General features: G+C 36.1%; 117 protein-coding genes (1 of these 117 running past the window's edge). 42 read left to right on the top strand and 75 right to left on the bottom strand.

Features of this window, described 5'->3' with window-relative positions:
• Positions 1–630, top strand: partial view of a tRNA (5-methylaminomethyl-2-thiouridine)(34)-methyltransferase MnmD gene (gene mnmD, locus J2Y60_RS03830; RefSeq protein ID WP_309913514.1) — the 3' portion only. The gene continues 24 nt to the left of window position 1, outside the view; the window shows 630 of its 654 coding nt (coding positions 25–654); its start codon lies off the left edge, out of view; the stop codon is at positions 628–630.
• Between the two features lie 81 nt (positions 631–711).
• On the opposite strand, the gene J2Y60_RS03825 is transcribed toward mnmD, so the two are convergent.
• The 3 genes from J2Y60_RS03825 to J2Y60_RS03815 all read right to left on the bottom strand — a co-directional run bounded on the left by J2Y60_RS03825 (position 712) and on the right by J2Y60_RS03815 (position 3546).
• Complete coding sequence (locus J2Y60_RS03825) at positions 712–2136, bottom strand: TonB-dependent receptor (RefSeq protein WP_309913512.1); 1425 nt, start codon at positions 2134–2136, stop codon at positions 712–714.
• A gap of 249 nt (positions 2137–2385) precedes the next feature.
• Positions 2386–3240 (bottom strand): N-acetylglucosamine kinase, encoded by an 855-nt coding sequence (locus tag J2Y60_RS03820; RefSeq protein WP_309913509.1) that lies wholly within the window; start codon positions 3238–3240, stop codon positions 2386–2388.
• Positions 3241–3315: 75 nt separating this feature from the next.
• Positions 3316–3546: a cytochrome b5 domain-containing protein gene (locus tag J2Y60_RS03815; RefSeq protein WP_309913507.1), complete on the bottom strand. Its 231-nt coding sequence runs from the start codon at positions 3544–3546 to the stop codon at positions 3316–3318.
• An 88-nt stretch (positions 3547–3634) separates the two neighbouring features.
• On the opposite strand from J2Y60_RS03815, the gene J2Y60_RS03810 reads away from it, so the two are divergent.
• Together J2Y60_RS03810 and thiL are read left to right on the top strand one after the other, a co-directional pair.
• Positions 3635–4108 carry a hypothetical protein gene (locus J2Y60_RS03810; protein ID WP_309913504.1) on the top strand — a complete coding sequence of 158 codons (474 nt, stop codon included), beginning with the start codon at positions 3635–3637 and terminating at the stop codon, positions 4106–4108.
• Between the two features lie 114 nt (positions 4109–4222).
• The gene (thiL, locus tag J2Y60_RS03805; protein ID WP_309913502.1) at positions 4223–5251 is read left to right on the top strand and encodes a thiamine-phosphate kinase; all 1029 of its coding nucleotides are present in this window, start codon (positions 4223–4225) and stop codon (positions 5249–5251) included.
• A gap of 74 nt (positions 5252–5325) precedes the next feature.
• Here the strand turns inward: thiL and J2Y60_RS03800 are convergent, their stop codons facing one another.
• Positions 5326–6216, bottom strand: a complete 891-nt coding sequence (locus J2Y60_RS03800) for a geranylgeranylglycerol-phosphate geranylgeranyltransferase (protein ID WP_309913499.1) — start codon at positions 6214–6216, stop codon at positions 5326–5328.
• A 218-nt stretch (positions 6217–6434) separates the two neighbouring features.
• Between J2Y60_RS03800 and bshA the strand changes: the two genes are divergently transcribed.
• The 5 genes from bshA (at position 6435) to J2Y60_RS03775 (ending at position 11909) form a co-directional block, all read left to right on the top strand.
• Entirely contained in the window at positions 6435–7604 is a 1170-nt protein-coding gene (bshA, locus tag J2Y60_RS03795) for an N-acetyl-alpha-D-glucosaminyl L-malate synthase BshA (RefSeq protein ID WP_309913496.1), read from the top strand.
• A 7-nt stretch (positions 7605–7611) separates the two neighbouring features.
• Positions 7612–8904 (top strand): NAD(P)/FAD-dependent oxidoreductase, encoded by a 1293-nt coding sequence (locus J2Y60_RS03790; RefSeq protein ID WP_309913493.1) that lies wholly within the window; start codon positions 7612–7614, stop codon positions 8902–8904.
• 179 nt (positions 8905–9083) lie between these two features.
• Entirely contained in the window at positions 9084–9734 is a 651-nt protein-coding gene (locus tag J2Y60_RS03785) for a sterol desaturase family protein (RefSeq protein ID WP_309913490.1), read from the top strand.
• Between the two features lie 91 nt (positions 9735–9825).
• Entirely contained in the window at positions 9826–10512 is a 687-nt protein-coding gene (locus J2Y60_RS03780) for a response regulator transcription factor (RefSeq protein ID WP_309913487.1), read from the top strand.
• A gap of 23 nt (positions 10513–10535) precedes the next feature.
• Complete coding sequence (locus J2Y60_RS03775) at positions 10536–11909, top strand: HAMP domain-containing sensor histidine kinase (protein WP_309913482.1); 1374 nt, start codon at positions 10536–10538, stop codon at positions 11907–11909.
• On the opposite strand, the gene folK is transcribed toward J2Y60_RS03775, so the two are convergent.
• Positions 11900–12397, bottom strand: coding sequence for a 2-amino-4-hydroxy-6-hydroxymethyldihydropteridine diphosphokinase (gene folK, locus J2Y60_RS03770; RefSeq protein WP_309913478.1), 498 nt, complete (start codon positions 12395–12397; stop codon positions 11900–11902). The genes J2Y60_RS03775 and folK overlap by 10 nt on opposite strands.
• 136 nt (positions 12398–12533) lie before the next feature.
• Between folK and J2Y60_RS03765 the strand changes: the two genes are divergently transcribed.
• The 3 genes from J2Y60_RS03765 (at position 12534) to J2Y60_RS03755 (ending at position 15094) form a co-directional block, all read left to right on the top strand.
• Positions 12534–13088 (top strand): YqgE/AlgH family protein, encoded by a 555-nt coding sequence (locus tag J2Y60_RS03765; RefSeq protein ID WP_309913475.1) that lies wholly within the window; start codon positions 12534–12536, stop codon positions 13086–13088.
• Between the two features lies 1 nt (position 13089).
• The gene (locus J2Y60_RS03760; protein WP_309913472.1) at positions 13090–13551 is read left to right on the top strand and encodes a hypothetical protein; all 462 of its coding nucleotides are present in this window, start codon (positions 13090–13092) and stop codon (positions 13549–13551) included.
• Between the two features lie 307 nt (positions 13552–13858).
• Positions 13859–15094: a 3-phosphoshikimate 1-carboxyvinyltransferase gene (locus J2Y60_RS03755; protein ID WP_309913467.1), complete on the top strand. Its 1236-nt coding sequence runs from the start codon at positions 13859–13861 to the stop codon at positions 15092–15094.
• 146 nt (positions 15095–15240) lie between these two features.
• On the opposite strand, the gene J2Y60_RS03750 is transcribed toward J2Y60_RS03755, so the two are convergent.
• Positions 15241–15807 carry a DUF6580 family putative transport protein gene (locus J2Y60_RS03750; protein ID WP_309913463.1) on the bottom strand — a complete coding sequence of 189 codons (567 nt, stop codon included), beginning with the start codon at positions 15805–15807 and terminating at the stop codon, positions 15241–15243.
• Positions 15808–15988: 181 nt separating this feature from the next.
• On the opposite strand from J2Y60_RS03750, the gene J2Y60_RS03745 reads away from it, so the two are divergent.
• The 6 genes from J2Y60_RS03745 to J2Y60_RS03720 all read left to right on the top strand — a co-directional run bounded on the left by J2Y60_RS03745 (position 15989) and on the right by J2Y60_RS03720 (position 22028).
• Positions 15989–17122 (top strand): 5-(carboxyamino)imidazole ribonucleotide synthase, encoded by a 1134-nt coding sequence (locus J2Y60_RS03745; protein WP_309913460.1) that lies wholly within the window; start codon positions 15989–15991, stop codon positions 17120–17122.
• A gap of 239 nt (positions 17123–17361) precedes the next feature.
• Complete coding sequence (locus J2Y60_RS03740; protein WP_309913456.1) at positions 17362–18927, top strand: ATP-binding protein; 1566 nt, start codon at positions 17362–17364, stop codon at positions 18925–18927.
• A gap of 2 nt (positions 18928–18929) precedes the next feature.
• Positions 18930–19388: a response regulator gene (locus tag J2Y60_RS03735; RefSeq protein ID WP_309913451.1), complete on the top strand. Its 459-nt coding sequence runs from the start codon at positions 18930–18932 to the stop codon at positions 19386–19388.
• Positions 19389–19671: 283 nt separating this feature from the next.
• On the top strand, positions 19672–20661 hold the full coding sequence (locus J2Y60_RS03730) for a DUF2167 domain-containing protein (RefSeq protein WP_309913448.1): 990 nt from the start codon (positions 19672–19674) through the stop codon (positions 20659–20661).
• 115 nt (positions 20662–20776) lie between these two features.
• The gene (gene purE / locus J2Y60_RS03725) at positions 20777–21262 is read left to right on the top strand and encodes a 5-(carboxyamino)imidazole ribonucleotide mutase (protein WP_309913445.1); all 486 of its coding nucleotides are present in this window, start codon (positions 20777–20779) and stop codon (positions 21260–21262) included.
• Positions 21263–21341: 79 nt separating this feature from the next.
• Positions 21342–22028 carry a LysM peptidoglycan-binding domain-containing protein gene (locus tag J2Y60_RS03720; protein WP_309913441.1) on the top strand — a complete coding sequence of 229 codons (687 nt, stop codon included), beginning with the start codon at positions 21342–21344 and terminating at the stop codon, positions 22026–22028.
• A gap of 59 nt (positions 22029–22087) precedes the next feature.
• Here the strand turns inward: J2Y60_RS03720 and gpmI are convergent, their stop codons facing one another.
• From gpmI to eno, 7 genes are all read right to left on the bottom strand, one after another.
• Positions 22088–23608: a 2,3-bisphosphoglycerate-independent phosphoglycerate mutase gene (gpmI, locus tag J2Y60_RS03715; protein WP_309913434.1), complete on the bottom strand. Its 1521-nt coding sequence runs from the start codon at positions 23606–23608 to the stop codon at positions 22088–22090.
• 165 nt (positions 23609–23773) lie between these two features.
• The gene (locus J2Y60_RS03710) at positions 23774–24373 is read right to left on the bottom strand and encodes a DUF1684 domain-containing protein (RefSeq protein WP_309913431.1); all 600 of its coding nucleotides are present in this window, start codon (positions 24371–24373) and stop codon (positions 23774–23776) included.
• Positions 24374–24877 carry a low molecular weight protein-tyrosine-phosphatase gene (locus J2Y60_RS03705; protein ID WP_309913429.1) on the bottom strand — a complete coding sequence of 168 codons (504 nt, stop codon included), beginning with the start codon at positions 24875–24877 and terminating at the stop codon, positions 24374–24376.
• A 131-nt stretch (positions 24878–25008) separates the two neighbouring features.
• Positions 25009–25317, bottom strand: a complete 309-nt coding sequence (locus J2Y60_RS03700; protein WP_309913427.1) for a septum formation initiator family protein — start codon at positions 25315–25317, stop codon at positions 25009–25011.
• A gap of 112 nt (positions 25318–25429) precedes the next feature.
• The gene (locus J2Y60_RS03695; protein WP_309913424.1) at positions 25430–25834 is read right to left on the bottom strand and encodes a PIN domain-containing protein; all 405 of its coding nucleotides are present in this window, start codon (positions 25832–25834) and stop codon (positions 25430–25432) included.
• Positions 25824–26054 carry a hypothetical protein gene (locus tag J2Y60_RS03690; protein WP_309913421.1) on the bottom strand — a complete coding sequence of 77 codons (231 nt, stop codon included), beginning with the start codon at positions 26052–26054 and terminating at the stop codon, positions 25824–25826. Before J2Y60_RS03690 ends, J2Y60_RS03695 begins: the two co-directional genes overlap by 11 nt.
• Before the next feature lie 113 nt (positions 26055–26167).
• Complete coding sequence (gene eno, locus J2Y60_RS03685) at positions 26168–27445, bottom strand: phosphopyruvate hydratase (RefSeq protein ID WP_309913418.1); 1278 nt, start codon at positions 27443–27445, stop codon at positions 26168–26170.
• A 225-nt stretch (positions 27446–27670) separates the two neighbouring features.
• Between eno and trxA the strand changes: the two genes are divergently transcribed.
• Entirely contained in the window at positions 27671–28384 is a 714-nt protein-coding gene (trxA, locus tag J2Y60_RS03680; RefSeq protein WP_309913415.1) for a thioredoxin, read from the top strand.
• Between the two features lie 39 nt (positions 28385–28423).
• Here trxA and J2Y60_RS03675 read toward each other — a convergent pair whose 3' ends face one another.
• A complete protein-coding gene (locus J2Y60_RS03675) occupies positions 28424–28960 on the bottom strand; it encodes an META domain-containing protein (RefSeq protein ID WP_309913413.1) in 537 nt (178 codons plus the stop codon).
• A 97-nt stretch (positions 28961–29057) separates the two neighbouring features.
• Between J2Y60_RS03675 and J2Y60_RS03670 the strand changes: the two genes are divergently transcribed.
• Positions 29058–29627, top strand: coding sequence for a phosphoribosylglycinamide formyltransferase (locus J2Y60_RS03670; protein WP_309913410.1), 570 nt, complete (start codon positions 29058–29060; stop codon positions 29625–29627).
• Here J2Y60_RS03670 and J2Y60_RS03665 read toward each other — a convergent pair whose 3' ends face one another.
• The 14 genes from J2Y60_RS03665 to J2Y60_RS03600 all read right to left on the bottom strand — a co-directional run bounded on the left by J2Y60_RS03665 (position 29628) and on the right by J2Y60_RS03600 (position 48194).
• Positions 29628–30653: a M28 family peptidase gene (locus tag J2Y60_RS03665; RefSeq protein WP_309913407.1), complete on the bottom strand. Its 1026-nt coding sequence runs from the start codon at positions 30651–30653 to the stop codon at positions 29628–29630. It abuts the gene before it with no gap.
• Between the two features lie 92 nt (positions 30654–30745).
• A complete protein-coding gene (locus J2Y60_RS03660; RefSeq protein ID WP_309913405.1) occupies positions 30746–32338 on the bottom strand; it encodes a M28 family peptidase in 1593 nt (530 codons plus the stop codon).
• Between the two features lie 167 nt (positions 32339–32505).
• Positions 32506–33951 (bottom strand): TolC family protein, encoded by a 1446-nt coding sequence (locus J2Y60_RS03655; RefSeq protein WP_309913402.1) that lies wholly within the window; start codon positions 33949–33951, stop codon positions 32506–32508.
• Between the two features lie 3 nt (positions 33952–33954).
• A complete protein-coding gene (locus tag J2Y60_RS03650) occupies positions 33955–37101 on the bottom strand; it encodes an efflux RND transporter permease subunit (RefSeq protein WP_309913400.1) in 3147 nt (1048 codons plus the stop codon).
• A 40-nt stretch (positions 37102–37141) separates the two neighbouring features.
• On the bottom strand, positions 37142–38263 hold the full coding sequence (locus tag J2Y60_RS03645; protein ID WP_309913397.1) for an efflux RND transporter periplasmic adaptor subunit: 1122 nt from the start codon (positions 38261–38263) through the stop codon (positions 37142–37144).
• 296 nt (positions 38264–38559) lie between these two features.
• Positions 38560–39081, bottom strand: coding sequence for a hypothetical protein (locus tag J2Y60_RS03640; protein ID WP_309958993.1), 522 nt, complete (start codon positions 39079–39081; stop codon positions 38560–38562).
• A 158-nt stretch (positions 39082–39239) separates the two neighbouring features.
• On the bottom strand, positions 39240–39494 hold the full coding sequence (locus tag J2Y60_RS03635) for a DUF4834 family protein (RefSeq protein WP_309913392.1): 255 nt from the start codon (positions 39492–39494) through the stop codon (positions 39240–39242).
• A gap of 324 nt (positions 39495–39818) precedes the next feature.
• Positions 39819–41033, bottom strand: a complete 1215-nt coding sequence (gene mraY / locus J2Y60_RS03630; RefSeq protein WP_309913389.1) for a phospho-N-acetylmuramoyl-pentapeptide-transferase — start codon at positions 41031–41033, stop codon at positions 39819–39821.
• Positions 41034–41182: 149 nt separating this feature from the next.
• A complete protein-coding gene (locus J2Y60_RS03625; protein WP_309913386.1) occupies positions 41183–42643 on the bottom strand; it encodes a UDP-N-acetylmuramoyl-L-alanyl-D-glutamate--2,6-diaminopimelate ligase in 1461 nt (486 codons plus the stop codon).
• Positions 42644–42687: 44 nt separating this feature from the next.
• Positions 42688–44793: a penicillin-binding protein gene (locus tag J2Y60_RS03620; RefSeq protein ID WP_309913382.1), complete on the bottom strand. Its 2106-nt coding sequence runs from the start codon at positions 44791–44793 to the stop codon at positions 42688–42690.
• A gap of 430 nt (positions 44794–45223) precedes the next feature.
• Positions 45224–46330: a histidine kinase gene (locus J2Y60_RS03615; protein ID WP_309913379.1), complete on the bottom strand. Its 1107-nt coding sequence runs from the start codon at positions 46328–46330 to the stop codon at positions 45224–45226.
• Positions 46331–46437: 107 nt separating this feature from the next.
• Entirely contained in the window at positions 46438–47418 is a 981-nt protein-coding gene (locus J2Y60_RS03610) for a kelch repeat-containing protein (RefSeq protein WP_309913376.1), read from the bottom strand.
• Positions 47419–47516: 98 nt separating this feature from the next.
• Entirely contained in the window at positions 47517–47717 is a 201-nt protein-coding gene (locus J2Y60_RS03605; protein ID WP_309913374.1) for a helix-turn-helix transcriptional regulator, read from the bottom strand.
• Positions 47718–47729: 12 nt separating this feature from the next.
• Complete coding sequence (locus tag J2Y60_RS03600) at positions 47730–48194, bottom strand: hypothetical protein (RefSeq protein ID WP_309913371.1); 465 nt, start codon at positions 48192–48194, stop codon at positions 47730–47732.
• 292 nt (positions 48195–48486) lie between these two features.
• Here J2Y60_RS03600 and J2Y60_RS03595 point away from each other — a divergent pair, with 292 nt between their 5' ends.
• A complete protein-coding gene (locus J2Y60_RS03595) occupies positions 48487–49071 on the top strand; it encodes a Crp/Fnr family transcriptional regulator (protein ID WP_309913369.1) in 585 nt (194 codons plus the stop codon).
• A gap of 15 nt (positions 49072–49086) precedes the next feature.
• Here the strand turns inward: J2Y60_RS03595 and J2Y60_RS03590 are convergent, their stop codons facing one another.
• From J2Y60_RS03590 to rplC, 33 genes are all read right to left on the bottom strand, one after another.
• The gene (locus J2Y60_RS03590) at positions 49087–49464 is read right to left on the bottom strand and encodes an FtsL-like putative cell division protein (RefSeq protein WP_309913366.1); all 378 of its coding nucleotides are present in this window, start codon (positions 49462–49464) and stop codon (positions 49087–49089) included.
• An 11-nt stretch (positions 49465–49475) separates the two neighbouring features.
• Positions 49476–50405 carry a 16S rRNA (cytosine(1402)-N(4))-methyltransferase RsmH gene (gene rsmH / locus J2Y60_RS03585; RefSeq protein WP_309913364.1) on the bottom strand — a complete coding sequence of 310 codons (930 nt, stop codon included), beginning with the start codon at positions 50403–50405 and terminating at the stop codon, positions 49476–49478.
• 63 nt (positions 50406–50468) lie between these two features.
• Positions 50469–51428: a hypothetical protein gene (locus tag J2Y60_RS03580; RefSeq protein WP_309913362.1), complete on the bottom strand. Its 960-nt coding sequence runs from the start codon at positions 51426–51428 to the stop codon at positions 50469–50471.
• Positions 51425–51964: a hypothetical protein gene (locus J2Y60_RS03575; RefSeq protein WP_309913359.1), complete on the bottom strand. Its 540-nt coding sequence runs from the start codon at positions 51962–51964 to the stop codon at positions 51425–51427. The genes J2Y60_RS03580 and J2Y60_RS03575 overlap by 4 nt, the downstream gene beginning before the upstream one ends.
• 119 nt (positions 51965–52083) lie before the next feature.
• Positions 52084–52620, bottom strand: a complete 537-nt coding sequence (rplQ, locus tag J2Y60_RS03570; RefSeq protein WP_309913356.1) for a 50S ribosomal protein L17 — start codon at positions 52618–52620, stop codon at positions 52084–52086.
• Positions 52621–52799: 179 nt separating this feature from the next.
• On the bottom strand, positions 52800–53789 hold the full coding sequence (locus J2Y60_RS03565) for a DNA-directed RNA polymerase subunit alpha (protein WP_309913354.1): 990 nt from the start codon (positions 53787–53789) through the stop codon (positions 52800–52802).
• Between the two features lie 322 nt (positions 53790–54111).
• Positions 54112–54717, bottom strand: coding sequence for a 30S ribosomal protein S4 (rpsD, locus tag J2Y60_RS03560; RefSeq protein ID WP_309914672.1), 606 nt, complete (start codon positions 54715–54717; stop codon positions 54112–54114).
• Positions 54718–54830: 113 nt separating this feature from the next.
• Positions 54831–55226 (bottom strand): 30S ribosomal protein S11, encoded by a 396-nt coding sequence (gene rpsK / locus J2Y60_RS03555; RefSeq protein WP_184128614.1) that lies wholly within the window; start codon positions 55224–55226, stop codon positions 54831–54833.
• A gap of 115 nt (positions 55227–55341) precedes the next feature.
• Positions 55342–55719 (bottom strand): 30S ribosomal protein S13, encoded by a 378-nt coding sequence (rpsM, locus tag J2Y60_RS03550; protein WP_109741970.1) that lies wholly within the window; start codon positions 55717–55719, stop codon positions 55342–55344.
• A 60-nt stretch (positions 55720–55779) separates the two neighbouring features.
• The gene (rpmJ, locus tag J2Y60_RS03545) at positions 55780–55896 is read right to left on the bottom strand and encodes a 50S ribosomal protein L36 (RefSeq protein ID WP_109324399.1); all 117 of its coding nucleotides are present in this window, start codon (positions 55894–55896) and stop codon (positions 55780–55782) included.
• Between the two features lie 88 nt (positions 55897–55984).
• Positions 55985–56203 carry a translation initiation factor IF-1 gene (gene infA, locus J2Y60_RS03540; protein WP_095160735.1) on the bottom strand — a complete coding sequence of 73 codons (219 nt, stop codon included), beginning with the start codon at positions 56201–56203 and terminating at the stop codon, positions 55985–55987.
• Positions 56204–56221: 18 nt separating this feature from the next.
• Positions 56222–57016, bottom strand: a complete 795-nt coding sequence (gene map, locus J2Y60_RS03535; protein ID WP_309913350.1) for a type I methionyl aminopeptidase — start codon at positions 57014–57016, stop codon at positions 56222–56224.
• Positions 57017–57052: 36 nt separating this feature from the next.
• The gene (gene secY / locus J2Y60_RS03530) at positions 57053–58375 is read right to left on the bottom strand and encodes a preprotein translocase subunit SecY (protein WP_309913348.1); all 1323 of its coding nucleotides are present in this window, start codon (positions 58373–58375) and stop codon (positions 57053–57055) included.
• Between the two features lie 209 nt (positions 58376–58584).
• On the bottom strand, positions 58585–59031 hold the full coding sequence (gene rplO / locus J2Y60_RS03525) for a 50S ribosomal protein L15 (protein WP_309913345.1): 447 nt from the start codon (positions 59029–59031) through the stop codon (positions 58585–58587).
• A gap of 80 nt (positions 59032–59111) precedes the next feature.
• Positions 59112–59291, bottom strand: coding sequence for a 50S ribosomal protein L30 (gene rpmD / locus J2Y60_RS03520; RefSeq protein ID WP_309913340.1), 180 nt, complete (start codon positions 59289–59291; stop codon positions 59112–59114).
• Positions 59292–59368: 77 nt separating this feature from the next.
• Complete coding sequence (gene rpsE / locus J2Y60_RS03515; RefSeq protein WP_309913337.1) at positions 59369–59887, bottom strand: 30S ribosomal protein S5; 519 nt, start codon at positions 59885–59887, stop codon at positions 59369–59371.
• Positions 59888–59942: 55 nt separating this feature from the next.
• On the bottom strand, positions 59943–60290 hold the full coding sequence (rplR, locus tag J2Y60_RS03510; protein ID WP_309913335.1) for a 50S ribosomal protein L18: 348 nt from the start codon (positions 60288–60290) through the stop codon (positions 59943–59945).
• Between the two features lie 132 nt (positions 60291–60422).
• A complete protein-coding gene (gene rplF / locus J2Y60_RS03505; protein WP_309913333.1) occupies positions 60423–60977 on the bottom strand; it encodes a 50S ribosomal protein L6 in 555 nt (184 codons plus the stop codon).
• Positions 60978–61066: 89 nt separating this feature from the next.
• Positions 61067–61462, bottom strand: coding sequence for a 30S ribosomal protein S8 (gene rpsH / locus J2Y60_RS03500; protein ID WP_184128579.1), 396 nt, complete (start codon positions 61460–61462; stop codon positions 61067–61069).
• A 133-nt stretch (positions 61463–61595) separates the two neighbouring features.
• On the bottom strand, positions 61596–61865 hold the full coding sequence (gene rpsN, locus J2Y60_RS03495; protein WP_109741979.1) for a 30S ribosomal protein S14: 270 nt from the start codon (positions 61863–61865) through the stop codon (positions 61596–61598).
• Positions 61866–61970: 105 nt separating this feature from the next.
• Complete coding sequence (gene rplE, locus J2Y60_RS03490) at positions 61971–62525, bottom strand: 50S ribosomal protein L5 (protein WP_309913330.1); 555 nt, start codon at positions 62523–62525, stop codon at positions 61971–61973.
• An 85-nt stretch (positions 62526–62610) separates the two neighbouring features.
• Positions 62611–62943: a 50S ribosomal protein L24 gene (gene rplX, locus J2Y60_RS03485; RefSeq protein WP_309913327.1), complete on the bottom strand. Its 333-nt coding sequence runs from the start codon at positions 62941–62943 to the stop codon at positions 62611–62613.
• 14 nt (positions 62944–62957) lie between these two features.
• Positions 62958–63326 carry a 50S ribosomal protein L14 gene (gene rplN / locus J2Y60_RS03480; RefSeq protein WP_309913324.1) on the bottom strand — a complete coding sequence of 123 codons (369 nt, stop codon included), beginning with the start codon at positions 63324–63326 and terminating at the stop codon, positions 62958–62960.
• A gap of 70 nt (positions 63327–63396) precedes the next feature.
• Positions 63397–63660, bottom strand: coding sequence for a 30S ribosomal protein S17 (gene rpsQ / locus J2Y60_RS03475; RefSeq protein ID WP_184128565.1), 264 nt, complete (start codon positions 63658–63660; stop codon positions 63397–63399).
• Between the two features lie 86 nt (positions 63661–63746).
• Complete coding sequence (gene rpmC / locus J2Y60_RS03470) at positions 63747–63932, bottom strand: 50S ribosomal protein L29 (protein ID WP_309913321.1); 186 nt, start codon at positions 63930–63932, stop codon at positions 63747–63749.
• Between the two features lie 93 nt (positions 63933–64025).
• Positions 64026–64451: a 50S ribosomal protein L16 gene (rplP, locus tag J2Y60_RS03465; RefSeq protein WP_184128559.1), complete on the bottom strand. Its 426-nt coding sequence runs from the start codon at positions 64449–64451 to the stop codon at positions 64026–64028.
• 106 nt (positions 64452–64557) lie between these two features.
• On the bottom strand, positions 64558–65445 hold the full coding sequence (rpsC, locus tag J2Y60_RS03460; RefSeq protein ID WP_309913318.1) for a 30S ribosomal protein S3: 888 nt from the start codon (positions 65443–65445) through the stop codon (positions 64558–64560).
• A 27-nt stretch (positions 65446–65472) separates the two neighbouring features.
• Entirely contained in the window at positions 65473–65838 is a 366-nt protein-coding gene (gene rplV / locus J2Y60_RS03455; RefSeq protein ID WP_184128552.1) for a 50S ribosomal protein L22, read from the bottom strand.
• A gap of 96 nt (positions 65839–65934) precedes the next feature.
• The gene (gene rpsS, locus J2Y60_RS03450) at positions 65935–66213 is read right to left on the bottom strand and encodes a 30S ribosomal protein S19 (RefSeq protein ID WP_184128536.1); all 279 of its coding nucleotides are present in this window, start codon (positions 66211–66213) and stop codon (positions 65935–65937) included.
• Positions 66214–66217: 4 nt separating this feature from the next.
• Positions 66218–67045, bottom strand: coding sequence for a 50S ribosomal protein L2 (rplB, locus tag J2Y60_RS03445; protein WP_309913315.1), 828 nt, complete (start codon positions 67043–67045; stop codon positions 66218–66220).
• A gap of 120 nt (positions 67046–67165) precedes the next feature.
• Positions 67166–67453 carry a 50S ribosomal protein L23 gene (gene rplW / locus J2Y60_RS03440; RefSeq protein WP_309913312.1) on the bottom strand — a complete coding sequence of 96 codons (288 nt, stop codon included), beginning with the start codon at positions 67451–67453 and terminating at the stop codon, positions 67166–67168.
• Positions 67454–67538: 85 nt separating this feature from the next.
• Positions 67539–68168, bottom strand: coding sequence for a 50S ribosomal protein L4 (gene rplD, locus J2Y60_RS03435; protein ID WP_309913309.1), 630 nt, complete (start codon positions 68166–68168; stop codon positions 67539–67541).
• A 127-nt stretch (positions 68169–68295) separates the two neighbouring features.
• Positions 68296–68913, bottom strand: a complete 618-nt coding sequence (gene rplC, locus J2Y60_RS03430; RefSeq protein WP_309913306.1) for a 50S ribosomal protein L3 — start codon at positions 68911–68913, stop codon at positions 68296–68298.
• A 666-nt stretch (positions 68914–69579) separates the two neighbouring features.
• Here rplC and J2Y60_RS03425 point away from each other — a divergent pair.
• Positions 69580–70332: a glycosyltransferase family 2 protein gene (locus tag J2Y60_RS03425; protein ID WP_309913304.1), complete on the top strand. Its 753-nt coding sequence runs from the start codon at positions 69580–69582 to the stop codon at positions 70330–70332.
• 9 nt (positions 70333–70341) lie between these two features.
• Here the strand turns inward: J2Y60_RS03425 and J2Y60_RS03420 are convergent, their stop codons facing one another.
• Positions 70342–70632 (bottom strand): YciI family protein, encoded by a 291-nt coding sequence (locus J2Y60_RS03420; RefSeq protein WP_309913301.1) that lies wholly within the window; start codon positions 70630–70632, stop codon positions 70342–70344.
• Between the two features lie 207 nt (positions 70633–70839).
• On the opposite strand from J2Y60_RS03420, the gene J2Y60_RS03415 reads away from it, so the two are divergent.
• Complete coding sequence (locus tag J2Y60_RS03415; RefSeq protein ID WP_309913298.1) at positions 70840–71412, top strand: hypothetical protein; 573 nt, start codon at positions 70840–70842, stop codon at positions 71410–71412.
• A 41-nt stretch (positions 71413–71453) separates the two neighbouring features.
• Here J2Y60_RS03415 and rocD read toward each other — a convergent pair whose 3' ends face one another.
• Positions 71454–72704 (bottom strand): ornithine--oxo-acid transaminase, encoded by a 1251-nt coding sequence (gene rocD, locus J2Y60_RS03410; protein WP_309913295.1) that lies wholly within the window; start codon positions 72702–72704, stop codon positions 71454–71456.
• A gap of 96 nt (positions 72705–72800) precedes the next feature.
• Entirely contained in the window at positions 72801–72977 is a 177-nt protein-coding gene (locus J2Y60_RS03405; protein WP_309913292.1) for a hypothetical protein, read from the bottom strand.
• A gap of 91 nt (positions 72978–73068) precedes the next feature.
• Between J2Y60_RS03405 and J2Y60_RS03400 the strand changes: the two genes are divergently transcribed.
• Complete coding sequence (locus tag J2Y60_RS03400) at positions 73069–73251, top strand: DUF5522 domain-containing protein (RefSeq protein ID WP_309913289.1); 183 nt, start codon at positions 73069–73071, stop codon at positions 73249–73251.
• Positions 73252–73256: 5 nt separating this feature from the next.
• On the opposite strand, the gene J2Y60_RS03395 is transcribed toward J2Y60_RS03400, so the two are convergent.
• Entirely contained in the window at positions 73257–74678 is a 1422-nt protein-coding gene (locus tag J2Y60_RS03395; RefSeq protein ID WP_309913287.1) for a TlpA disulfide reductase family protein, read from the bottom strand.
• A gap of 222 nt (positions 74679–74900) precedes the next feature.
• On the opposite strand from J2Y60_RS03395, the gene J2Y60_RS03390 reads away from it, so the two are divergent.
• Positions 74901–75290, top strand: coding sequence for a hypothetical protein (locus J2Y60_RS03390; RefSeq protein WP_309913285.1), 390 nt, complete (start codon positions 74901–74903; stop codon positions 75288–75290).
• 78 nt (positions 75291–75368) lie between these two features.
• Here the strand turns inward: J2Y60_RS03390 and J2Y60_RS03385 are convergent, their stop codons facing one another.
• A complete protein-coding gene (locus J2Y60_RS03385; protein ID WP_309913283.1) occupies positions 75369–76436 on the bottom strand; it encodes a hypothetical protein in 1068 nt (355 codons plus the stop codon).
• Between the two features lie 84 nt (positions 76437–76520).
• On the bottom strand, positions 76521–77660 hold the full coding sequence (locus J2Y60_RS03380) for a helix-turn-helix domain-containing protein (RefSeq protein WP_309913281.1): 1140 nt from the start codon (positions 77658–77660) through the stop codon (positions 76521–76523).
• A 121-nt stretch (positions 77661–77781) separates the two neighbouring features.
• Between J2Y60_RS03380 and J2Y60_RS03375 the strand changes: the two genes are divergently transcribed.
• Entirely contained in the window at positions 77782–78300 is a 519-nt protein-coding gene (locus tag J2Y60_RS03375) for a GNAT family N-acetyltransferase (RefSeq protein WP_309913279.1), read from the top strand.
• Between the two features lie 12 nt (positions 78301–78312).
• The gene (locus J2Y60_RS03370; RefSeq protein WP_309913276.1) at positions 78313–78852 is read left to right on the top strand and encodes an adenylate kinase; all 540 of its coding nucleotides are present in this window, start codon (positions 78313–78315) and stop codon (positions 78850–78852) included.
• 40 nt (positions 78853–78892) lie between these two features.
• Here J2Y60_RS03370 and J2Y60_RS03365 read toward each other — a convergent pair whose 3' ends face one another.
• Together J2Y60_RS03365 and J2Y60_RS03360 are read right to left on the bottom strand one after the other, a co-directional pair.
• The gene (locus J2Y60_RS03365) at positions 78893–80422 is read right to left on the bottom strand and encodes a PQQ-dependent sugar dehydrogenase (protein WP_309913273.1); all 1530 of its coding nucleotides are present in this window, start codon (positions 80420–80422) and stop codon (positions 78893–78895) included.
• Complete coding sequence (locus J2Y60_RS03360; RefSeq protein ID WP_309913270.1) at positions 80419–81513, bottom strand: plastocyanin/azurin family copper-binding protein; 1095 nt, start codon at positions 81511–81513, stop codon at positions 80419–80421. Before J2Y60_RS03360 ends, J2Y60_RS03365 begins: the two co-directional genes overlap by 4 nt.
• Before the next feature lie 257 nt (positions 81514–81770).
• Between J2Y60_RS03360 and J2Y60_RS03355 the strand changes: the two genes are divergently transcribed.
• From J2Y60_RS03355 to J2Y60_RS03340, 4 genes are all read left to right on the top strand, one after another.
• Entirely contained in the window at positions 81771–82541 is a 771-nt protein-coding gene (locus J2Y60_RS03355) for a helix-turn-helix domain-containing protein (RefSeq protein WP_309913268.1), read from the top strand.
• A 67-nt stretch (positions 82542–82608) separates the two neighbouring features.
• The gene (locus tag J2Y60_RS03350) at positions 82609–83001 is read left to right on the top strand and encodes a DUF1398 family protein (RefSeq protein WP_309913265.1); all 393 of its coding nucleotides are present in this window, start codon (positions 82609–82611) and stop codon (positions 82999–83001) included.
• A 145-nt stretch (positions 83002–83146) separates the two neighbouring features.
• Entirely contained in the window at positions 83147–84517 is a 1371-nt protein-coding gene (locus J2Y60_RS03345; protein WP_309913261.1) for a chloride channel protein, read from the top strand.
• A 158-nt stretch (positions 84518–84675) separates the two neighbouring features.
• The gene (locus tag J2Y60_RS03340; RefSeq protein ID WP_309913258.1) at positions 84676–85128 is read left to right on the top strand and encodes a DUF1569 domain-containing protein; all 453 of its coding nucleotides are present in this window, start codon (positions 84676–84678) and stop codon (positions 85126–85128) included.
• 199 nt (positions 85129–85327) lie between these two features.
• Here J2Y60_RS03340 and J2Y60_RS03335 read toward each other — a convergent pair whose 3' ends face one another.
• The 3 genes from J2Y60_RS03335 to J2Y60_RS03325 form a co-directional block, all read right to left on the bottom strand.
• Positions 85328–87262 (bottom strand): DsbA family protein, encoded by a 1935-nt coding sequence (locus tag J2Y60_RS03335; protein WP_309913255.1) that lies wholly within the window; start codon positions 87260–87262, stop codon positions 85328–85330.
• The gene (locus J2Y60_RS03330; RefSeq protein ID WP_309913253.1) at positions 87259–88428 is read right to left on the bottom strand and encodes a pyridoxal phosphate-dependent aminotransferase; all 1170 of its coding nucleotides are present in this window, start codon (positions 88426–88428) and stop codon (positions 87259–87261) included. The genes J2Y60_RS03335 and J2Y60_RS03330 overlap by 4 nt, the downstream gene beginning before the upstream one ends.
• 118 nt (positions 88429–88546) lie before the next feature.
• Positions 88547–88672 (bottom strand): hypothetical protein, encoded by a 126-nt coding sequence (locus J2Y60_RS03325; RefSeq protein WP_309994545.1) that lies wholly within the window; start codon positions 88670–88672, stop codon positions 88547–88549.
• Between the two features lie 204 nt (positions 88673–88876).
• Between J2Y60_RS03325 and J2Y60_RS03320 the strand changes: the two genes are divergently transcribed.
• The 10 genes from J2Y60_RS03320 (at position 88877) to J2Y60_RS03275 (ending at position 108847) form a co-directional block, all read left to right on the top strand.
• Positions 88877–89464 (top strand): RNA polymerase sigma-70 factor, encoded by a 588-nt coding sequence (locus J2Y60_RS03320; protein WP_309913250.1) that lies wholly within the window; start codon positions 88877–88879, stop codon positions 89462–89464.
• A gap of 106 nt (positions 89465–89570) precedes the next feature.
• The gene (locus tag J2Y60_RS03315) at positions 89571–90608 is read left to right on the top strand and encodes a FecR family protein (RefSeq protein ID WP_309913248.1); all 1038 of its coding nucleotides are present in this window, start codon (positions 89571–89573) and stop codon (positions 90606–90608) included.
• Positions 90609–90788: 180 nt separating this feature from the next.
• On the top strand, positions 90789–94406 hold the full coding sequence (locus J2Y60_RS03310; protein WP_309913245.1) for a TonB-dependent receptor: 3618 nt from the start codon (positions 90789–90791) through the stop codon (positions 94404–94406).
• A gap of 79 nt (positions 94407–94485) precedes the next feature.
• Complete coding sequence (locus J2Y60_RS03305; protein WP_309913242.1) at positions 94486–96300, top strand: RagB/SusD family nutrient uptake outer membrane protein; 1815 nt, start codon at positions 94486–94488, stop codon at positions 96298–96300.
• A 129-nt stretch (positions 96301–96429) separates the two neighbouring features.
• On the top strand, positions 96430–98091 hold the full coding sequence (locus J2Y60_RS03300) for a DUF4957 domain-containing protein (RefSeq protein WP_309913239.1): 1662 nt from the start codon (positions 96430–96432) through the stop codon (positions 98089–98091).
• A gap of 75 nt (positions 98092–98166) precedes the next feature.
• Positions 98167–99234 (top strand): pectate lyase, encoded by a 1068-nt coding sequence (gene pelA / locus J2Y60_RS03295; protein ID WP_309913236.1) that lies wholly within the window; start codon positions 98167–98169, stop codon positions 99232–99234.
• A 134-nt stretch (positions 99235–99368) separates the two neighbouring features.
• Complete coding sequence (locus J2Y60_RS03290) at positions 99369–104084, top strand: pectinesterase family protein (RefSeq protein WP_309913233.1); 4716 nt, start codon at positions 99369–99371, stop codon at positions 104082–104084.
• Between the two features lie 30 nt (positions 104085–104114).
• Positions 104115–105068 carry a pectinesterase family protein gene (locus tag J2Y60_RS03285; RefSeq protein ID WP_309913230.1) on the top strand — a complete coding sequence of 318 codons (954 nt, stop codon included), beginning with the start codon at positions 104115–104117 and terminating at the stop codon, positions 105066–105068.
• A gap of 498 nt (positions 105069–105566) precedes the next feature.
• Positions 105567–106565, top strand: a complete 999-nt coding sequence (locus tag J2Y60_RS03280) for a DUF4382 domain-containing protein (RefSeq protein ID WP_309913226.1) — start codon at positions 105567–105569, stop codon at positions 106563–106565.
• A gap of 245 nt (positions 106566–106810) precedes the next feature.
• The gene (locus J2Y60_RS03275; protein ID WP_309913223.1) at positions 106811–108847 is read left to right on the top strand and encodes a serine hydrolase; all 2037 of its coding nucleotides are present in this window, start codon (positions 106811–106813) and stop codon (positions 108845–108847) included.
• A 407-nt stretch (positions 108848–109254) separates the two neighbouring features.
• On the opposite strand, the gene J2Y60_RS03270 is transcribed toward J2Y60_RS03275, so the two are convergent.
• The 3 genes from J2Y60_RS03270 to J2Y60_RS03260 form a co-directional block, all read right to left on the bottom strand.
• Positions 109255–110430, bottom strand: coding sequence for an acetyl-CoA C-acyltransferase (locus J2Y60_RS03270; RefSeq protein ID WP_309913220.1), 1176 nt, complete (start codon positions 110428–110430; stop codon positions 109255–109257).
• A 139-nt stretch (positions 110431–110569) separates the two neighbouring features.
• Complete coding sequence (locus tag J2Y60_RS03265; protein WP_309913217.1) at positions 110570–112969, bottom strand: 3-hydroxyacyl-CoA dehydrogenase/enoyl-CoA hydratase family protein; 2400 nt, start codon at positions 112967–112969, stop codon at positions 110570–110572.
• A 199-nt stretch (positions 112970–113168) separates the two neighbouring features.
• Positions 113169–113699 carry a GNAT family N-acetyltransferase gene (locus J2Y60_RS03260; protein ID WP_309913214.1) on the bottom strand — a complete coding sequence of 177 codons (531 nt, stop codon included), beginning with the start codon at positions 113697–113699 and terminating at the stop codon, positions 113169–113171.
• Between the two features lie 165 nt (positions 113700–113864).
• Here J2Y60_RS03260 and J2Y60_RS03255 point away from each other — a divergent pair, with 165 nt between their 5' ends.
• Both J2Y60_RS03255 and J2Y60_RS03250 read left to right on the top strand, forming a co-directional pair.
• Positions 113865–114767 (top strand): LysR substrate-binding domain-containing protein, encoded by a 903-nt coding sequence (locus J2Y60_RS03255; RefSeq protein ID WP_309913210.1) that lies wholly within the window; start codon positions 113865–113867, stop codon positions 114765–114767.
• Between the two features lie 19 nt (positions 114768–114786).
• The gene (locus J2Y60_RS03250; protein ID WP_309913206.1) at positions 114787–115257 is read left to right on the top strand and encodes an Lrp/AsnC family transcriptional regulator; all 471 of its coding nucleotides are present in this window, start codon (positions 114787–114789) and stop codon (positions 115255–115257) included.
• The last annotated feature ends 86 nt before the right edge of the window (positions 115258–115343 follow it).

Here is a 115343-nt window from a genome sequence, read left to right as displayed (position 1 = left end):
GACGGTTTTACTACTTTATTCAGCACAGAGTTTAACCAATATTATCATTCCGTTCGTGGTGCTTTAGACGAAACCCAAAGAGTATATATTGAATTGGGATTGTTGGCTAAAAGGCAAGAAACGAATGAGATTAATATTTTAGAAATAGGTTTCGGCACTGGCTTAAATGCCTTGGTAACAGCCTTAGAGGCACAAAAGAACAACCTCCAAGTGCAGTATACCACTCTTGAGCCTTTTCCAATTTCAGAAGAAGATGTATCATCATTGAATTATCAGACTGGTACTGAAACTGATTTGCTTCAAAAACTTCATCATGTAAATTGGCATGAAAATATTGAAATATCGCCTAATTTTTCACTTCAAAAAGTAAACTGTACGCTTCAAGATTTCAAGACATCACAACTATTTGATGTAGTTTATTATGATGCCTTTGCTCCTTCTTCACAACCAGAACTCTGGACGGTAGAGACATTTACACATGTGGCATCTTTCTTAAAAAAAGGGGGATTCTTGACTACTTATTGCTCAAAAACGGTTGTAAGAAGAGCGATGGAACAAGCAGGATTTAAAGTAGAAAAGCATGTAGGTATATGGGGGAAAAGAGAAGTAGTGAGAGCTATTAAACTGTAAAAAAATCAAATCCTTTCTATTAGGCAGTGACTTAAGTCACCGCCTAATAGAAAGGATTTGAGAATTAGCCGTTCTAGTTTCTTATGCAGGCGTTACTTCACAAGGATATCCAAATAAACAATTCCCTTTTACCAATTTAGACACTACTGGCGGTACTAATTCCTCCCATCCAGGCTCGCCAGACTGTATTAATCTCAACACCGCATCAGTATTAATTTTCAGCAAGTCCTTATCATATTGTTTAATATCGGCAAATTTATCGTTGTCTTGCAAATACTGGAACAACCCTTTCAGGTGCGAAGGAGGAGTAAATTCTTTAGTAGTTACAATTTCTCCCTCAGCATTCAACATTGGGTGCAAATACAATTTAATTTTAGGAGCAAACAATGTTGAGAAAGCCGCAAGAATTCCCCCTGCAATATTCGTGTAATGCTTTTCTTCAAAGATATAATCGAGGTTAGGCATTCCCAGAATCAAACCCATCCTTAATTTAGTAAAACCACATAGGTATTGTACTAGACGATAATATTCATGGAAGTTTGAAATCAATACTGTGTGACCGAGTGAACATAATATATCTACACGGTCTAGGAAATCTCTTTCATTGATTTGCTCTCCGCCAGCTTGTAAATTCTTTAAAGTAAGCTCGGCTAATAAAACCACTTTATCATCATCCACATCAGGCTCAGCTTCAAACTGCTTCAAGCCCGTTTTTATCATATCTAAAGAAACATTAGTCACTGGTCTGAAACGACCACGCACTGCTACAATATGTTTTTTGTAGAACGCTTCTGAAGGTTGCATCACATTGCCATCTGGACCAAAAAGTGCTGCATTGGTAAATCCATTTTTTACAAGGTGCAGCGACATCAAGCGGTCGTCTACCTCTTTAAAATCTGGCCCACGGAAACGAATCATATCAATCTCAATTCTATCTGAGGATAAATCATCCATCAAAGATTGAAGTAAAATTTCGGGTTGAGCATTGTAATAAAAACATCCGTACATCAGGTTTACACCGATAACCCCCAAAGCCTGTTGCTGTAGTACGTTATCATTGTCTTTCATTCTTACGTGAATAACAACATCATTAGGTGCACCATTTGGCTCAAGTTGGAAACGTAGTCCAATCCAACCATGAGGGTCATTTGTTTTTTGATAGTTTAAAGCAGCCACTGTATCAGCAAAAGCAAAAAATGTACGTTCTGAGGCCATTTCCGTCAAGCGTACATTCAATAACTTATACTCACGCGTAAGCATTTTCATTAGGCGAGCTTCTACTACATATCGCCCTGACTCTTCTTCTCCATAAATTGCATCCGAAAAAGCCATATCGTATGCTGAGATGGTTTTTGCAATTGTACCTGATGCTCCACCAGACTTAAAAAAATTAGCCGCAACGTCTTGCCCCGCCCCGATTTCAGCAAAAGAGCCATAAATCCTGCGGTCGAGATTGATGCGAAGAGCCTTCTGTTTTGTGCCTAAATTTCTATCGTAATTTACCATGAAATTATTCTCCTTTTTTAATTGTACATTATCACTAAAACCATTTCCTAATTTACAATTCTAAGGTCAAAGCTTGACAAAAATCTACCAAAAATATAACTCTTTACTAAAAAAGTAATACAAAAATATAATTAGCCATAAATATGTATCTTTTTTAAAAGGTTAAGCGTCATCTTCTGATATAGCTAAGAGCTGTCTCTTTATTTTAAACACCTAACAGCTTAGCAGAATTCATTTTTTAAGGAGGTTTTACAACTTTGTTGGCTTATGATATAATGTTAATCCTGCGATGGGGCTTTCCATAATTATTCCTATGCTAAAGCCTTTTTCGATAGCTACCCTTCTAAGAATATCTGAATAATAAAAAGCGACAGAACCCGTAAAATGAACTTTGTACTGCTGATAATCGGGATACTTCAATAAGTATTTTTCAAAGAATAAACCGAAAGCGTCTGTTACTAACTTAAACGTAAATTGATTATTTCGATTATCAAAAATAAATTTTGAAAAAGAAGCAAAATAACGATTTGGAAAAGGCTTCTGATAAGCATTATCTAACACCTCCAGACGGTCTTTGACACCGAAACGCTTTTCAAATTTTTCACGGATATCCTGTGGCATTTCTTTGTGTAAATAGCTTAATACTAATTGTTTGCCCAGATAGCCTCCGCTGCCTTCGTCGCCTAACCAAAAACCTAAAGGTGGTACCTGAAAAGTAATATCATTGCCATCATAAAAACAAGAATTGGAACCCGTTCCTAAAATACAGGCAATGCCAGCAGTGTGTCCACACAAAGCACGTGCAGCCGCCAACATATCACTATGAACCTCAATAGATTTTACCTCCGTAAAAATTGCTTTAAAAGCCAAACGAATAATATCTGCTTTTTCATCGTTAGTCACACCCGTACCATAGTAAAAAACTTCAGAAACTACCTGATTGTTAAGAGAAGGCAATAAATTTTTCTGTAATTCTTCAATAATAGAATCAGTAGTTTGATAATATGGATTCAACCCAATCGTTTTGACTTGAGATACGCTTCCGTTGGGAGCAATCATTCGCCAATCTGTTTTACTTGAGCCACTTTCTGCAATTAAAATCATTGTTTCTATTTAAAATGTATTATTATAAAAATGAAATGCAACCTTTTTTTAGGTGTAGTAGTCATATAAAAGTAACTAAACCAATTCACCCACAACAACAAATTTTTCAAAAACTTTATCAGTATGTGGTGCGTCTTTTAGTTCATCAGTTAAGTCTTGCCCAGCCCAATGTTCGTAATGTTTACCATTACGCCAAAGTCTGGAATGTGTAACATCATAAATATGACCTTTGTAAGCTACCCAGATTTCATCACGGTCTTGACCATTTCTTAATGATAGTTGAGATTTCGAGTATTTTTTTAGCATAATTATTTTTTATATATTGTATCAAATTTGCTGAAATCAATTTATTTTATCATTTTTATCTCTCAAAAATTAAAAATCTAACATGGTAATGAAAAAATTAATTCTATCCCTTCCTATTCTCTTTGCATTTATCTTAGTATTAAGTAGCTGTGGTAGTAAAAATCCAGTTGAGCCATCTGTGAAAGAAAAGCTAACTAAAACATTCACAGTAAGTATTGCTAAAGAAGCTGGTGTTGAAGTTTATAACAAAACAAAAGCAACAAACATCGAGGCTGGATATAGTTATTATAAATTAAGCTTAACTTCATCAGGGGCGGCTACATTAACTGCTAAAGACAACTCGACTTTCACAGGAAGCTGGACTTTAACTAACTCAGATAAAACTTTAAGCCTTACAGGCTTGAAAAACGCAGCAGGAAGCAACCCTACAGGTACTACAGGTACAATAGAATTCACTATTGTTAGTATTGATGGTACTGGCGCTGCTGTTACCTTGGAATCTTTGCAAGCTGATATAAAAGCTGGCAATAAAATTGTTAATTTACAATTAGTAAATCCTTAAACCAAACATAAATTATTGCACCGAAGCCACCCGTAACTGGGTGGCTTTTTTCTTTTCCCTAAAATATCAATCCTTCGGTTGTCTCAATCACAAAATCCAACGTAACTTTGTATCATGGAAACAAGAACAGAATTAAGTACAATCGGAGAATTTGGCTTGATAAAGTTAATCGATTCAAAATTTCAAAATATTAATCCCGAAACTATCAAAGGCATTGGCGATGATGCTGCCATTATTGATACTGCTGGCAAAGAATTAGTAGTGTCTACTGATCTTTTGATGGAAGGCGTACATTTCGATTTAGCTTATACACCCCTTAAACATTTAGGCTATAAGGCTGTTGCAGTGAACGTTTCTGACATTGCAGCGATGAATGCTATTCCTAAGCAAATTACGGTTAGCCTAGGGCTGAGCAATCGTTTTTCAGTAGAAGCCATTGAAGAATTGTATGAAGGAATCAAGATAGCTTGTGATGAATATAAAGTAGATTTGGTAGGTGGTGATACTTCCGCTTCGCGTGCTGGACTAGTGATTTCGATTACGGCATTGGGTACTGCTGAAAAAAAGAACATCGTTTTAAGAAATACTGCCAAGACAAATGATATTATTTGCGTTTCGGGCGATTTGGGTGCTGCCTTGATTGGTCTACAAACCCTTGAAAGAGAAAAACAGGTATTCTTGGCTAATCCAGATATGCAACCTCAGTTAGATAAAGACAAAGATTATGTGATAGAGCGCCAATTGAAACCGAATGCAAGAATGGATGTAATCTATGAATTGCGTGATTTAGGGGTTGTCCCTACATCAATGATTGATGTTTCAGACGGATTGGCTTCTGAGTTACTACATCTTTGTAAAAACTCGGGCACGGGTGCAGTAATTTTTGAAGATAAAATTCCAATCGACGACCAAACATATTTAGTGGCTACTGAATTAAACTTTAGTCCGATGACGGCAGCCTTGAATGGTGGTGAAGATTATGAGTTATTATTTACCGTAAAACAAGAAGATTTTGAAACCATTAAAAATATGGCTGATATTAGCTTTTTGGGCTATATGACAAACGATGTTGATGGCGTAAAACTAATGATGAAATCTGGCACATTGATTAATGTTACGTCCCCAGGTTTTGAACATTTTTGATAAACTTTAATGATGATTATTCAGAGGCTTCGCTTAAGCGAGGCCTCTTTTTATTTTATGTAACTTTGGCATTTCTATGCAAATATCATCGTTAGCACACCTATCAGCATAATCATTTTACAAGCATTACTTAGAAAAGCAAAGTCGTCTGGCTTATCGGCATATACTAATTTATAGGTCAAAAAACCTACGGGGAACATCAGTACTAGAAAAATATAAGCTACACGCTGATTAGGCAACTGTGTAGCTAATACAAACAAAATGGAGATAAATATTGCTATAAATCCAAAAACGAGCCTTTTGGTGCGAGCAATCCCCCAAATGATAGGAAGTGTTTTGCACCCGTGCAGTTCGTCCCCTTTTACATCTTCCATGTCTTTAATTATTTCCCTAATTAAAGTAATAAAAAACGAAAAAGTAGCATATACCCATACCTGACGCTGATGTCCGGGATAATAAACAGCCAACACTAATAAAGAAAAACCCGTGAGGATAGCTACCATTAAATTCCCCCAAAAGGGTAATCTTTTTAGTTGATTTGAATAGAGCCACAAACAAAAAACGGCAAATAGGTTTACTAAGGCTATTTTTTTATCCACCAATAGTCCTAACGCTATGCCAGCACCATTAAAAAATTGGTGTATCAATAATGCCCATCTTCTTTTGATATATCGCCCAATCACTACCCTATCTGGTTTATTGACAAGGTCAATCTTAATGTCGTAATAATCGTTAATGATATAGCCTGAGGCGGCAATAAACACAGTAGCCAACGAGATGAGAAATAAGTTTTTTTCGAATAAAATTTCAAATAAGTGAGTAAAAGAAAGCGGTTTATCACGAATTAGGAAATACCTTGTGAAATATTGGGTAAATACGATAATTGCTAAATTCTGCCAACGGATTAGTCGACTAAAGCCCATAATTACTTGTAGATATGTTACTTTACGAGGGGTTCTCAACATTTTGTTAAAGGCTAGCTTTCGTGAATTAAACAGCAACAGTGGGATAAACGATTTACTCTAACAACCAAATTTATTCCATTTTCGTCCCTTAAAAAACTTTTTAGTGACTTAAAGAGATTTTTTTTTGTTTTTGTGTGTTAGTCTCTTAATAAGTCTATTCGCTAAGACTTAACTTTACATATCCACAACGTGCGGCGAACCGCTTCAATATTAGATTAATGAAAATCGGAATTGTTTGTTATCCTACTTACGGAGGTAGTGGTGTAGTAGCCACAGAATTAGGTAAGGCACTTGCTAAGGCAGGTCATGAAGTACATTTTATCACCTATTCACAACCTTCAAGGTTAGACTTTTTTAACGAAAATATCTACTATCACGAAGTGAGTGTATCCAGCTATCCACTTTTCCAATACCTTCCTTACGAATCGGCATTGGCAAGTAAAATAGTTGACGTAGTTCTCAATGAAAGGCTCGATTTATTACATGTTCATTATGCTATTCCGCATGCTTCGGCGGCTTATTTGGCTAAACAAATTCTAAAATCAAAAGGTATTCACATTCCTTTTATCACCACTTTGCATGGAACAGACATTACTTTAGTAGGCAAAGACCCTTCCTTTGAGCCTGTCGTTACTTTTTCTATCAACGAGTCTGACGGGGTAACAGCAGTTTCTGAAAGTTTGAAAAATGATACTTATGAAGAATTTGAAATTGTCAGTAAAATAGAGGTGATTCCTAATTTTATCGATTTGGAGCGTTTTAAAAAGCTTCGTAAAGATCATTTTAAAATAGCGATTTGTCCAAATGGGGAAAAATTGCTAATGCATACCTCAAATTTCAGGAAAGTAAAGAGAATTGAGGACGTGGTACATGTTTTTCATAAAGTAAATCAGAAGATTCCCTCTAAGTTACTCTTAGTTGGCGATGGTCCAGAACGTACTTCTATTGAAATGCTTTGCAGAGAATTGGGCGTACAACAAGACGTAAGATTTTTAGGGAAATTAGATGTAATAGAGGAAGTACTTTCATTGGCAGATTTATTTTTACTGACTTCTGAAAAAGAAAGTTTTGGCTTGGCAGCACTAGAAGCAATGGCTTGTGAAGTGCCAATTATTTCATCAGACGCCGGTGGCTTGCCTGAAGTAAACATTAATGGGGTAACAGGTTATGTTTCGAAAATTGGAGATACTGACGATATGGCAAAAAATGCTATATCAATTCTTGAAGATGATGAAGTATTAGCCCGATTCAAACATAATGCCCATGAAAGAGCCAAAGAATTTGATATTGCCAATATTTTACCCCTATATGAACGTTACTATGAAGAAGTGACAGCTAAAAGTTGGAAATTTCCACCCCAACCCTGTGCTGTTGATAACCTAAATTAAGAACAGTATGCCCCTGAACATTCAAGAAAGTAATCGTAAGAGAGTAGTAATCATTGGAGCGGGTTTTGGAGGACTAAAATTAGCCCAAGAATTAGCAGGTAGTTATGATTTTGAAGTTGTTCTGATTGACAAAAACAATTATCATCAATTTCAACCGCTGTTTTATCAAGTAGCAACTGCGGGGCTCGAACCATCAGCCATTTCATTTCCGCTTCGGCTAGCTTTTCATCATTACAACAATGTGTTTGTAAGGGTGGCAACTGTAACAAAGATTATCCCTGAGCAAAACATTATTGTAACTAATATTGGCGAGCTTACTTTCGATTATTTAGTATTAGCGATTGGAGCCGACACCAATTTTTTTGGAAATCAAAATATTGAAGATAATGCTTTGCCCATGAAATCGGTAAGCGAAGCACTAGGGCTTAGGAATAGGTTATTAGAAAACTTTGAAAAGGCCTTATTGGCTGATCAAGAAGAAGACAAAATCGGCTTGATGAATGTGGTCGTAGTAGGTGGCGGACCTACTGGTGTGGAAGTATCAGGTACGTTGGCTGAAATGAAAAAAATGGTTTTGCCAAACGATTATCCAGAGCTAGATTTCAATTTGATGCAAGTGCACATTATAGAGTCTGGGGCTGAATTATTAGGGCCGATGTCTGTTAATGCACAAATTAAATCAAAAGATTATCTGGAACAATTAGGCGTAATTGTCCACCTCAATACCCGAGTGACTGATTTTGATGGTAAGCATGTTTATTTTAATAATGGAACTACTATCCGAACCAACAATTTAGTATGGGCAGCGGGGGTAAAAGCGAATGTGATACAGGGTATCAAGCCTGAAGTAATGGTTCGTGGAGGAAGGTTGAAAGTAAATAGACAAAATCTGGTAGATGGCTATGAAAACATTTTTGCGATTGGTGATGTAGCGTATATGACTGAGGATAAATTTCCGAATGGTCATCCACAAGTAGCTCAACCAGCGATACAGCAAGGTAAATTACTGGCTACTAATCTAAAAAATATACTAAAAGGAAATGCCCTCGAAGATTTTAAATACAAAGATTTGGGGTCAATGGCTACTATCGGTAGAAACAAAGCTGTAGTAGATTTACCTTTTTGGCGTTTTCAAGGTTTTTTTGCTTGGCTTACATGGATGTTTGTACACTTAATCGCTATTGTAGGCGTAAAAAACAAGGTATTGATATTTATTAACTGGCTATGGAATTATATTACCTATGACCAATCGTTAAGATTAATTATTAAAGCTAAAGCACCCAAGAATAATCAAACATAGCGGACTGACTATTAGTGATATACATAATATCACTAAATAACATGATAAATGGTATTTTATTGTAAATAAAAGTTGAGTATCTTTGTCGTTATAATTCAACAAAATGATAGGTATTAAGCTCTTAATATTAAATTAATACAATTTATACGCTAACTCTCCTACTTATCTAAAATAGTATTATGGAAGCGAAAAACACAAAAATTAGACCTAAAAATAGTGGCTCTAAACAATTATTTGAAAATCCAATCTTAGAGAAACTATCGCACACACACATTGCCATTCCAGTATCTTTATTTTTTGTTGCAGGTTTTGTGCTTGGATTTTATGCCTTTACTCATACAGAATTAGCCAATTGGGCTATTGGTGCTTTGTTCTTCATTGGTGCAATATCATTTACATTCATTGAATACTGGGTACATAGAAGTGTATATCACATTGAACCAACAACCGAAGCAAGAGCTAAATTTCAATACATTGCTCATGGTGTACATCATGAATACCCTAAGGACAAAACTCGTTTAGCGATGCCTCCTATAGTGGCTGTGATTGTAGCTGTAACATTGTTTTCTTTGTTTTTTGTTTTGATGGGCGAGGCAGCTTACGCTTTCTTCCCAGGTTTTATTTGGGGATATGCAGCGTATTTGTTAGTACATTATTCTGTTCATGCGTATGCTCCACCTAAAAACTTCATGAAGCAATTATGGATTAACCATGCTGTGCATCATTATAAAGATGGTAACGCTGTTTTTGGTGTATCTTCTCCGCTTTGGGATTATGTTTTTGGAACGATGGCAACGATGGATAAATCAAAAGTCTCTGAAAATCTATAAAAATATTTAATTAGTGATGGCTCCGCAAGAATTTAAGTGTCTTGCGGAGTTTTTTATTTTATCTTTGATAAAGTATTTACCTACAATATCCATGAAAATATTATTAATAGAAGATGAACCCAAAACACTCCAATCGCTTCGACAGGGATTAGAGGAAAATGGTTTTGAAGTAGATATAGCTTATGATGGACTCATTGGCAAACACCTTGCACGTAAAAATCAATATCAAATCATCGTTACTGATATCATTATGCCGGGTATTAATGGGCTTGAATTGTGCAAGCAACTTCGTGAAGAAGGAGTAGTCACGCCTATTCTAATGCTTACGGCAATGGGTAGTATTCAAGAAAAATTGATGGGGTTTGATGCTGGGGCTGATGATTACTTAGTAAAGCCCTTTGATTTTCTGGAACTCATGGCACGTATCAAGGTATTAAGCAAACGTACACATGTTGCGCCATTACTTAGCAATACCAATATTTTGAGCTATAATAATTTAGAAATGAATCTGGATGCCCATTTAGTCACTAGGGCTGGCAATAAAATTGATTTAACCGCTCGTGAGTTTGCTTTGTTAGAATACCTTTTAAGAAATCAGGGGAAAGTAATTTCCAAAGCAGATATTGCCGAAAAAGTATGGGATAGTCGTTTTGAAATGGGCACAAACGTTATCGAAGTATTTATGACGATGCTTCGCAAGAAAGTTGACAAAAATTACGACACCAAACTTATACATACCCAATATGGTGTTGGATATGTATTAAAAGTTGAAGAATAACTTTAAAAACGTTCTCATAAATTATGCAAATTAGAGCAAAGCTTACTTTACAATTTACACTGTTAGTGTCTGTAATTGTTTTGGTGATTTTTATTGTAATTTATGGTTTACGCTATAATTACGTAAAAGAAGAATTCTATAATCGTCTTACCCAAAAAGCTTCTACCTCTGCAAAATTGTTGGTGACATTTAATGAAGTAAATTCTAAGTTGCTCAAGAAAATTAATCAAAACAACAGAGATGTTCTTTATCGTGAAAACCTCATTATTTACGATTATGAGAATTTAAAAGTATATTCTACCAATGACACAAGTGGGTTCAAGATTTCTTCTGAAATGCTGAATCAGGTAAGAAAAGAACGCATTTCAAGATTTACACAAGGAGATTTTAAGATTGTAGGTATTCTTTATAGAGACCGCTTCAATCGGGTTGTTACCATTGCAGGGGCGGTAGATTCATCTGGAGAGCGAGATTTAAAGAATTTACAAAACACCATGTTTGGGTTGTTTTTTATTGTAATTGCCGTAGTGGCCGTAACGGGTTGGTATTTTTCTGTTCGTGCCTTGTCGCCTATTTCTGAGGTAATTAAACAAGTAAAGACCATTTATCCTCAAAACGTTAATCAGCGACTGACGATTCAAAATCCCAAAGATGAAATTGGGCAATTAACTGCCACCTTTAATGAGCTACTAGAAAGAATTGGAGAGGTATTTCGTTTACAAAATTTATTTGTTTCGAATGTATCCCATGAAATGAAAAATCCTTTGATGAAAATAGGGTCACAAATTGATGTTACCTTATTGAAAAGCAGAAGTGAAGAACAGTATTTAACAACGCTACTATCTGTCAGACAAGATATTCGGGAGTTAGGTCAGCTATCAAATACTTTATTGGAGCTAGCCAAAGTAAGCGATTTGAACCATAGTCTGATGTATGATGAAGTACGGCTTGATGAAATAATCTGGGAAGCGGGAGATTTATTATTACAAGCTGAAAAGGACTATCAGGTACAAGTAAATTTCACCAGTGAATTAGAAGAAGATACTCAGCTAGTGATTCAAGGAAATGCACAATTACTCAAAACTGCTTTTGTGAATTTATTAGAAAACGGCTGTAAATTCTCAGAAAATCACTCCGTAAAAGTATGCATTCGTTTTCTGGAAAATCAGATTGAAGTACAGTTTGAAAACACAGGTGCTATGCCTCAGAAGGAAATAGCTTTAGTATTTGAACCTTTCTATAGAAGCCAAAATACTGCCAATATCAAAGGTTATGGCGTTGGGCTATCGTTGGTCAATCGCATTGTAAAACTTCACGGTGGGAGCATCAATGCGCATACTAACGGGAATACCACTTTTTTTACGCTCCTCCTCCCCTATTCTGTGGGTCATAAATAAGGCTTTACTTCCCCGATATCAGCACAGAGATTACATAATGCTATGATACTTTTATGGAAAATTGGGTGTATAAAATCAGGGGCAATTTCTTCAAGGGGTACTAACACAAAATTTCTTTCATGCATCAACGGATGAGGTATTACAAGGGTTGGCTCGTTAATAATTTGTTCTCCGAAAAAAATAATATCAATATCAATTAGCCTTGCACCCCATTTTTCTAGTCGTACTCGTCCTAACGTTTCTTCAATCTGTTGTGTTTCTATCAACAATTCATTAGGATTCAGAGTTGTAATTACAGCAATGGCTATATTCAAATAATTAGGCTGATTATCTACGCCCCACGGAGCGGTTTCATAGAATTTTGAACGTTTAAGCACAAACCCTACTCTATTTTCAATTAATTCAATAGCATTTTCAAGAATTTCTTCTCTGTTTCCCAAATTTGAGCCTAAAAGTAGGTAAGTAGTTTGGAGATTCAGGTTTTGCATTGTATTTTTAGTTAAACTTCTTAATTAAGCTCCATAGCACTTAATCTATATCATTACGACCATTATCCTTTCAGGATATTCCTGCAAAGATTTATAAATATTCCTTAATTCACCAATAATCCTTTAAATACCTACCATGAAAAACGTCACAAAAGGCTCCATACTTATCTCAGAACCTTTTCTCAAGGATCCTAATTTCAACCGTAGTGTTGTACTTATTTGTGAACACGAAACTAACCAAGGTTCTTTTGGATTGATTCTGAATCAAGCTTCTAACCTGAATCTTGATGATGTATTAGAAGAAAATATTTATCCAGATATACCCCTTTATGTAGGGGGACCAGTTCAGCATAATACTTTGCATTATGTACACCGCCGTCCTGATATCATCGAAGGGGGGATTACTTTGATGGATGGTGTTACATGGGGTGGAAACTTCCAGCAAGTAAAGAGTTTGCTCAATAATGGTGTTTTATCTCCTAGTGATATCCGCTGTTTTATTGGATATTCGGGTTGGGAAGAAGACCAACTAGACAATGAACTCAAGAAAGACTCATGGATTGTATCAACCACTACCGCAGAAGTAATTTTTGATACGCCAATAGAAAATTTTTGGAGAACAATTCTCAAAGAAATGGGAGGTTCTTTTAAAGTATTAGCTAATTATCCTAGCGACCCTAGCTTGAATTGATATGCCTGAAAAAGTAGAGATTTCGCAAGTGACAGTTATTTATACGCGTCCATCCGACCAACATCTACTCCTGTTGGGTGGACTAGGAACATTTTTATATGTAATTTTTTTCTTAATCAGAACAGAATATATATCAAGTGTATTATGTTTATTCACTAGTATCGTATTGACTTATAGGTATTTAGAGAAAATTAAGTCAAAAGCGAAAATTATTATTAGTCAAGATGGCATTCAAGTAGTTGGACAGCCTTTTGTTTCTTGGGCATTTGTGCATGGTTTACAGATTCGTCCAGAAGTGAAAGGGAATAGTTATTCGGAAATATTGGTTTTTACTAATAATGGACGAATTCAAGAGATTCCAATCAATACCTTGGCCATTACGGCTTGGCAATTGGAAGAATTGCTGAATATTTATCAAGAACGCTTTAGAGAGAGTATTGTGGAGGATGAAGAGTTAAATTAGAATTGTGAATGATAAGTTGTGAGTGGTCTGCCGATGCGATTTATAATATTTATATACAATCCTTTAATTCACAAAATATCATCGTTTATCTTACGTAGTGACAGCTACAATATTAACGCCAGCAAGTTTCGAAAAACTATTTTAATTTTATTGTTATTTCCTAGCCCTTACTTTGTACGCTGTAAAGCATTTCTACAGAGCCTATTTTCAAGGTTTTCTTGTATCTTTGTATTCTTTAAATCCCAAAAACGAATCAGAGAAGTATATCGGGAATGATATTTTCCGAAAATAAATCAGAAATCATACATTGAAAAAGCTATTACTTCCTAAAGTACAGAAATCTTTCCAAACGGAAATACCCTTACCTTCTTCAAAATCAGAATCTAATCGTGCCTTGATTATCAATGCCTTGGCACAAGGAAAAGACAATTTATCAAATCTTGCGGAAGCACGTGACACACAAACGATGATGCGTTTGTTGGCTTCTGATGATGCTATTGCTGATGTGATTGATGCTGGTACTACTATGCGTTTTTTAACGGCATATTTCGCAGTAACAGGTCAGCACAAGACGATGACAGGTACGCCAAGAATGTGTGAACGCCCGATTGGCATTTTGGTAGATGCCCTTCGTTCTTTGGGTGCTGATATTGAATATTTGAATAAAGAAGGTTATCCTCCATTACAGTTAAATGGTTTTAACTTCTCTGGAAACAACCATTTGGCTATCAGAGGAGATGTTTCTTCACAATACATTTCTGCTATTTTGATGATTGCCCCCTTATTACCAGAAGGATTAATTCTGACGATTACGGGAGAGTTAGGGTCTAAACCTTATATCGAAATGACGATTCAACAAATGAAGAGTTTCGGTATTACGGTGAGTCCAGATTGGGAAAATTTGACGATTACAGTACCTGCTCAAAAATATGAGGTAATTCCTTATGCCATTGAATCTGACTGGTCAGGAGCAAGCTATTGGTTTTCAATCGTAGCACTTTCTGAATTTGAAGATGCTGAATTAGAGTTATTAGGATTAAAAGAAAATTCATTACAAGGTGACTCTGTCATTACTGATATTATGAGCCATTTAGGTGTGAAGTCTGAATATACAGGTCGTGGATTTAAATTAACTAAAATTCCTGCTGAAAGTACTTTAGCTTGGGATTTCACCAATTGCCCAGACCTTGCTCAAACGGTTTGTGTAGTAGCAGCAGCCAAAAACATTCCGCTTACTTTAACGGGCGTAGAGTCGCTAAAAGTAAAAGAAACTGATAGAATTTATGCTTTACAAACAGAGTTGGCTAAAATCGGAGCGAGTTTAGTAGAAACAGAAAAAAATCATAAATACTTACTGACTTCAAGTAATCAAAGCATTCCAGCGGGAACATCATTCCATACTTATGATGACCACCGTATGGCAATGGCTTTTGCTCCTTTAGCTTTAATTGCGGATGTTGAGATTGAAGAACCAGACGTTGTAGTAAAATCATACCCTTCGTTCTGGAAACACTTAGCAGCTATTGTTGATATTGAGGCGTAAAATAACTAGATATTATTGTAGATAGAAGTGTAGGGTGCATCCCCTGCACTTTTTTTTGTTTATAGTACGAGTTTTAACATCTATCAAACAAAAAAAGTAGTGTAAAGCATCCTTACACTACTTTTAAGATAAATATTCCTAAACACTTATTGCAACTGCAACGATTTACTAGTCGATTGTGCGTATTCAAAAGCACCAAACATAATAGCAGAAAAGATTAGGTTACTCATCAACGTATTTTTCAAGAATGGTAAAGCCATTGTATAGCACGATACCAATCCATCAAAAGTTTGAGGATAGATTTTTCCAGCCGTCCAAACAAAGAAGTTTGATACAATAAAAAACACTAGTGTACCCAATAAATTAGCACCAAGTAAGTTTGTTACATTTACTTTTTTCAAAGTAACTATTCCTACCAATACTACTAAAGCAAAGGTAAAAAACACAGAAGCATCGAACCCAAATGAAAAGGTAGGATACCACTGTTTGTAAAAAACATTATTCAATACTAAGTTAGATAACCACAGCGCAACCATTGGTACTACAAATGCCCAATATTTTTTAGTAAAATATGCGCCACCAAATAAAGCAATAGTGCCTACTGGTGAAAAGTTTGATAAAGTTGGTGCTACAACAGCTAAAAAACGGAAAGCAGTAGCCACTAAAATAATAGCAACCAAAATACCAAAACGAAGATTTATTGAATTTTTCATAAATTTTTCTCCAAAATTTCCCCTCTAATTTATTTAGAGTACACAAATTTACTAAGGTTTACAGATTTCAACGTAATTTTGTGAAAAATTAAAATAAGGGAAGATACTACGACAAAGCAAACAAGGGTTTTTATTCAATTTTTGCTACTAATTGCTAGTATCTTTCCCCTACAGCAATCCAATGTTTTCTAAAAATTTCAAATTAGGTTTATTAGGCGGTGGTCAACTAGGAAGGATGTTACTCCAAGCCGCTATCGATTTAGATATTCACGTAAAAGCACTTGACCCAGACCCTGATGCTCCTTGTGCTAAAATTGCACCAGAGTTTGTTGTTGGGTCATTTCTGGACTATGACACCGTTTACCAGTTTGGACAAGACTGCGAAGTAATTACGATTGAAATCGAGAATGTTAATTTAGAAGCATTAAAAAAACTTCGTTCAGAAGGCAAGAAAGTATTTCCACAGCCCGAAGTATTAGAAATCATTCAAGATAAACGCATTCAGAAACAGTTTTATTTAGATAACAATCTACCTACTTCTGCTTTTATCCTGACAGATTCTGTAGAAGATATCAGCAAACATCTTGATTTCTTACCTGCTTTCAATAAATTAGGCAAAGGGGGTTATGATGGACGTGGTGTACAAAAACTAAGTTCTGAAGATGATTTACCTTTAGCCTTTACAGAACCAAGTTTATTAGAAAAAGCAATAGACTTTGATAAAGAGATAGCCGTAATCGTAGCAAGAAACGAACATGGCGAAATCAAGACATTCCCAACCGTTGAATGTGTATTTCATCCTGTATATAATTTGGTGGAATACCTATTCGCACCAGCGGCTGTGAATGAACATATCCATGAAGAAGCAAAGAGAATTGCGATAGAAACTGCCGAAAAATTAGGTATTGTAGGCTTACTGGCTGTCGAAATGTTTTTGACGAAAGATGGTCAGATTCTTATCAATGAAGTAGCGCCACGTACACATAATAGCGGTCATCATACCATCAGGGCAAATCACACTTCTCAGTTTGAGCAACATCTTAGGGCTGTTCTAGGCTTACCATTAGGCGACACTACTGCCCATTCAAAAGCGGCGATGGTGAACTTATTGGGTGAAGATAATTACACTGGCGAAGCAAAATATGTTGGGATGAATGAGGCTTTAGCCATAGCAGGTGTATATCCATTTTTGTATGGTAAAAAAATCACAAAGCCATTCCGTAAAATGGGACATGTAACAGTAGTAGATGAAGACTTAACTTCTCTGAAAGAAAAAGTAAAAGCAGTAAAGGAAACCCTTAAAGTAATTGCTTAATATCTAGCAAGATTAGAACTGTTTCGTATATACATAATCCGAAGGACAATTCCTTCGGATTTTTTGTTTTTATAATATTTTAACTTCTAAAATTTTCTATTAATTTGCTGTAAAGTTATGCATTGAATTGTTTGAAAGAGCCCTATAATCTATTGACTTTTAAAATATTGCACAACTTTCCTTATTACTTATCTTAATACCCTATGGTCTAATACCTTCCAAAGACATACTTTATAACAATGAAATTAACTGAAAACAATGACCTCTTCCAAACCATTTTTGATTCTGCTTCAAACGGGATTGCCCTGATGCAATGCCTATATAATGAAAAAGGTAGGGTCGAAGATTTCTCAATTTTACTTTTTAATGCACATACACTTAACTGGATTGGCGATACTGATTACAAAGGCAAGCGATATAGTGATGTTTTTCCTTTCGTAAAACAAACTGGTATTCTTGAAAAATTTATTGAGGTTGCTGAAACAGGTATTACTGCCAGATTTGAATGTTATTATGCAGGAGAAGGCATGAAGCACTGGTTTTATTTTACAGCCGTAAAACAGGGAGAACTACTAGTAGTAACAACTGAAGATATAACTGAGCGGAAACAGTCTGAGATAAACCTCAAGAATGCATTAGAGACTACCGAAAAGCAAAAACGACTGTATGACTCCATTACGGATAACACACCCGACCTAGTGTATGTTTTTGACCTTAGCTACAGATTTACTTATGCGAATAAGGCGCTTCTTACTATGTGGGGTAAAAACGCAGAAGATGCCATAGGTCGTGGGCTTCGCGAGAATGGCTACGAAGAATGGCATGCACAGATGCATGAGCGGGAAATTGACGAGATCGTCGCCACAAAAAAATCAATCCGTGGAACTGTTTCTTTTCCACATGCTGAACTTGGAAGCCGAATTTATGACTATATTCTCGTACCGGTTTTAAATCAAGATGGTCAGGTAGAAGTTATTGCAGGTACGACACGTGATATCACCGAGATTAAGCGTATAGAGGAGAGGTTTCAGCAAAGTGAAAATCGTTATAAAATATTGGCTGAAACATTAGAACAGCAAGTTACTAAACGTACTCGGGAATTACAGCGCTCTAATGAAGACCTACAACAGTTTGCTCATGTTGCCTCACATGACCTTAAAGAACCGATAAGAAAAATAAAAACCTTCACTGGTAGATTGGAAGACCACCTTCGCGAAAAATTAGATGATACAGGAATGCGGTTTATGCAAAGAATCCATGTTGCTACTGATCGCATGTTCGCAATGATTGATGGAGTATTAGCCTACTCAACTATCAATGCTATACAAAAAAAGGCGGAATCCGTTAATCTGAATGAAGTCATACGCAATATTGAGACCGATTTAGAAGTTGCTTTGCAAAAAACAGGCGGAACAATTGAGTATCAAAACCTCCCTACATTAGAAGGTGCTATGGTACTACTTTACCAACTTTTTTATAACCTTATCAACAACTCAATCAAATTTGCTAAAACTGGTGTACCTCCACATATATCTATTTCTTCAGAGGTTGACAATCAAGACTTTTATCGTATTACGGTGACAGATAATGGAATTGGCTTTAAACCTGACCATTCAGAGCAAATATTTGAAACGTTTACCCGTTTAAACCCAAAAGATGATTATGAAGGTACAGGTTTAGGTTTATCTCTTTGCAAGAAAATTGTAGAGCGTCATGGTGGCAATATCATTGCAATTGGCAGTTTGGACAAAGGTGCCACATTTGTTATAACACTTCCATTAAAACAAAAAGGAATTAGTATTTAGATATGGGACAAAAAATAATATTTTTAGCTGATGACGATAGGGATGATACTGAAATGTTTTGCGAGGCTCTAGAAGAAATAGACGACAATATTGTATGCCACTGTGCAATTAATGGTGAAGAGTTTTTCAGGAAATTAGAAATGCTTCATGAGAAACCTCAACTTATATTTTTGGATTTAAACATGCCAATTATGGATGGTTGGGAATGTCTTAAAAAATTGAAAAACGATAAAAACTACAAAAATATACCAGCCATCATTATCTCGACATCGTCGCATCAAGAAGACATGGTGAATGCCGTTAAACTCGGAGCAATATGCTATTTCGTAAAACCCAATAGTTATAACGAATTAATACGGGTTTTACAGGTTATCACAGAAAACGTTGGTAGTGGTTTGATAGATATGGTTAAAAAATTACAATCCCTTGAATCTACCTATATCTATACTGAATATAAATAAATCTCTATGATGGCTCAATACAATTGATTCTTTCAGCAGATTATGTTGTTTAATGCCACTATCGCTCTGCCGAAAGGGGTTACATTTTATATTCCATTTCAATTCTTTTGCATATCAAATTCATCTATTTAGGTAAATATTATTATCCTGTTTTCTTAAATATCTATGTTAAAATGGAATTTTTGAAAATTATCACAGACTTAGACTTACCATTTAATAAATTATTTTCCTTTTTTCATTTATTAATGATATTTTTAAGGCTCACATCTTAAATTTTATACACATGAAAAAAACTTTAGGTCTACTACTGTTATGTATCACATTTATTTATTCAGTATCTGCACAGAAAGACAAAAAAAACAGTGATGAGGAATCAAAAGCCTTGGCAGTACAAGAAGCCTTCATTGATTCCGTTGAGCATGCCATGAATTATCAACATGGTACAATCTTGCTAAAAAATGGTATTGCAAAAATCACCATTCCTGCTGGCTTTAAATTCCTGAATGCCGAACAAGCTGATTTTGTAGTGACTAAACTTTGGGGAAATCCTCCTCAAGAAATCTTAGGCATGATTTTACCAGAAGGTGGAAAAGTGACTGATGCGTCAAGTTATTCTTTTATCGTTCAATGGGACGAAATGGGCTTTGTAAAAGATGATGATGCAGACGACATAAACTATGACGATCTGCTAGCTGATATGCAGGAAGATATAGCTGCTGGCAATGAAGAAAGAGTAAAAGAGGGTTATGGAAGTGTTAAGCTAGTAGGTTGGGCTGCAAAACCATTTTATGATAAAGAACATAAGGTATTGCATTGGGCCAAAGAAATTAAATTTGATGATAGCGCCGAAAATACGCTTAATTATAACATTAGGATTTTGGGTAGAAAAGGTGTGTTGATATTAAATGCTGTAGGTGGAATGTCTCAATTAGCCATGGTTAATAATGACATCAGCAAGGTTTTAAATATCGTAGAGTTTACAGATGGCAATAAATATAAAGATTTCGACCCAGGTTTAGACGTAGTAGCAGCCGTAGGTATCGGAGGTTTAGTAGCAGGAAAAGTATTGGCTAAATTAGGGTTCTTAGGGCTATTAGGTAAGTTTTTCCTTCCATTACTCAAGTTAGGAAAACTGGGTATCGTGGCGATTGGTGCAGGTTTAACTGCTATCTGGCGTTTTATTACGGGAAAAAGAAAGGAAGATGAGCCTGTAGAAAGTTTTAAAGAAGAATTACCAGAAAATCCATCCATTGAACCTTCTGAAAATGCTTAATCTTTAAGCATTTATATTATTTTAAAAGCCTCTACGTTATAGGAAGTAGAGGCTTTTTCGATTTTTCGACCTAAATTTGTATTCTTTATAACGCAATTTAATTTGTTATTGTACAATGGTAGGAATCATCATGGGTAGTATTTCAGACATTAAAGTAATGCAAGAAGCTGCCGACGTTTGTAAACAATTTGGAGTAGAGTATGAAATAGACATCGTTTCGGCTCATAGAACACCTTTAAAAATGGTTGAGTATGCACAGACTGCTCGTGATAGAGGCGTTAAAGTAATCATTGCTGGAGCAGGCGGTGCGGCACATTTGCCGGGCATGGTAGCTTCTGTAACAACGCTTCCTGTTATTGGTGTACCTGTAAAATCTTCAAATTCAATCGATGGCTGGGATTCTGTACTCTCTATTTTACAAATGCCCTCAGGTGTTCCTGTAGCTACTGTTGCTTTGAATGGTGCTAAAAATGCAGGAATTCTTGCCATACAAATGTTGGGTATTGAAAATCAGGAAATAGCTACTAAATTGCAAAATTATAAAAGCGAACTAAGCGAAAAAGTTGCAGAAATGGTTAATGAATTGAAGGGAAGTAATTAGTTATTTTAAATTAATTGATTATTTTAACAGTCGAAAACTCTTTAATTTTTTAAATAAACCTCACCAATCCTTACGAAATATGGAAGATTATCGTAATCCTCGCCCAGTTGAAGAAAACTCAAACATTCCAATGATAACCCTTTTGGTTTTAGTGGCATTGGTAATTGCTTTGCTGTATGTTGGTTGGCAGTCGATGAGTGATGAAACTACAAAAACTGAAGTTGTTTTAAGTACTGCTCCACAGTCGGATGCGATGAAAGGTCAAGATGATGCCGACCTTGTAACTGCTCCGTCAGAAATGCCTGAGGAGGATGTTGAAAATGAGGGCAAAAAAGCTTCAGAAAAAGCTGAAATAAAGAAGAAAGAAAAAGAAGAGAAGAAAGTAGCTGAGAAGGAAAAAGAAGAACCTAAAAAGAAAGAGGAAACAGCTAAACCAGAAAAGAAAGCAACTGAAGTTGCCGTAAAAGGGACATCGTTTACTCATACAGTACAATCAGGCGAAACTTTTTATGGTATTGCCAATCGTTATCATCTCAGCAAGTCTGCTTTACAAACGCTTAATCCTGATGTTCAGCCAGAGGGCATTAAGGTAGGGATTACGAAACTGAATGTAAAAGTGAAAGCAATTCATACAGTAGGCCCTGGAGATATTCTGAGGGTGGTAGCAGAAAAATATGGTGTTAGCAAGCAATTGATTATGACTGCTAACAAGAAAACAAAAGATATTACAGAACGAGGAGAGAAGTTAATTATCCCATTACCATAGAAAAAGGTCAGGTTTTTGAAACCTGACCTTTTTTATTATCTGATTGGTATCTTCAAAGCTTATACTAAGCTTACACCAGTCATAATGGCTGGTTTTTCGATACCCATTAAATCCAAAATAGTTGGAGCAATATCCCCTAATTTACCATTTTTGATTGCTTTTTTATCTTTGTCAATCAAAATACATGGTACAAGGTTTAAGCTATGTTGTGTGTTTGGCGAACCGTCGTCGTTAATCATGTAATCAGCATTTCCATGATCAGCTAAAACAATTACTGAATAGCCATGTTCAACACCTGCTGTTACTACAGCTTCCAACGATTGGTCTACTGCCTCGCAAGCATCAACTACCGCTTGGAAATCACCAGTATGACCCACCATATCAGGGTTAGCAAAGTTCAAACATACAAAATCAGCTTTTTCGTCTCTTAATGCAGGCACTAAACTATCACGTACTTCATATACAGACATTTCTGGCTGTAAATCGTAAGTAGCAACTTTCGGAGAATTACACAAAATACGGCTTTCACCTTCAAACTCTTCGTTACGTCCACCCGAGAAGAAGAAAGTAACGTGTGGGTATTTTTCAGTTTCAGCAATTCTGATTTGTTTTTTACCAGCTTCTGACAAGACTTCACCCAACGTAGCAGGTAAGTTACTATCATCAAAAATGACATTGATACCTGTGAAAGACTTATTATAATTGGTCAAAGTATAATACTGAATATCCAATTTTTTCATGCCATTTTCAGGAAAATCTTCTTGCGTTAAAGCTTTTGTGATTTCCTGCGGGCGGTCGGTACGGTAGTTAAAACACAATACTACATCCCCTTCTTGAATAGTAGCAACAGGTACTCCGTTTTCAGTCACTAAAAGTGGGTCGATAAACTCATCTGTTACACCAGCTTCATAAGACGCCGAGATTGACGCTAACACATCTTCTGTTGCTGTTCCAATACCTTTTACCATAACGTCATAAGCTTTCTGAATACGCTCCCAACGATTATCTCTATCCATGGCATAATAACGACCCGTTACACTCGCAATTTTACCTACCGATGTAGTCAAGAATGATGATAAATCTGCGATATATCCTTTTCCTGATTTCGGGTCAGTATCTCGTCCATCTGTAAAAGCATGGATATATACTTTTTCTAAACCATTATCTTTTAAAACATTGCACAATGCTTTTACGTGATTGATATGTGCGTGTACGCCACCATCAGACACTAAGCCCATCAAATGAAAAGGTTTGTTATTATCTTTTGCATATTTGATAGCTTTTACCAAGACTGGCTCATGACGAAGAGTATCTTGCTCAATGGCATCATTCAAACGTACCAAACTTTGTTTTACAGTACGACCAGCACCTAAGTTCATGTGGCCAACCTCTGAGTTACCAAATTGTCCTTCTGGTAAACCAACTTCAGGACCGAAGGTAACTAAAGTACTGTTTGGATTATTCGCCAAAATAGAATCATAAAATGGCGTTTTTGCTGCAATGATTGCCGAACGGTCTTCATAACCCTTCTGAGCTATTCCCCAACCGTCTAGGATGATTAAAATTACTTTTTTGTCCACGTATGTATTGCTTGATTTGTTTTATTAACGCTTGGATAATTTGCTTTAAGCAATAGACTTAAAGCTTTTATAATTTATGTAAAATAAACAATGTTAGGATATAAGTAAAATGCTATATATCATTTTTTAAAAACTGTAACTCATCATTCACAACGCTTAACTAGTTTAATGTGCTTTGCCAAAGATCTTCTCTCCTGCTTCAATTCTCACTGTTAAGTGGTTTTCTTTAGGCGGAATTGGGCAAGAATATCCATCACTAAAAGCACAATAAGGGTTGTATGCTTTATTAAAGTCTAAAATTACGCTATCATTTTGAATATCGGTAGTTTCAAGGGCTAAATAACGCCCGCCTCCATAAGTATCTTTCCCATTAGTAGCATCTTTAAAAGGAATAAACAGGTAATTTTTATACTGAGGTACTCGCATTAAGCTTAGGCTTCTATATAAGTTTAGCTCCATATTTTTACCTTGTAATTGAAAGCTCAACACACCATATTTGTAATATTCTTGCTTCTGTCCAGAGGAAGTTGACATATTAAAAGGATTAACATTCTCTGATTTTTTAAAGATGCAATTCACACGATACTGTACATCTGGTTCATAGAATTTTAGGTAAGATAAATCTGCTTCTTTCAAAGGGCTACTCTTACTATCCAAGAACTCCTTCTTATAGTTTTCTCGATGATTAACAATGCTATCTTGGTACGATTGAGCCAAGAGTTGTTTCGTGATAAACAACAGACATATCAGCAGAAGCCTCCTCATTTACAAATTATGTTTAATAATTAAGAAATCTAAAAATCTTTCAGCACAACGATTGACAATCTGATAGACTTCCTCAAAATTAGTTGAATTTCCATAGTATGGGTCTGGCACTTCCAATACTTTGTCTGGTGTCGTATTCGTATTATCGAACTTTCTATACAAAAAACAATTTTCAGCTGGTTGCTTTATGCCGACAGACCTAGCACTGATTGTCTGTATATTTTCCATATTATAGTTATCCATCGCCACGATATAATCAAACACAGAAAAATCTTCGCCTGATAGTTTTCTACAATGGTGCGTAAGTTTTAGGTCATGCGATTCTGCATTTTTCCGTGTTCTAGGGTCAGGCAAGTCACCAATATGATAAGCATGCGTTGCCGCAGAGTCACACAGAATGACACGCTGTAAACCACGAGCCTTTACGGCTCTTCTAAAAGTTTCCTCCGCTATTGGCGAACGGCAGATATTACCAGTACAAACAAATAAAATTTTTAACATCATTTTTTAACGCTAACAATTCTGGGCTACATTCAAGCTAAGAATTGTGTAAAATAAAGCTGGAATGCAAATTTCACAAAAAAACCTGTAAAACAGGAGGGTTATTACAGGCTCAATTCATTTTTAATTATTTTTTATTTTTCAATCGGCTGATTATCTTCATCAACTATTACAAAAATCTCTTCGTTGGGCTTTTTCATCAGGTACTTCTCGCGTGCAAATTTTTCTATCAAACTCGAATTGCCCATTACTTCTATTTTTTCTTTCTCTACCTCCTTCAATTTTTGAGCATAATAAGCAGTTTCATCTTCTAATCGCCCTAACTCTCGGTACATTTTAAACTGACTAAAAACATTATTATCATCAAAAAAAATCATCCACACCACCAATACTGATAGCGTAAGGGTATAAAATCGATATTTTACTAAGAGTAATCTTCTCATGGTAAATCAAGAATAATTTAATTTTCAAAAAAAATTTACCATATTTCTTATCTTGACGAACAATGGCAAAACCTAAAATTATTAATTTAAATATAGATTACTATTTAATATATTAAGGCTGATGTTTAATTAATCTCAAGCCAAAATTAATTAAATGATCGAAATCATTATCAGTTGTATGTAATTCTAAATCAAAATAAGTAGCCATTGTTGCAATCCATAAATCATTTTTTCCCATATTTCGAGAAGAGACTCCAAGAGGTAATGGATAGCCTTTTAATTTACCCTGACTATAAGCATCTAGTTGAGCATATATTTCTGTCAGCTCTTCAGTTATTTCAACTAATGGAAACAAGCTAAAAAGACTATTCATAAATAATACTTTTTGTATTCCCCAGTCTGATTTAATTGCAAAAGATTTTAATTCTCCAACAACTGGAATAGGGATAATTAACTTTGGAGGAAGGTTTTCAGCTTTACGAATATGTTTAATGAGCAAATTTGTGTCAAAAATCATGTTCTTTATTTTCGTCTTTCAGTATAGAATCCATTCTATTATTTTCTTCGTCATTGAAACCAAGATTTGGCACTTCAATTTCTTTACTTGCACAAACAGTTTCTAAAAAACGTTCAATCCCCCATCGCTTAATATCTTCTGGACGATAGCTATTATATTCACCCTTTTTTAAAAGGGGAATTATATTATTCGTTTTTTTATGTGATAACCTTTGTGTCATATTCAAAGCTTTTTACAAATATACTGATTTTGATAGTTTGTTTGTAACTGACATGCATAAAAAAGAGCCTTGCAAAAAATTCTGCAAGGCTCTTTTAAATCTGTTATTTCCAATTAGAAATTCAATCCTGGGAAGTAAGCGTTTGCGCCTAATTCTTCTTCGATACGAAGTAATTGGTTGTATTTTGCCATACGGTCTGAACGAGAAGCCGAACCAGTTTTGATTTGACCTGTGTTCAATGCTACTGCTAAGTCAGCAATTGTAGCATCTTCAGTTTCACCTGAACGGTGAGACATGATGTTTTTGTATGAATTACGTTTCGCTAAGTTGATAGTATCGATTGTTTCAGTTAAAGAACCAATTTGGTTTACTTTTACTAATACAGCGTTAGCAACACCTTGTTCGATACCCATTTGTAAACGTTTTACGTTTGTAACAAATAAATCGTCACCTACTAATTGAACTTTGCTACCAATCAATTTAGTTTGCTCTTTCCAACCAGCCCAGTCATCTTCAGCCATACCATCTTCGATAGAGATGATTGGATATTTATCAGCCCAAGTTTTCCAGTAAGCAGCCATTTCCATATTGTTCAATTGCTTGCCATCAGATTTCTTGAATGTATAAAGACCAGTTTCTTCGTTATAGAATTCAGAAGCAGCAGCATCCATTGCGATGAAAATTTCTTCACCTGGTTTGTAACCTGCTTTTTCAATTGATTGTAAAACGATTTCGATTGCCTCTTCGTTAGACTTGATGTTTGGTGCAAAACCACCTTCATCACCTACGTTTGTTGAATATCCTTTAGATTTCAATACACCTTTCAAAGCATGGAAAACTTCAGTACCCATACGCAAAGCGTGTGAGAATGACTCAGCTTTAGCTGGCATTACCATGAACTCTTGGAAATCGATTGAGTTATCAGCATGAGAACCACCATTCAAGATATTCATCATTGGTACTGGCAAAGTGTTAGCATTAACACCACCAATATAACGGTATAAAGACAAACCAGACTCTTGAGCTGCCGCTTTAGCTACTGCCAAAGAAACACCCAAAATAGCATTTGCTCCTAAATTACCTTTGTTAGATGTTCCGTCTAACTCAATCATCAAACGGTCAATCATATTTTGCTCAGAAACTTCTAAGCCCCACAATTCTTGAGCGATTTTAGTATTTACGTTTTCTACGGCTTTTAAAACACCTTTACCCACGTAAACGCTTTTATCCTCATCACGTAATTCAACGGCCTCGTGAATACCTGTTGAAGCTCCAGAAGGCACAGCGGCACGTCCAAAAGCACCATCTTCGGTACGGATATCTACTTCGATTGTTGGATTTCCACGAGAATCCAAAATTTGTCTTGCGTGTACATGTTGAATTGCACTCATTTTGCGTAAATTTTGTTTTTGGTTATAAACGGAGGGAATTTTTGTAAATTAGATAATACTCTCTCTTGTTCAAATAAAATATTTCTTCAATCGTTGAAAATTAAATCTATTTTCGCATGATTTGAATACTTTAGTTAAATATTGAGAACAAATTTAAGCCTTTTTTCAAGATTGCTTGTACTTTTCTAATACTTTCACAGTTAGTTAATTTTAATACTAAAAATAATGAAAAATATTATTCGCACATTTATATTTTTAACGATACTTTCTATTGCAAATATAAGCATAAGCCTCTCACAAGTTTTGTCTACAGCAGAATTTCAGAAAAAATATTCTGAAAACACTAATGCCCAACTTATAGATGTCCGTACAAATGGTGAATATGGCGGTGGACATTTGGCAAAAGCCCAAAATATCGATTATAGAAGCCCAGATTTCATTCAAAAAATAAATACTTTAGATAAATCTAAACCCGTATTTGTCTATTGCTTATCTGGTGGAAGAAGCAAAGCCGCGGCTGAAGTATTGAAACAAAATGGATTTACAACTGTTTACGACCTTCAAGGAGGTTATTTGAAATGGACTGCTAGTAATTTACCCGTAGAAGATTCAAAAGAAAATACCAATGCAAAGGGTTATAGCAAAACAGATATTGATGCTATTTTAAAAGAAAATGAAGTAGTAGTGTTAGACTTTTTTGCTTCATGGTGTGGACCATGTATCAAAATGATGCCTAGCGTAGATAAGCTTTCACAGGAATTATCAGGAAAAGTGAAATTTGTAAAAGTAGATGCAGATGCCAGCAAAGCTGTGGTAGAAAACTATAAAGTAGATGAGATTCCTACATTTATTGTTTTCAAAAACGGGAAACAAGTAAAACGTTCTACGGGATATTTGGAAGAAAAGGCTTTACAAAAAATGATTACGAATCAGCTTTAAAATTAGAGAGGCGAATGAAATTCATTCGCCTCTCTAATTTTATCTCTTTCTAACAAAAAGCATTTCATCATTTGGAATTTTAACTCTTAACAAGATATTCATTCCATCTTCTATCTTCACTTTTTCACCTACAGAAAGACCATTTAAGTATTTTATTTCAAAAGCCATTGCTTCATTACTTCCTGCCATTTTTGTTTGTGCTATAGCGCCACTCGTTATCGGTGTCCACGCTCTCCACGAAGAATCTGTAGTTCCTAAAGTAATTCCTCCGTTATAAGTATTTACAGATGAACTACCTGAAATATCTAGTTTTTTTCTATTTCCAGCCGTCGTATTATATGCTACCTCTAAATTAGCAGGGAAAGCTGCTGTGCTTGCCTTTAATTTTTCTTTCTCAATGTCTAAACTATCTTCCTTGACATACCCCACAAACTCCCATTTACCAACTAAAATATCTGGTAAAGTAACCACTGGTGAACATCCACATAAAGGTGTTGGGTCAATTGTAATACCACATGCCCAAACTAAAGCTGTTAATAATGTAACTGCTAAAGTGTGATAAAGATTCTTTTTCATGATTTAGATATTTAGTTTTAACAAAGACGCAGAAAAGTTAAGCTTGGTTGTAAATCTATGCTTAAATTTGTCAGAAATTTGTTAAATCCAATCTATTTTGTCTAAAAATATTGCCATTTTCGCTTCTGGTTCGGGCTCAAATGCCGAACGTATCGTTGAATATTTCTCAGATTCAACCGAAATAAACGTGAAATTATTTCTCTGTAACAATCCCCAAGCGGGCGTAATTCAAAGAGCCGAACGCCTAAATATTCCTTTGGTGATGTTCAATCGTCAACAATTCAAGTCAGGCGAAGTAGTTGATATTTTGAAAGAAAATGAAATCGACTGGGTAATTTTGGCTGGTTTTTTATGGCTGGTTCCTCAAAATGTGGTAGAAGCTTTTCCCAATAAAATCATTAATATTCATCCAGCTCTTCTACCAAAATTTGGTGGTAAAGGTATGTACGGTCATTTTGTTCATGAGGCCGTTGTTGAAAATAAAGAAACAGAATCAGGCATCACTATTCATTTGGTGAATGAACATTACGACGAAGGGGCTATCATCTTCCAAGCATCTTATCCAGTATTACCTACAGATTCGCCCGAAGACGTGGCTAAAAAAGGACAAGTATTAGAACACAAACATTTTCCAGAAGTAATCGAAAAAGCCATTCTTGGTGAATGATTACTTTAATGTTCCTTCACGATTGGCAATATCCCAAGCGGTATAAAACACCAATTGGGCTCTTTTTCTGAGTAAACCAAAATCTATTTTATCAACATCATCGGTAGGTTGATGATAGTCTGGGTGTTCGCCATCAAAGTAAAAAATAATGGGAATATGATTTTTGGCAAAATTATAATGGTCTGAGCGATAGTACAATTGTTGCGGATGCGATTCTGAATTATAGCTATAATCTAAAGTCAGTTTAGTATAAAGCTCATTATTATGTTCGCTCAGGGCATGAAGTTCTTGTGAAATTTTATCTGAACCTATCAAGAATACATATTCCTTCTTATCCAGATAGGTATTATCTATCCGCCCAATCATATCGATATTCAAATCACACACTGTATTTTTAAGGGGAACCACAGGCTTTGCCACATAATATTCCGACCCTAGCAAACCGAACTCTTCTCCTGCAAAAGCAATAAACAGAATACTTCTGCGTGGACCTCTGCCTTGTTTTTTTGCTTCTGAAAACACCCTTGCCATTTCCATCATTGCGACAGTACCTGAGCCATCGTCATCTGCACCATTGAATACAATGCCATTTCTTGTACCGATATGGTCATAATGGGCAGAGATAACCAATACTTCCTCTTTTTTGTCTGTTCCTTCCAAAAAGCCCATTACATTTTCGGTAGCTATTACGTTTTTGGCACGGCGCATTTTATCCGTTGAATTCAGCATCACACTATGCTGTTTACCAAAATATTGCTTGATATAAAATGGCTGAAAGTATGAGTTTGCGGTATCTCCCAATACTATCGCGTCTAACCCATGTTCATGAAAATGCTTGGCAATAAAAGCTGCCGCTATTTTTTGTTCTTTCGAGCCAGTTAAACGTCCCCGTAAGCTATCGCTTGCCAAGAAGGTCAGGTTGCTTTGAAGTTTTTCTATCGAAATAGTCTCGGCAAAATAAGTAACCGTAAGTTCATCAGAAACAGCATTAACGAGTAGAAGCAGGAAAAAGAAATATTTTTTCATAAATGACCTAACAAATCTAGGCTCCAATCTGGAATAATTATTCACAAATTGAAGCCTAGCTGTATCAATTTAAAAGTAAATTGTTGGAGAAATTATTTTTTATCTGAATCTACAACGAGTCTCTTATCACGATTAGCAACATCCCAAGTTAAATAGAAAATCAATTTGGCTCTTTTTTCCATTTGCTCGAATTCTATTTTCTCAACATCATCTGTCGGTTGATGATAGTCATCATGAACTCCATTGAAGAAAAATGCTACTGGAATCTTATTTTTAGCAAAATTATAATGGTCTGAACGATAATAAAAACGGTTTGGATCATTCGGGTCGTTATAACGAAAATCTAAATTGATAGGGTTATGTTTATCATTTTGTTCAATCAAAGAAGCATGTAACTCAGAAGAAAGTTTATCCGAACCAATCACATAAATATAGTCTCCTTTGCCTTCATGTTCTTTATCAGACCTACCAACCATATCAATATGAATATCGCTCACTGTACTTGCTAATGGAAAAACTGGATGAGTCACATAAAATTCAGACCCTAACAAGCCTTTTTCTTCGCCAGTTACTGTTAAAAAAAGCATACTTCTGCGAGGCTTATTTCCCGCTTTTGCGGCTTCACCAAATGCCTGAGCTACTTCTAGTACAGAAACAGTTCCAGAACCATCATCATCAGCACCATTATAGATTTTCCCATCGGTTACTCCTACGTGGTCATAATGTGCAGAAACAATCACTAATTCGTCTTTTTTATCCGTTCCTTCTAAATATCCTAATACATTGTAAGTCTCAACAGGTTGAGCAGTTCTTTCAATTTTTATCCCTACAGATTGCTTTTCTAATTGATTTGCAACACTTTTAGTAATAGCTTTTTCTTTCAGAATATCTAATTGAGCAACCGTTGTATTAAACAAATCAGCAGCCATTGTTGGTCCAACTGTTAAAACAGCAAAGTCAGAACCTTGAGGGTCTTTTTGGTCAGCAAAGCTAAGTCTTGCATTACCAAACCGTTTTAGCATCGTTTGACGTTGTTTGATTACTTTCTCAAACTCTTCAACACTTTGTTTTGAAATCAGTAATAAAGCCTTTGCTCCTTTACTTTTAGCAGTAGCCATTTTCTCTTTCCAAGCCTCACCTTTACTCCATTTAGACATTTCTGTATTGCCTGAAATCAAGTAACTGCCATCTGCTAAACGTGGTTCACCTTCAAAAGCGACAACAATTTTACCGTTTACTTTTATGCCTTCGTAATCGTTCAAGGCTTTATCCTCAATACCATATCCCACAAAAACCGTTTCAAAGGTTTCTTCTTGTGGCATTGGTGAAATAGTATTGGCAATAAAATCAAACAAGTATTTGAATTCTTTCGACTTAGTTTTCAAGTAAAAATCTCCCCAACCACGTTTTATTAAATCTACTGGTTGAAGATAAGAATTCCCATTAACGGGACCTTTTAAACCATAACTATCAAATTGTTTGGCGATATATTCTGCGGCTACTTTCTGTTCTGGCGAACCCGTATCCCGCCCTTTTAAACTATCTGAAGCGATAAAAGTGAGGTGTTTTTTTAGGTCTTTTGCCGTAATGGTTTTAGCATACTTCTCTGCAATCTTTTGAGCATTGGTCTGAGAAACCGTAACTGAAAGAAGCAAGACGCTAATCAGGAATGAATATTTTTTCATGAAAGGGTATTTTAATTTATTGATGATGCGAATTTAAGGAAATTATTTGAAAACATTTTCTTAACAATTTGCTCATAAAAACTCCCCTCATAACAAGCCACCCAATTTACGAATGGTTTTCATCTTTCTTGAAGATACTTTTTCAAGAAAGATGAAAACCGAGTAGATTATCTCCAACCTCCTCCTAAAGCTTTATAAATATTCACTACGGCATCATATTGGCGTTTTTTCACATTGATTAATTCTATTCTCGCTTGTAAAGCATTTGCTTGGGTTAATAAAACCTCTAGATAGGTCGCTCTACCTGTTTTGAATAAGTCTGTAGACGTTATGATAGACTCTGTCAATACGTTTACTTCTTTACTTTTCAAATCCTGAATCAGGCTAAGATTTTTGATATTAGACATTTCATTGTACACTTCAGTATAAGCACCAATGATGCTCTTTTGATAATTGTACAAAGCTTCTATCTGAACAGCACTCGTTACACCAAAATCAGCTATTAATCCTTTTCTATTGATAATAGGTGCTGATAATCCCCCTAAGACGTTATAAGCTAATGATTGCGGAGCAATTACATAGGCAGGATTAAAAGTCTGAAACCCTAAGGTAGCATTGATATTCAATGAGGGATAAAATGCTAAGCGAGCGGCCTCCACGTCAGCTTTGGCTGCTAGTAGTTCGTATTCAGCTTTTTTAATATCAGGACGATTTCTCAATAACTGAGCTGGCACACCCATTCTGATTTGCGTTGGCAAAGGCTTAGTAAACTGTAACTTATCTCGATAAATCGGTTGTGGATACCTGCCTAACAAAAAGTTGATTTTATTCTCAATCTCAATAATTGATTGTAAAATCTCAACTTCTAAACTTCTAGTATTTAGGATTCTCGACTCAAATTGTTTTACCGCTAATTCGTTGGCATAACCCGCTTCTTTCTGAGCTTGAATAATTTGTAATTCATTTAATTGCAGATTTCTGGTTTCTTTGATAATGTCTAATTCATTATCCAACGCAATCAGGCTATAATAGCCCGCTGAAATTTCAGAAATCAAGTTGGTTATTATCCAGTTTTTTCCTTCAACACTTGCTAAGTATCGAGCGATAGCGGCTTTCTTTTTATTACGCAATTTTCCCCAAATATCTATCTCCCATGAACTCTGCAAACCAATATTAAAGTCTGGGAGATGTTCGGGTATTTTTTGGTCGTCGGTAATATTATTTGAAAAATTGGTATCATAATTACCAACACCATCCATCGTATATTTCCCAAATCTTTTTTGTCCAGCAGTTATGCCAGCCCCAAAAAAAGGTTTTCCTAATACCTTAGCAAAATTAAGTTGATTTTGAGCCATCTCAATTCTTTGCAAAGTCATCAATAAATCAATATTGTTATTCAGCGAGGTATCTATCAAAGCAATCAGCGTGGCGTCTGTAAAATAGCTTTTCCAATTGATGGCTGCATCATTGGTCGAATCCTTTTTGTTATTATAGGATTCGGGCATTGGTTTTAAAGACGGCTGTTTGTAGGTTTTCATCGGTTGACAATTGGTAAATACCATTGCCATGAAAAGCCCACAAGTAAGTATATAATATTTTAGTTTAATCATCATTTTCTAATTAAGAATTAGTTCTTCTTTCTTGTTTTTCTTCGCTTTCCCTTGTGCCAATGTAGCAAAAATCACGTATAAGCCTGGTATGATTATTACGCCAAACACCGTCCCAAAGAGCATCCCTCCTGCTGCTGCCGAGCCAATGGTTTTATTACCGATAGCACCTGCCCCAGTGGCCGTCATCAATGGAATTAGCCCTGCTATAAAGGCAAAGGAAGTCATCAAAATTGGTCTTAACCTTGATACTGCACCATCAATGGCAGCTTGTAGTGGTGTACGCCCTTCTTTTTGTTTTAAAATGGCAAACTCTACAATCAAAATGGCATTTTTTCCCAATAGCCCAATCAGCATTACGAGGGCTACTTGTGCATAAATGTTGTTTTGTAAGCCCAATATCAACAATAAGAAGAATGCTCCGAATATGCCCGTCGGTAATGATAGAATTACAGGGATTGGCAACAAGAAACTCTCGTACTGAGCCGCTAATAAAAGATAAACGAAGACTAAACAAATGATAAAAATATAAATGGCTTGGTCGCCTGATAAGATTTCATCTCTTGTCATACCAGACCAATCATACGTATATCCTTTAGGAAGTTTTTCTGCTGCTACTTCTTTGATGGCTTCAATGGCTTTACCACTACTGAAACCTGCAGCAGGCTCGCCATTTATCATGGCAGATGTATACATATTATAACGCGTAAGTTGTTCTGGGCCGTAAACTCTTTCTATCCTGATAAAAGCAGAATAAGGCACCATTACACCTTGGTCATTTTTTACATACATTCTTAATATATCATCTGGCTGAGCACGATATTTAGGCAATGCCTGTATCATTACTTTATACATTTGTCCGAAACGAATAAAGTTTGTAGCATAAAAACTACCAATCAACGATTGCAGATTATCCATCGCATTATTCACAGAAACACCTTTTTGTGCTGCTTTGTCGTTGTCCACATTAATCAAATACTGGGGGAAACTAGCATCAAAACTGGTAAAGGCATTTTCAATTTCTGGTCGCTTATTCAATTCTTCAATAAAGCTTTGAGTCACTTTTTGAAGCTTTTGTAAATCACCACTACCTGTTCTGTCTTGTACCCTTAATTCAAAACCACTGGCATTACCATACCCAGGCACAGCTGGCGGAGGGAAAAACTGAATACTGGCATCCTTGATATTTTTAGTTTTTTCAGTCAAGATTTCAACGACATCATCAACCGATTCTTTGCGTTCTTCCCAAGCTTTTAGGTTAATCATGCCCATACCAAAGGATGCTCCAGAACCATCTGTCAACAAACTAAAGCCTGATAAGGTAGAGATTGACTCAACGGCTTCTATTTCGGTAGTAGCTCGCTGAATTTCATCCATTACAGCTTCTGTCCTTTCAACCGTCGAGCCCGACGGGGTAGTTACGTTGGCATAAACTGTACCTTGGTCTTCAGTAGGAATAAATCCAGACGGCAGGAAAATATTAGTACCCCAAGTAGCACCAATAAAGAATAATAGCATTAATAATGTAACCACTCTTCTGTTGGCAATCGAACCTAATAGCGACTTATAACCATCTGACAAACCATCATATTTCTCGTTGAATTTCACGAAGAACTTACTTAACAAATTGGTCTTTTTAGGTTGTCCATGATTATTTTTCAACATAATGGCACAGAGTGCTGGCGTAAGTGTAAGGGCATTTACCCCAGAAATAACTATGGCAATGGCCATGGTAATAGAGAACTGCCGATAGAAAACTCCAACTGGCCCCGACAAGAATGCTACAGGAATAAATACGGCTGTCATCACCAAAGTAATGGCTACGATAGCCCCACTGATTTCATTCATGGATGAAATCGTTGCTTCTCGTGCATCCAGATGTTCCAATTCCATTTTTGCATGGACAGCCTCCACCACTACAATGGCATTATCCACCACGATACCGATGGCTAGTACTAATGCAAAAAGTGTTAATAAGTTAATCGAAAACCCGAAAATCTGCATAAAGAAGAAAGTACCAATCAATGAAACGGGTACAGCCAAAGCAGGAATCAACGTAGAACGGAAATCTTGTAAGAAGATAAACACTACTAATGCTACCAAAATAAAGGCTTCGATAAGGGTTTTGATTACTTCGTGAATAGAGGCATCCAAGAAACGAGAAACGTCATAACTGATGTTGTAGTCCATCCCCGGAGGGAAAGTCGCTACTTTCAGTTCTGCCATTCTTTTCTTTACATTGCTAATTACCTGACTAGCATTTGAGCCTGGTCTTTGCTTTAAGATAATCGCGGCAGATGGCTTTCCGTTTTCTTTTGAAAGTACATCATAATCGAGTGAACCAAATTCAATGTCTGCAATATCTTTTAACCTAAGCATCTCGCCATTGGCATTGGCTTTAATTACTACGTTTTCGTATTGTTCTATTTTGGTATATTTTCCCGTATAACGCAATACATATTGTAATGACTGCGCCTTTCTACCTGAACTTTCCCCTATTTTACCCGGAGCGGCTTCAACGTTTTGGCTTTTCAGTGCATTCATTACATCTTCCGCTGAAACGTTGTATGATGTCATTCTATCTGGTTTCAACCATACACGCATAGAGTATTCTCGCTGACCCATAATGTCGGCAAACCCTACTCCGTCAATTCTCTTTAATTCTGCTAAGATGTTAATATCTGTAAAATTATATAAGAATTTCTCATCAGCAGTCGTATCGTTCGTCATGATGTTTAAGTACATCAACATACTATTTACTTCTTTTTCGGTAGAAACCCCCGCCTTGATTACCTCTTCTGGCAATTCATCTAATACTGTTGAAACCCTATTCTGTACGTTTACGGCAGCTAAGTCTGGGTCTGTTCCTACTTGAAAATACACTTGAACAATACTTGAGCCATCATTCCCTGATACTGAGGTCATGTAGGTCATTCCTGGTACACCATTGATGGCACGTTCTAAGGGCGTTACTACCGCTTTGGCACATACCTCCGCATTAGCACCAGTATATTTTGTGGTTACAGTTACTGCTGGAGGTGCAATATCTGGGAATTGGGTAACTGGCAGTTGGGTCATAGCTAACACCCCTAATAATAGTATTATTAAGGATATTACAATTGACAATACTGGCCTATTTATGAATGTTGTAAACATATTTTTTCGTCTTTGGATGGAAGAATGGAATTGAATGAGATTATTTACTTCTTAAATCAGCAATAATTTTTGTCATTGAAATCATCTCTGGAATAATCTTCATTCCGTCTTTCACATTCTGGATACCCTCATAAATAATTCTATCACTAGTAGTAAGTCCTGTTTCTATTACATACAAGTGTGGAATCCTTAGTCTAGGCACAATACTTCTGGTTTGTACTTTATTGTCTTTGTCTAACACATATACAAAAATCTTATCTTGAATTTCAAAAGTTGATTTTTGCGGAATTACCAAAGCACTTTTTACATTATTATTGATTCTTACTTTCCCACTTGAACCATGTCTTAATATTCTCTCTGGATTAGCAAAACGTGCTCTGAAAGCAATACTACCTGTATTTTTATCAAATTCACCTTCAATGGTTTCTATGTTCCCTTTGTAGTTATGAGGCTCATTATTGGCCAAAATCAATGATACCTCACTCTTGGCAGATTCTTTGATTGTTTTGGCAAAGTCTAAATACTCCCTTTCAGATACATTAAAATAAGCGAATACCTCTTTGTTATCTGAAATAGTGGTCAACAAAGTCCCCTCGTCAATTAAGCTTCCTATCTTATTTGGAATTCTATCTACAACGCCATCAAAGGGAGCTTTGATTTCGGTTAATGATAATTTCAATTTGGCACTAGTTTCGTGCGACTGTGCTTCTTCTATTCTAGCGTTCAAAGCATCTAGCTTTGCTTTAGCCATTTCAAACTCAGTTTTCGACACTACATTTTTATCAACCAATAGCTTAACATTTTGTAAGTTCAGCTCGGCTGCTTTCGCTTCAGCAATAGCACTTTTCAGCATGGCTTTAGCTTTCAGGATTTCCTCTTTATATTCCTGATTACTGATGCAAAATAGTATTTGTCCTTGTTTGACAGACTTCCCTTCATCTACCAATATTTTGTCGATATACCCTTTTACACGGGCACGTATTTCTACATTTTTGATAGCATGAATATCTGACACATAATCATTATTATAATCCGTATCAATGATGATGGGATTAGTGGTTGGAAACGCCTCTTGCTTCTCTTTGCTTTCTTTGTTAGTTGAACAAGCTGTCATGCACAAAACAGTAGCACTGAAACATAAAAGCACGAATACTTTTTTCATTACATTAATAAATTAAGTGAATAAATACTTTGGGCTGATTATGAGAGACATCGAAAACCCAGTAAAATTTTACTACTATTTTTAAGGAATGTGGTTATTGAAAACTAATCAATACATTATCAGGAAACGCCAATACGGGATTTCATTGATACTGACTCAATCTTCAGTTTTTTACTATACGATAAGATTTTACGATTCAAAATCTTTCTAAAAGTATAGCCATAGCAAATGTTACCTCGCCAAAACGAAGACATTATTCACCATTAAGCAATTAATTTTAAGAAAGTTTTTGGATGTTAAGCCACATTAATGAGGCTCTCGGGAGGAGGAGAATGGAATAAAATAATTACGTCAAGATAATGGGCATCCTTATAGATAAAATTGCCCTTAGTTTTAAGAGGTGTCCCTAAATCAAATAAAAATGAATCTCCCTCGGCACAAACCCTTGTAATATAAGCAGAGCGATTACGCTTAGTACTTTTTGTCTTTTTTTGTACATGTTCTTCTTCTACATCTGAATCATCAAACCCAAGTATTAGGTTTTCAAGAGAGAAAAAATAAGCATGATTTTTTAAATCTTTAAGTGTCTTATAACGCTTTGATGAATTGTTGATGTTTTGGAATGAAAAGCCAATCATTTTTTCGAAATTCTTGGGAGATAGAACGTGATTATTAATTAAACCAGCACTATGTTGATTGACAAAAAAACTTTGATTAGTACAATTTATATTTGCAGATACTGTAGTGTTTTTGATGAGGAATAATATCAAAAATGTGCATTTAATGCAAAAAAGAATATGTTTTTGGGTTAATTCCACAAAATTTACAAATTCACGTTTAACAAAAATACAATTTTTATCCTAAAATCAAAATATTTAAAATTGATTTTTAGACGAAGCCAAAGATTGGTGATACTAAATCACGGATTTAGTAGGGTAAATATTCAGAAGGCTGTTCAATTGTAAAAAGGAGGTTATTATTTAACCTCCTCATAATCTATATATTCTCCTCCGTCAAAATTTTCGGTACTTTTACCTTTTTTGGGTGGAACAAAATCTACATCAATTTGTCCTTCTCGTCTGTTAGGCGAAGAATGATAAGATTGTTGTTTTTGGTTAAAGTCTTGCTGTGCCTTATTGAATTGAGAAACCACGAATCCTCTTAAAGCCCATTTTAATATGCGTGGAAAAATAAATAAGATAAGACAAATTATAAGGAATATCTTCAACATGACATGAGATGATTTATGGAGCTATTAAAGAAAAATAGTTACTTAAAATACATTTATTAAATACTTTATTACGAAACAAAACTACTACATTCTGATGAGTAACTTGTACTGTTTTGGTAAGCTCCAGTGATTTGATTTCATAAATTAATAACGTCAAATTTACAAATTAGTTTTTTCAGTCATTACAAAATTCAAAAAGTTTTTATAAATGGTTGTATTTTCATTTGAATAAGATTTTAAGCTTTTGGATAGATTAAAAATAAAAAGCACTTTCAGAAATTCCGAAAGTGCTTTTGTCTTAGAATATAGTTTTATTCCGAAAATCTATCTCAATTTTAACGTAACGACAGAAACAACTACTAAAAGAATACAGATAATCCAAAAGCGTGTTACAATTTTAGCTTCATGATAGCCTTTTTTCTGAAAGTGATGGTGTAGAGGTGACATTAAGAAAATACGACGCCCTTCGCCAAATTTATTTTTGGTATATTTAAAATAACTTACCTGCATAATGACAGAGAGTAGTTCTATCAAGAATATGCCACATAATACAGGTATCAACAATTCTTTTCTGATTACGATAGCAAGTGTTGCGATGATTCCACCTAACATCAAGCTACCAGTATCTCCCATAAACACTTGTGCAGGGAAAGAATTATACCATAAAAAACCAACGCATGCTCCTACAAAAGCCGCACAAAAAACGGCTAGTTCCCCAGAATTGGGAATAAACATTACGTTCAAATATTGAGAGAACACTTTATTACCTGATACATACGCTAATACTGCCAAACCAATACCAATAATTACAGACGTTCCAGCCGCCAAACCATCAATTCCATCAGTAATGTTTGCTCCGTTAGAAACCGCCGTAATAATGAAAATAACAGCAATTACATATATTACCCACGTATATTGGTCAAGCCCCAAGAAATCAGGGATTAAATAGCTATAATCGAACTGGTTGTTTTTTAGGAAAGGTACTGTTGAAATCAACGCTTTTGAATCCGTAAATTTTTGTACCTGACCTATGTTAGTAGCAATCTTTGCTTTCTCGTAAAACCTTACTTTAATGTCATCATTAAACCACATTGTAAGACCCACGATTAATCCTAAGCCAATCTGACCAACGATTTTGAATCTACCAGAAAGACCTTCTTTATTCTTTTTGAATACTTTGATATAATCATCAATAAAGCCAACGCCACCCAACCAAACGGCAGTTACCAATAACAAAATGATGTAAATATTATTAAGCTTCGCAAACAACAAAGTGGGCACTAGTAAAGACAATAGAATAATAAAGCCACCCATCGTAGGTGTACCTTTCTTTTGCATTTGTCCTTCTAATCCTAAATCTCTGATGGCTTCGCCAATTTGTAATTTACTCAATAGATTAATCACGGCTTTTCCCCAAATGGCTGCAATTCCTAAAGAAGTAACTACTGCCGCAAAAGCACGGAAGGTAATGTATTGAAACAAACCTGCTCCCGGAAAGTTGAAGTGTTTATCTAAATAATCAAATAGATAATAAAGCATAATAATTTGGTTAGTATGATGGCAAAATTATGAAGACAGATTTAAATAGCTTTTGTTTGTATAAACAGAAGTGCAAATTTAGTAATGTTATTTAGTTTTAAAGCAATATTCTATTCCTAATACTGCATCTCTTTTGTTGATAAGTTCTGTTAATTTCCGAAAGCTTCTTTCAAAATCAATCTATCATCAAAATCATATTTTACTCCTTGAATATCCTGATAGGTTTCGTGCCCTTTGCCTGCTACTAATATAATATCCCCTGCCTCGGCCAAGGTATTTACAGCATAATCAATGGCTTCTTTTCTGTCTACAATAGTTTTCGTTTTTTTGAAGTCTAGCGGAGGAACGCCTTTTTGCATCTGAGCCAAAATTTCTAATGGGTCTTCTTTGCGTGGATTATCAGACGTCAATATTACCTTATTCGATAAGCTACAAGCTATTTTTGCCATAATCGGGCGTTTGGTCGCATCTCTGTTTCCGCCACAACCCACTACCGTGATTACCTGTTGATCATCTCCTTTTATCTGCTTGATGGTTTTCAATACATTCTCTAAAGCATCTGGCGTATGGGCATAATCTACAATCCCTACTTTTTTGTCTTTGATTGAAACAATCTGTTCAAATCGTCCTGGAGCAGTTTTTAATCCTGACATCTGTACGAGTACTTCGTCAGGGTCTTCGCCCAACAAGGTAGCGGCGCCATAAATAGCCATCAAATTATACGCATTAAAAGTACCTATTAGCTGAAAATGTATCTCTCGTCCATCTATTTCCATTTGCAAACCATAGATACTATCTGAAACAATCCTGCCTTTTACCGTAGCAAGGGTTTCTAGGGAGTAGGTTTTTATACTTGCTTTGGTATTCTGAACCATCACTGCACCGCGACGGTCGTCAATATTCACTAAAGCGAAAGCCGTTTTGGGTAAAGCATCAAAAAAACCTTTTTTTGCTTTGATATAGTTATCAAACGTTCCGTGAAAATCCAGGTGGTCGTGAGTGATGTTTGAGAAAATAGCCCCTGCAAAAGTTACTCCTGTAATACGATGCTGTACTACCGAGTGTGAGCTTACTTCCATAAAGGCATTCGTACAGCCAGCTTCAACCATTTCTGCCAATAGCTTATTCAAGCTCACCGCATCTGGCGTAGTATGGGTTGAAGGAATTACGTCTTCGTCAATCTGATTTTGCACGGTAGAAATCAATCCACAACGATACCCTAATTGACGAAACAAACGAAATAACAACATTACAGTGGTTGTCTTTCCATTAGTGCCTGTAATACCTACTAGTTTTAATTTTTGAGATGGATTACCATAAAAAGCGGAGGCAATATATCCCAAGGCTTCAGAAGTATCTTTTACTTGAATATAAGTAACTGATGGCAATGGATTCTCTGGTAAATCTTCGCAAAGAATGGTAGTTGCGCCCAATTCTATGGCTTTATCAATAAATGTATGACCATCCACTTGTGTGCCTTTTAAAGCCACAAACATCGAGCCCTCTGTAACAGCACGAGAGTCGATGATGATAGATGAAACTTCTATTTCGGTATTACCTAGTATAGTAATTGTTTTAATATTTTTAAGAAGACCAGTCAGGATTTGCATAATGATAATTGAAAAATTCAAATTAAAAAACCACTAATTCGCCATTAGTTTAGTACTAACCCAATTGTTCTATTTTTAGTAGCGAAAGAACCGGGTGGAATCGATTGGCTACTTACGCGACCAATACCTTTATAACTTACTTTATAACCTTTGTTTTCTAATACATAAATAGCATCCCTCAACGACATTCCCCTCATATCTGGTACTTTATTTTTAGGATTCCGGTGTTCTTCAAAATGCATCTTGCCATTTTCAGCTTGCATCGTTGCCCATCCTTCATTAGAAGGCATTTTTTCGATACCAAACTCTTCGTTGATAGCCTTGATGTCTGAAGTATGAGCAATTTGTTTTTGACTTGTAAGCTTGGTACCACCTTTTGCCAATAATTTGTGCATCTGAATATCGCACGCATAAATTTTGTCTGCAATTTCTTTAAAAACGGGGGCTGAGGCGTCACTAGCAAAAAGGGCTTCTTTCTTTACGCCCCTCGGATTATCAATGGCCACTACACAGCTATATTTAGGAGCATCCGCAGGGAAATACCCAATAAAAGAGGTATAATACATTCCTTTTCTGTATTTACCATTAATTAGTTTCTGCGAAGTTCCAGTTTTACCTGCTATTTTGTATAAATCATTTTTGATATTAGATGCTGTTCCTCTTTCCACAACCCCTTCTAACATTTTCCTTACTTTCGCTAAAGTTTCTTCAGAACAAATAGGATTTTCGTCTACTTCTTGTTTGATTTTAAAATCATCCTCCACTTTATCTGCCACTCTGGTTTCTTTTACGATAATGGGCTGAATCCATTTCCCGTTGTTGGCAATGGCATTATAGAAGGTTAGCATTTGAAGGGGTGTCAAAGCCATTCCATAACCGATAGAGTTCCACGGTAAACCTGTGATATCTCCATTTTTAGGGGGACTGATTTTAGGAATAGCATCTGGGCGTAATTGAAAATTCAAGCGTTGGTCTAAATGAAAATCATGTAGTTTTTGATAATACTTCATTTCATTTCCTTTGCCAAAATACTTTAACATTAACTTGGCAGTACCAACGTTTGACGAATGTTCAAAAACAGATTGGGCTGTTATTGTTCCATAGCCCGTAGTTTTAGAATCTTCTAAGATTTTATCGCCGATTTTCATTTTACCATCGCCTGTCTCTACCAACTCATTATTCGATAAATTCCATTCTTCCATCAATGCCACCATAGATGCTAATTTGAATACAGAACCTGGGTCTGTTAAACCCAACACAGCATGATTATAAGTTTCGGCATAATTAGACGTATCCCGCATTCTAGTAAGGTTGGTCATCGCTTTGATTTCACCCGTAGCTACTTCCATTACCACCACACAGCCTTTATCTGCGCCTGATCTTTTCAATGCTCTCAGTAAAGAGCTTTCGGCAACGTCTTGTATATTTACATTAATGGTCGTGTGAATATCCAAACCCGGAATTGGGATAGATTCCTCTCCTCCATCTATTGGACGAAAACTTCCTTGACCAATTTTCTCAAAAATACCTTTTCCCGGTACTCCTGCTAATTGGCTATCAAAACTGTTTTCAATCCCTACTTTTTCTTTATCTTTTTTGTATCCTATTGTACGAAAACCCATTTTACCAAAGGGATTATAACGCACATTTACTTTTTCAAAAACTACTCCGCCCTTATATTTTCCTTCTTTGAAAATGGGCCAAGTCTTCATCATTTTTACATCTTGAAAATCTATCAAAGAATTATTCAGAAGAATATAGCGGTCTTTTTCATGACGGGCTAAATTAATCATCTGGAAATAATCTTTCCAATCCTTATCACCGTAAAAGTTTGATAGCTTTTTACATAAATCCTCAATCCCCTCCTCAAAAATCTTTTTATTTTTATCAGACAAAGAAACCAGTGGGTCAAAGCCCAAACGATATTTAGGCAAAGAGGTAGCTAGCAAACTACCGTCGTCTGCATAAATATTCCCTCGAACGGCTTCTATTGTTCTTTCGCTAACATACCTACGGCTCGACTCTTTACGCCATTTTTCACCTTCAATATTTTGCAATTGAACAATTCGCCATACTATTCCTATGGCAAAAAATAGGATTAGTAAAAACACAAAGCGTAACCTTAAAACAATGTCTTTTTTGATGTTCATTGATATATAAATCTGACAGAAAAATGCTTATAAATGCTTTTCCAAGCTACAATATCCACAAATATACTAAAAATCGGAAATGCGAATTGAAGAAAGCATCAAGATGATAAAGAAAGGGGAAATAAACACAAGACGAAGTCCTAATAAACTGAGCCTTCTATTTACATCTCTTTAAACAAACTTCACGATAGGCTAATATTTTTTTGGGAAGGGTAAATTTTGAAGCTGTTTAAACTTTCTCTTTCGGGTTAAACTAAGTCTTTTAGAATACTTTCACCTCAGAAACGGAAAGTTTAAACAGTTTCTATAATAAACAAGCCCTAGAAGTTTCTAAATCGACACTTTTAGGGCTTATTTATCATAAAATCTATAAGTCACTTTAAATTATATTGTTCTTATGTTCTTCAACGAAATGTAAAACCCATTTGAATCACGATAATACAATTTTTAAGTTGATTGAATAAGTATCTTTTTCATCCTTAATTTCAAGCGAGTGAGCATTAGGATAAAGCGTTATTAAACGTTTTTTTGTATTACTTAAACCAATCCCACCAAAAGTCGTTTTTCGATTAATAGATACAATATTAGACTTACTATTTACCACCTCAAATGATAAACTATCATCAACAACTTTTAAATGAATTTTGATAAAACATCTTGATTTTAAATCGACTATACTATGCTTGAAGGCATTTTCAACAAAAGTAACGAGTATCATTGGAGGAATATTTCCATGTATTTCACCTTCTACTACAAAGTCTACTTTTAATCTTTTAGTATTCCTGATTTTTTCTAATTCTATGAAATTTGTCAGGAAACTTATTTCTCTTTCAAGGCTTATAGTTTGTTCATTAGATTCATAAAGTACATAATCTAATAAACTTGATAAAGACAAAATGGCATCACCATTACGCTTATCATCTGTTATCGTAAGACTATAAATATTATTAAGTGTATTCGTTAAGAAATGAGGATTGATTTGTGCTCTTAAATAATCAATTTCAATTTGCTTCTTTTCAGAAACACTCTTACCTAATGAACGAGTTAGTTTAATGAAAAAAGCAGGTAAAGCAGTAAGAAATATTTCAAGTGTACTCCCAATCACTTCGCCCTTTTTAAAAAAACTCCAATAACCTTCTTTAAAGTAAATAGATAACCCGATATCAAGTCCACTAATATTCCTAATGTTATACCATTTGTTATCAAAGATTAGCTTTATTCTGAAATAAAAAAGAATACTTACAATGAAAATCAGAATAACAAACCCCAAAATTGTTATGATGTATTTATTGCTATTGTCATCAGTCCAACTTTGTAATATCACATAGGTTATAAAATAAAAAAATATAATATCCGCAATAAAAATATAAAAGATAGTAGTTAGCTGATAATAGATATTCCTAGTTGGTCCTAGAATAATTCCCCATAATCCTAAGAAAAAAACAATCCAAAAAACAACATGCAACAACACCCTTTTTTGGTTAGATACCCCTTCTATAGGATATACTTTTAGAAACAAATCGGTAATCTTTTCCATTCAAAACAGGTTTACTCTTTAATTGTCTTTATTTGTTTGTACTTTCATTTTCTGTAGAACTATATAAACATTATAAGAATACTTTCAAAAAAACTTTATTATCAATATTACTTCAATACCTCTATTACATCTAAATCTGGACCACCGCCACGGTTTCCTGAGCCAGCTATGGTATACACTTTCCCTTTTACTACTACTGCACCAGTGCCATGGCGCCCTTGATTAAGACTTGGGAATTTTACCCATGCTTGTTTATCCACATCAAATGCTTCAACATCACTATGTGCTGGCACTTGTGCTGGGCTTTCTCCCCCAATAATCAACAGTTTATTGCCCAATGCTACAGCAGAATTTCCCGCTCTTTGTGTTGGCAGGTTTAAGTTTTCTGGCAATGTTTTCCAACTGTTCTGTTTAAAATCATACACATCTACCGCAGGTTCTGTCAGTTCCAATACTTTGTTGATTTTAGCAGTTGACCGTCTCCCTCCTGCTAAATACAATTTATCTTTTATCACCGCCACACTTACGTGGTCGCGAACATGGGGAGCATCAGCCAATTTACGCCAAGTATTATTTTGTGGATTATATTCATCCAACCATGCTACGTGGCCATCCCAATGTCCATCTTGAATCCCACAAACCAAATAAATTTTGTTCTTGTAAACTACACAGCCCGCTGAACCTCTTAATCTATCTGTAGGAATTTCTGGGCCTTTGCGCCATTCTCCTTTTTCAATGTTAAATATATAAATATTAGGAATGGGCGTTTCATGTGGGTATTGACCCGTCAAAGCACCCATTACATATACTTCATTATGATAAGTAACTGCTTGTAAATGATGAATCTCTAAAGGCGCATCCGCCACTTTCGTCCATGTCTTAGTATTGATGTCATATACTTCGGTAGCTTTTACATTTCTTCCACCAAACAATACTAATTTATCGCCAACAGCTGCTAGCGTGTTTTCTGACCGTTTGGTACAAGTATTTACAGGCTGTATAATCTCCCAAGTTTGTGAATATATATTTACATTGGTAAAGCAGATTAATGCACAAAAGATTGACAAAAAATGAAGTTTAATTTTCATAGTATTTAAATTATTTTTAAGTTTTGATGCTTCAATTTAGTTACTAAATCTTAAAAATCAAGCCTTAGCTATGGCTATCGTACTCTATAAATCCATCACTAATCATTGTCTTCTAATTCAAAAATTTCTTCAACTTTTTTTGTAAACTCACGGGCAATTTTCAAGGCTAATACTGTTGAAGGGACATATTTGTTACTTTCTATGGCATTGATTGTTTGCCGAGAAACTTTAACTCTTTCTGCTAGTTCTCCTTGGGTAATGTTTAGTATCGCCCTTTCTATTCTGATTGTATTTTTCATAAAGCAGTACGGTTAACTTTCAATTTTTGATTTCAGGTATAAAACATAATAAAACCTGCCAATGAAAAACAGCAAAGGTGTAAACATATTATATATCATTACATTAAAATAATAAGTGCCATATACAAATATTGTGGCTACTATTAAAAGTCCAAAATTAATATAAATAGCCCACTGTAGGGTTTCTAGCCTTACTTGTGATACATATTCATCTTCTACTTTTTCTTTTGAGAAAGCAATCAGAATCATCCCAACGATGAGTCCTATTACAATAAATTCGTCGCCCAAATTAAGTGTTGTTTCATTGCTGGATGTGTCGAAACTGTCTTGTAATGCATATTTAAAGGGTAAAGTAATGGTAAAAAAATCAAGCCCTGTTTTTGTAATGGCTCCAACAATCCAAATTAATAAGAAAAGGATTGTTAATGTCCAACCAACAAATTTGTACTGATACGGAAATAAATATTTTGCTTTCATCGGAATATATGTTAAGAGTTTTAGACAAGTTTAACGAACTAAAAGTAAAGTTTATTTTACAATATGACAAATATTTTATACATTTTTTTAGTTGTGAGTCTTGAGTTTTGAATTGTGAGTGATGAGTTGTGAGTTGTTAAAAGATTGTTACCATTAAATGACAACCTACATGTAGGCAAGCACAACTTACAATTCACAACTCAAGACTCACAACTCATCACTGAGAAGAAATATAGCAATACACCTTATCAATTTTTTGCTATTGATTGTATCTTTGAAAAAACTTTCCTGAATGACTTCCCCAAAGCTTCTACTTCAACAAACCGTTAATCATATTCATCCTTTATCAGAGGAAGACTTTGAGGCTTTTTATGCGTTGTTTAAGCCTTTTTCTGCCAAAAGAAAACAGATGCTTACTGAGGCTGGCTGTGTTGAAAAGTATTTATATTTTGTAGTGGATGGATTGCAAAGACTGTATTATCTGGACGAACAAAACCGTGAAGCGACTTTGGTTTTTTCTTATCAATCAAATTTTGGCGGTATCCTCGATTCGATGATGAATCAATCCCCGTCTAAATATTATTATGAGACCTTAAGCCCTTCTGTTTTTTTGAGGGCTTCGTATACTCAGATAGATGAGCTTTTAGCTACTCACCCTGCTATTGAAGTATTATTGAGGAAAGGATTAACAGGGGCGTTTTCGGGAATATTAGAGAGGCTAGTAGAACTACAATGTTTTTCTTCCGAAGAAAAATTCCAACAATTATTACGGAGAAGCCCGCATATCCTACAAATTGTACCGCATAAATATTTGGCCAATTATATCGGTATCGACCCTAGTAATTTTAGTAAGCTAATCAATAGCATCAAGATTTAGCTTTTTTATACCCGCCTAATCTTCAACCACAATTTTGGTTGGAGGAACTTTGTTTTCTTCTAGCCCCATTGGTGCTACTTTCTTGATAATTTCAGATTGTTTGCCTGCTTTCATAAAATCAGCCTTTTGTGTTGTATAGTCAGCTCTTTTTTCTTCTAACACAAACTTTGCTTTATCTATTTTATGAATCAGACTTTCGGCATTTAACGACGAAACGATGTAGATAACAATCAGTCCAGATACCCACAATACATAACGAAGTTGGCTGGCCGGAAACTCGCCACCCAACAGTCTATCCATATTGAATATCTTATCAAAAAAAGCAAAGATGCCCTTATTTGGTCTATTACTCGACTGACTAACCTTTGGGGCACGGGATACATTTTTTGCCATAATGCTTATTTTTACTTTTCAGACAATGCTGCAATTCTTAGTTTAGCACTTCTACTTCTACCATTGATTGATAATTCCTCTGGCGATGCCTCAATAGGTTTTTTATTGATAGCCATCAAAGGTTTGGTTACAGTACCGTAAATAATGTCTTTATCAGGCTCTCCTTTGAAGTTTCCTGCCTTTATGTAGTTCTTAACGAGTCTATCTTCCAAAGAATGGAAAGTCATGATACACAGCCTACTTTCTCCGTCTTTCAACAAATCAGGCACTTGCTCTAAAAATTCTTCTATTACTTCCAATTCTTGATTAACTTCAATCCTGATGGCTTGAAATACCTGTGCAAAATACTTGAACTCTTTGAATTTAGGAGCATATTTTTCTAAAATAGCTTTCAATTCGCCTGTAGTTTTGATAGGTGTATTCAGCCTTGCACTATGAATAGCATTGGCTAAGGTACGAGCGTTTTTGATTTCGCCATACATTCCCAAAATTTTATGCAATTGTGCTTCAGAATATTCGTTGACAATCGTATAAGCTGACACCTCTGCCTTTTGATTCATCCTCATATCTAAATCACCTTCAAAGCGTGTCGAAAATCCACGTGTTGGTTCATCTATCTGATGTGATGAAATACCAAAATCGGCTAAAATACCATCTACTTTTTTGACTCCATATAATCTTAGGTATTTTTTAATGTTCCTAAAATTGGTTTCGATGAATGTAAAGCGAGGGTCTTGAAAAGCCTGAGCATTTACTTTAGCATCTGGGTCTTGGTCAAAAGCATATAGTTTTCCCTTTTCGCCTAACTGTGCTAATATAGCTCTTGAATGACCACCGCCTCCAAAAGTTACATCAACATAAACGCCATCAGGACGTATATTTAGTCCGTCAAGGCATTCTTGAAGCATTATTGGGCGATGGTACTCAGTATTGATTGTCATTATTTTTAATCTTTAAATACAAATTTATGGATAATCTTGCTAGAATTTAGCGAAGCATTTCAATTAAATATGAAGCAATTTCTTTACGTCCAACGCTAATTTTTGAGAAAAAATCTCAGCTCCATATTTATTCAAATGTTGAGAATTATAAAAATACTTTCGTTGATAACACAGCGAATCTTTTGAATAATCTAAAAAATAGCAATGATAGCGTTCAGATGCTTCTTTACACATATTCATCATTATATGCTTATTTTTATACAAAGGCTGTACTTCATAATACTCAGGGGCATACAATAACACCACTTTGATGTGTTGCTTTTCGCAAAAAGCTAAATATTCTTCAAACTGCTTTTTGATAGTCTTATCAAACGTATACCTTACCCCTTTTGGATACCGCTTCTTAAACCTTTCAAAATCACGGTTCCATTCATAAGTATTGCCTCTGTAACCCTTATATTTAGTAGTAGTATCGTATAGTGAAGTAAAATTCACAAAATTACAAATGCCTTCCCAAGCCAAAGCTTGCTGATTTTTATACTTTAATAAGGGTATATTTTGTTGATACTCATCAAACTCTCCTTTATGTCCACGTGTAGTTTCAGTTATGACTGGCTCGTTAATAAAAGGTAGAAACTGTTCAGGATTTACTACATCAGCTCGTTTAGCAAAACCATATACATCTACGTTATGAATAATATATTTAGGCTTTTTATTATGGGCCAAATACAATTTAAATCGGGCAAATTGCATATCGAAATGCCAAGCCGACATACCTAAGTTATAAGAATTAAGTCGTAAAGAACTGTCAATAATTTTAGGAGAAATATGAAACTCTGCCCTTGATGACCCTAAAATCAATAAATCTGCATTGATTTTTCCATCAAACAAATCATTCCAGCTTGCATAATATGCATTTCTAGATTTTCTCAGACCGCTATCTACAACAAATGCCAAGGCATATAAACTAATGATAATTAGAAAGGACAATAAAGCTATTTTCTTTAAAAACCTTTGTATCATTTTTGTGCTTTTGCTTCTATCTTAAATGCCTTTTTATCCCCAAACACTAGCTTTTGTGTACCTTCTATTAGATAATAGCTTACAACACCATTCGCCAAAGTCATTTTAATATGCTTATCGGTTTCATAAAGGTAGTTTTCATTAGTAATAGTAGCTTCAAGACCAGTGAATGCTCCCTTTTGAAGATAGATTTTTACAGATTTTGCTGGAAGATTTTCCTTTGCTTTTAGGGTGTAAACAATGGTAGAATCAGACTGAGTGATGTCATAACTATTCAAATAAGCAGGTTTATTCAAATCAGTTTGTAGGAATAGCTCTAATTCTTTTGACCAGTCTTCTATCTTGATAAGCTTGGTTTCTGGGATATTATTACTCCAAACAGTTTTATTAAAAGATGGTTTCTTTGTATTCAGTATATTGATTTGATTGCTTATCGTAGTTTTTAAATCAAAGTATTTATTGATAGAAGAAGTCTTTTCTTCCTTACAAGCAATGAGCAAAGTAAGCGTTACAAGTATTATGATGGATGATTTCATATTACAAAATTACGGATGTATATTGATATTAATAACGTAAAAGTTATAATCGACCAAAATAACAAAAGGACTTCGACCAAAGTCAAAGTCCTTTTTGAAATAGAAAAATCTACTTTAGATTATTCTTCAGTTTTTTCTTCCGAAGTTTCAGCAGCAGGAGTTTCATCTTCTACTACTTCAGCCGAAGGAACCTCAGCTACTGGTGCAGCTTCGATAGTATCTTCAGTTTTCTTAGCTCCAGAACGACGACCACGACGAGTTTTCACTGCTTTCTCAGCTGTAGCTGCTAATAAAGTTTCGTTGAAGTCAACTAATTCCATTAAGCACATTTCAGCATTATCACCAAGACGATTAGCCAATTTGATAATTCTAGTGTAACCACCTGGACGGCTAGCAACTTTCTCAGAAACAATACCAAAAAGTTCTTTAACAGACTCTTTGTTTTGTAAGTAAGAGAATACAATACGACGATTGTGAGTATTGTCGTCTTTTGATTTTGTAATCAAAGGCTCAACATACTTTCTTAATTCTTTAGCTTTAGCAGCCGTAGTTTCGATTCTTTTGTGAAGAATCAAAGAAGATGCCATGTTTGATAACATAGCGGCTCTGTGAGGAGCAGTTCTACCTAAATGGTTGAATTTTTTACCGTGTCTCATTATATTGTTTCGTAAGTTTGAAATGACCCACTTAGTTCCCAGCGGAAATAAGCCATCATTGCGGTTAAGTTAATTCGCATCAACTCACCTATTACTACTATTAAAAATTAAAAAATTAGTGCTTACTACAGTTAGCAAACACTAATTTTTCCTTGATTGCTAAACAAGCTGAATGGCTCTTAGTCTTCGTCTAAACGATAACGAGCAACATCCATACCGAAGTGAAGTCCTTTTTCTTCGATTAGTTGTTCTAATTCAGTCAATGATTTCTTACCGAAGTTACGGAATTTCATCATGTCAGAAATTTCTAATCTAGCCAAGTCTCCTAAAGTTCTAACATCTGCTGATTTAAGACAGTTGTAAGCACGAACTGACAAGTCTAAATCTGCAAGAGCAGTCTTCAATAACTTTCTCATGTGTAGCATTTCTTCATCTACCACGTTGTCTTCTTCTGCCTTCATAGACTCGAAAGTCATTGTTTGGTCAGAGAACAACATAAAGTGTTGAATCAAGATATATGCTGCACCTTTTAATGCGTCTTCAGGGTGAATTGATCCGTCTGTTTCAATATCCAAAACCAATTTCTCATAATCTGTTTTTTGTTCAACACGAGTATTTTCGATGCTGAATTTCACATTTTTGATTGGTGTAAAGATTGCATCAATCGGAATGTGACCAAAAGGAGGTTCTGAGTTTCTAGTTTCGTCTGAAGGAACATATCCACGACCTTTTTCAACGATAATCTCCATCTCAAATTCTTTTGATTCATCTAAATTACAGATAACTAAATCTGGATTTAAGATGTCAAAATAATTTGTAAATTTAGCAATATCGCCTGCTTTAAGAGTGCTTTGACCTTTCACTCTTACATTGATTTTATTCTCAAGGATTTCCTGACTTTTTTTGAATCGAACTTTCTTCAAATTCAAAATAATTTCAGTCATATCCTCAATTACTCCTTCAATGGCTGAAAATTCGTGCAAAACTCCGCCAACCTTAACGCTTGTAATAGCGTAGCCTTCTAATGAAGACAGCAAGATTCTACGAAGTGCATTACCGATTGTAACGCCATAGCCTTTTTCGAGTGGCTTAAACTCAAATAACCCGTGAAAGTCGTCAGCTTTTTCCATGACAACTTTATCGGGCATTTGGAATGCTAATATTGACATATTTCGTAGCGTAATTTACCTTGGAATGTGTAAGAATAGAGTAATCAATTCGCAATTTACGAATTAACTCTGTAATTTTAGCATTTAGGGTTACTATTTTTTCGATAAAATCTTGACATTTCAGAAGAAATCATCTATATTACAAGTTTACGGAAAATTAAGTCCCTTAGAATAAACAATATTAATTATTGTACATCTAATATTGAATAAACACAAAATCAAACAAACTTAGATTTTACACATTAATGTAAAATCTAAGTCACAAAGTTTTCAATTAAATTGTCAGAATATTTTTGACCATTTACTCTGTCAAAATATATGATTACTTAGAATAAAGTTCAACGATTGCTTGCTCATTGAAGTTCTCTGGAATATCAGAACGTTCTGGATAAGAAACGAATTTACCAGTCATTGTAGGAGTATCCCATTCTAACCAGTTGAAACGTTTTCCAGCTTTTCCAGCAAGTGAGTTAGAAACTACCTCTAAAGATTTAGATTTCTCACGTACACTTACTAATTGTCCTGGCTTAAGAGAATACGATGGAATGTTTACAATTTCACCGTCAATAAGAATGTGCTTATGAATAACCAACTGACGAGCTGCACGACGAGTAGGAGCAATTCCTAAACGATATACAGTGTTATCAAGACGAGCTTCACAAAGTTTCAAAAGGTTTTCACCTTTGATACCTTCTCTTACAGCCGCTTTGTGGTATAAGTTTTCAAATTGTTTTTCAAGGATACCGTAAGTATATTTCACTTTTTGCTTTTCTTTTAATTGCAAAGCATATTCTGAAACTTTACCACGTTTACCTTTACCGTGCTGACCTGGACCATAGTTTTTGCGTGCTAACGCTTTACTTGGACCTAAGATTGGCTCACCAAAACGACGAGCAATTTTTGATTTTGGACCTGTATATCTTGCCATTTCTAAAATTAATAAAGTCATCAAACCTCTTTTGTTCGATGAAGTAATTAAGATAAATAAAAGAAAACGTTAATAATTACTAATTAACGTTTCCAGTAATTTTTTAATGAAGATTAAACTCTACGACGTTTTGGAGGACGACATCCGTTGTGAGGAAGTGGAGTAATATCTTTGATAGAGATTACTTCGATACCAGCATTAGAAATAGTTCTAATAGCTGATTCACGACCTGAACCTGGTCCTTTTACAAAAACATCAGCTTTTTTCATCCCAGCTTCTACAGCTACGGCAGCGCAGTTTGTTGCGGCTGTTTGTGCAGCATAAGGAGTGTTTTTCTTAGAACCTTTGAAGCCCATTTTACCAGCAGAAGCCCAAGAGATTACTTGTCCTTGACTGTTAGTAATAGAAATAATGATGTTATTAAAAGAAGCTTTGATGTGTACTTGACCATGCTGTTCAACTACAACAACTCTCTTCTTTGCTTTGTCTTTTCTTTTAGCCTGTGCCATTGTTAGATTTGTTTTTCAATTCCAGTTTTGAGTACGTACATTCTCCAAAGAGCAACCTTCTCATCTTAGAACTCGACGAATTAAGAATATTATATCCTTAAACTCAGCCTAATTTTTACTTAGTAGCTTTTTTCTTGTTCGCAATAGTCTTACGCTTACCTTTACGAGTACGAGAGTTGTTCTTAGTTCTCTGACCACGTAATGGAAGACCTTTACGGTGACGAAGACCACGGTAACAACCGATGTCCATCAAACGCTTGATGTTCAACTGGATTTCTGAACGAAGTTGACCTTCTGTCTTGAATTCTCCAGCGATAATCGCACGAATTGCACTTGCCTCTTCATCGTTCCATTCGCCAGCTTTTTTGTCGAAAGAAATATTAGCTTGTGTTAAAATTTTCTGAGCAGTGCTACGACCTATTCCGAAGATGTAAGTCAGAGCAATTTCGCCTCTTTTTTTGTCGGGAATATCAACCCCTGCAATACGAGCCATACTTTTTTAGCTTTTTAGATTTTAAATGAAGGAAGTTTCTCAACTACCCCATGTTAATAATCATCCTTGTCTTTGTTTGAACTTTGGATTTTTTTTGTTAATAACATAAAGTTTTCCGTGACGACGGATTACTTTACATTCAGCACTACGCTTCTTGATAGACGCTTTAACTTTCATTGTAGTATTTATTAATGTTTCTATTAATTACAGTTTTGCAAAAGCATCCGTAAAGTTTACTAAAACTATCAATTGCCAACTGCCTATTTTACTTGTAACGATACACAATTCTTGCTTTACTTAAGTCATAAGGAGACATTTCTAACTTCACCTTATCACCAGGTAAGATTTTAATGTAATTCATTCGCATCTTACCAGAAATATGGGCAATCACTTGATGGGTATTTTCTAACTCTACTCTAAACATAGCATTTGAAAGAGCCTCAATGATAATTCCATCTACTTCTATTGATGATTGTTTTGCCATAAATTCAATTTGAAAATTTCAAATATTAACGATGTACTCTGATTTAGCAATAACTTCCTCAATAAATTTAAAGGTAGTTAGTATATCTGCTTTATCCTTTTTAATTGCTATTGTGTGTTCAAAATGGGCAGATGGCTTTCTATCTTGGGTTCTGATAGTCCAACCATCATTTTCTTGATGAATGGCTTTCTTTCCTTGATTTACCATCGGTTCTATGGCAATTACCATATTCTCCTTTAGCTTTGCTCCATCGCCTCTTCTACCATAATTGGCTACTTCTGGTTTTTCATGAAGAGATTTCCCTACTCCATGCCCTACTAGCTCTCTAACAATGGTAAAACCTAATTTCTCACTGAAAGTTTGGATAGCAAAGCCAATATCACCAATTCTTTTACCTACTACTGCTTGTTCAATTCCTTGGTAAAGTGATTCTTTGGTGGTTCTCAGTAAAAGAAGAGTCTCTTCGTTTACATTACCGATTGCATAAGTATATGCACTGTCGGCATGAAAACCATTTTTAAATACACCCCCATCAATTGTTACAATATCTCCGTCTCTTAATTGATAATTGTTTGGTATTCCATGAACCACTACATCATTTACCGAAATGCATAAAGATGCTGGGAACTTGTTGTAATTAAGAAACGAAGGGGTACTATTATTATCTTTAATAAACTCGTAAGCTACTTTATCTAACTCCTTAGTCGTTACGCCTGGCTTTATCATTTTGGCTACCTCTGCATGAGCTTGACCAAGTATAATACCATTTGCTCTGATGATTTCTAAATCGCTATTTGTTTTTAAATAAATCATTCTTATTGGTGCTTAGGAAATAACATCCTAAAATTGTTATTGAGCAACCGCCTCTGTTCTACCTTTGATTCTACCTGATTGCATCAATCCTTCATACTTACGCATCAATAAATAACTTTCTATTTGCTGTAGGGTATCTAATACAACACCTACTAAAATTAGCAATGAAGTTCCTCCGAAGAAAGATGCAAAACCACGAGTGATTCCGAATAAACTTGCTAAAGCAGGAAGGATAGCAATAATGGCTAACATAAATGCTCCTGGCAAAGTAATTCTATCTAAAATATCAGCGATAAAAGTTGAAGTAGCTTCACCTGGCTTAACACCTGGTACAAAACCACCGCCTCTTTTCATATCATCAGAAATTTGTGTTGGGTTAATTGAAATAGCCGTATAAAAGAATGTAAATACGATAATCAAGAACGCAAATAACAAATTGTATTCTAATGAAGTGAAATCACTGAATTTCTGAGCTACAGACTGTGCGAATTCACTTTTCTCAGCTAAAGAACCTGCTACCAATCCTGGAACAAACATTAGAGCTTGTGCAAAAATGATAGGCATTACACCTGCTGAGTTAAGCTTCAACGGAATATACTGGCGTTCGCCACCTACTGATGAAGTTCTGTTACCTACTACTTGTTTAGCATATTGTACTGGGATTCTTCTAACTGCTTGCGTAACCATTACGGCACCCATTACTACGAAGAAAAGCGCTACAATTTCAATTACAAATAATAAAGCTCCTGACATTCCACGAGATTGAGCTTCACCAATGATTGATCCCGGGAAACGAGATACAATACCAATCATAATTAGCATTGAAATACCATTACCAACTCCTTTATCAGTAATTTTTTCTCCTAACCACATACAAAACATTGTACCAGCAATCAAGATAATTACAGCAAACAAGCGGAACGACCATGCACTAACGATGATTGCTTCTGCAGGAATAGTTGTTTGTAGGTATGCTGTTGCTTGAGCGGCAGTAACAAAGATTGTTAAAACTCTTGTAATTTGGTTTAATTTCTTTCTTCCTGACTCTCCATCCTTTTGCATCTTCTGAAAATATGGCAATGCAATTGTTAACAATTGAATAGCAATAGAGGCAGAGATGTAAGGCATAATACCTAAAGCAAATATAGAAGCATTATTGAATGCTCCACCCGAAAACATATTCAACAAACCTAATAAACCGCCTTCTCCTTTTTGTTCTAATTTTGCAGCATCAATACCTGGTAAAACGATATAAGAACCTAAGCGAAAAAAGGTGATAAACAACAGAGTGTTAAGGATTCTACCTCTTAGTTCCTCTATTGAGAAAATGTTTTTGATAGTGTTAATAAACTTGTTCATGCTATCTGTTTAAATAATCGTCAAATAATGAATGAAAACTGAAATTGTTCAACTTTTTCTTTAATCACAAATCTGTTGCCAGTTTTTACACGATTACTCAAATATTTCTGTTGTCTATCTAATTAATTTGAAAATCGGGATTTTGAAAATTTGAAAACTAACAAATCTATTAAACAAAACTTGAAGCTCCAAATTTTCATAATTTCAAACTACCCCACAATTGCTTTTCCACCTGCTGCTTCGATAGCAGTTTTGGCAGATTCAGAAAAACCTTTAACTGTTACTTCTAATGCTGATGTTACCGCACCACGTGACAAGATTTTCACTAAATCATTTTTAGAAACTAATCCATTGTTATAAAGTACATCATGATTGATTACTGTTGCACCAATTGAATCAGCTAAAGCTTGTAGCGTATCAAGGTTAATTGCCTTGTATTCTACACGATTAATATTTTTAAATCCGAACTTAGGAACTCTACGCTGTAAAGGCATTTGACCACCTTCAAAACCAGCTTTACGAGAATAACCTGAACGAGACTTTGCACCTTTGTGACCACGAGCAGAAGTACCACCTAAACCAGAACCAGCACCACGACCAACTCTTTTTCTAACTTTTGTTGAGCCTTGAGCAGGCTTTAATGAAGAAAGATTCATTGTATTATTTTTTTAATGTTTGCTAAACGCTACTCCCCTGTGGAGTAACTCGCTATACTAATGAGGAAGCCTCAATAATATTAGATATTCTCAACTACAATCATGTGTTGAACCGCACGAATCATCCCTTCAATAGCAGGATTCAACTCTTTTTCAACGCTTTTATTAATTTTGCCTAAGCCTAAAGCTTGCATAGTACGTTTTTGAACGTCTGGGCGTTTGATTGTACTTTTTACTTGTGTAATTTTTACCTTTGACATGGTCTTATAGTTACGAGTTTGGGTTAAAAGTTATTACAATGTAGTACACCTTAATAACTCATAACCTTAAACTGCTCTTATCCGTTGAAAACTTTTGCTAAAGAAACGCTTCTTTGGAAAGCAACTGTATGTGGATTTCTCATTTTCACAAGAGCATCAACTGTTGCTTTAACCACGTTGTGTGGGTTTGAAGAACCTTTAGATTTTGCTAATACGTCATGTACACCAGCAGATTCTAATACAGCACGCATCGCACCACCCGCAATTACTCCAGTACCCGGAGCAGCAGGCTTCAACAATACGAAACCACCTGAGAATTTACCAATTTGTTCGTGCGGAACAGAGTTTTTCAATAAAGCTACTTGGAATACATTTTTCTTTGCATCCTCAATACCTTTAGCGATAGCATCCGTTACTTCGTTAGCTTTTCCTAAACCGAAACCTACGATACCTTTTCCGTCACCAACTACAACGATTGCAGAGAAGCTGAAACGACGTCCACCTTTTACTACTTTCGCTACACGATTGATAGCAACAACTTTTTCTTTTAATTCGCCTTCGTTAACCTTTATTGGCTTTGATATTAATTGCGACATTTTTTCTGAATTTGAAAATTTGTGAATTTGACTAATAAATAATCAAATTAACTAATTAGAATTTAAGACCACCTTCTCTTGCACCATCGGCAATTGCTTTTACACGACCATGATACAAGTATCCGTTACGATCGAAAACAACCGCTAATATACCAGCCGCTAATGCCTTCTCTGCGATTTTTACTCCTACTTGCTTAGCATTCTCTACATTGCCATTAGCCAAGCCAAGTTCTTTTGTAGAAACTGCTGCTAATGTATGTCCTTGAACATCATCAATAATTTGAGCATACACACCAGTGTTTGAACGAAACACTGATAATCTTGGTTTGCTAGCTGTACCAGAAACCTTTGCTCTTATTGATCGTTTTATGCGTAATCTTCTTGAATCTTTTTGCGTAGCCATTGTAATATTTATATGTTTTGTGGATTGCCGACCCACGATTGGAATTTGAATTTTGTTAATTTGAAAATTTAAAATACTTTGTATAAATACAGATATTTCAAATTTTCAAATCATATCAATTACAAATTACGATTATTTTTTACCACCAGTTTTACCAGCTTTTCTACGAATTTGCTCACCCACAAAACGAATACCTTTACCTTTGTAAGGTTCGATTTTACGTAATGAACGAATTTTCGCTGAAACTTGGCCTACTAATTCTTTATCAATTCCTTCTAAAGTCACTTTAGGGTTTTGACCTTTCTCCATTGCAGTAGTCACTTTCAATTCACTTGGAATCTGAACAAATACAGCGTGAGAATATCCTAAACTTAACTCAAGAATATTTCCTTGATTTGATGCTTTATAACCAACCCCAACAATTTCCATCTGAGATTTGTATCCTTCGCTTACACCAATAACCATGTTATTGATTAAAGAACGATATAAACCATGAAGGGCTTTGTGACGTTTCTGTTCAGTAGGGCGTTTTACTGCTAATTCTGCACCTTCAATCTCAACAGTGATGTCTGGATCGATAGTACGTTCTAAAGCACCTTTAGGTCCTTTTACTGATACATGATTTTTATCAACCGTTACTGTTACACCAGCAGGTAACGTGATAATCTTATTGCCAATTCTTGACATGATTGTAATTTGTTTTGCTTAAATGGAAGTCCAAAAATCATAACCTAAGGTTATCAATTAATGGAAACTTCTTTCAGCGTTAAGAAATATTAATAAACGTGGCAAAGTACTTCACCACCTACGTTTAACACACGAGCTTCTTTGTCGGTGATAACCCCTTTTGATGTCGAAAGAATTGCAATACCTAAACCATTCAATACACGTGGCAACTCAGTTGCACCTTTGTATTTACGTAAACCTGGCTTAGAAATTCTTTCTAATTTAACGATTGCCGACTGCTTAGTAACTGGGTTATACTTCAAAGCAACTTTGATGGTACCCTGAACAGTTGTATCGTCAAATTTATAGTTTTGAATATATCCTTTATCAAAAAGCACCTTAGTGATTTCCTTTTTGATGTTAGAAGCAGGGATTTCAACGATTCTATGGCGTGCCTTGATGGCATTTCTCAATCGTGTTAAGTAATCTGCTATTGGATCTGTCATTGTTTTCGATATTTGAAACGAAACCTTTTCTGAAAAGGCTCGCAAAATTACGGAATTAAAATTAAGAAGACAAGTAATTGATAATTAAAATAATTCTAATTACTTAATTATCAATTATCTGAAGTGGTAATGATTACCAGCTTGATTTAGTTACCCCTGGAATTAATCCATCAGAAGCCATTTGGCGGAAAGTAACACGGTTGATACCGAACTTACGCATATAACCTCTTGGGCGTCCTGTAAGCTTACAACGGTTATGTAAACGAACTGGTGAAGCATTTTTAGGTAACTTATCAAGTCCTAAATAATCTCCAGCTGCTTTCAAGGCTGCACGTTTTGCGGCATACTTAGCAACTGTTGCTTCTTTCTTTCTTTCTCTTGCTTTTACTGATTCTTTTGCCATTGTGTTGAGAATCTTTATTTGTTATCGGTTATCTGTATCCGTTATCGGTAAATGTTATTTAGAAAATAATATCAATAATAACAGTTCACAGATAACTTAAATCAATTACTTCTTCTGATTTGAGAAAGGCATTCCCATTGCTGTTAACAATGCATTAGCCTCTTCGTCAGTTTTTGCGGTAGTTACAAAAGTGATATCCATACCAGAAATTTTATTTACTTTATCAATAGAAATTTCAGGGAAGATAATTTGTTCTTTAACACCTAATGTATAATTACCACGACCATCGAAACCTTTGTCTGATACACCTTTGAAGTCACGTACACGAGGTAACGAAACTGTCATTAAGCGATCAAGGAATTCGTACATTTTATTTCCTCTCAACGTTACTTTAACACCAATTGGCATATTTTCACGTAATTTGAAGTTTGAGATAGCTTTCTTAGAAATTGTTGCAACAGCTTTCTGTCCAGCGATAAGAGTAATTTCTTCAACACCCGTATCAATCAATTTCTTGTCAGCCACAGCAGCACCAATACCTTTGTTGATTACAACTTTAGTAACTTTTGGAACTTGCATTACTGATTTGTATTGAAATTTTTCCTTTAAAGCAGGAACGATTTCATTTACATATTTATCTTTCAGTCTTGTAGTTGTCATTGTATGAAAATTTATGTGGATTTCCGACCCACTTTTTCAATTGATAGTTTTGATTATGCATCAAAACTATTTACTTGAGATTTAATTAAATGAATTTTCCTGTTGCTTTCGAGAATCTTTGCAACTTTCCTTCTTCGTTCAATTTACGACCTGTACGTACTGGCTTGCCGTTTTCAGCAACTGCCAAGTTTGAGATGTGAATAGAACCTTCACGTTTCTCAATACCACCTTGCGGAGTATTTGCATTAGGCTTAACGTGTTTAGTTTGAAGATTAACACCTTCAACGATAGCACGTTGCTTATCAACTAATACTTTTTTGATTACGCCTGTCTTACCTTTTGAGTTTCCAGCGATAACGATAACTGTATCACCAGATTTGATGTGCAGTTTTGGCTGCTTATTAAACTTTCTTTCCATGATACGAATTATGATTAAAGCACCTCTGGGGCTAATGAAACGATTTTCATGAAACCTGCATCACGCAATTCACGTGCAACTGGCCCGAAAATACGAGTACCACGTGGCTCGTCGTTGGCATTCAACAATACGGCTGCGTTATCCTCGAAACGAATATATGAACCGTCTTTACGACGAATCTCTTTTTTAGTTCTTACTACTACGGCTTTAGAAACCGTACCTTTCTTCATATTTGATGATGAAAGTGCTGATTTAACAGTCACTACAATTTTATCACCAATTGAAGCGTATCTTTTTCCTGTACCGCCCAACACACGGATAACTAGAACTTCTTTAGCTCCTGAGTTATCTGCTACGCCGAGTCTTGATTCTTGCTGTACCATTTTATGATTGGAATACTGATTTTAACGAAAAATTTAACTTCTTAATAATATTAGATTGTTGGGAAGGAAATTATTTCGCTTTCTCGATAACTTCAACTAATCTCCAACGTTTATTTTTTGAAAGTGGACGAGTTTCCATTACTTTCACTGTATCACCAATACCACATTCATTGTTCTCATCGTGAGCCATCAACTTTGAAGTTTTTTTCATAAACTTACCATAAAGTGGATGCTTTACTTTTCTTTCTACGGCTACAGTGATTGATTTGTCCATCTTGTCGCTCACTACGCGCCCTACTCTGATTTTTCTCAGATTTCTTTTTAATTCTTCCATCGTTGGATTCTATTAATTGTTGTTACAAGATTGACCTCAAGCGTTATATTGATGAGGTCTGTTATAATTACTTCTCAGTAATTGATTTATTTCGCTGCCGAGATAGCAGTTTCCAATCGAGCAATAACTTTACGAGCCTCACGGATACGTAATGGATTTTCAATTGGAGAAATAGCGTGAGCAAACTTTAGGCGAGCTAAAGCCTCTTTTTCAGAGGCTAAAGTACTTACTAGTTGTTCCGCACTTAATTTTTTAATTTCTGCGTTTTTCATGACTTTGATTATGAATATTATAATCTGAATATGTATTAATAGATTCGATAAACTTTGGAAAGCCATCAAATCATAACTAACCAAATTTTCAAATTATTGTGCTTCTTGATAATCTCTACGCACTACGAATGAAGTACGAAGTGGCAATTTTTGAGCTGCTAAACGAAGCGCCTCTTGTGCCAATTCTAAAGGTACACCAGCCGATTCAAACAAGATAGTTCCTGGCTTGATACGTGCTACCCAGTATTCTGGAGCACCCTTACCTTTACCCATACGTACCTCTGCTGGTTTCTTCGTAATAGGTTTGTCAGGGAATACACGAATCCAAACTTGACCTTCACGTTTCATGGCACGAGTTACTGAAATACGAGCCGCTTCAATCTGACGAGCAGTGATGCGTCCTGGTTCCAAAGCTTTGATAGCGAACGTACCGAAATCAAGTTCATGACCACGAGTAGCGTTTCCTTTAATCCTACCTTTCTGTTGCTTACGGAACTTGGTTCTTTTTGGTTGTAACATTGTCTTATTAAGTCTATGGGTCGGTGGCTTCAAGAATTAAGAAATGAGTTATTAAAAACACTCTTATCTTACATTTCACTACTGACCACTGACAAGAATTTACGAATTATCTCTTTCCACCCGCTGGTTTGTTGCCACCGCCAGGACGATTTCCGCCAGGTTTGTTAGCTCCGCCACCACGGTTGTTATTGTTGTTATTACGACGTTGTGCATCGTCACGACCACCAGCACCGCCACGGTTGTCACGACCACCACGACCTTTACGATCGCCTTCTTCGCCACGTCCACCACGGTTGTTACCTCCACGAGCATCAGCTCCACTAGCAGCTTGTTGTGCAGCCATACCAGCATTTGGAGAAAGATCACGCTTACCATAAACTTCACCACGGAAAATCCATACTTTAATACCGATTTTTCCGTAAACAGTTAATGCTTCAGAAATTGCATAATCGATATCAGCACGAAGTGTGTGCAAAGGAATACGACCTTCTTTGTATCCTTCAGAACGTGCCATTTCAGCACCTCCTAAACGACCTGAAAGTTTCAATTTGATACCTTGAGCACCTACACGCATTGCTGACGCGATAGCTTGCTTCATAGCACGACGGAATGAAATACGAGCTTCTAATTGTTGTGCGATAGCCTCACCAATTAATTTAGCATCAATCTCAGGGCGTTTGATTTCAAAAATATTAATTTGAACATCTTTGCCTGTGATTTTCTTTAATTCTTCCTTGATTTTATCAACTTCTTGACCACCTTTACCAATTACAACGCCTGGGCGTGCAGTATTGATAGTCAAAGTTATCCGCTTTAAAGTACGCTCAATGATTACCTTAGAGATAGCACCCTTTGGAATACGTGCGGCAACATATTTACGAATTTTATCGTCTTCAACTAATTTATCGGCAAAACTCTTACCACCATACCAGTTAGAATCCCAACCTCTGACGATACCAAGTCTAAAACCAACGGGGTTTATTTTCTGTCCCATTTTTTGATATTTAGATTATTTCTCTAATTATTCTGTGATTATTGTTGGTGCGGTTGCTGAAGCAACTACAAGGGTAATGTGGTTAGAACGTTTTAAGATTCTGTGACCACGTCCTTGTGGAGCTGGACGCAAACGCTTTAATGAGCTACCGCCATCTACTGTAACGGTTTTAACATATAAGTCAGCATCTTCTAACTTTACATCCTCATTTTTATTTTGCCAGTTAGCAATGGCTGAGAGTAACAATTTCTCAACGTGTCTTGCACCAACCTTAGGCTCGTATTTTAAAATACCGAGAGCCTTATTTACTTTCTGACCTCTAATCATGTCTACCACGATTCTCATTTTCTGAGGTGAAGTCGGAACATTATTTAACTTAGCTACTGCTTCCATTTTATGATTTCGGATTTCGGAGTTGGACATTGGGAATTTCAATTATGATGATAATAATATCTTAATAATTCAAACCCCATTTTCCAGCATTCCAAATTATCTTTTGCCTTTATCTTTTTTTGCCGTGTGACCTCGGAAGTTGCGTGTTGGAGCAAATTCACCCAATTTATGACCTACCATGTTCTCTGTCACAAATACTGGAATAAATTTATTACCATTGTGCACTGCGAAGGTGTGTCCAACGAAATCAGGTGAAATCATCGAACGACGTGACCAAGTCTTAATAACTGACTTTTTTCCTGATTCGGTCATGACTTGCACCTTGTTGTCAAGGCGGTAGTCAATATAAGGTCCTTTTTTTAATGAACGTGCCATCTACCTATTTTTTCTTTCTACTGATGATTAGACGATTTGATTGTTTCTTCGGCGTACGAGTTTTCTTACCTTTCGCTAATAAACCTTTACGTGAACGAGGGTGACCTCCTGATGAGCGACCCTCACCACCACCCATTGGGTGATCGACTGGGTTCATCACTACACCACGAACTCTTGGACGGCGACCTAACCAACGATGACGACCTGCTTTACCCATTACGGTATTCATGTGGTCACTGTTAGATACCGAACCTACTGTTGCTAAACATCTTGACAATACCATACGCATTTCGCCTGAAGGCAATTTTAACGTAGCATATTTGCTATCACGAGCTAACAATTGTGCATAAGTACCAGCAGAACGAGCCATTTCTGCACCACCACCAGGACGAAGTTCAATTGCGTGAATAATTGTACCTGTTGGAATGTTTGATAATGGAATAGTGTTACCTACTTCTGGTGCTGCTGTAGCACTTGAGATTACTTTTTGTCCAACAACAATTCCTGCTGGAGCAATGATGTATGCTTTTTCGCCATCTGTATATTCAATAAGAGCGATACGAGCTGTACGGTTTGGATCGTATTCAACTGTTAAAACTGTTGCTTCAACATCGAATTTATTACGGAAGAAATCAACTAAACGATAACGACGTTTGTGACCTCCACCGATATAACGCATGGCACGGTGACCATCTGCATTACGTCCACCTGTTCTTTTTACTGGGGCTAACAAAGGCTTGTAGGGCTTTGAGGCTGTTATTTCCTCGAAAGTCGCAGCAATCCTGTGGCGTGAACCCGGGCTTGTTGGTTTTAATTTTCTAGTAGCTGCCATTTCTGTGCTTTGTTCAATTTATCGGGATGAACTCCCATAGTTAAGTAATTTGAAGATTTGATAACTTGAAGATGAAATCGAATTCCAAATTTTCAAATTAGCTTAATTTCAAATTATAATTTAAATTCCATCATAGAAATCGATAACTTCACCTTTAGCGATAGTTACGATTGCCTTTTTGAATGTTGAAGTAACACCAGAAGTAACTTTAGTTCTAGTACTTCTTGATTTCTTCTTACCAAATTGGCGAAGTGTGTTTACAGCCGTAACTTCAACACCATACATTTTCTTAATTTCTTTTGCAATCTCGATTTTGTTTGTCTTGCTTGCTACTTCGAAAACGTATTGACCGCCTTTCTGTAAGTCCTGAGATTTCTCAGTAAGAATTGGTCTTTTGATAATGCTCATTTTCTTATTTTCGTTATTTATTATCCGCTATTGCTATCTGTTAAACGCTTATTCATACGGATAACGAATAACAATTAACCAATAACTAATTACTAAAAGATGATTCGATTTTTGAAATTGCTCCTTCTACGATAAGCAATTTTGTTGCGTTAACTAAATCATAAGTGTTAACTTGTCCTGTTGAAGCAATTTTCGTTTTTGGAAGATTACGACCTGACAAATACACATTTTGATTTTCTTCTGGCAAGATTAACAATGTCTTTGTATCATTTAAAGACAATGCGCTTAATAATGCGATGTAAGATTTAGTTTTTGGAGCATCAAAAGAAAAGCTTTCTAATACTGTTACTGAACCTGACTGCACTTTAGCAGCATAAGCTGATTGGCGAGCCAATGATTTCACTTTCTTGTTTACCTTGAAAGAGTAATCTCTTGGAACTGGACCAAAAATACGTCCACCACCTTTCATCAATGGAGATTTTGCTGAACCAGCACGAGCACCACCTGTACCTTTTTGTTTTTTAATCTTGCGAGTTGAGCGAGAAACTTCTGCTCTTGGTTTCGCTCTGTGAGTTCCTTGACGTTGGTTTGCCAAGAACTGCTTCACGTCTAACCAAACTACGTGTTCGTTTGGCTCGATGCCAAAGATTTCGTCAGAAAGGGTTACCTTTTTGCCTGTTTCTTTGCCTTGTATGTTTAAAACTGATAATTCCATTTGTCTAATTTGAAAATTTTAATCGGGCGACGAACCGCCGGGCGGCGAACCGCTTGAAAACCTGAAAATTTAATAATGTAATGTCAACGCTACAAAGAGCCAATTGATACCCTTCAAATTTTCAAATCTATTTTTCAAGAATAACGTAAGAGTTTTTCGCTCCTGGGATTGAACCCGATACCACGATTAGGTTTTTCTCTGAATAAACTTTCAATACTTGTAAGTTTTGAACTTTTACACGATTACCACCTGTACGACCTGCCATGCGAATACCTTTGAATACACGAGATGGGAATGAACAAGCACCGATTGAACCTGGGTGACGACCTCTGTTGTGCTGACCGTGAGTTTGACCTCCAACCCCTGCAAAACCGTGGCGTTTAACAACACCTTGGAAACCTTTACCTTTTGATGTTCCGATAGCATCTACGAAATCGCCTTCTACGAACAACTCTGCGGTAATAACTTCTCCAAGTGAAAGTTCATTTTCGAATGATTTAAACTCTACGAGTTTTTTCTTTGGAGTAGTTCCTGCTTTTTTGAAGTGACCTAAAAGAGGTTGCGTTGTGTGCTTCTCTTTTTTCTCGCCATAACCCAACTGAATGGCGCTATAACCTTCTTTTTCTACTGTTTTTACTTGTGTTACTACACAAGGACCGGCTTCGATCAGCGTACAAGCGACAGCAGTACCGTCAGCGTTGTAGAGGCTGGTCATACCGACTTTCTTTCCGATAATTCCAGACATTTTATTAGAATAAAACGTTAATAATTGATTGTGAATGAACGAGTTACGACAAAAACCCAACTGGGAGCGTAAAACGGACTGCAAAGGTCGGAATTTAATTTGGCATAAACAAAATCTATACTAAATTAATTCACTAATAAATTGAGACAGAAATGAGTAAAGCTACAAGATGTGCACGTATGCAGACGAAGAGACGGAAAAACCGTATTGCGTTAGAAAAACGAAACGTTTCTTGTGTAGCTTAATATTAACATTACAGACTGGGCATTCAGTGTTATAATATAATATCAGTTCTGACACGCTTGCAGGCAAGCCTGCGGTAATTTCAAATTAGAAGATTTACGTTTTGCCTATTTCCGTATTTTTTATCGAGTTCTGCCAACCCATATAAAAACAAAGAAAACGTTCTCTCTTAATTGGACTGCAAAATTAGAGGATTCTTTTTGAAATACAATGAGTTAAGTAAAAAAATATTTTAATTATTTTACTTTTTTTTAATAATCAATCTGATACCTTATTTTATTGCGAAATACTCACTGATAAAAAAATACTGATGGCATGACTTGAAGTCGTGCCATCAGTAATAACCGATGTCTGATAGCTGAAGTGCTATCCCTCTTTACAAGAAATATTACTATCTTTGTACTCTTAGCAAAATAGCTCTTTATGAAAATTTCTATCATTACTGTTTCCTTTAATAGTGCAACTACGATTCGTCAAACCATTGAAAGTGTTTTAGCGCAGGATTATCCCGAATTAGAATATATCGTTGTAGATGGCGCTTCTAAAGATGGAACAGTGGAAATTTTGAAGGAATTTGCCGATAGAATAAAGTTTATCTCTGAACCCGACAAAGGTATTTATGATGCCATGAACAAGGGTTTGAAAATGGCCACTGGTGATGTCATTGGTACAATTGGTGGGGATGACTTCTACCCCAACAACCAAGTAATTAGTCAAGTAGCTAAAGCTTTTGTTCAATACCAAACCGATGCGGTATATGGAGATATACAATTTATCAATCCAGACGACATTCATACGATTGTGCGTTATTGGAAAGCTGGTGAGTATTCACGTAAAAATTGGTTGCAGGGATGGATGCCTCCGCATCTTTCGTTCTACCTGAAAAAAGCGGCTTTTGAGAAGTACGGTGAATACCTAACAGATTTTACTTGCTCTGGCGACTATGAGTTAATGCTAAGAATGCTTTATAAAAATCACCTTTCTGCACACTATCTACCGCTAACGCTTACTACAATGCGTAATGGTGGCACAAGTACTGCCTCGCTTAAGCACCGTTATAGAGCTAACATGGAAGATAGAAGAGCATGGAAAATAAATAACCTAAAGCCTCATTGGTATACTTTGTGGATGAAACCGCTATCAAAAATTACTCAGTTATTTAAAAAGGGAGAATAACGTCTATTGTTACACATTGGCTACTCTGAAAGGATGTATTGCTGTTTTGTGCCACACTCCCATCGTATTATAAGGATCATTATTAAACCAATCTTGAAAAGCTGTTTCAGTTTCAAACTGGACAATCATTGTTGAGCCAATCATTTGTTGTGACTCATCCAACATTGCACCTCCCATCAAGAAATTTCCGTTTTCTTTTAGTTTTTTTACACACTCTAAATGATAAGGACGAGCCACTAATCTTCGATTAAGTGCCTCACTGTCTGTTCCATCAAAAGCATAAATTACATACTGTAACATTTTATTTATCATTTATAATGTGACTTTTTTAAAATATTGATGTCCAAAGTAAATATTAAATGTAACTCCTATTCCATAGTTATTGCTATAGATAACCTAGTATTGCTCTAAAAGTTAGTAGTGATGCTCTAAAAAATTACTTGAACATTCAATTTATTACGAAGTTGCATCATTTAACGCAAACCATCAACCTTATAAGCCCATCACATGAGAGATAATTTAATAGCATTTGTGCGCAAGTACGTTAATTTTTCTGATGAAGATATTGAATTTGCTCAACCTTATTTTACTGATGTTATTTTAAAAAAAGGTGGTTTTTGGGTAAAAAAAGGAGAATACAATGCCGACGTCGCCTTTATTAATAAAGGCATGTTACGTTCTTATTTCATTAAAGATAATGTAGATATCACTTACGATTTAAGTTTTGAAGATCAAATAATAACAAGTACGTCATCCTATTCCCAAGGCTTGCCTAGTATAGATTATATCCAAGCCATAGAAGACTGTGATTTATGTGCGATAACAAAAATCAATCTTGACTTTTTGTATTCACATTCGCCCAAATGGGAGCGTCTGGGAAGGGTTTTATATGAGAACTATACTGTTCAGCAAGAAATAAGGCTACGTTCTTTTATTTCAGAAACTGCCCGAGAACGCTATGAGGCTTTATCTAAACATAAACCAGAGCTATTAAGGCGAACACCTCAAATATATTTGGCTAATTATTTAGGCATTACGCCACAGTCGCTTAGCAGATTGAGAAGAGAAATTACGAAATAATCATAGAGGCTCATTGCATCAAACAATGAGCCTCTATGATGTTATTCCCAATTCAATATTACTTTTTCTATAATATCACAGGCTTCGTTCATTTGCCCTTCTGTAATGACTAAAGGTGGTGCAAATCGAATTTTATTTCCGTGGGTTGGTTTGGCAAGTAAGCCATTATTTTTAAAAGCTACACATAGTTCCCAAGCAGTTTCGCTTTCTTCATCAGTGTTGATTTCAATGGCATTTAATAAGCCTTTCCCTCTGACTAATCTCACTAAGTCAGGACGCTGAACAATTAGCTTTGACATTCTTTCTCTGAAGATGGCTCCCATTTTCAGCGCATTGTCGGCTAAATTTTCCTCTTTAACTACGGTCAAAGCTGCAATCGCTACCGCACAAGCCAAGGGGTTTCCTCCGTAAGTAGAACCATGTTCACCTGGTTTGATTGTCAACATGATTTCATCTCTGCAAAAAACAGCCGATACTGGATAAGTACCACCAGAAAGGGCTTTACCCAAAATTAGGATATCGGGCTGAAAATCTTCGTAGTCGCAAGCCAAACGTTTTCCTGTACGAGCAATACCCGTCTGTACTTCATCAGCAATGAATAATACATTTTTTTCACGACACATTTCATAGGCTTTTTTCAAATAGCCTTCGTCTGGTACTACAACCCCAGCTTCGCCTTGAATGGGTTCAACCATAAACCCTGCAACATTAGGGTCTTTCAAAATCTCTTCCAATGCCTCTAAGTCGTTATAAGGGATGATTTCGTATCCTGGTAACAGTGGCCCATAATCAGCGTAACTAGAAGGGTCGGTTGATGATGAGATAGCCGCAAGCGTACGTCCCCAAAAATTACCTGCTGCATATACGGTCTTAGCCTGATTCTGCTGAATACCTTTTACCTTATAAGCCCATTTACGGGTAAGTTTCAAGGCCGTCTCCCCTCCTTCTGCCCCAGAATTCATCATCAATACCTTATCATAGCCGAAATATTCACAAAGAAATTTTTCGCAAACCCCTAATTGATCACTATAAAAAGCACGAGAAGTAAGCGTCAATTTTTGCGCTTGTTCAATCAAGGCTTGAACTATTTTTGGATGACAATGCCCTTGGTTCACGGCACTATAAGCAGAAAGGAAATCGAAATATCGTTTATCATCTACATCCCATACAAATACGCCTTCTCCTCTTTGAAGGACAACAGGCATTGGATGATAATTATGTGCGCCGAAACGGTCTTCTAACTGCATTGCTTTCTCTGAAGCGGATGCAGTACTTAGTGATTGTACTGTCATTGTGATAAATTGGTGATTGAGTGAATGGTGAATGAGTGATTTTAATAAATCTATCATTCAGCATAATTGAAAATAAATACTAAAGACGATGAGTAATTAGCAATCATTCAATCCAGACAAGCCAATGATGTACAAGATAAGTACGAATACAGAAAGGATACGGTGAATTTTACAGAAGTGACCATACAATGAGCTTGTCGTAAACACACGATTAGTGATACGTTTATTGGAACGCATCACTAAATGTTGGTATTTAGGATAAAAATCACTCATGATTGTAAGATTCTCTATTTATTTTAAACGAGAATACCTCAAATCTACAAAATATTGAACATTTTACAAAATTAGCTGTTGATTAAATACCATGAAGAAAACCAACCCACAAAAAGATAATAATCCATCCAAATTAACAACTGACGACTTTTATATTAATGAAAATGGCTACATGGTTTTTACCGAGGCTTATCATTTAAAAAGGGGTTATTGTTGTAAAAATGGTTGCAAGCATTGTCCTTATGGATTTAAAAAAGATAGGATTATTAAATAGTAGTGTTAATATTTTTGCTCTAATAGCTTAATAAAGTGCTGTTTAATTGAAAGATGCTCGCTAGGTCTTGGGGCATTTGCACTAACTATTTTTCCATTTTTGTCAAATAAAAGATACCTAGGGATTGTTGTGATATTAAATTGTTTTTTAATATTAGTCATAGAAGCTTTTGAAGATAAAAAACTCCTAGTATTATCTAACCCCACTTGAGTATGGGCTTTTTGCCAAGCAATTGAGTTATCGTCAATGGAAATATAAACAAAGTTAACACCTTTAGCCTCGTACTCATCTTTTAAACGCTTTGAATCTGGCATTTCTGCTCGGCAAGGTGCACACCAACTTGCCCAAAAATCTATATACGTAACCTTTCCTTTTTGAATTAAGCTTTTAAAATTTACGTTATTTCGATTGACATCAAACAATAAATCATCTTTACCAAAAGCCACTTTAGGCATATCCATTCCTAAAATATAGTCCTTATATTCTTGGGTATTACAATCTGATTCATAAAGCTTACTGATTTGTTTTACTTCCTCAGGCTTGGGAATTGTAACAAATGTGTTAGTTTTAATATTTTTCATTAAAGAACTCAGTAACCAATCATGCGTTTTACCAGTAAAATGCTTATTAATTACGCTATAACGCTGTGTAATTGATGGGGGATTCAAATTATTTTCTAATAGTGCCATTAAATCATTACACATACTAGCCCCCAAACGGTACGAAGGTATTGAAAGCAAAGTATCATTTTGATAAAAGGATTTCATTTGAGTAAGCTTGTTTAAATAATTAAAATCCCATTCTTTTGATTTCATTAACACACCATGCAATTTCCTTGAATACATTTCATACTGAATCATGGCTGTCCAAAACATTTTAGCTTCTGTACTAAAATTGTTTTTAGTAGCATAATCATCCAAATAGGCTATCTTTTTTGTTAATGCTAAAGCTATTACTTTCTCTCTTTTTTCAGGATTAGTCTGATATGATTTATCCAAAAAAGCTTCGTCCATAAATGATTTTATCCCATTTGTTTTAGGGTTTTGTTCTCGACAATAATTCACTTCAAAATTAATAAAGGCATCTTCGTGAGTATCTCCAGTTTCAGCTAACCAATAGTTTTGCGAAGCATCTTGAACAAAAGTAATCTTTGTTGCATTGCCAAGTGGATAATAAAAATCAGTCTTCCAATGGGCATCTCTAATAAAAGTAAATCTTGGAATTTTCGTTGTTCCGTATGACATCACGCTGGGTTCATCCAATCCTCCTTCGTGAAGTTCGAGAAAAAGTTCTTGTTTAGTTTTACTGATTTTTATTAATACGCTGTCTTGCTCAACTGAAAATTGATAGCCTTTATTTTCGATTCTACAGAAGTGGGAAAAAAGGCAGACAGAAACAAAAAATGAAGCTATAAAGGTGTTTTTCATAATAGGCTTTTTTAAAGTGTTTGAAACTACATTTTTTAAACAACTTAACAACAGCGGGTTATATTGTTTATTCAAAGAAAAAAATAACAAAAGCGCTATTTGCAACTACTAGGTTATTCAATAAAGAATTAATATTTTTATGTAAGTTTTAAACCTGACACTTGAGTTTTTGATAAAATTTTGACAGATTTTGAAATATCGATAAACCAAATAAAATATCCTATGAAAACGAAATCTACTTTATTATTAGCGACAAGCTTATTATTCTCTGTATTATTATCCTGCAAAAAAGACGCAAATACTCCGCTTGACAATGACCCCAACGCAATGATAGTTTGTGGTACAAAAGACCCTGTAAATGATTTGAAATGGTTATCAGATAAAATGAAAGTTTTAGAGGGAGGCCCTAACTTAAATGGAATTGTGCTTTTTGAATATAAGAGCAACAAAGTAATTGAGATTCAATGTTCAGTGTGTTCGTCTACAAATATTCATCAGTATTATTGCGATGGGACGAAGTTAGATTTTACGAATTCTGATAATTTTAACGATTATTTGAAAAATAGGACGAAAATCAAAATTCTATATGGAACTGAAATGTGGAAAATGTAACATATATTAATTGAGCCAGTCCATTTTCAACTTTAATACTCTCTAAAAGGGTTAAAGTTGAAAATAGACTGTATGCCATTAGTTTATTCTCTGCATTATTACTCGAATGGAGTCTTTTCCCATTTTACTTGACATCAACATTTGTTTAGTACCTTTTAATTGACTTAGTGCCGCACTAAGTATTGCTACATTTTCGGGGCTTTGTTCAAATACGACGTTGATTTTCTTTTGTGTGCTATCAAAATCATAACGCCCAATTTTACGATGATTGGTACTATTAAACTCAAAAACGCATAAATCGTTAATATCAAAATATATTTTGGTAAGCCTAGTATCTTTCTGAGATGAATCTGACGGGAAAAATGTACTATTACCTTTTGAGGATTCCACCTCATAAGTACCTCTTATTACTTCATTTTGCGTAGACTCGTTTTCAAGACGATATACAAATAAAAAAGCCAAAACTATCGCTGAAAATCTGATTAGTATTTTGGTAAGTTCAGTTTTTTGTTCTTTCTTCTCCTGAAAAAAAAACAGGATTAATTTATCAATATCCAATAGCAAGCAGTACGATAAAGCAATCATTATTATCACAGACTGCATCAAAGCACCTGCATTCATTCCATAAAATAGATTAATCAATAAAATATTGAGCATCACTGGAAACAAAATAAACATCCCAAGCAGCTGAGTTTTACGAAATAGTAGTAAAAGAGACCCTCCAATCTGCATCAGGGCTACGATACAGCCAAATGAGTATGAATAGCCGAAATAATACCAAGTAAGCCATTCGCCTGAAAGCTGACTCATGGGAATATCAGCAATGTGCTTTGGTACTACGAACTGTTGTCCAAAGATTTTTTTCCACCCAAAACTCGCTATGCTAAAAGCTAATGCATAGCGAATAAAGGCAAGAACGACTGTTGACTGTTGTGGTAAACCTTCAATTTTATCCTTGTTTTTAAAATGCCAAACAAAGGCATAAGTGATTGAAACTATTAAACAAAATCCTGCTAAACCAAAAACCATTGGAGGACTCATCCAAATAGGACGTTTGTCTCTACCAATCAGTAAAACGTCTGCCAACAAGATGATGCCTAAAATAAAACAGGCAGAAAACTTCTGAAAGAATGATTTGAATTGCATACGTGAAATGAGTATTAAAATTAGAATTTAGGACAAATCACAGGATTTTGACCTAGAGATTCTACTCAAATCACGATTTGATGACTACTCTTCAGATTTTTTTTGAAACATAGTGGGTGTCATGCCAGTAATCTGTTTGAAGGCACGCTGAAAAGTAGGCAAAGAATTAAACCCAACATCATAAGCAATACTAAGAATGGTTAAATGTTTATGTTGAGGGTCTGCTAATCTTACTTTGGCTTCTTCTATCCTGTATTCATTGATATACTCACCAAAGCCTTTGTTGAGTACCTGATTACAAATTGCCGAAATAACTTTTGGGGTTAACCCTGTCAGTTCTGAAACCTTAGTAAGGTTCAAAGTTGGATTCAAATAGTACTTTTCTTGCTCCATCACCGTTCTGAGTTTCTCTACAGCTTCGCTTACCTGCTTGTCATCCAACACATCAAGGATAGATTGATTCGTTTTTTGTTTGTCTATTCTAATGATGCTGATGTTATGAAAACCCATAAAAGCTATCCAGTACATCACAAAAGATAACCAACATTCGAGGGGGAGATAAAATTGCGTGTTATTTTCTTGGTGCAATAACACACTTCCATAGATAGTAAAAGACCAGATAATGAGTGTCCCTAAAAAAACGTGGAGTAATAAGGTTAACCATCGATGAATAATCGAGTTTTCTTCTTTGGTATCTTCCCCTAAAATGGCCTCCGATTGCCATTGCCGTAGTATTTGATACGATTTAAACAGAAACCATCCAAAAACGACAATCATCAAGTTGCGTTCTACATTAATGGTATTTCTGTAAATCATAAAGAACTGCGGACGGTGTATCTCATCAATAATATTGAAGGTAATTAACAAGAAGAATACCAAATTGACAGCTAAACAAATAAGGGCAGGTATAAAATACACCCATTTAGGCTGACTTATGGCATCAGTACCAATGGTATTGCTAACTACATACAAAAATAAAAGTGGGCCAATACAGTAAATGTGAACCAAAGGGATATAATTATCAATAAAGAAAAAATTATTGGCTTTCCCAAGGGTAAACATTAACATCTCGAAGCTATTGTAGGCAAAAATAAGGATAATCCAAGCTAAAAAATATTGCTTGATGGGATTGTTTCGCTTTGAAAAAAACAAAATACTGCTCAAGATTACGGCTTGTAACAACCCTAAAAATATGACAAAACTAATGATAGGAATATTGAGCATACATTATAACTAAGCTTTTTGGTAAATATAATGAGAATCATCCTCAATCAATTATTCATTTAAATAATGTATTAATTTTGTCTGCATAACAATCAACTAAAATATCTCTTCTTCTATCAACATGAACAAAATTCTAGCAACTGAAAGGCTCATTTTAAGAGAATACACCCTTGACGATACCCAATTTGTCATTGAATTATTAAATACTGAAGGCTGGTTAGCCTTTATTGGCGACAAAAATGTTCGTACTGAAGAGGATGCAAAAACATATTTATTGAATGGACCAATAAAAAGCTATGCTGAAAATGGTTATGGATTGAGCTTAGTAGTCACAAAAGACGGCTTAACACCTATTGGAATGTGTGGATTAATTAAAAGAGATAATCTGGATTGCCCTGATATTGGTTTTGCCTTTTTACCTGAGTTCACAGGCAAAGGTTATGCTTTTGAAATTGCAGATGCTATTATTACTTATGCCAAAGACACCTTAAAGTTACCACGGGTTTATGGCATAACGATGCCCGAAAACGAGCATTCTAAAAGACTTTTACAGAAAATAGGATTGAGTTATCAAGAAATGTATTCTTTCCCGAATCAGGAAGAAAAACTGATGCTATTGTGCTACGAGTTTAGTAATTAATCTCTCTTTAAAATGAAAATCCACATTTTTGGAGCATCGTCTAGTGGCGTAACTACGCTAGGGAATGCACTATCCAACCAACTGAATATTCCTTATTTTGATAGTGATGAATATTATTGGGAAAAGTCAGACCCTCCGTTTACCGTCAGGAGGAATCCAACCGACAGGACTTTGATGATAAAAAAAGATATTGAACAAGCCAAAGATTGGATTCTGGGTGGTTCGATAATCAGTTGGGGAGATATTTTTCCAAACTTTGATTTAATCGTTTTCTTGTGGGTACCTCCGCATATTAGGATGGAAAGACTTAAAGAAAGAGAGTTTAGTCGGTATGGAAATATTATTTATACCGAACCTGCTAGAATAAAACAATACAACGATTTTATGGCTTGGGCAGCCGACTACGACAATCATACGGGCATTGCTACCAGAACATTGAATGCACATGAAAATTGGTTACAGCAAACTACTAGTCCAACTTTAGCAATACGAGGCGATTTTACTACTGAACAAAGAATTGACCTTATATTAAACAAGCTATCCGAATTGTAAATAAGTTTAGAATTCGGATAGCTTGTTTCTCTCCTTTTGATTATTTCAACTGATTCAACGTATAGCAAATTATATTATTGAAAAGGTATTTGCCATCGCTAGTTTGTAAATCACCTGTTTTCAGTTCATATATATATCCAGCTTTTAATTCTGCTAATTCCAAAGACACCTTTTTACCATCTGCTGAAACTTTGATTGATTTTACGGGTACATTTTGTACATCAAACTGTTTTGAACCATAAGCCTGATGGTACTCGTAATAAAAACGTCGGAATTTATAATTAAGTAACTCTTGCGCTTTGGCAGGGTCGAGTGGTAAAGAGAATGTCAAGTCAAAACCTGTTTTGGTCAAGTTCATCGCCATAATATCCAAGTGATTTTTGCCTTTCCACGTAATGCGTTGAATACCCCTTGCTCCTACCCAGCCGTGGTCGTTCTGACCCACCCATAGGCTTCCGTCTGGCGCAAAAGCCAAGCGATTGTTACCTATTCTCATTTTTGAGCTAAAATTCAATGGAATACAAGCTCCCTGCATGGCACCACCAACTTCTTCCATCAATAAGCGAATCACATATTTATGATCCATATCGCCAATCAACATTTGTCCGCCAAACATTCCAAATTTCCCTCCTGTATTTTCTAGTATTGGTTGTGTAGGCGAGTTAGCAAAATAGCCATGTGGAAACTGAATTGATTCTTTTACCCGCATACTATCTAGTTTGGCAACTGGTAAATTAATTGGTACTACTCGTGGGAAATCTTCTTTCCAGATTAACCCAGCAGGATGTCCATAAAATTTACCTTCTTCTACATGATACAATTTACTAGTTCCCAACCAGTCACCTTGGTTATCAGATACCAACAGTCGCCCTTGGGCATCAAAACCCAAACCATTAGGCGAACGGAAACCAACTGCATACGGTTTCAATACGCCATCTTTCCCCAATTTCATAATCCAACCACGGTAAGGCACACAAGAATACATACGGCCTGGACGAGAAAGGGAATCGTATTTACCACGAATTTCATTTCTGATACCTGCTCCGTTAGACGCCAAATTTAGGGCAATAAACAAATTACCTTGTTTATCAGCTATAGGACCAAAAGCAAATTCATGATAATTGCCCGACATTCCAAAGTCATCCGTTACTGTTTGGTATTCATCCGCCACGCCATCACCATCGGTATCTTTTACCCTAGTAAGTTCTGGACGTTGCATGATTAACATTTCGTGATTATTAATCACCATCATCCCCAATGGTTCATGTAAGCCTTCAGCAAACATTTTCCATTCCTTAGTCTTCTGGTTATACATCATTACCTCGCCACGGTGAAAACAGGCTACAAAACGCCCGTCGGGCATAAAACCTATCGCACCTGTTTCTGCTACCAAGCCATCAGGCAAGGGAATGTTTTCTACTTCATAATAATTAGCCGCCGAATCTTTGGGCACAGGAACTTGTGCTGAAAGGCTTGTAGTAAAAAGTAGTAAACAAAAAATCCAGCTAAAATGGATTCTTATCCGACTACTGTATTCTATTGTGTTGTGAAGACGATTGATATTTTTCATTTTTTCATGGAAATACTAAGACGTTGTACATTGGCAGGAATCCTGAGTATGCCTTTATTGAATTTACCTTGCTTACTTTGGTAAACGATGCCATCATCAGTATTTACTAAAAAGTAAACTATTTGTTTATTGTTCTTAAACGTAAAATCTCTTATCAAGGTTTTACCATCACCGCTCAATCGGATGGTTTCAGTCACTTCTACTTTATCTAAAGTATATTTAAAAGTGGGTAGTCTTTTTGTAAGCTTATACCCTTTGAAATCAACCTGTGGAATAGTTTTAACATTGCCTATTCTGAAAGGGAAAGTGGTTTTATCTCGCCAATATATTTCACCAACTACTTTGGTTAATTTACTTCCATTACCTTTCCATTGCTCTGAGTTATCCACAAATCCACCCGACCAAGCATACCTTAGATAACACTTTCCTGCATCAAAACAATAGGATTCTGTCGCTGTCAAGCCTACTGCAATAGCCGCTGGGCCACAATCTGGCATAAACGTTCTATACAACAATGGATATTTTAAAGCGAATGGATGTGGTGAAGGCATTTCCATGTGATGCCCTTCGTGACTGACTACTGTTGCAATCTTTTGTCGCTGGGCATCAGGTACATTAATGTCTTTTTCCAAAGGAGGCAGTGCCTTAGTGGTTGCATAAATAGCTCCGTACATGACAAAGCCATGCCCTGGATAAGTACATACATACGGGTAAATACCTTCTTTTTCCAATAAAAAAGTAATGGTATCTATTCTACCTGGTTCTACGATTTTGGTATTCGCAATAATTAAGGATGAATTGGGTACATAGTCCATGCTCGCACCTTTATCCCCTAGTTTTAAGGCCTCCTCTACCACTTTCAATCTGGCATTTGGTTTGGTTACTACCATGTTATGCGCCATGTCATCATGGTTATCCAATATTATCGTCAATCGGGTATTAGGTTGTACCGCAAATCGAGGTAAGTCGAATTGGAGTCCTCCCAAAACTTTAACAGTTATCGTGGTATCTTTTTGAGAAAAGCCATGTAAGCTTGCCAACACTAAGCTACACAACAAGCCTAAACGAATCATTTTTATATTTTTTAGCATTTCTGAAGCAAAGGAAAATATATTCAATAAATTTCAACACGTAAATTAAGCATGATAGTGTAATTTCTCTTCATGCATTGTAGGCTTTAGTCATAGTTTATGATGATGAAATGTTAGTTTTGCCATTGTAAATATCTGTGTGGTAACATCCAAACGTTTAATTATGTATATAAAGATAAGTACATGATAAATCTAATGATTTGAAAAAAGATAAACACTAACAATGTATTGACTTCGATGCTTAATCTATTGAAAATATGAAATTTGAAAAGGTATTTCCCTCTCCTTTACTGAAACCATACATCAAACATTTGGTCATTTCTGAAGCCTCAGAAGAGCAAACCTATAAGGTTTTTCCTTCTACTGGGCTAGTGATGGGTTTTCAATACAGAGGGCGTCTGGCTTATATTACCAAAGACGGAGAAAACCCTTTATCTAACACGGGCATTACGGGTTTGCAAGATGGTTTCAGGGTTTTCAAAAGTAATCCAAACATTGGGTCTATATTAGTATTTTTTAATGAAATCGGTGCATCTTATTTCTTAAAAACGCCCATCAACGAATTATATGCTGAAAGTGTTTCGCTTGAACATTTTATCAATCGGTACGATTTGGAAAAAGTTGAAGAAGCTTTGAGTACTGCCGAAACTGATGAATACAGAATCTATATCATCGAGCAATTCTTACTGGCTAGAATCATCGAAAAAAAAGATGACAAACTAGTGATAAAAGCCATCCAGTATATCTATCATTCAAAAGGTAATATTAAAATAAAAGCATTGTCCGAAATACTTTGTATCAGCCAAAGTCCCTTTGAAAAACGTTTCAGACAGTTGGTTGGTACATCTCCCAAGAAATTTGCTGCTATTGTCAGGTTTCATGCAGTATTAGATAGCCTAAATCAGGTAAAATCTATGACCGAAATATGTTTTGAAAACAACTATTTCGACCAAGCACATTTTATCAAAGACTTTAAATATTTTACTGGTGAAACGCCTGAAAAATTTATCAAAAAGAATAATAAGTAAACGATTTTTTACAATTTCAAGCCAAGGGAAACTGCCAAATTTGCATCACATTTAAACGCAAAAAGACATGTTTACAATCGATCAAATTAAAGAGACTCACTCAAAAGTAAAAAGCGGAGCAGATTTCCCACAGTATGTTCAGAATCTTATTGATTTAGGCTTAATTGGTTACGACCATTACGTTTGTGATGGTCACTCAAAATACTATGGAAAAGATAACTTTCAAATTCAATCTGAAGCCAAATATGCACTTTTGGAAATATCTCTCACAGGTAATATTGAAGCCTTAAAAAATGCTTTAAAAATCCATCAAGCTGGGGAAACCGATTACCTAACATTCTGTAGGCAATCAGCAGAAGCAGGTGTTGAAAAATGGACACTTGATATGAAAAAAATGACTTGCGTATATTATGATAAGAATGGTCTTGAAATGGTAACAGAAGTAGTACCTAGTATTTAGTATTATTTTATATTTGATTGACTTTTCAATATCATTTTTTAGAAGAAAGCTAACATTATACGTTTATATGCGTATTTGTACTTATATATTCTTTCAAAAAGGCTGTAAATTTGTATGTTTATAGCCTTTTAAAATAATTACAGGTATGAGATTTTTTAGCTTTTTACGTTATCGACTCAAATCATGGTTTGATGCTATCCATAACAAAAAATTACAAAAGGACATTTTAAATGCTTTACCATTTTGGTTAGGTGCATTTATCACAGGAATCATTGCTGTATTATATGCTAAGTTATTTTCATTGGTAGAGGCTGGCACACATTTTCTATTTCATCATGCAGGCTGGTCATTCTTTATTATTACGCCTATTTGCTTTTTGGTAGCATGGTGGTTGGTTATCAAGTTTGCTCCTTTTTCTAGAGGAAGTGGTATTCCTCAAGTAAGTGCCGCTATTGAATTAGCTAACCCAAAACATTATTACAAAGTAGATAGCTTACTAAGCCTAAAAGTCATTCTCATCAAAATCATTTCTAGTTTAATTATGGTTTTGGGTGGTGGCGTAGTAGGTAGAGAAGGCCCTACTATTCAAATCTCAGCTTCAATCTTCAAAAAAATCAATGACTTTCTACCTGATTGGTATCCCAAAATATCAAAAAGGAATATGATTGTAACAGGGGCGGCCTCTGGGCTTGCGGCGGCCTTTAATACTCCTTTGGGCGGTATCGTATTTGCTATTGAAGAACTTACCAAAACGCATTTTAGTCTTTTTAAGTCCGCTTTGTTAACAGGAGTTATCATCGCAGGGCTTACGGCATTGCACTTTTTAGGGCCATATCTTTATTTGGGTTATCCTGCTTTAAATAATATTTCTACTTGGATTATCGCTTCAATTGTACCCCTAGCAATCATTACAGGCTTTACAGGTTGTGGAATGAGTAATATTATTTTGTTTGTTTTTAGAAAAAAAAATACCCTAACCCACAATTACCAGAAAGTAATTTACATCATTGCTTGTGGGCTAATTATTGCTGGTATGGGTTACTTTATTGATAACAGAACATTTGGTTCAGGTAAAGAAATCATGGTGAGTACTTTGTTTAGCAACGACAAACATTTGGAATGGTATATGCCTATTTTAAGAATTATTGGTCCAATTGTATCGTTTTCTGTAGGAGGGTCAGGTGGCGTTTTTGCACCAGCCCTAAGTGCAGGAGCAAGCATTGGCGCGGTGATGGCAGGTTGGTTGCATTTGTCAGCAACCGAAACTAATTTGATGGTTTTATGCGGTATGGGTGGCTTCCTAACGGGTGTTACCAGAAGCCCCTTTACATCATCTATCCTTGTCATTGAGATGACCAATAGTCACAATATTATTTTTTATATCATGCTCGCAACGCTTCTGGCTAGTTTAATTGCCAATTTGATGAGCAAACACACTTTCTATGATTATTTAAAAATGCAGTATATTGATGAAATCCATAAAAGCGAAGTCCAACAAGATACTGCAAAGGAATAATAAACAGAATGCTCAGCAAAGTTAGTAAGTAATTCTATTTGAGCGAATTACTCTTATTTACCAACGAAATCTTAATTTTAAAATAACCTGTCAATTTGGCTATTTTTCATATCTTTATAAAATCGAAAAGTAAACCATCCTAAATTAATTGACAGATTATGAAAAGTGTATTTAACCAAACAGAAACTGCCGAGCTTCTAGCACGCATCGACAAATTAAGTCCCGATTCCGTTCCTCTTTGGGGTAAAATGAATGTTGGGCAAATGTTGGCTCATTGCAATGTTACCTACGAACTTGTATATGAAGACAAATACCCAAAGCCTAATTTTTTCATGAAGACTATTTTGAAGCTGATGGTTAAAAACACCGTTGTTAGCGAAAAACCATACAAGAAAAATAGTCCTACTGCACCAATATTCATCATCAAAGAATCAAAAGATTTTGAAGCAGAAAAAACTCGTTTGAAAGACCATATCAATAAAACATTGTCCTTAGGCGAAAACTATTTCAATGGCAAAGAATCACACTCGTTCGGAGTATTAACCATCCAAGAATGGAACAATATGTTTTATAAACACCTTGACCATCACCTTAGTCAGTTTGGGGTTTAGGGAAGAGTTGTGAGTGGTGAGGCGTCAGCTATCGGTCATCGGCTTTCAGTTTATACACATAGACATCAGTAATGTGTTCCCAAATAGTTAAATATTTGATTCGTTTAAGCTAGTGTACTCCGCGTTTCTAAATAACTCCAACAAAAGCAAAAAGGGGTCAAAAAACTAGTTTTTTGACCCCTTTTTCAATATTTTTTCACTAATAATTTGCCAATTTACTTTTCCAAATTATTCCGTTTTTGCTTTCATATTTATCGATAAATCCTTTTTCAAATAAGTCTGCTAATGTACCATTAGTTTCTTCCATAGAAGTACTGCTTAAAAACGAAAACTCTTTACTCGTCATCGTCGAGAAATTGGTAAACAAGAATATCGGGTCGGTATCAAACGTCCTTTTCTGTGCATGAGGCACCAATTGATGGATAATGCCTTCTAAATATTCATATTCTTGATAATCTTTACTGATGATTTGTTCATTTTCAAGATTTCTAAAGATAAGCGTTGGCAATACCCCCACCTGCATATTCTGGGCTAAAATCAAATCTTCTTTAAATGCTTCTTGTGCTTTATTTTCATAATCATACACAAAACGCGCAGAATCTAATCCTACGTCAAAAGCTGCCTTTTCCAGATAAGCCATATCAACAATGTTTTTCTTTTCAAGAAACAACATTTCTTTAATACGTCTCAGGAATAACAATGCTAAATCTGCATCCTGCATCTGGGCAGCTTTGAAAGCAATAGAAGGTGGATAAGAAGACGGTAGTGGGTCTTCAATCCAAATATCTCCATCAAGTGGGATACCATGAATCATACATACTTCTTCCCAATGTGGCGCCACATCCGAAGGTTTGGTAATAGGGCCACGTTCGTATTCATCCCACGACGGTAGTAGCCCTCCCATGCGATAATCAATCTGTATATAGGCTCCATACTCTAATTTCAACTTTCTGAGCAATGGCTGCACTACCCAACAAGTAGAACAGACAGGGTCGGTGAAATATTGAATATCTATTAGTTTTTCGGTATGTGCATCTCTATCTTGTTTTTTGGTAATCAACGGCACTACCATCTTATCTCCATCTACATTGAGAGGATTCAAAAACAGTTCTTTTAGCTCTCTACCTAAATAGATATGTTTCTTAATGTCATCCTTACGCTCATCATAATATGCCTGAAAAGCCTCTTCAAGATTATTCAATGATAATAGCTTTTCAGTCAGTTTTTTAGCATCCAAGATAGCATTGGTTGTTCCTGCACTAGTAAAAGGCAAAGCCAAATGGGCAGCATCTCCAATCAACACGACATTATCAGCATGGAATTTAGGAAGTAACCCAAAATCACGGGTATTCCAGATATAACTCGTGCTGAAATCATTTGTAGATAATAATTCTGTTACTACTGGTGGGAAATCAGCCAATTGGTAATTACAAAATGCTTTGAGTTCATCGGGCGTACAACCTTGGTCACAATCTGCCTCAGCCACGCTATATTGCATAAACCAAACAAAGTCTTTTTCCGAGACAGGAATCATCCCAAAGCTTAGTCCACGGTTACAACTCTGGTATTTTGTGAATATATTTTGGTGCGAAGTTCCCAGTTTTTCATTTGTACAAATCCCTACCACTTCCTTCACTTCCACGGGCGTATAATTGACAGCCCCTAAGATTGCTTCCCGCACTTCTGAGTTTCCGCCGTCCGCTCCTACAAAAACATCACCATATTCTATTTCGCCATTGGTGAAATAAGCAGCCACAGCTTTGCCGTTTTCATAAATAAAATGAGAGAATATTCTTCCTGTTTTTAGTTGTTCTTTCGGAAACAAATCGTACAAAAACTGTATCAAGTCTTTGCGTTTAATACAACGCCAAAGATTCAGTTTTTGCTTCTTTACTTGTCTTCCATCTTGCTTATTTAAACTAAAAGCCCCGATTTCTTCTCCGGGTAGATTGATTTCAGTATTGGCATTTAATTCATTTAAAATAGACCATCCATCTATGTGCATTAAAAATGCATGTCCACGGGTAGTCATTTGCTTAAACTTCTCGTTTACAACAACATTTATATTATTTTTTCTGAGTAAGAGTCCCAGTGTTAGGCCTGCAACTCCTCCGCCAATAATTACTACTTTCATAATGCGTTTAATACTATTTTAGTTTGTGTGAGTGCTTGAGTAAGGATTTCATTTGATGTAGCAAAACTCAAACGAATGTATCCATCTGCACCTGCACCGAACCATTCTTTTAGTCCAGGAACAACGGCAACTTTGGCTTCATTCAAAAGTAACTCATGAATTTCCTTGCTTGTTTTGCCTGTTCTTGTAATATTAGCAAAAGCTACATAACACCCTTCGGGAGCAATACAGCTTACACCTTTCATGCTGTTGAGTTCTGTTACACAAAGTTGTTTCATGTGGTGTAGATGTTCAACAAAGGCTTTCAACCAATAGTCGCATTCATTCAAGGCGGTAGTAGCTGCTATTTGTCCAATTACATTGGCTCCATGTACGGTAGATTGGTGTAATGACACTTTGATAAGTTTATCAAAATGTGCCTGATTGGAGGCCATCACCGAGCCTATCCGTAAACCAGCTAAACCGTATGATTTACTATAACCAGTAACGGTTACAGTTCGTTCCCGAATAGCTTCATCAAGTGATGCTATGCTTGTGTAGGTATGTGGATTGTAAATAATATCACTCCAAATTTCATCTGACAAAATAATCAAATTGTGTTTGCAAGCAATATTTCCTAGTTGCAGTAGTTCTTCTCTGGTAAACACTTTCCCCGTTGGGTTAAGCGGATTACACAAACAAATTAAGCGTGTTTTGGGTGTAATTAATTGCTCGAGTTCTTCAAAATCAACCTTTTCTGTACCCGCAGGAATGGCAAAAGAAACTGCCTTTCCTCCTACTGTTTCTACAGAATATCTGAAAAGGAAATCGACAGGGTCAAATATAATGGCTTCATCATTGGGCGATAGAAAAGCCTGACATATCACAAAAATACCAAAAGCGGCACTATCCACTGGAAAAATATAGGCTGGCTTGGCAGGTATATTCCTTTTATCCTGAAAAAAAGTAGCTACGCTTTCTTTAAAATCTGGTAGGCCATCAGGCGGGCCATAACATAAATAACGGTCTTTTACAAAACGCGTAATAGCCTCCGCAATTTCTGGAGCACTCGGAAAATCTGGGTCAGCTGCTGTAAGGGGAATAACGCCTTGTGGCACAGTTGCCCATCTTAAATTGTATGCACGTTGTTTTAAAATCTCTAAATTAACAGCGGTACTATCAAACATTGAATGTTGGGTTGGCGGTTTATTCTAGTCTTGCTGAATTATATCAAAGAACCCCAAATATAGTTTTGGAGCCTGTAAATATTGTTTGGATGCTAAATATGTTGAATAAATGTAGAATTTACAATATTATGCCCACTTTTCTTTCAATAATTACCATTTGTTCATAAGCTGTATTTTGTAGTACTATTTGTTTTGCATCTGGCTTAACAATTATTTTAAGGTTTGTTAATAAAGCCCATTTCATTGGTTGTGTATTATTTATAAGACAAGATGTATTTCTTTTTGGACGATTTTGCGAATAAATATGAGTGTGTAAGTTGCTAAAATTATGATATGGAAACGTTGTCGGGAACGATTGCGTAAAAAATTAAGCTAAAACATTGGATATTCTAATTGCTTAATCCTACTTTTGAAAATAATTTTTTTAATAATAATTATTACTTTTCTTATGTACAGACCCCTCAAAGCTTCAAGTGATACAGAATTACTAGGTCTTTTGCTGGAAGACAATGAAGCTGCTTTTGAGGAAATTTACAGAAGATACTTCCAAAAGCTCCATGCGTTAGCTAAACGTAGGCTGTACGACAGCCAACAAACCGAGGATATTATCCATGATTTGTTTTTGAACCTTTGGCTCAATCGTCAGAAAATTCAGATTGACTCCCTCCCCAACTACCTCATGCGTAGTGTAAAGTACAGGATTTTAGATGCCCTTGATCACCATACTGTCAAACAAAATTTTCTGGATTATCAATTACACATCGACCAGAGCTCTAATATTACCGAAGAGAATATTCTTTATGCTGATGCCATGCGTTTGTATCAAGAAAACCTTGTGGTATTACCTGAAAGATGCCGTGAGGTATTCTTATTAAGCAGAGCAGGCGTACCTCAGAAAGAAATTGCTATTCAATTGGGTATTTCAGAAAATACCGTAGAAAATCATATCGCCAAAGCTTTACGCTTATTGAAGTCTCGCATGGCTGAATTTATCAGCCCAAATATGCTGTTTCCTTTCCTTTTCTTCATTTTTTAAAATTATTTTAACAAAAAATCATATTCAAGTAGTGGAACTGTTTCTCATGACCGACATCTAGGTTAAGGAGTAAATAGTATTTTATTAATAAAAAATAAAAATAAACATGAACCAAGGTGAATTCAAGGATGATGATGAAATCATCAATTCGCTCCGACAAAAATATACTCCTGATGAAATCAAAAAACTGCTGGATTGGTACAACGCCTTCGACGATAAGCAAGACATCGTTAAAGAGCCTGAATTGGAAGATAGGATTTGGGATATATTACAAAACGAGATAGACGAATCTCAAGCAGTAATAGAACCGCCCGTTCCTTTATTCAAACGCAAAGCTTTTGTTGGGTCTGTTATGGCTATTGCAGCGAGCTTGTTGATGGTATGGGGTTGGTTTTGGTTACCTCAAGAAGAATCGGATATGCAATCAATGGTTGGTTTCAAAGATGTTCCACAACAAGAGCTTGTACTTTGGCAATCGTTTACCAATACTACTAAAGCCATTCATGAATTACCGCTTCCAGACGGTAGTAAGGTGTGGTTGAATCCAGCTACGACAATTCTGTACAAGATTGTAAAAAATGCTGCTACCCGAGAAGTCTATTTAGAAGGCGAGGCTTTTTTCGATGTAAAACCGAATAAAGAACAACCTTTCTATGTGAAAAACAAAGGGTTGAATGTGGTAGTACTAGGAACAAGTTTTAATGTAATAGCTTCTTCTAAAGATGTAAAATATGAGGTTTCTGTAGTGACGGGCAAAGTAAAAGTAAAATATCAAGACCCCGAAAATGGCGAACGTTTCAACCAAGTAATCATTACGCCACAACAACAGGTAGTGATTCAGAAAGAAGAAAACACGTTGGAAACCCATGATTTGACCCTTGAGAAAAGCAAACATCGACAACTATGGGAACCTGTCAGTATGAGTTTTGATGAAGTAATATTAGATAAGGTGTTAGCAAGATTAGAACAAGAATATGGAATGACCATCCGTACACCAAACATGGACATTCGGAAATGTGAATTGTTTGCCAATTTCAACAACCAACGTTTGCCTGTTATTATGGATATTATCTGTAGCTCTATCAATGCTACTTATCAGATAGAAGGCAATGAAATTACGATTATCGGTGAAGGCTGTTTGTAATCCTAAACAAACGTTTTTCATCAAGTAGTGTACTCAGAAAAGTAAAAACAATCAATACAAATTAGTAAAAAAAGGGCTTGAAGTGTTACTAGCACCCAAGCCCAAGAATTACCCCAATCATTTCCTAGGTGATTAAAGAGTAACGTAGATTTCAAACACAAAATCGTACAAAGCAAATTTATGGAAAAACATTTTATTAAGACAACATTTTTCAAAATCATGAGGATGACTGTCATTCAGTTGGCCATTGCTATAGCTTTCATGGTGGCATCTTATGCCAAAGAAGCCAAAGCGCAGGAAGTTTTAGCCAAAACCGTGACTGTTTCTATCAAAAACAGCACAATAAAAGGTGTTCTCAAAGAACTTGAGAAAGAATCTGGCGTGTCTTTTGTTTTTAGTTCTAAAAACAGCATCGCACAAGCCACCAATCTTACTTTGACGGCTAATAATGAAAGCCTAAAAAACATATTGAGCCGTTTTTTACCGCCGCTCAATATTGGTTATAAAGTTGTACACAACGCCATTATATTAACGCCCATGACTGAGGAGAAGGTAGTCCTACCCTCCACAGTCGAGTTGCCCATGCCCACGACGAGTATATCCGCCGACGCTACTGTTAAAGGTAAAGTGGTGGATTCAGAGACAGGCGAAACACTTCCTGGCGTAACGGTAAAAGTAAAAGGTACTACTGCTGGTACAACTACGGATGCTTCAGGGAAATACAGTATTTCTGTGGCAAAAGGTGCAGTCTTGGTATTTTCATTCATTGGTATGAAAACGCAGGAGGTAAGCGTAGATGGTCGCTCAGAAGTAAATGTTTCGCTTGCACCAGACAACAGTATGTTGGCCGAAGTAGCTGTCGTAAGTGATGGTTATGGTCTGGTGAAGAAAACAGACAATACGGGGTCAGTAGCGAGTATGTCTGCAAGAGATTTAAAGAATATTCCTATCACAAGTGCTGCACAAGCCATGACTGGCCGTATGGCTGGGGTAAGTGTAGTAACTACCGATGGTTCGCCCGATGCTGATGTTGTTATTCGTGTGCGTGGGGGTGGGTCTATCACACAAGATAATTCGCCTTTATATGTGGTGGATGGTTTTATTGTAAGTAGTATCAAAGATGTGCCACCATCTGATATCGAAAGTATTAACGTACTAAAAGATGCTGCCGCCACCGCTATTTATGGTGCTCAGGCTTCTAATGGTGTAGTAGTTATTACTACTAAAAAGCCTCGTCCAGGTCGTACTACGGTATCATACAATGGTTTTATGCAGTTTAAAACTTTGCCTTCTGACAGAGCCTACAAAGTGCTTTCGCCTTATGAATACGTTTTGGTAAACTATGAAAGAGCCAAACTGAAGACTACTACTGATGTTGCCAACATGGAGAAGTTTTTTGGAAAATATGGTGACTACGATTTGTATCAAAATCAAAAAGGTACAAACTGGCAAGACGAACTTTTTGGCGCGCCACGTACTACACAGTCGCATAACTTAAGCATTAGCGGTGGTAACGAAAATACTACGATGAGCTTGAGTTTAACTAACAATACTGACCAAGGTCTTTTGACGGGCTCAGGTTATACTCGTAATGTTATCAACTTTAAAATCAACCAAACTATTTCTAAGAAATTAAAGTTTGATGCTTCTACCCGTGTTACAAATACCGTAATCGATGGTGCTGGTACTTCTGGTTCGGCTCAGTTGAACATCAAAGATGCCGTTCAGACAAGACCAACAAACGGTATTGCTGACCAATTGGATATTGATTTAAGTACGGCAGGTACTGACGACGACTTTGCGTCTTTCCTTTTAGCACTTGTTAACCCTAAAAAATTAGTATCGCAAGATTGGCGTAAAAAAACTACACAAGACTATGTTTTTAACGCAGGTTTGAGCTGGGCAATTCTTAAAGACCTTAATTTAAAATCAACTATTACTGGTTCGAAACAATTTGACAAATCTTTACGATACTATGGCCCATTAACAGGCGAGTCTTTCAACAATGGTAGTAGCTTACCTATCGGAGAAAAAACGGTGAATGAAAACGATTCTTTCCGTTGGTTGAACACATTAAGCTACCAAATGCCAAGTTTGGGTGCACATAAACTTGACTTTTTATTGGGTCACGAGGTTTACGCAATAGGTGGAAATCAAAGCTTTATTCGTACAGAAGACTTTAGAGCATCTATTACGCCAGAAGAACTTTTTGCCAATATGTCTTTCGGTCGTACAGACCGTCAGTATACTACAGAAAATACTGATATCAATCGTGTTTCTGGATTTGGTCGTATCAACTACCAATTCAAAGATCGTTATTTGGCAGCGATTACTTTTAGAGCAGATGCTTCAAGTAAATTCAGTGCTGAAAATCGTGTAGGTTTATTCCCTGCGTTGGCATTAGGCTGGAAACTGTCGGAAACTAAATTGTTCAAACAAATAAAAGGATTAGACGAGTTGAAAATCCGTGCAAGTTATGGTGCTACAGGTAACGACCGTATCGATGCTACTGCTACAAAATTATTGTTTGAGGCTACTACGCTCCGTGGACCTGGTTTTGGTAATGTTGATAACGTTTATTACACACCGACTGGAACTACTTTGTACAACCCTAATTTGGTGTGGGAAACGACTATCAACAAAAACTTAGGGCTTGACTTCGCTTTCTTCAAACAACGCATTGTAGGTAGTTTGGATTTATACCAAAATACTACGAAAGATTTATTACTTCAATCAGCGATTCCATCAAGTTCTGGCTTTACCAAACAATGGAACAATGTGGGTAGTACGTCAAACAAAGGTATCGAGCTATCGCTTACTGGATATATCATCGACAAAGCTGATGTTTCTTTCTCTGCCAATTTCAACTTTGGTATAAACAGAGCAAAAGTAGAAGCATTGGATGGTACTACTGAACGTTTCTTCCAATCAAACTGGGCAAGTACTGACTTAAGAGAACAAGATGACTTTTATGTAAAAGTAGGTGGAACATTGGGTGATATTTATGGCTACGTATCAGATGGCTTTTATACAACCAATGACTTTTCAAGTTATGACCCTGCCACAAAAAAATATATCTTAAAAGAAGGCGTGACCAACTCTACATCAACTACTGGTAATACCGCTATCAGACCGGGCTTCATGAAACTAAAAGACCTTAACGGCGATGGCGTCATTAATAGCTTAGACCGAAAGGTAATCGGTAATACGCTTCCAAAAGCGCAGGGTGGTTTTGGTTTCAATGGTCGCTATAAAGGTCTTGATGCTTCTATATTCTTCAACTGGTCGTATGGTAACAGTGTGTACAACACAGGAAAAATTCAGTACAATCAATTCCGTCGTGTTACTTACGGTAACTTAACGACCGACATGAGCATCGATAATCGTTTCACTTACCTTGACGTTGATGGGAAATATACAGGAACTCCGGGTGAAATCGTAACAGACTTAAATCAATTGGCAGAACTAAATGCTAACAAAACGATATGGTCACCTCTAGGCTTCGGTGACGCTCAGGCAGTAATGAGCGACTGGGCTGTAGAAGATGGTTCTTTCATTCGTTTGAACAACTTGAACATTGGATATTCTTTACCTAAAAAATGGATTGCAAAACTTGGTATGTCGCAATTAAGAGTTTATGCAACGGGTAATAACCTTTATCTATGGACGAAATACACTGGTTATGACCCTGAGGTAAGTACAACAAGAAGTACGTATTCAGGCCTAACACCAGGCGTAGATTATTCATCTTTCCCTAGAAGCCGTTCTTATACTTTCGGAGTAAATATTACTTTTTAATGAATTGTAACACTTATTCTAATAGTGGTAATCAACATCAATCACTGAACGTTTTTACGAACAGTTAATGTCAATAATTATGAAAAAGAAATTAGTAATTCTCGCGGTACTGTCTATGTTTATGACATCCTGCAAAGACTTTTTAGAACCAGATTCTCTATCAACTTTCGATACAAACTATATTTATTCAAACGTAGATGATGCCCGCAAAGGAGTAAATGCCATCTACGAGTCTTTCGGACAAGATGCTTTTCGTTCAAGACTTTCGAACAATATGACGGGGAATACCGACATCGAGCACCAAAGTGGTTGGTCAAGCACGGCAGACCGTTATCAAATTTGGGATTTAACTGCTGTTGCCACCAATGCTGACTTGCGTATTATGTGGAATGCGGCCTATACTGCTATCAGAAACTGTAATGTTGCTATCGAAGGCATCGAAGCTAGTTCTGCATTAAATTCTACTGATATTGCTACTTCTAAAAAAATGTATAACATGCTTGGTGAGGCGTATACTATGCGTGCTTATTGGTATAGTATGTTAACATTTTATTTTGGCGATGTGCCAAACGTGCGTCAGGCACCTAAAGCTGGTAATGATTTCTTTTTACCGAAAGAAGACCGCAATGTAATTTTAACGCAGGTTATTAAAGATTTGATTGATATTGAAGGAAAGATGTCGTGGGCTGACCAAACTAGTTACGGAATCGAGCAAATCAACCGTGAATATACCTTAGGGATGATTGCTCGTTTAGCCTTACAAAGAGGAGGTTATTACCTTACTCCTGCCTTGGCAATGGAACGTAAGTCAGATTACTTAGACTATTATAAAATTGCAAAAGAGTACTCTGAAAAATTAATTACGCTAAAAGACCGCCCTTTGCCTACCGATTACAGACAAGTATTTTTGAATGAATCTAAGTTTGTAACACCAACCAACAGCGATATTTTATTTGAAGTACCCTTCGCCAATGGCAATGGCGATGTAGGCTGGAACATAGGTATTACGGTAGATGGTGGTACAACGGCTGCACATAGTTATGGGTCAGGTAGTAATTATATGGCTATTCCTCCTACTTACTATTTCTCTTTTGATACCCTTGACATTCGTCGCGATGTAACTTGTGCCTTATACAAAATCAATACTAGCGGTCAAGCCATTTTTGTAAACAGTTCAATGAACATTGCTCAAGGAAAATGGAGTCGTTGGTTCTTGGATAAAGCTCCGGGTGCATCTACGGCTAAAGGTACGGGTATCAACTGGCCAATGTTGCGTTATTCAGATGTATTATTGATGTTGGCTGAAGCAGAAAATGAAATCAATGGACCGACTTCAATTGCACAAGAAGCGTTAAAAAGAGTACGCCAAAGAGCTTTTGATTCGAAATATTGGCCAGAAAAAGTGACTAGCTATATAACGAACATTTCGGGAAGTAAGCAAGCATTTTTTAATGCGATTGTGAATGAAAGAGCTTGGGAATTTGGTGGTGAAATGATTCGTAAATATGAATTGATTCGCTGGAATTTATATGCGAAGAAGTCACAAGAAACCGTAACTGCTATCAAGGAAATGGGCGATGCCGCATTGACTGGTACGGGGAAATACTCAGAATTGCCAGATTATATGTACTGGAAAAGAGATGCAAGTGGCAATTTCAAAGTATTGAACCCAAGCCGTAAATATGTTGGTGTACCAGATGCGTCTTGGACAAGAGTATCCTTTTTGGCTAGCTTAAAACCAACAGCAACTACTTATCAAGATTGGATTACGAAAGATTGGGATAAGTATTATAATGGACCAGTTCCGGGTATAGCACGATACATTTTCCCTATTCCGGCAGAAGCTATTACCAACAGCCAAGGAAAATTGCTGAACGACGGATACCAGTTTTAAGAGAATGGTGAATGTATAAGTTGTGAATTAGTGAATAATTCATTGAATATATTTTAAACGTTAAAATCGTTTATGCATAATTCACTAACTCACAACTCATCACTAAAAAAAATAAACAAAGAAATACTCATGAATAAAATACATATAAAACAAAGTTTAGCAGTAGTATTAGTGAGCTTAGGGGCTTTCTTTGCTTGCAAAACTGAAGATGAAATTACCGCTGAAACTCGTCTTTTTAGACCTGTTTTGAACAAAGAGCTTTCTGCTAAAAATAATACCATTATCGTAAATATGGGTAATATTAAAGCAGCTACAGGCTATACAGTAGAAGTAAGTAGAGATACTTTCAAAACGACTGATTACTCTTTTAAAGTTGATACTAACTATGTAGTGGTTGACCAAACTTTATTAAAAGGCGAATCTCTCTATTGGAATACTACTTATCAAGTTCGTGCAAAAGCCCACGCTCTTAAAGCAGAATTTGATAGTAAGGTTTCGGATTTAGGTAGTGTAAGGACAGAAAAATTCCCAAGTATCATGGTGACGCCTACTGCTGCCGATGTGATTGATGTAGCCGCTAGAGTAAGATGGGCGACAGGTGGTGTAGCCATTACCAAAGTAAAGGTTTTTGCTAAAACAGACTTGAAACTAGCTACGCCATTGGCTCAATACGATGTATCTGAAGCAGACCAAAAGGCTGGAAGTACTATTATTAAAAAATTGAATCCGCTTACTACTTATCAATTGGCTATTTATAGTGCTGATGGAACGGTAAAAGGTTGGGACAATTATACAACTATCAGTCGTGCAGTAGATACTAGTAGCCCTAACGTAATAGACTTATCAGAAAGCGATGACCCAAATGCACTGAATGCAGCGTTATTAAATGTAGTAGAGAAGGGAATCATTGTGTTGAAAAAAGGTGCTACTTATGTAATGCCTACTAACAATTTTGATAAATCAGTTACCATAACAAGTGCTTATGGTTTTGGCGAGCAAAAAACAATCATTACTACTTCAGGTGGTGGAAATATCGGTACTGGCGTAACGTTAGATTATCTCCGTTTTAATAATATCGAATTTATTGGTGCTGATATTGGTGGTAGTTATATTTTCAACCCTAATATTGCTACTTTAACTACCGTGAAAGAGCTATCGTTTGATAATTGCATTATCTCTAATATGCGTGGAGTATTACGTATCAGAGCAAAAGCTTTCGTAAACAATTTCATTATCAAAAACTCTATTGTTCATCAGATTGGTACTTATGGGGTATTGACAACTGATACAGACGGAGCTGGAAATGCAGCGGTTGATAACATTATTTTACAAAGCAGTACGTTTAGCAAAATCAATATTTTCTTGACATCTCGCCAAAATTCAAATTCTGTTGTCATTGAAGACTGTACTTTGAGTGAAATTGCGACAAATGGCGGTTCATTATTCAACTGGCGTGGTACTGCGGTTGGTCTACGTAATGTGACGAATGGTATTAAAATAGCTAACTGTATTTGGGGACACGCTTGGGACCAAGCAGGGACTTCGGTGTTGACTGTCCGCGGAAAATCTGCTGGTTTAGATGTTACCAACTTTACGGTATTGAATACTTATACTACAGGTGACTTTGGTTATGTAGCAGGTACTGAAATCTCGGGTTTACCTTCGTTTACTTATACTAAAAAGGCATCAGAACTTTGGGTTAGCCCTTATTCTGGTTTAAATTTCAACTTCAAAGATGCTACCTTCGCTGGTCGTAAAGACACTGGCGACCCTCGTTGGAGAGTAAAATAACCTGATTGATTAGTAGTTTTTAAAAGAAATTTCTTTTAAAAACTACTAATCAATTTATATTATATCCCTAAAATCATGTATTATAAAATCCTACTTTGTGTTGCTTGTTTAGTAAGCTTTGAGATGATTGCTTGCAAAAGTGTACAACCAATCCAAAATACTCAAGCAACTGCTTACCCTCAAGATTCTGTAGCAGAAAGAATGCTTTTGTATCAAAGAGATAACGGAGGTTGGCCACAGCCAGGCGGTGATGCTATCAATTATAACTTGACGGTTTCAAGTACTTTGAAAGCAAAATTATTATCAGAGAAAAAAGTATATGATACTACAATCGATGATAAAGCTACCACCAACGAAATCACTACTTTAGTAGGAGCTTATAAGAAAACTCAGAATCCAGCTTATATTCAAGCAGCTGAAAGAGGTATCAAGTATTTATTGGAAGCTCAAAACAAAGCAGGTGGTTGGGGACAATTCTTTCCTGATACTTCAGGCTATCACAAGCACATCACTTATAATGATAACGCCATGATTGATGTGATGAATGTATTGAGAAATACAGCAGAAGCTAAAAATAATTTTGAGGTAGTAGATGCTTCATTAAGACCACAAGCTAAAGAAGCAGTACAAAAAGGCATTGCTTGTATCTTGAATACCCAATACAAACAAAATGGTAAACTTACAGCATGGTGTGCTCAACACGACAGAGTGACTTTGCTTCCTGCTAAAGCCCGTAAGTTTGAATTACCTTCATTAAGTGGTGCTGAAACAGTGGGAATTATCCATTTTTTAATGGGTATTGACAATCCCTCTCCCGAAGTAAAACGAGCTATCAATGCCGCTGTAAGCTGGTTAGATGCTGTAAAATTGGTAGGTATCAAAATAGAGGAGGTAAAAGACCCATCGCTTCCTAAAGGTAAAGACCGCCTTGTTAAATCAGACCCTAATTCTACGCTCTGGGCAAGGTTCTATAATTATGAAACGAATGTCCCTTTCTTTACTGGTAGAGACAGCGTACCGAGAGCTACGTTAGCAGAAATTGAAAATGAAAGAAGAGTTGGCTATGCTTATTACGGCATTTGGCCAGCCAAACTTTTAGCGGTTGATTACCCTAATTGGGTTAAAAAGTGGGATAAAAAATAATTTTTGTAAAAAACTACACTACAACAATTTAAACACACCCTGCTTTGTTAGCAAATGACAAAGCAGGGAACAAAACAATCTTCAAAAAGTATCTTTAACCTTTTTAACGGAAAACATATTTCCTGAAAAAAACGATGAAAACTTCTTTGCTATTTAGTGAAGACAAAAAAGCTTTTTTTTTGTCTGTAATACTCCTTTTGTTTTTTTCTTCGATACTCAATGCACAACAACTGGCATTTCCCACTGCCGAAGGTGGCGGTCGTTTCGCTAAAGGTGGGCGTGGTGGCACAGTTTACGAAGTAACTAATCTCAACGATACTGGCACAGGAAGTTTAAGAGATGCCATCAGTCAGCCTAATAGAACAATTGTATTCAAAGTCTCAGGTGAAATAAAACTGAAAAGCCGTTTACAAATCAAGCAAAGTAATATTACCATTGCTGGACAAACAGCCCCAGGTCAAGGTATTTGTATTACGGGCTATACTGTAAATATTTCTGCTTCGGATGTCATCATACGCTATATTCGTTGCCGTTTTGGTGACGACAATGCCGTTGATGATGATGCCATGAACAGCTGGAATCATCTTTTTGAAAACATCATTGTTGACCACTGCTCAATGAGCTGGTCAATTGACGAAACAGGCTCATTTTATGGCATTCGCAATTTTACGTTACAATGGTGTATCCTCAGCGAAAGTTTATTTAATTCAAAACATGATAAAGGGAAACATGGGTACGGAGGGATATGGGGAGGTGCTAATGCTACTTTCCACCATAATTTAATTGCACACCATACTTCCAGAAATCCACGCTTTGGTGGTACTCGTCCGGGATACATTCCATACCCTGCTTCAGAAGAATTAGTGGATTATCGAAACAACGTATTATATAACTGGGGAAACATTAATTCGTCTTATGGTGGCGAAGGCAGTAGAATCAATATGGTCAATAATTACTATAAACCAGGGCCAGCCACTCCGGGAAGTCTTACTGTTAGTTCTGCTTCAAATAAAAGAAACCGCCTTCTTTATTATTCGAGCTATGTAGTAGATAATGAAACAGATACTACGTGGGGCGGTAAATTTTATATCAATGGGAATGTAGTAGCGGGTTATCCAGATGTATCGGCAGACAACTGGGCAAAGGGTGTACAAAAAGACGGCTATGCAAAGGTTGATGCATTACTAGCAGTAGCCCGACAAAGTCAGCCATTCGCAACCGCACCTGTGCGTACACAAACAGCAGAAGCTGCATATTTATCTGTGTTGGATAGTGCAGGAGCTATACTTCCTAGACGTGATGGCATTGATGCCCGAATTGTAAGAGAGACAACTTATGGTACAGCTACTTATGAAGGTGCGGCCTATGCTACTATCAAAGATACTGGGGTAAGTCATCCTTCTGGTATTATTGATAGCCCTTCGGATGTGGGAGGCGTGCCTAAATATGGTTCAAATACTCCGTATAAAGACGCTGACAAAGATGGAATGGACGACCTTTGGGAAATAGCCAATGGACTAAATCCCAACAATGCTAGTGATGGAAACTCAGTAGGTACAAATGGTTATACCAATTTAGAGAATTTCTTGAATGGTATTAATAAAGATACAGGTACAGGCGAAATCGCTGGTGGTTCTGTCATTATAGATTTAATGGGTTATGATGCTGTAGTTGCCCAAGATGGTACTGGTTCATACAAGACGATACAGGCTGCCATTGATGCCGCCCCCGTCAATAGCACAAAACCTTATAGAATCTTTATCAAAAATGGGAAGTATCTTGAAAAGGTATCAATCGTTGCTAACAAAACTTTTATCCATCTGATTGGTGAAAGTGCCGCTAAAACTATTATTTCATGGAATGACTATTCTGGAAAAGTAAATCCCGCAGGGGGAACATTCGGCACAAGCACCTCGGCAACATTAACCATCAAAGCAGCCGATTGTTATTTACAAAACTTGACAGTAGAAAACACTACAGGCGATGCCCCACAAGCTTTGGCTATTTCGTTGGAAGGAGATAGGAATGTAGCGAAAAGCTGTATTTTTCTAGGTGGACAAGATACTGTATTAAGTAATGGAGACGGTAAAAGACAATACTTTAAAAATTGTTATATCGACGGTGTCGTTGATTTTATCTTCGGAAGTGCCATTACTGTTTTCGATTCATGTATCGTATATGCCAAAGATCGTGTCGATAAATTGTCGGGGAGCTATATCACAGCCGCTAACACGCCTAATACTCAAAATTATGGCTATGTTTTCAGGAATTGTATTTTACCTACTAATACTGGTGTAACTGCTTATGTGCTAGGCAGACCTTGGCAAAACGATGCTTCTACGGCTGATGTAGCGAAAAAATACAACAAAGTGGTTTTCTTGAATAGTATCTATGGCAACAAAATAGTAAAACCAGAAGGGTGGTCAACATGGGATAGTGGAACAAATACTGCTTTAATTACCTATGCTGAATACAAAAGCAGGCGTTATGATGGCTCATTGGCTGATATTAGCAAAAGACTATCATGGTCAAAACAATTGACAGATGCCCAAGCATCGCCATATTACGACAATACCAAAATATTTGGTGATTGGAATCCATGTACTACCACCACAGATTTTTGTACAACTCCTAAAGCTGAAATCGTAGCTGTCAATATCAAAACGGTAAAAGGAGCGAACCTTTCTACTCCTACTACTTTTTCATGGAATATTGCTTGGGCGATGAAAGACCTCCGCTATGAACTATACAGAAGTACCGATAATAAGGTTAGCTTTACTAAAATCAGTGAGACCGTTGCGACTACCGATACCCTGATAAATTTTAGTATGACTGACACCGCTCCTGTGGCAGGGAAGACCTATTATTATTTATTAAAAATAAGCAAAACGGGTTTTAAGGATTTTGTTTCAGATACCCTAACGATTTCAAGTGTTCCAACCATTACCATTGCAGGAACACCTAAAGATTTTATGCAAGGCTTGGGAAAGGCCTCCTCAGCACAAGTATATACGCTGTCTGCCGAAAATTTAGCTGATAAACTTAACATCAGTATCCCAACTAATTTTGAGGTTTCTATTGATGGAGGGAAAACGTGGGTTGATACTAAAAGTAGTGTAAGTATTGCACCTACAAACGGCAGTATCCCTTCTACTAATATACAAGTACGTTTGAATAGCACGCTGGCAGGAACTTTCAGTGGAAATATTATACATACCAGTACTGGAGCAACCAGTAAATCCATCACTGTAAACGGCACTACCCAAACAGATGCCCTGCCTGTTTCTCAACGACTGGCTTATTGGTCAATGGTAGTATCAGATGCTGATAGTTTGGCACTAAGAGCGAAGGGTGTAATTGTTGGTAAGCCCGTTTTAAAAAAACTTAGTTTATCCAATGGCTCTGTAATTCCTGCTTATTCAACACTACATGGACAAGCTTTTGCCCCTTCAACAGATGGTGGCGGACTTTGGACTACCGCTGGGGGAGGCTTTGGCAATAATTTGAGCCGTTCATCTTATGAACAATTTACCATTAAAGCTTCTGCTGGTTATGCGGTAAAGGTAGATTCTATCAGTTTAAAAATGGCTTTGTATGCCGCTGCCACTGGTAAATTTGCTGTAGTTTATTCAAAAACAGGCTTTAAATCAGATTCTGCTGATGTTTCTGGTGGGCTAATCGCTGGTGTACCTATGCTCAGTACAGCTAATGCTTCCTTTGCTAATCCTGCTATTCCAGTATCAGAGCCAAGTGCCACCGTTACTTTATACCAAATAGCCCTAAATGGTGCCAATGGTATTAACTTAGCTACTGGCGATTCTTTAACTATCCGTATGTATTTTAGTACAGGCAGTTCAAGTGCTGGTCGTTATGCCAAAATCAAAGATTTAAGTTTATTAGGCTCAACCAAGGAAACGCAGCCTGCTACGCTCAATATTATTCAGTCTCTGACCGATTTCACTTATATGGTTGGCAGTAATTCACCTGTTCAAACGTATTCTATTTCGGGCGAGAACCTAAGCGATGATATTAGCCTGACGGCACCGAGCAACTTTGAAATTTCAAAAGATGGTACTACTTGGGTTACTTCAACGGGGGTCTTAAAATTAACCCAGTCTGCTGGAAAAGTCGCTAAAACCACTATTTATGTAAGAGCAAGCATCAATACTGCTGGTACGTATACTGGTAATATTATTCATACTACGACAGGACTGAATGCGATTACATTACCGATAAAAGCTATTTTAACAGCCTCTGCTCCTACCCTAACAATTTCACAAAATTTACAAGACTTTACTTATCTGATAGGTTTGTCAGTAGCTACGCAAAGCTATAGCCTAACGGGGGATAATTTACTCGGAGAGGTAGTATTAACACCTCCTCCGCATTTTGAAATTTCGATTGATAATGCTACATGGGTAAATGCGGCTTCGACCTTAAAACTTACTCCGTCCGCGGGTAAATTATCACAAACGACTATCTATGTAAGATTGACCGCTAAACTTATCGGTACTTTTACAGGAGATATTAGTCATGCTTCGTCTGGTATGAGTACTAAAATGCTAGCGTTGAAAGGAATAGTAAGTAGTCCTTTGGGAATAGAAGAAGAACCTGTTAATAAAATATTGTTTGGTCCTAATCCATCACAAAATGAATTAACGGTTTTTCATCCAGTAGCCAAAGCAACTTTAAGTATCTTAGGGACTTCTGGACAAAAAATTCAGAGTGTCAATACACAATCTAATAGTACTTCAACTATTTTAGACCTCAATCACCTATCTTCAGGAACATACTTCCTTGAATACCTCAATGGTGATTATCGGGAAGTGTTGAAGTTTATCAAAAATTAATGATCAAGCATTTATCAAAAGTATTTATTTATGAAAACTAAAAGTGTCTTTCTCTGCTTTCTACTGTTATTGATAGCCAATATTTTGAAGGCACAGCAATATGATTTTGTAGTTGCTCAAGATGGTAGTGGACAATTCAAAACCGTTCAAGAAGCCATCAATGCCGTTCCTGATTTTCGTAAAAAACCTACGACAATTTTTATCAAGAAAGGTACTTATAAAGAAAAATTGGTATTGGCTGAATCAAAAGCCATGGTGCAATTCATAGGAGAAAGCCTTACTGAAACCATTCTTAGTTATGATGATTATGCACAGAAAAAGAATATTTTTGGCGAAGAAAAAGGGACAACAGGTTCGGCAAGTTTTTATGTGTTTGGGAATGAGTTTTCAGCTAAAAATATCACCTTTCAAAACTCAGCAGGACCAGTTGGTCAAGCAGTAGCTATTTGGGTAAAGGGTGATAAAGCCAAATTTGAACATTGCAGGTTCTTAGGTTTTCAAGATACCCTTTATACGTATGGGCACGAAAGCAGGCAATACTATTACGATTGCTATATAGAAGGAACTGTTGATTTTATCTTTGGCTCATCTACGGCTCTCTTTGAAAAATGCACTTTGTTTGCCAAGAAAAACGGTTACCTAACAGCGGCTTCGACACCAGAAAATAAAGCATTCGGCTACGTTTTTAACAATTGTACCATCACAGGAGATGCCGAGGCTAACACTTTTTATTTAGGCCGACCTTGGAGACCTTTTGCTAAAGTAGTATTCATACAATGTAGCCTTGGCAAACAAATAAGACCAGAGGGGTGGCACAATTGGGATAAAGCAAGCAATGAACAAACAAGCTATTTTGCTGAATATAAAAACACAGGCGAAGGGGCAAACACTGACAAAAGAGTTCCGTGGACACATCAGTTAAGTGATGAAGAAGCGAAGGGCTATACCAAAGAAGCTATTTTTGGTGATTGGAAAGTAGATTAACATACCAAAGTTTTATATTATAAGTATCATTTGTTTCACACTCATTATTCTTCAATGCTAAAGTTCATTTAAGCAATTGTTACCAGTTGTTTAAATGAACTTTTATGTTTTTATCACATTCTTCTTAGTGTATTCCTCAGGTGTGTCCCAAAAATTACCCACTTTATACTCACTTCTCCTCAATTTATCACTTATTTTCATGTTGTTTGATTTTCCTTTCAAAAACGATTAGTTCCTAAAACTTCATTTTTCATCACACAATGATGTGAAGTGTCACATTAGTCATTTTTTATAAATAATTAATAATCAAATATTTATAAAAAAATCGTCTCACTTTTATGGTATCACATCAATAGGTATTTCCTCCATTCATGTACATTTCTTTTATGTTGATTAGACAAACAGGCAAATTAGACACTGCGAAATAGCAGTAATTAGAAAAACAATTTAACTGAAAACCCTAAAAATCAAACGTCCAAATTTAAACTTTAATGTCTTATGAAAACTAGAAAAATCCTTGTGTATGCTTTATTGGCTTTAGGAATTATTACATTACAATGGTCATGCAGTAAAGATGACGATAACGTAACGCCCGCAGCTACTGAACAAGACCCTAATGCGCCAAAAGGACAAGTGAAAGTAGGTATTACTGATGCTCCGATTGACAATGCCGAAATTAATGGTGCTTTTGTAACCATTACAGAAGTAAGATTAGATGGAAAAAGATATGATGGATTTCAAGGACCCAAAACAGTAAATATTGCTGAACTTAACAATGGTAATTTCTTAACATTGGTTGATGGCAAATTCCAAACTGGTACGTATAGTAAACTAACGTTTGTATTTGACTATGAAAAAGACCAAGCTGGTAATGCCCCAGGTACGTATATCTCAAAAGTAGATGGGACTAAAACCAAGTTAGCGATTTCTGGAAATGCTAGAAACTCGCTTGATGTAAACAGCAAACCTTTTACAGTTAGTGAAACTGGCACTACTGATTTAATGGTTGATTTCGATTTAAGAAAAGCCATTAAAACTTATGAAGAAAATGCTAAGAAAAACTATTCATTTGTTACTTATGGCGAATTGCAGTCATCAGTAAGAGTAGTTAATAAAAGTGCTACAGGTACTATCACAGGCCATGCCAACGGATATAACTCTACTATGATGGGAAAAGTGGTAGCCTATGTGTACAAAAAAGGAGAATTTAATCCAAGCACTGAAGCCAAAGGACAAGGCGATAGTTCAATAGAATTTAAAAATGCTGTTTCAAGCTCAGTAGTTGATGGAAACGGTAATTTCAAAGTATCGTTCTTGGAACAAGGTAATTATGAAATACACTTTGCATCTTATAAGCCTTCAGGCGATGCTAATTCATCATTGACATTAAATGCGTTATTGAATGTATCGAGTGCATTAGATTTGAATACTATTGCAGTACAATCTAATACCAACGTATCGGTATCATTATCAATAACAGGGGTAATAGGTTTATAATATTAAGAGTGATGAGCTTTGAGATTTAAGTATTCCGCTGATGCGGTTTAAACGCTAACTTATCAACATCGTTTTTAAGACTATTTAACACTCCTTATTTAATAAGCAAAAGCTTCAATTAATGTCCATTAGGCATTTGTTGAAGCTTTTACTTTTGTAGAACCAATGACCTTCTATAAAATATCGTGTTCAACATGAAAGACTTAAACGCTTTTTTCGTTTTTTATAGGCTAACACGATATAATATGTCTAACAGATATCTTCTTTCTCTTATCTTTTTATTATTGCTGTCCAACCTGAGTGTTGGACAAAAAATTATTAAAGGTAAAACACTGCATAAAAACTCTAAAGAACCTATTCCTTATGTTAATATCGGGGTTGAAAAATCAAATATTGGTACTATTTCTAATGCTGACGGAAGCTTTTTAATTGTTATTCCTCAAAATTTGAGTTTAGATACTTTAACTTTTTCAGCCCTTGGTTTTGTAAAAAGAAGGATTCCGATAAAATTACTAGCACATCAAAAAGATATTAATATCCTTTTGAATGAAAAATCTACATTGCTCAATTCTGTAACTGTCAGTGCGACTAAACAGAAAAATAAAAAGTTTGAATTAGGCAATAAGACCTCTAATGGTGGTACGTATGAACCCGATACAACTTATGCTGGGCGATGTATTGCATTACTCATCGAAAACAAACAGGCGTATATTGAAAAAGGGCTTGATTTTCCTGCTTTTTTGGAAAAAGTAAGCCTTAGGATATTCAGAAATAACCTCAAATCATTTAAGTTTAGAATCCGATTAAATGCTGTTGATAGTTTGACTGGTCAACCTAGTGAAGACCTTCTTCAACAAAGTATTATCGTGGAGTCTTCTATGAAAAATGGCTGGCTGACTTTTGACCTTTCCCATTTGAACTACTTAATCACAAAACCATTTTTTGTAAGTTTTGAACAAATACTTGATTTACACGACAGAACAGCTATTGCTGATGGCTATAGAACGTTTATGCAAAAGTATCCTGAGAGACTAAAAACTGATACGGTTGAGTTTGAAGGGAAAAAGGTAGTTCGTCAAAAAATCATAAGGGGTGGAATAGATTTACCGGGTACATTTATTGGCATATCTACCTCCAATAGCAATGGTTATACTTGTTTTGCCAGAGAAACAAGTTTAGGCGAGTGGAAAAAAGTAAGGGGTATTGTTACAGCCTATATCACGGTGGGTAATCAACTAATCTCAACCGAAGCAATAAAAACAAGTATAGAAATACCTTGCAAAGATGCGATTGAGTGCCTCATAGAAAAAAACTGTAAGGATTTTATCGACGAAAGTGGAATGAACGGCTTACAGGTTTGTGTTAGTAAAGGAAATAAGATAAAATATTCAATTAATTTAGGCTATGCAGATGTTGCCAACAATATTCCTGTTACGGATTCTACCCGTTTTCGGATAAATAGTATCTCCAAAGCGATGACTTCACTTGCATTAGTCAAGCTTATTTCAGAGAAGAAACTTGATTTAGATGCTCCTGTCCAACAATATCTTCCCGATTTTCCTCCAAAAAAATATACAATTACTACCCGACAATTGGCTGGTCATTTAGCTGGCTTTCGTGATTACAAAGAGGATGATTTGAACGATTATATTCGCACCGAACATTTTGATAATGCCATTCAGGCACTGAAAGTATTCAAAGATGATACTTTGCTTTTTAAACCTAATACTCAATTCCACTATTCTAGTTTTGGTTGGAATTTAATTGGTGCCGTCATTGAAGGAGCAAGCAAAGAAAGTTATTTACAGTACATGAGAAAAAATATCTGGCACCCTTTAAAACTATCCTCTACTTGTGGAGACGATATAAAAAGTACTATCAACAATAGAAGTAAATTTTATGATGTCACAGGACAAGAAAATGATTTGGGAGATTTAAGTTATAAATATTCAGGCGGTGGGCTTTTATCAACGGCTAAAGACTTAGTAACATTAGGGAATGAAATCCTACATGGTAATTATTTTGACCCAACTTTAAAGAAGGCACTTTTTGAAAGTCAGTATACCACTGATAAGCAAGCAACGGGTTATGGTATTGGCTGGTACACAGGCAAAGACAAAAATGGACATCGCATCTGGTATCATGCGGGCGATTCCTTTAGCAGTAGTTCATACTTAATTATTTATCCAGACGATGATATTGTAATCGCCTTTCTTGGCAATTCACAGGAGGGTGTGATGTTTAATGTACAGAATATTGGAGAGTTGATTTATGGGAAGTAGTGTTGAGTTTAAATTATAACAGAATTAAGTCAAATTTTTTATTAATTTCTAGCGAGGGACTTAAGTCCCTCGCTAGAAATTAACACATTGATTATCATCTATTTATATACTTATGGGTAATCGATACTCACTAGTAATAAATAAACATGAGTCATCCCGAATTTTCTCATAAAATAGTGAGTTTTGGAGGATTTGTAAGTATTATCGTCTTGTCCTTACTTTTCTTTTCTTGATAAAAGAAAAGTAACAAAAGAAAATCAAGAATTCCTAAACTCGCTCCGCTCAAACAGTAGGAATTCGGTATTTATCAATCATAAAAAAACGGTCTAAATTAGTTTGTAGACCGTTTTTTATGCAATTTTAAAATTCGGGATGACTCATGTTTTCAACTTAACGCATTCGAAAAACTACAATAACTCATAAATACCAGCTACGCCTTGGCCGCCACCAACACACGCTGAAACCATTCCGTATTTTTGATTTCTTCGACGCATTTCGTTAAATAATTGTATAGAAAGCTTTGCCCCTGAACAGCCTAGCGGATGTCCTAAAGCAATAGCACCTCCATTGACATTAATCTTCGAACGGTCTAAGTCTAATTCCTTAATTACCGCTAACGATTGCGCTGCAAAGGCTTCGTTTAGTTCTATTTGGTCAATATCATTGATGTTCAATCCTGCCTTTTTCAACGCTAATGGAATAGCAGCCACAGGACCAATACCCATAATGCGTGGCTCTACGCCAGCCGTGGCATAAGTAACCATACGAGCGATAGGCTCAAGATTTAGTTCCTTCACCATTGCCTCTGACATTACCATGACAAAAGCCGCACCGTCAGACGTTTGTGAGGAATTACCAGCCGTTACCGTTCCTCCTGCTGCGAAAACAGGTTTTAGGTTTGATAAAGCTTGCATTGTTGTTCCTGCACGTGGGCCTTCGTCAGTATCGACTACATATTCACGGGTTTTCTTTTTGCCTGAGTTTGCATCAAAAAACGTTTCTTTCACCGTAATCGGCACGATTTCATCTTTGAACAAACCATTCGCTTGCGCTGCTAATGCCTTCGTATGCGAAGCTACTGAAAACTCATCTTGCTCTTCACGAGAAATATTAAATTGTTCACGTACCTGTTCGGCTGTTAGTCCCATGCCGATATAATAATCAGGATGTTTTTGAGCAATTTCAAAATTCAAAGCCATTTTATATCCTGTAGTAGGTACTAAGGACATCGACTCTGCTCCGCCTGCAATAATACAGTCTGCAAGACCAGCATGAATTTTAGCCGAAGCTAAAGCGATTGCCTCGATACCTGAACCGCAATAGCGATTAATAGTAAAGCCTGGAACATTTTTAGGCAATGATAATAAAGCGATATAGCGTGCAATCTGCATGCCTTGCTCTGCCTCTGGAACGGCATTGCCTACAATCAAATCATCTACACGCGTAGGGTCTAGGGCAGGCACTTGTGCCACCAAATGTTTGATAACTTCAGCCGCCAAATCGTCTGGTCTTGTAAAACGGAAAACACCTCTTGGGGCTTTTCCAACAGCGGTACGATAACCCGCTACTATATATGCGTTCATTTTTTTTAGCTTTTTTATAGCTGTATTATAGCTTTGAGCCATGAGCCTTCAGCTTTGAGCCATAGTGTACCTTGATTTTAATTGATTACTTTTAACAATGAAAGCTGTCAGCTCATAGCTTAAAGCTCACTGCTTAATCCTAATTCCTCAACGGTTTTCCACCATTTAATAAACTCTGGATACGCTCTAATGTCTTTTTCTCTGCTGAAAGCGACAAGAAAGCTTCACGTTCTAGGTCTAGTAAATATTGTTCTGACACCAACTGTGGATAACTCAAATCTCCTCCAGAAATCACATACGCTAATTTTTCAGCAATTTTTGCATCATGGTCTGAAATATATCTACCCATTTTCATACCTTGAACTCCTGCTTTAAATAAGGCTATACCAGCTTTACCTTGTACTCTGATATCGTTGCGTTTTTTAGGCTGAGTATATCCTGCTTCTGCTAATTCAATGGCTGCTTGTTTGGCATCCGCAATGAGGCGAGAACGATTTAAGACAATCTCATCTCCACGACGCAAATAGTTCATCTCATAAGCTTCTTGTGCGGAAGTACTTACTTTTGCCATGGCTATATTCATGAAAGCATTTTGCAACGTATTTAGTTCAGGGTCACCATTTTTGTATAAATCTGAACAACGCAATGCCATTTCTTTCGTACCACCACCCGCAGGAATTAACCCTACGCCTACTTCAACCAAGCCCATATAAGTTTCTGCGGACGCTACTACCCTATCAGCATGAAGATTGATTTCGCAACCACCACCCAATGCCAATGAATGTGGCGCAACGACAACTGGGATTGATGAATAACGTACTCTCATCATGGTTTGTTGGAACTGAGCAATCATCATGTTGATTTCGTCGTACTCTTGTTCAATAGCAAACATAAACAACATCGCCAAGTTGGCTCCTGCTGAAAATGCTTCTGTACTATCGTTTCCAATCACTAAACCACGAAAATCTTTTTCTGCCAAACTGATTCCTTTCTGAATGCCTTCTATCACGCCAGCACCAAAAGTGTTCATTTTTGAACGGAATTCTAAGCCTAAAATGCCATCGCCCAAATCATATACGTTGCTCTCTGCATTTTTCCAGACAATGTTATTAGACAAGTTTTCTAGAATAATAAACGATTCCGTGCCAGGAATTACCTTGTATGATTTAGTTGGAATATCATAATACAAACGCTTTCCTCCTTCTCGTTTATAGAAAGTCTTTGCTCCCGACGCTAACATTTCGTGTACCCAGTCTGCTGATTTCATGCCTTCAGCTTCCATCAAAGCAAGTCCTTTTTCTACACCAATAGCATCCCATGTTTCAAACAAGCCAATTTCCCAACCAAAACCTGCGCAAATAGCGGCATCAATGCGGTATAATTCATCCGAAATCTCAGGGATTCTGTTGGTTACATACCTGAAACCATCTAAGATAGTTTTTCTATAAAATTCCCCTGCTTTGCTTTTGTCTGCTAATAAAACAGCAAAACGCTCTTTCAAAGGCAAGCTTTTAGTTTGCTCAAAAACAGCAAATTTTACTTTTTGAGAAGGCTCATATTCAAAGGTTTTTAGGTTCAAGGCTAAAATCTCTGATTTGCCATTCGCTCCCTTTATTTTCTTATAAAATCCTTGACCAGTTTTATCGCCTAACCATTTTTTCTCCTGTAACTTTTTCACCATTTCTGGCAAGATAAAAGTATCTTTTGCGTCGTCGTTGGTTAGTCCTGCATACAAATTATTCGAAACGTTGATGGTAGTATCTAAACCCACCACATCCGACAAACGGAAAGTTCCTGATTTCGGACGACCTACCACTACAGATGTCAACTTATCTACTTCCTCCACTGTCAATCCAAGCTCTTCTACTACCTGCATGGTTTTCATCATCGAATACACACCCACACGGTTAGCAATAAAGGCAGGAGTATCTTTACACAAAACGGTAGTTTTGCCAAGATAACGATCGCCATAATGCATCAGGAAATCTATAACGGTAGTATCGGTGTTTGGCGTTGGAATAATCTCCAATAGTTTCAGATAACGAGGAGGGTTAAAAAAGTGTGTCCCACAGAAATGTTTTTTGAAATCTTCCGAACGCCCTTCCGCCATTAGATGGATAGGAATCCCAGAAGTATTTGAAGTAACCAAAGTACCTACTTTACGCAAAGCATCTACTTTTTCATACAATGATTTTTTAATAGCTAAATTTTCAACAATTACTTCAATTACCCAGTCGTATTGACTGATTTCGGCTAAATTATCATCAAAATTGCCCAGTTTTATTCTATTGGCAAAAGATGCAGAATACAATGCCGCTGGATTAGCTTTTAAAGTTTGTTGAAAGGCGTCGTTTACAATACGATTACGCACCGCAGGATGATCAGTGCTAAGCCCTTTGGCTTTTTCAGCATCGTTGGGTTCTTTTGGAACAATATCCAAAAGCATGACCTCAACGCCTATATTAGCAAAATGGCAAGCGATACGGCTTCCCATAATCCCAGAGCCCAAAACGGCTACTTTTCTAATTGAACGGTTCATGTTGTTTGTTTTATAAAAAATATAGGTAAAGTTAAATAAAAATAAATTTGTTATGCAAGCATACTATTTAATTATTTCTATCTTTCACAAAAAAACAAAAATCCCCACCAAGGGTAGGGATTTTGTGTATTAACCTTTTCTAAAAATTCACACGAATAGTGTAAATATTGTTTGTACTCACTTCTTTTTGAATGAGTATTTATACTTTAAGTATATTCAATTCTTTTGTCATTAAATAATCCGTCTGTTCATCATCCCCTAACATAAAAACATGGGTTCCATTTATTTCAAACCCTTTACTTTTATAAAAGTTCAATGCTTTCAAATTATACTCCCATACACCCAACCAGAGCAGGTCACAGCCTGCAGCCTTTGTTTTTTCACAGCACTGCTCTAATAACAATCCTCCCAACTTTTGTCCGTGGAATTTCTTTTTAACGTAGATACGTTCTAATTCTAAGGCATTTCTATCCGAAAATTCGCTTTTATTTACCCTAAGTTTAGCATACCCAACCGCTTCGTTATCAATTTCTACTATTAAAAAAATCGTTCCATCTGTCTGAATTTCAGATAATATCTGTGCTTGGTTGAAATGTTTAGTCAAATAAGCTTCTAGGTTCTCAGGAGTATTTTGTGCGCCATAAGTATCAATAAAAGTTTCTTCACTAATCTTACAAATCAAAGGCACATCTAAGTAATCTGCTTCACGAATTTGGATACTTTTACTCATATCAACAAGCTCTTTTAAACGTATAATATAATATCTACAAATAAACCATTTTCTATTTATAATAAAAAATGCTTAATTTATATCAACTTATGCTTTTTAGGCATAAGTCAAAACTTCTGCGCTTATCTATTTTTTTTACTTCCTGACTCTTTAAATTTAAAAACAATGGATTTTAGACAGCTATCTTATTTTTTAGGTGTTGCTTCCGAGCTTCATTTTTCTAAAGCTTCCGAAAAGCTTTTTATTGCTCAACCTGCTTTAAGTCGGCAGGTTCAACAATTGGAAAATAAATTAGGAGTATTGCTATTCGAGCGAGACAAACGCAATGTAAAACTTACGCCCGCAGGCGAATATCTCAATAATGAAGCGCAAAAAATTCTGTCGCAATTAGATAATATCAAACACAGAACTCAACTGATTCATAATGGTGAAGAAGGCGAAATTAGGATTGGACACCCTGGTTCTGCTATTTATTCGGTCATTCCTCCGCTTTTGTCTGAACTAAGACTCCTCTTTCCTGCTATCAAAGCGAACTTATCAGAGATGTTAGATAGTTTTGTCATTGAAGCATTGAAGAAACATGAAATTGATGTAGCCTTTATCCGAGAACTTCATCCTGATAAAGACCTTACTTCTAAAATTATTTTTAAAGAGCCTTTTGCCTTAATTTTGCCCACATGTCATCCAATTAATGAAGATACCTTTAAAAGTTTGGCACAGGTAAAACATGATAATTTTATTTTACCGCCTCGCAATTCGAGTTCGGTTTACCATGATTTATTATTGCGACTTTGTGAACGAGAAGGCTTTTTACCCAATGTAGTCCATGAATCAAACTATGGGGCTACTATTTTAAAGTTAGTAGAGCACAATCTTGGCATTTCATTAATGCCTATTTCTTACAAACATAGTTCGGCCATGAAAGTAAAGTTTATTGAGCTTAAAAATATTTCAGAGCAAACTAATCTCTCTATCATGTGGCGAAAAGATGATACTAATCCTGTGTTGCAGAATTTCTTAAAAATCGCTGATTCCTTAAGTTTTAGTGATTCACTTCCCATTAAATAATCTTTTAATTACCCATAAAATGGCAGCATTAGATAACATAGATTTAAAAATCTTACAGTTTCTGCAAGCAAATGCGTTGATGACCAATAAGGAAATTGCTGCAAGACTTAATTTAACAACAACGCCTATTCACGAAAGGATAAAACGCCTTGAAAGTGAAGGAGTGATTGAAAAATATACGGCTATTCTGAATAAATCTAAGCTTGGGAAAAGTTTGGTGGTGTTGGTGGATGTAACCTTAAAAGAGCATGCAGCTAGTTTTCTAGAGCAATTTGAAAAAGATGTTTTACTCTTGCCAGAAGTTGTAGAATGTTATTGTATTTCTGGAGGATCGGATTTCTTATTAAAAGTATTGGTAAGAGATATGGATGAATACCGCCATTTTATTTTACACAAATTAGCGACGCTCTCAAATATTGGAAATGCTCAAAGCAGATTTGTAGTCAACGAAATAAAAAGCCAAACGCCCGTGCCGATTGAGGTGATTTAGTGATTTAGTGATTTAGTGATTTAGTGATTTAGTGATTTAGTGATTTAGTGATTTAGTGATTTAGTGATTTAGTGATTTAGTGATTT

This window comes from Arcicella sp. BE140 (assembly GCF_031456255.1).
GTDB classification, from domain to species: Bacteria; Bacteroidota; Bacteroidia; order Cytophagales; family Spirosomataceae; genus Arcicella; species Arcicella aquatica.
This window is presented reverse-complemented; position numbering and strand designations above follow the sequence as displayed.

Bases quoted from the DNA above. Each gene is read 5' to 3' on its own strand.
- J2Y60_RS03825 (WP_309913512.1), bottom strand. From the start codon at position 2,136: ATGGTAAATTACGATAGAAATTTAGGCACAAAACAGAAGGCTCTTCGC.
- J2Y60_RS03820 (WP_309913509.1), bottom strand. From the start codon at position 3,240: ATGATTTTAATTGCAGAAAGTGGCTCAAGTAAAACAGATTGGCGAATG.
- J2Y60_RS03815 (WP_309913507.1), bottom strand. From the start codon at position 3,546: ATGCTAAAAAAATACTCGAAATCTCAACTATCATTAAGAAATGGTCAA.
- J2Y60_RS03810 (WP_309913504.1), top strand. From the start codon at position 3,635: ATGAAAAAATTAATTCTATCCCTTCCTATTCTCTTTGCATTTATCTTA.
- thiL (WP_309913502.1), top strand. From the start codon at position 4,223: ATGGAAACAAGAACAGAATTAAGTACAATCGGAGAATTTGGCTTGATA.
- J2Y60_RS03800 (WP_309913499.1), bottom strand. From the start codon at position 6,216: ATGTTGAGAACCCCTCGTAAAGTAACATATCTACAAGTAATTATGGGC.
- bshA (WP_309913496.1), top strand. From the start codon at position 6,435: ATGAAAATCGGAATTGTTTGTTATCCTACTTACGGAGGTAGTGGTGTA.
- J2Y60_RS03790 (WP_309913493.1), top strand. From the start codon at position 7,612: ATGCCCCTGAACATTCAAGAAAGTAATCGTAAGAGAGTAGTAATCATT.
- J2Y60_RS03785 (WP_309913490.1), top strand. From the start codon at position 9,084: ATGGAAGCGAAAAACACAAAAATTAGACCTAAAAATAGTGGCTCTAAA.
- J2Y60_RS03780 (WP_309913487.1), top strand. From the start codon at position 9,826: ATGAAAATATTATTAATAGAAGATGAACCCAAAACACTCCAATCGCTT.
- J2Y60_RS03775 (WP_309913482.1), top strand. From the start codon at position 10,536: ATGCAAATTAGAGCAAAGCTTACTTTACAATTTACACTGTTAGTGTCT.
- folK (WP_309913478.1), bottom strand. From the start codon at position 12,397: ATGCAAAACCTGAATCTCCAAACTACTTACCTACTTTTAGGCTCAAAT.
- J2Y60_RS03765 (WP_309913475.1), top strand. From the start codon at position 12,534: ATGAAAAACGTCACAAAAGGCTCCATACTTATCTCAGAACCTTTTCTC.
- J2Y60_RS03760 (WP_309913472.1), top strand. From the start codon at position 13,090: ATGCCTGAAAAAGTAGAGATTTCGCAAGTGACAGTTATTTATACGCGT.
- J2Y60_RS03750 (WP_309913463.1), bottom strand. From the start codon at position 15,807: ATGAAAAATTCAATAAATCTTCGTTTTGGTATTTTGGTTGCTATTATT.
- J2Y60_RS03745 (WP_309913460.1), top strand. From the start codon at position 15,989: ATGTTTTCTAAAAATTTCAAATTAGGTTTATTAGGCGGTGGTCAACTA.
- J2Y60_RS03740 (WP_309913456.1), top strand. From the start codon at position 17,362: ATGAAATTAACTGAAAACAATGACCTCTTCCAAACCATTTTTGATTCT.
- J2Y60_RS03735 (WP_309913451.1), top strand. From the start codon at position 18,930: ATGGGACAAAAAATAATATTTTTAGCTGATGACGATAGGGATGATACT.
- J2Y60_RS03730 (WP_309913448.1), top strand. From the start codon at position 19,672: ATGAAAAAAACTTTAGGTCTACTACTGTTATGTATCACATTTATTTAT.
- purE (WP_309913445.1), top strand. From the start codon at position 20,777: ATGGTAGGAATCATCATGGGTAGTATTTCAGACATTAAAGTAATGCAA.
- J2Y60_RS03720 (WP_309913441.1), top strand. From the start codon at position 21,342: ATGGAAGATTATCGTAATCCTCGCCCAGTTGAAGAAAACTCAAACATT.
- J2Y60_RS03710 (WP_309913431.1), bottom strand. From the start codon at position 24,373: ATGAGGAGGCTTCTGCTGATATGTCTGTTGTTTATCACGAAACAACTC.
- J2Y60_RS03705 (WP_309913429.1), bottom strand. From the start codon at position 24,877: ATGATGTTAAAAATTTTATTTGTTTGTACTGGTAATATCTGCCGTTCG.
- J2Y60_RS03700 (WP_309913427.1), bottom strand. From the start codon at position 25,317: ATGAGAAGATTACTCTTAGTAAAATATCGATTTTATACCCTTACGCTA.
- J2Y60_RS03695 (WP_309913424.1), bottom strand. From the start codon at position 25,834: ATGATTTTTGACACAAATTTGCTCATTAAACATATTCGTAAAGCTGAA.
- J2Y60_RS03690 (WP_309913421.1), bottom strand. From the start codon at position 26,054: ATGACACAAAGGTTATCACATAAAAAAACGAATAATATAATTCCCCTT.
- eno (WP_309913418.1), bottom strand. From the start codon at position 27,445: ATGAGTGCAATTCAACATGTACACGCAAGACAAATTTTGGATTCTCGT.
- trxA (WP_309913415.1), top strand. From the start codon at position 27,671: ATGAAAAATATTATTCGCACATTTATATTTTTAACGATACTTTCTATT.
- J2Y60_RS03675 (WP_309913413.1), bottom strand. From the start codon at position 28,960: ATGAAAAAGAATCTTTATCACACTTTAGCAGTTACATTATTAACAGCT.
- J2Y60_RS03665 (WP_309913407.1), bottom strand. From the start codon at position 30,653: ATGAAAAAATATTTCTTTTTCCTGCTTCTACTCGTTAATGCTGTTTCT.
- J2Y60_RS03660 (WP_309913405.1), bottom strand. From the start codon at position 32,338: ATGAAAAAATATTCATTCCTGATTAGCGTCTTGCTTCTTTCAGTTACG.
- J2Y60_RS03655 (WP_309913402.1), bottom strand. From the start codon at position 33,951: ATGATGATTAAACTAAAATATTATATACTTACTTGTGGGCTTTTCATG.
- J2Y60_RS03650 (WP_309913400.1), bottom strand. From the start codon at position 37,101: ATGTTTACAACATTCATAAATAGGCCAGTATTGTCAATTGTAATATCC.
- J2Y60_RS03645 (WP_309913397.1), bottom strand. From the start codon at position 38,263: ATGAAAAAAGTATTCGTGCTTTTATGTTTCAGTGCTACTGTTTTGTGC.
- J2Y60_RS03635 (WP_309913392.1), bottom strand. From the start codon at position 39,494: ATGTTGAAGATATTCCTTATAATTTGTCTTATCTTATTTATTTTTCCA.
- mraY (WP_309913389.1), bottom strand. From the start codon at position 41,033: ATGCTTTATTATCTATTTGATTATTTAGATAAACACTTCAACTTTCCG.
- J2Y60_RS03625 (WP_309913386.1), bottom strand. From the start codon at position 42,643: ATGCAAATCCTGACTGGTCTTCTTAAAAATATTAAAACAATTACTATA.
- J2Y60_RS03620 (WP_309913382.1), bottom strand. From the start codon at position 44,793: ATGAACATCAAAAAAGACATTGTTTTAAGGTTACGCTTTGTGTTTTTA.
- J2Y60_RS03615 (WP_309913379.1), bottom strand. From the start codon at position 46,330: ATGGAAAAGATTACCGATTTGTTTCTAAAAGTATATCCTATAGAAGGG.
- J2Y60_RS03610 (WP_309913376.1), bottom strand. From the start codon at position 47,418: ATGAAAATTAAACTTCATTTTTTGTCAATCTTTTGTGCATTAATCTGC.
- J2Y60_RS03605 (WP_309913374.1), bottom strand. From the start codon at position 47,717: ATGAAAAATACAATCAGAATAGAAAGGGCGATACTAAACATTACCCAA.
- J2Y60_RS03600 (WP_309913371.1), bottom strand. From the start codon at position 48,194: ATGAAAGCAAAATATTTATTTCCGTATCAGTACAAATTTGTTGGTTGG.
- J2Y60_RS03595 (WP_309913369.1), top strand. From the start codon at position 48,487: ATGACTTCCCCAAAGCTTCTACTTCAACAAACCGTTAATCATATTCAT.
- J2Y60_RS03590 (WP_309913366.1), bottom strand. From the start codon at position 49,464: ATGGCAAAAAATGTATCCCGTGCCCCAAAGGTTAGTCAGTCGAGTAAT.
- rsmH (WP_309913364.1), bottom strand. From the start codon at position 50,405: ATGACAATCAATACTGAGTACCATCGCCCAATAATGCTTCAAGAATGC.
- J2Y60_RS03580 (WP_309913362.1), bottom strand. From the start codon at position 51,428: ATGATACAAAGGTTTTTAAAGAAAATAGCTTTATTGTCCTTTCTAATT.
- J2Y60_RS03575 (WP_309913359.1), bottom strand. From the start codon at position 51,964: ATGAAATCATCCATCATAATACTTGTAACGCTTACTTTGCTCATTGCT.
- rplQ (WP_309913356.1), bottom strand. From the start codon at position 52,620: ATGAGACACGGTAAAAAATTCAACCATTTAGGTAGAACTGCTCCTCAC.
- J2Y60_RS03565 (WP_309913354.1), bottom strand. From the start codon at position 53,789: ATGTCAATATTAGCATTCCAAATGCCCGATAAAGTTGTCATGGAAAAA.
- rpsD (WP_309914672.1), bottom strand. From the start codon at position 54,717: ATGGCAAGATATACAGGTCCAAAATCAAAAATTGCTCGTCGTTTTGGT.
- rpsK (WP_184128614.1), bottom strand. From the start codon at position 55,226: ATGGCACAGGCTAAAAGAAAAGACAAAGCAAAGAAGAGAGTTGTTGTA.
- rpsM (WP_109741970.1), bottom strand. From the start codon at position 55,719: ATGGCTCGTATTGCAGGGGTTGATATTCCCGACAAAAAAAGAGGCGAA.
- rpmJ (WP_109324399.1), bottom strand. From the start codon at position 55,896: ATGAAAGTTAAAGCGTCTATCAAGAAGCGTAGTGCTGAATGTAAAGTA.
- infA (WP_095160735.1), bottom strand. From the start codon at position 56,203: ATGGCAAAACAATCATCAATAGAAGTAGATGGAATTATCATTGAGGCT.
- map (WP_309913350.1), bottom strand. From the start codon at position 57,016: ATGATTTATTTAAAAACAAATAGCGATTTAGAAATCATCAGAGCAAAT.
- secY (WP_309913348.1), bottom strand. From the start codon at position 58,375: ATGAACAAGTTTATTAACACTATCAAAAACATTTTCTCAATAGAGGAA.
- rplO (WP_309913345.1), bottom strand. From the start codon at position 59,031: ATGAATCTTTCTTCATTAAAGCCTGCTCAAGGCTCAACAAAAGTTAGA.
- rpmD (WP_309913340.1), bottom strand. From the start codon at position 59,291: ATGTCAAAGGTAAAAATTACACAAGTAAAAAGTACAATCAAACGCCCA.
- rpsE (WP_309913337.1), bottom strand. From the start codon at position 59,887: ATGTCGCAATTAATATCAAAGCCAATAAAGGTTAACGAAGGCGAATTA.
- rplR (WP_309913335.1), bottom strand. From the start codon at position 60,290: ATGGCTACGCAAAAAGATTCAAGAAGATTACGCATAAAACGATCAATA.
- rplF (WP_309913333.1), bottom strand. From the start codon at position 60,977: ATGTCAAGAATTGGCAATAAGATTATCACGTTACCTGCTGGTGTAACA.
- rpsH (WP_184128579.1), bottom strand. From the start codon at position 61,462: ATGACAGATCCAATAGCAGATTACTTAACACGATTGAGAAATGCCATC.
- rpsN (WP_109741979.1), bottom strand. From the start codon at position 61,865: ATGGCAAAAGAATCAGTAAAAGCAAGAGAAAGAAAGAAAGAAGCAACA.
- rplE (WP_309913330.1), bottom strand. From the start codon at position 62,525: ATGACAACTACAAGACTGAAAGATAAATATGTAAATGAAATCGTTCCT.
- rplX (WP_309913327.1), bottom strand. From the start codon at position 62,943: ATGGAAAGAAAGTTTAATAAGCAGCCAAAACTGCACATCAAATCTGGT.
- rplN (WP_309913324.1), bottom strand. From the start codon at position 63,326: ATGGTACAGCAAGAATCAAGACTCGGCGTAGCAGATAACTCAGGAGCT.
- rpsQ (WP_184128565.1), bottom strand. From the start codon at position 63,660: ATGGAAGAATTAAAAAGAAATCTGAGAAAAATCAGAGTAGGGCGCGTA.
- rpmC (WP_309913321.1), bottom strand. From the start codon at position 63,932: ATGAAAAACGCAGAAATTAAAAAATTAAGTGCGGAACAACTAGTAAGT.
- rplP (WP_184128559.1), bottom strand. From the start codon at position 64,451: ATGTTACAACCAAAAAGAACCAAGTTCCGTAAGCAACAGAAAGGTAGG.
- rpsC (WP_309913318.1), bottom strand. From the start codon at position 65,445: ATGGGACAGAAAATAAACCCCGTTGGTTTTAGACTTGGTATCGTCAGA.
- rplV (WP_184128552.1), bottom strand. From the start codon at position 65,838: ATGGAAGCAGTAGCTAAGTTAAATAATGTTCCGACTTCACCTCAGAAA.
- rpsS (WP_184128536.1), bottom strand. From the start codon at position 66,213: ATGGCACGTTCATTAAAAAAAGGACCTTATATTGACTACCGCCTTGAC.
- rplB (WP_309913315.1), bottom strand. From the start codon at position 67,045: ATGGCAGCTACTAGAAAATTAAAACCAACAAGCCCGGGTTCACGCCAC.
- rplW (WP_309913312.1), bottom strand. From the start codon at position 67,453: ATGAGCATTATCAAAAGACCAATTCTTACTGAGAAATCTCAGGACTTA.
- rplD (WP_309913309.1), bottom strand. From the start codon at position 68,168: ATGGAATTATCAGTTTTAAACATACAAGGCAAAGAAACAGGCAAAAAG.
- rplC (WP_309913306.1), bottom strand. From the start codon at position 68,913: ATGTCTGGAATTATCGGAAAGAAAGTCGGTATGACCAGCCTCTACAAC.
- J2Y60_RS03425 (WP_309913304.1), top strand. From the start codon at position 69,580: ATGAAAATTTCTATCATTACTGTTTCCTTTAATAGTGCAACTACGATT.
- J2Y60_RS03420 (WP_309913301.1), bottom strand. From the start codon at position 70,632: ATGTTACAGTATGTAATTTATGCTTTTGATGGAACAGACAGTGAGGCA.
- J2Y60_RS03415 (WP_309913298.1), top strand. From the start codon at position 70,840: ATGAGAGATAATTTAATAGCATTTGTGCGCAAGTACGTTAATTTTTCT.
- rocD (WP_309913295.1), bottom strand. From the start codon at position 72,704: ATGACAGTACAATCACTAAGTACTGCATCCGCTTCAGAGAAAGCAATG.
- J2Y60_RS03405 (WP_309913292.1), bottom strand. From the start codon at position 72,977: ATGAGTGATTTTTATCCTAAATACCAACATTTAGTGATGCGTTCCAAT.
- J2Y60_RS03400 (WP_309913289.1), top strand. From the start codon at position 73,069: ATGAAGAAAACCAACCCACAAAAAGATAATAATCCATCCAAATTAACA.
- J2Y60_RS03395 (WP_309913287.1), bottom strand. From the start codon at position 74,678: ATGAAAAACACCTTTATAGCTTCATTTTTTGTTTCTGTCTGCCTTTTT.
- J2Y60_RS03390 (WP_309913285.1), top strand. From the start codon at position 74,901: ATGAAAACGAAATCTACTTTATTATTAGCGACAAGCTTATTATTCTCT.
- J2Y60_RS03385 (WP_309913283.1), bottom strand. From the start codon at position 76,436: ATGCAATTCAAATCATTCTTTCAGAAGTTTTCTGCCTGTTTTATTTTA.
- J2Y60_RS03380 (WP_309913281.1), bottom strand. From the start codon at position 77,660: ATGCTCAATATTCCTATCATTAGTTTTGTCATATTTTTAGGGTTGTTA.
- J2Y60_RS03375 (WP_309913279.1), top strand. From the start codon at position 77,782: ATGAACAAAATTCTAGCAACTGAAAGGCTCATTTTAAGAGAATACACC.
- J2Y60_RS03370 (WP_309913276.1), top strand. From the start codon at position 78,313: ATGAAAATCCACATTTTTGGAGCATCGTCTAGTGGCGTAACTACGCTA.
- J2Y60_RS03365 (WP_309913273.1), bottom strand. From the start codon at position 80,422: ATGAAAAATATCAATCGTCTTCACAACACAATAGAATACAGTAGTCGG.
- J2Y60_RS03360 (WP_309913270.1), bottom strand. From the start codon at position 81,513: ATGCTAAAAAATATAAAAATGATTCGTTTAGGCTTGTTGTGTAGCTTA.
- J2Y60_RS03355 (WP_309913268.1), top strand. From the start codon at position 81,771: ATGAAATTTGAAAAGGTATTTCCCTCTCCTTTACTGAAACCATACATC.
- J2Y60_RS03350 (WP_309913265.1), top strand. From the start codon at position 82,609: ATGTTTACAATCGATCAAATTAAAGAGACTCACTCAAAAGTAAAAAGC.
- J2Y60_RS03345 (WP_309913261.1), top strand. From the start codon at position 83,147: ATGAGATTTTTTAGCTTTTTACGTTATCGACTCAAATCATGGTTTGAT.
- J2Y60_RS03340 (WP_309913258.1), top strand. From the start codon at position 84,676: ATGAAAAGTGTATTTAACCAAACAGAAACTGCCGAGCTTCTAGCACGC.
- J2Y60_RS03335 (WP_309913255.1), bottom strand. From the start codon at position 87,262: ATGAAAGTAGTAATTATTGGCGGAGGAGTTGCAGGCCTAACACTGGGA.
- J2Y60_RS03330 (WP_309913253.1), bottom strand. From the start codon at position 88,428: ATGTTTGATAGTACCGCTGTTAATTTAGAGATTTTAAAACAACGTGCA.
- J2Y60_RS03325 (WP_309994545.1), bottom strand. From the start codon at position 88,672: ATGAAATGGGCTTTATTAACAAACCTTAAAATAATTGTTAAGCCAGAT.
- J2Y60_RS03320 (WP_309913250.1), top strand. From the start codon at position 88,877: ATGTACAGACCCCTCAAAGCTTCAAGTGATACAGAATTACTAGGTCTT.
- J2Y60_RS03315 (WP_309913248.1), top strand. From the start codon at position 89,571: ATGAACCAAGGTGAATTCAAGGATGATGATGAAATCATCAATTCGCTC.
- J2Y60_RS03310 (WP_309913245.1), top strand. From the start codon at position 90,789: ATGGAAAAACATTTTATTAAGACAACATTTTTCAAAATCATGAGGATG.
- J2Y60_RS03305 (WP_309913242.1), top strand. From the start codon at position 94,486: ATGAAAAAGAAATTAGTAATTCTCGCGGTACTGTCTATGTTTATGACA.
- J2Y60_RS03300 (WP_309913239.1), top strand. From the start codon at position 96,430: ATGAATAAAATACATATAAAACAAAGTTTAGCAGTAGTATTAGTGAGC.
- pelA (WP_309913236.1), top strand. From the start codon at position 98,167: ATGTATTATAAAATCCTACTTTGTGTTGCTTGTTTAGTAAGCTTTGAG.
- J2Y60_RS03290 (WP_309913233.1), top strand. From the start codon at position 99,369: ATGAAAACTTCTTTGCTATTTAGTGAAGACAAAAAAGCTTTTTTTTTG.
- J2Y60_RS03285 (WP_309913230.1), top strand. From the start codon at position 104,115: ATGAAAACTAAAAGTGTCTTTCTCTGCTTTCTACTGTTATTGATAGCC.
- J2Y60_RS03280 (WP_309913226.1), top strand. From the start codon at position 105,567: ATGAAAACTAGAAAAATCCTTGTGTATGCTTTATTGGCTTTAGGAATT.
- J2Y60_RS03275 (WP_309913223.1), top strand. From the start codon at position 106,811: ATGTCTAACAGATATCTTCTTTCTCTTATCTTTTTATTATTGCTGTCC.
- J2Y60_RS03270 (WP_309913220.1), bottom strand. From the start codon at position 110,430: ATGAACGCATATATAGTAGCGGGTTATCGTACCGCTGTTGGAAAAGCC.
- J2Y60_RS03265 (WP_309913217.1), bottom strand. From the start codon at position 112,969: ATGAACCGTTCAATTAGAAAAGTAGCCGTTTTGGGCTCTGGGATTATG.
- J2Y60_RS03260 (WP_309913214.1), bottom strand. From the start codon at position 113,699: ATGAGTAAAAGTATCCAAATTCGTGAAGCAGATTACTTAGATGTGCCT.
- J2Y60_RS03255 (WP_309913210.1), top strand. From the start codon at position 113,865: ATGGATTTTAGACAGCTATCTTATTTTTTAGGTGTTGCTTCCGAGCTT.
- J2Y60_RS03250 (WP_309913206.1), top strand. From the start codon at position 114,787: ATGGCAGCATTAGATAACATAGATTTAAAAATCTTACAGTTTCTGCAA.